The organism is Paenibacillus chondroitinus NBRC 15376, assembly GCF_004000765.1.
GTDB lineage: Bacteria > Bacillota > Bacilli > Paenibacillales > NBRC-103111 > Paenibacillus_E > Paenibacillus_E chondroitinus.
On record NZ_BILW01000006.1, the window covers coordinates 1 to 115,343 of the forward strand.

Annotated in this window: 93 protein-coding genes, 1 pseudogene and 3 riboswitches (1 of these 97 running past the window's edge); of the genes and pseudogenes, 75 read left to right on the plus strand and 19 right to left on the minus strand. The window is 46.1% G+C overall.

Annotated elements, in window-relative coordinates; translation table 11 throughout:
• Positions 1–826 (minus strand): aldo/keto reductase (locus PCH02S_RS09725; protein ID WP_164819496.1); only part of this gene is annotated, 826 nt, incomplete at its 3' end.
• 43 nt (positions 827–869) lie between these two features.
• A complete protein-coding gene (locus PCH02S_RS09730) occupies positions 870–1,865 on the minus strand; it encodes a Gfo/Idh/MocA family protein (protein ID WP_174806761.1) in 996 nt (331 codons plus the stop codon).
• 134 nt (positions 1,866–1,999) lie between these two features.
• Here PCH02S_RS09730 and PCH02S_RS09735 point away from each other — a divergent pair, with 134 nt between their 5' ends.
• Positions 2,000–2,845, plus strand: coding sequence for a helix-turn-helix transcriptional regulator (locus tag PCH02S_RS09735; protein ID WP_127452429.1), 846 nt, complete (start codon positions 2,000–2,002; stop codon positions 2,843–2,845).
• Here the strand turns inward: PCH02S_RS09735 and PCH02S_RS09740 are convergent.
• Positions 2,834–3,649 carry a glycosyltransferase family 2 protein gene (locus PCH02S_RS09740; protein WP_127452430.1) on the minus strand — a complete coding sequence of 272 codons (816 nt, stop codon included), beginning with the start codon at positions 3,647–3,649 and terminating at the stop codon, positions 2,834–2,836. The genes PCH02S_RS09735 and PCH02S_RS09740 overlap by 12 nt on opposite strands.
• A gap of 109 nt (positions 3,650–3,758) precedes the next feature.
• On the opposite strand from PCH02S_RS09740, the gene PCH02S_RS09745 reads away from it, so the two are divergent.
• The 7 genes from PCH02S_RS09745 (at position 3,759) to PCH02S_RS09775 (ending at position 12,175) form a co-directional block, all read left to right on the plus strand.
• Positions 3,759–6,200 carry an HAD family hydrolase gene (locus PCH02S_RS09745; protein ID WP_127452432.1) on the plus strand — a complete coding sequence of 814 codons (2,442 nt, stop codon included), beginning with the start codon at positions 3,759–3,761 and terminating at the stop codon, positions 6,198–6,200.
• 97 nt (positions 6,201–6,297) lie between these two features.
• The gene (locus PCH02S_RS09750) at positions 6,298–6,942 is read left to right on the plus strand and encodes a DUF2238 domain-containing protein (RefSeq protein ID WP_127452435.1); all 645 of its coding nucleotides are present in this window, start codon (positions 6,298–6,300) and stop codon (positions 6,940–6,942) included.
• A gap of 50 nt (positions 6,943–6,992) precedes the next feature.
• The gene (locus PCH02S_RS09755; RefSeq protein ID WP_164819497.1) at positions 6,993–8,078 is read left to right on the plus strand and encodes a lactonase family protein; all 1,086 of its coding nucleotides are present in this window, start codon (positions 6,993–6,995) and stop codon (positions 8,076–8,078) included.
• Between the two features lie 379 nt (positions 8,079–8,457).
• The gene (locus PCH02S_RS09760; protein ID WP_127452439.1) at positions 8,458–9,816 is read left to right on the plus strand and encodes an MATE family efflux transporter; all 1,359 of its coding nucleotides are present in this window, start codon (positions 8,458–8,460) and stop codon (positions 9,814–9,816) included.
• A gap of 156 nt (positions 9,817–9,972) precedes the next feature.
• The gene (locus PCH02S_RS09765) at positions 9,973–10,413 is read left to right on the plus strand and encodes a MarR family winged helix-turn-helix transcriptional regulator (protein WP_127452441.1); all 441 of its coding nucleotides are present in this window, start codon (positions 9,973–9,975) and stop codon (positions 10,411–10,413) included.
• Between the two features lie 6 nt (positions 10,414–10,419).
• Positions 10,420–11,676: an MFS transporter gene (locus PCH02S_RS09770; RefSeq protein WP_127452442.1), complete on the plus strand. Its 1,257-nt coding sequence runs from the start codon at positions 10,420–10,422 to the stop codon at positions 11,674–11,676.
• 88 nt (positions 11,677–11,764) lie between these two features.
• Positions 11,765–12,175, plus strand: a complete 411-nt coding sequence (locus tag PCH02S_RS09775; protein ID WP_127452444.1) for a hypothetical protein — start codon at positions 11,765–11,767, stop codon at positions 12,173–12,175.
• A 442-nt stretch (positions 12,176–12,617) separates the two neighbouring features.
• On the opposite strand, the gene PCH02S_RS09780 is transcribed toward PCH02S_RS09775, so the two are convergent.
• Together PCH02S_RS09780 and PCH02S_RS09785 are read right to left on the minus strand one after the other, a co-directional pair.
• On the minus strand, positions 12,618–12,968 hold the full coding sequence (locus tag PCH02S_RS09780; RefSeq protein WP_164819498.1) for a LytTR family transcriptional regulator DNA-binding domain-containing protein: 351 nt from the start codon (positions 12,966–12,968) through the stop codon (positions 12,618–12,620).
• A gap of 169 nt (positions 12,969–13,137) precedes the next feature.
• Complete coding sequence (locus PCH02S_RS09785) at positions 13,138–14,571, minus strand: NAD(P)/FAD-dependent oxidoreductase (protein ID WP_127452447.1); 1,434 nt, start codon at positions 14,569–14,571, stop codon at positions 13,138–13,140.
• A 58-nt stretch (positions 14,572–14,629) separates the two neighbouring features.
• Positions 14,630–14,728, minus strand: a riboswitch (purine riboswitch).
• A gap of 229 nt (positions 14,729–14,957) precedes the next feature.
• On the opposite strand from PCH02S_RS09785, the gene PCH02S_RS09790 reads away from it, so the two are divergent.
• From PCH02S_RS09790 to PCH02S_RS09880, 19 genes are all read left to right on the plus strand, one after another.
• Positions 14,958–15,695, plus strand: coding sequence for an MBL fold metallo-hydrolase (locus tag PCH02S_RS09790; protein WP_127452449.1), 738 nt, complete (start codon positions 14,958–14,960; stop codon positions 15,693–15,695).
• 146 nt (positions 15,696–15,841) lie between these two features.
• Positions 15,842–17,032, plus strand: coding sequence for an ROK family transcriptional regulator (locus PCH02S_RS09795; RefSeq protein WP_164819499.1), 1,191 nt, complete (start codon positions 15,842–15,844; stop codon positions 17,030–17,032).
• A gap of 764 nt (positions 17,033–17,796) precedes the next feature.
• Positions 17,797–18,990: an ROK family transcriptional regulator gene (locus PCH02S_RS09800; RefSeq protein ID WP_127452452.1), complete on the plus strand. Its 1,194-nt coding sequence runs from the start codon at positions 17,797–17,799 to the stop codon at positions 18,988–18,990.
• A gap of 28 nt (positions 18,991–19,018) precedes the next feature.
• Positions 19,019–20,131 (plus strand): carbohydrate ABC transporter permease, encoded by a 1,113-nt coding sequence (locus tag PCH02S_RS09805; protein ID WP_127452453.1) that lies wholly within the window; start codon positions 19,019–19,021, stop codon positions 20,129–20,131.
• Positions 20,132–20,134: 3 nt separating this feature from the next.
• On the plus strand, positions 20,135–20,965 hold the full coding sequence (locus tag PCH02S_RS09810; protein WP_127452455.1) for a carbohydrate ABC transporter permease: 831 nt from the start codon (positions 20,135–20,137) through the stop codon (positions 20,963–20,965).
• A gap of 32 nt (positions 20,966–20,997) precedes the next feature.
• The gene (locus PCH02S_RS09815) at positions 20,998–22,329 is read left to right on the plus strand and encodes a sugar ABC transporter substrate-binding protein (protein WP_164819500.1); all 1,332 of its coding nucleotides are present in this window, start codon (positions 20,998–21,000) and stop codon (positions 22,327–22,329) included.
• Between the two features lie 21 nt (positions 22,330–22,350).
• Positions 22,351–23,406, plus strand: a complete 1,056-nt coding sequence (locus PCH02S_RS09820; RefSeq protein WP_127452459.1) for an aldose 1-epimerase family protein — start codon at positions 22,351–22,353, stop codon at positions 23,404–23,406.
• A 37-nt stretch (positions 23,407–23,443) separates the two neighbouring features.
• Complete coding sequence (locus PCH02S_RS09825) at positions 23,444–24,973, plus strand: DUF3604 domain-containing protein (protein ID WP_246069011.1); 1,530 nt, start codon at positions 23,444–23,446, stop codon at positions 24,971–24,973.
• Between the two features lie 14 nt (positions 24,974–24,987).
• A complete protein-coding gene (locus tag PCH02S_RS09830) occupies positions 24,988–26,067 on the plus strand; it encodes a Gfo/Idh/MocA family protein (protein WP_127452461.1) in 1,080 nt (359 codons plus the stop codon).
• An 18-nt stretch (positions 26,068–26,085) separates the two neighbouring features.
• Positions 26,086–27,081 carry a Gfo/Idh/MocA family protein gene (locus PCH02S_RS09835; RefSeq protein WP_127452462.1) on the plus strand — a complete coding sequence of 332 codons (996 nt, stop codon included), beginning with the start codon at positions 26,086–26,088 and terminating at the stop codon, positions 27,079–27,081.
• The gene (locus PCH02S_RS09840) at positions 27,074–28,057 is read left to right on the plus strand and encodes a Gfo/Idh/MocA family protein (RefSeq protein WP_127452464.1); all 984 of its coding nucleotides are present in this window, start codon (positions 27,074–27,076) and stop codon (positions 28,055–28,057) included. The genes PCH02S_RS09835 and PCH02S_RS09840 overlap by 8 nt, the downstream gene beginning before the upstream one ends.
• 490 nt (positions 28,058–28,547) lie before the next feature.
• Complete coding sequence (locus PCH02S_RS09845; RefSeq protein WP_127452465.1) at positions 28,548–29,342, plus strand: response regulator transcription factor; 795 nt, start codon at positions 28,548–28,550, stop codon at positions 29,340–29,342.
• Positions 29,343–29,349: 7 nt separating this feature from the next.
• On the plus strand, positions 29,350–31,143 hold the full coding sequence (locus tag PCH02S_RS09850) for a sensor histidine kinase (RefSeq protein WP_127452467.1): 1,794 nt from the start codon (positions 29,350–29,352) through the stop codon (positions 31,141–31,143).
• Between the two features lie 231 nt (positions 31,144–31,374).
• Positions 31,375–32,235 carry an ABC transporter permease gene (locus PCH02S_RS09855; protein ID WP_397369575.1) on the plus strand — a complete coding sequence of 287 codons (861 nt, stop codon included), beginning with the start codon at positions 31,375–31,377 and terminating at the stop codon, positions 32,233–32,235.
• Positions 32,229–33,089 (plus strand): carbohydrate ABC transporter permease, encoded by an 861-nt coding sequence (locus PCH02S_RS09860; RefSeq protein WP_127452470.1) that lies wholly within the window; start codon positions 32,229–32,231, stop codon positions 33,087–33,089. The genes PCH02S_RS09855 and PCH02S_RS09860 overlap by 7 nt, the downstream gene beginning before the upstream one ends.
• Positions 33,090–33,180: 91 nt before the next feature.
• Positions 33,181–34,719: an extracellular solute-binding protein gene (locus PCH02S_RS09865; RefSeq protein ID WP_127452472.1), complete on the plus strand. Its 1,539-nt coding sequence runs from the start codon at positions 33,181–33,183 to the stop codon at positions 34,717–34,719.
• Positions 34,720–34,843: 124 nt separating this feature from the next.
• Complete coding sequence (locus PCH02S_RS09870) at positions 34,844–35,671, plus strand: phytanoyl-CoA dioxygenase family protein (RefSeq protein ID WP_127452474.1); 828 nt, start codon at positions 34,844–34,846, stop codon at positions 35,669–35,671.
• 24 nt (positions 35,672–35,695) lie between these two features.
• Complete coding sequence (locus PCH02S_RS09875) at positions 35,696–36,454, plus strand: SDR family oxidoreductase (protein WP_174806762.1); 759 nt, start codon at positions 35,696–35,698, stop codon at positions 36,452–36,454.
• 24 nt (positions 36,455–36,478) lie between these two features.
• Positions 36,479–37,507 carry a LacI family DNA-binding transcriptional regulator gene (locus PCH02S_RS09880; RefSeq protein WP_127452476.1) on the plus strand — a complete coding sequence of 343 codons (1,029 nt, stop codon included), beginning with the start codon at positions 36,479–36,481 and terminating at the stop codon, positions 37,505–37,507.
• 3 nt (positions 37,508–37,510) lie between these two features.
• Here PCH02S_RS09880 and PCH02S_RS09885 read toward each other — a convergent pair whose 3' ends face one another.
• Both PCH02S_RS09885 and PCH02S_RS09890 read right to left on the minus strand, forming a co-directional pair.
• Positions 37,511–39,034: a GMC oxidoreductase gene (locus tag PCH02S_RS09885; RefSeq protein ID WP_246069012.1), complete on the minus strand. Its 1,524-nt coding sequence runs from the start codon at positions 39,032–39,034 to the stop codon at positions 37,511–37,513.
• 505 nt (positions 39,035–39,539) lie between these two features.
• Entirely contained in the window at positions 39,540–40,376 is an 837-nt protein-coding gene (locus tag PCH02S_RS09890; RefSeq protein WP_127452478.1) for an AraC family transcriptional regulator, read from the minus strand.
• Positions 40,377–40,569: 193 nt separating this feature from the next.
• Here PCH02S_RS09890 and PCH02S_RS09895 point away from each other — a divergent pair, with 193 nt between their 5' ends.
• The 19 genes from PCH02S_RS09895 (at position 40,570) to PCH02S_RS09985 (ending at position 70,703) form a co-directional block, all read left to right on the plus strand.
• Positions 40,570–41,400 carry a phytanoyl-CoA dioxygenase family protein gene (locus PCH02S_RS09895; RefSeq protein WP_127452480.1) on the plus strand — a complete coding sequence of 277 codons (831 nt, stop codon included), beginning with the start codon at positions 40,570–40,572 and terminating at the stop codon, positions 41,398–41,400.
• Between the two features lie 181 nt (positions 41,401–41,581).
• The gene (locus PCH02S_RS09900; protein ID WP_127452482.1) at positions 41,582–43,834 is read left to right on the plus strand and encodes a helix-turn-helix domain-containing protein; all 2,253 of its coding nucleotides are present in this window, start codon (positions 41,582–41,584) and stop codon (positions 43,832–43,834) included.
• A 330-nt stretch (positions 43,835–44,164) separates the two neighbouring features.
• Complete coding sequence (locus tag PCH02S_RS09905; RefSeq protein WP_397369573.1) at positions 44,165–45,007, plus strand: ABC transporter permease; 843 nt, start codon at positions 44,165–44,167, stop codon at positions 45,005–45,007.
• 12 nt (positions 45,008–45,019) lie between these two features.
• Positions 45,020–45,892 carry a carbohydrate ABC transporter permease gene (locus PCH02S_RS09910; protein ID WP_127452486.1) on the plus strand — a complete coding sequence of 291 codons (873 nt, stop codon included), beginning with the start codon at positions 45,020–45,022 and terminating at the stop codon, positions 45,890–45,892.
• Positions 45,893–46,008: 116 nt separating this feature from the next.
• Positions 46,009–47,499 carry an extracellular solute-binding protein gene (locus tag PCH02S_RS09915; protein WP_407670052.1) on the plus strand — a complete coding sequence of 497 codons (1,491 nt, stop codon included), beginning with the start codon at positions 46,009–46,011 and terminating at the stop codon, positions 47,497–47,499.
• Positions 47,500–47,732: 233 nt separating this feature from the next.
• Positions 47,733–51,038: a glycosyl hydrolase gene (locus PCH02S_RS09920; protein WP_127452490.1), complete on the plus strand. Its 3,306-nt coding sequence runs from the start codon at positions 47,733–47,735 to the stop codon at positions 51,036–51,038.
• A 7-nt stretch (positions 51,039–51,045) separates the two neighbouring features.
• Positions 51,046–52,578 carry a sulfatase family protein gene (locus PCH02S_RS09925; RefSeq protein WP_246069013.1) on the plus strand — a complete coding sequence of 511 codons (1,533 nt, stop codon included), beginning with the start codon at positions 51,046–51,048 and terminating at the stop codon, positions 52,576–52,578.
• A 255-nt stretch (positions 52,579–52,833) separates the two neighbouring features.
• The gene (locus tag PCH02S_RS09930; RefSeq protein WP_127452492.1) at positions 52,834–53,802 is read left to right on the plus strand and encodes an ABC transporter permease; all 969 of its coding nucleotides are present in this window, start codon (positions 52,834–52,836) and stop codon (positions 53,800–53,802) included.
• A gap of 54 nt (positions 53,803–53,856) precedes the next feature.
• The gene (locus PCH02S_RS09935) at positions 53,857–54,723 is read left to right on the plus strand and encodes a carbohydrate ABC transporter permease (RefSeq protein WP_127452493.1); all 867 of its coding nucleotides are present in this window, start codon (positions 53,857–53,859) and stop codon (positions 54,721–54,723) included.
• A 73-nt stretch (positions 54,724–54,796) separates the two neighbouring features.
• On the plus strand, positions 54,797–57,160 hold the full coding sequence (locus tag PCH02S_RS09940) for a helix-turn-helix domain-containing protein (RefSeq protein ID WP_127452495.1): 2,364 nt from the start codon (positions 54,797–54,799) through the stop codon (positions 57,158–57,160).
• Between the two features lie 172 nt (positions 57,161–57,332).
• On the plus strand, positions 57,333–58,895 hold the full coding sequence (locus PCH02S_RS09945; protein WP_127452496.1) for a type 2 periplasmic-binding domain-containing protein: 1,563 nt from the start codon (positions 57,333–57,335) through the stop codon (positions 58,893–58,895).
• Positions 58,896–58,963: 68 nt separating this feature from the next.
• A complete protein-coding gene (locus PCH02S_RS09950) occupies positions 58,964–61,159 on the plus strand; it encodes a glycoside hydrolase family 88/105 protein (protein WP_127452498.1) in 2,196 nt (731 codons plus the stop codon).
• A gap of 586 nt (positions 61,160–61,745) precedes the next feature.
• The gene (locus PCH02S_RS09955; RefSeq protein WP_246069022.1) at positions 61,746–62,633 is read left to right on the plus strand and encodes an ABC transporter permease; all 888 of its coding nucleotides are present in this window, start codon (positions 61,746–61,748) and stop codon (positions 62,631–62,633) included.
• Positions 62,634–62,650: 17 nt separating this feature from the next.
• On the plus strand, positions 62,651–63,526 hold the full coding sequence (locus tag PCH02S_RS09960; protein WP_127452786.1) for a carbohydrate ABC transporter permease: 876 nt from the start codon (positions 62,651–62,653) through the stop codon (positions 63,524–63,526).
• 82 nt (positions 63,527–63,608) lie between these two features.
• Positions 63,609–65,249, plus strand: a complete 1,641-nt coding sequence (locus PCH02S_RS09965) for an extracellular solute-binding protein (protein WP_164819501.1) — start codon at positions 63,609–63,611, stop codon at positions 65,247–65,249.
• A 106-nt stretch (positions 65,250–65,355) separates the two neighbouring features.
• The gene (locus PCH02S_RS09970; RefSeq protein ID WP_127452504.1) at positions 65,356–67,197 is read left to right on the plus strand and encodes a hypothetical protein; all 1,842 of its coding nucleotides are present in this window, start codon (positions 65,356–65,358) and stop codon (positions 67,195–67,197) included.
• Positions 67,127–67,546, plus strand: coding sequence for a helix-turn-helix transcriptional regulator (locus PCH02S_RS09975; RefSeq protein WP_127452505.1), 420 nt, complete (start codon positions 67,127–67,129; stop codon positions 67,544–67,546). The genes PCH02S_RS09970 and PCH02S_RS09975 overlap by 71 nt, the downstream gene beginning before the upstream one ends.
• Before the next feature lie 45 nt (positions 67,547–67,591).
• Positions 67,592–69,784 carry a family 78 glycoside hydrolase catalytic domain gene (locus PCH02S_RS09980; protein WP_164819502.1) on the plus strand — a complete coding sequence of 731 codons (2,193 nt, stop codon included), beginning with the start codon at positions 67,592–67,594 and terminating at the stop codon, positions 69,782–69,784.
• 34 nt (positions 69,785–69,818) lie between these two features.
• Positions 69,819–70,703 (plus strand): AraC family transcriptional regulator, encoded by an 885-nt coding sequence (locus PCH02S_RS09985; protein WP_127452509.1) that lies wholly within the window; start codon positions 69,819–69,821, stop codon positions 70,701–70,703.
• On the opposite strand, the gene PCH02S_RS09990 is transcribed toward PCH02S_RS09985, so the two are convergent.
• Positions 70,694–71,515 carry a phytanoyl-CoA dioxygenase family protein gene (locus PCH02S_RS09990; RefSeq protein WP_127452511.1) on the minus strand — a complete coding sequence of 274 codons (822 nt, stop codon included), beginning with the start codon at positions 71,513–71,515 and terminating at the stop codon, positions 70,694–70,696. The two genes, PCH02S_RS09985 and PCH02S_RS09990, sit on opposite strands and share 10 nt — an antisense overlap.
• A 313-nt stretch (positions 71,516–71,828) precedes the next feature.
• On the opposite strand from PCH02S_RS09990, the gene PCH02S_RS09995 reads away from it, so the two are divergent.
• The gene (locus PCH02S_RS09995) at positions 71,829–72,845 is read left to right on the plus strand and encodes a glycoside hydrolase family 130 protein (RefSeq protein ID WP_127452513.1); all 1,017 of its coding nucleotides are present in this window, start codon (positions 71,829–71,831) and stop codon (positions 72,843–72,845) included.
• Positions 72,846–72,959: 114 nt separating this feature from the next.
• On the opposite strand, the gene PCH02S_RS10000 is transcribed toward PCH02S_RS09995, so the two are convergent.
• Positions 72,960–73,262, minus strand: coding sequence for a hypothetical protein (locus PCH02S_RS10000; RefSeq protein WP_127452515.1), 303 nt, complete (start codon positions 73,260–73,262; stop codon positions 72,960–72,962).
• Between the two features lie 214 nt (positions 73,263–73,476).
• Between PCH02S_RS10000 and sigK (PCH02S_RS10005) the strand changes: the two genes are divergently transcribed.
• Both sigK (PCH02S_RS10005) and PCH02S_RS10010 read left to right on the plus strand, forming a co-directional pair.
• Positions 73,477–74,178 carry an RNA polymerase sporulation sigma factor SigK gene (gene sigK / locus PCH02S_RS10005; protein ID WP_127452517.1) on the plus strand — a complete coding sequence of 234 codons (702 nt, stop codon included), beginning with the start codon at positions 73,477–73,479 and terminating at the stop codon, positions 74,176–74,178.
• A 69-nt stretch (positions 74,179–74,247) separates the two neighbouring features.
• The gene (locus PCH02S_RS10010) at positions 74,248–74,922 is read left to right on the plus strand and encodes an ABC transporter ATP-binding protein (RefSeq protein WP_127452519.1); all 675 of its coding nucleotides are present in this window, start codon (positions 74,248–74,250) and stop codon (positions 74,920–74,922) included.
• Between the two features lie 575 nt (positions 74,923–75,497).
• Here PCH02S_RS10010 and PCH02S_RS10020 read toward each other — a convergent pair.
• Complete coding sequence (locus PCH02S_RS10020; RefSeq protein ID WP_127452521.1) at positions 75,498–76,334, minus strand: alpha/beta fold hydrolase; 837 nt, start codon at positions 76,332–76,334, stop codon at positions 75,498–75,500.
• Between the two features lie 82 nt (positions 76,335–76,416).
• Positions 76,417–77,055: a hydrolase gene (locus tag PCH02S_RS10025; protein ID WP_127452523.1), complete on the minus strand. Its 639-nt coding sequence runs from the start codon at positions 77,053–77,055 to the stop codon at positions 76,417–76,419.
• 306 nt (positions 77,056–77,361) lie between these two features.
• On the opposite strand from PCH02S_RS10025, the gene PCH02S_RS10030 reads away from it, so the two are divergent.
• From PCH02S_RS10030 to PCH02S_RS10045, 4 genes are all read left to right on the plus strand, one after another.
• Entirely contained in the window at positions 77,362–77,535 is a 174-nt protein-coding gene (locus tag PCH02S_RS10030; protein ID WP_082562415.1) for a DUF1427 family protein, read from the plus strand.
• Positions 77,536–77,633: 98 nt separating this feature from the next.
• Positions 77,634–79,466, plus strand: a complete 1,833-nt coding sequence (locus tag PCH02S_RS10035) for an amidohydrolase (RefSeq protein ID WP_127452525.1) — start codon at positions 77,634–77,636, stop codon at positions 79,464–79,466.
• 40 nt (positions 79,467–79,506) lie between these two features.
• Positions 79,507–79,701, plus strand: coding sequence for a CDGSH iron-sulfur domain-containing protein (locus PCH02S_RS10040; protein WP_127452527.1), 195 nt, complete (start codon positions 79,507–79,509; stop codon positions 79,699–79,701).
• Positions 79,702–79,788: 87 nt separating this feature from the next.
• Positions 79,789–80,226 (plus strand): Dps family protein, encoded by a 438-nt coding sequence (locus PCH02S_RS10045; RefSeq protein WP_127452528.1) that lies wholly within the window; start codon positions 79,789–79,791, stop codon positions 80,224–80,226.
• Positions 80,227–80,384: 158 nt separating this feature from the next.
• Here the strand turns inward: PCH02S_RS10045 and katA are convergent, their stop codons facing one another.
• The 4 genes from katA to PCH02S_RS10065 form a co-directional block, all read right to left on the minus strand.
• Positions 80,385–81,842: a catalase KatA gene (katA, locus tag PCH02S_RS10050; RefSeq protein WP_127452530.1), complete on the minus strand. Its 1,458-nt coding sequence runs from the start codon at positions 81,840–81,842 to the stop codon at positions 80,385–80,387.
• Positions 81,843–81,961: 119 nt separating this feature from the next.
• Positions 81,962–83,149 carry an MFS transporter gene (locus PCH02S_RS10055; RefSeq protein ID WP_127452532.1) on the minus strand — a complete coding sequence of 396 codons (1,188 nt, stop codon included), beginning with the start codon at positions 83,147–83,149 and terminating at the stop codon, positions 81,962–81,964.
• Between the two features lie 37 nt (positions 83,150–83,186).
• Positions 83,187–83,516, minus strand: coding sequence for a c-type cytochrome (locus PCH02S_RS10060; protein ID WP_127452534.1), 330 nt, complete (start codon positions 83,514–83,516; stop codon positions 83,187–83,189).
• 42 nt (positions 83,517–83,558) lie between these two features.
• Positions 83,559–83,969, minus strand: a complete 411-nt coding sequence (locus PCH02S_RS10065; protein WP_127452536.1) for a heme-copper oxidase family protein — start codon at positions 83,967–83,969, stop codon at positions 83,559–83,561.
• Between the two features lie 290 nt (positions 83,970–84,259).
• On the opposite strand from PCH02S_RS10065, the gene PCH02S_RS10070 reads away from it, so the two are divergent.
• From PCH02S_RS10070 to PCH02S_RS10120, 13 genes are all read left to right on the plus strand, one after another.
• Positions 84,260–85,234, plus strand: a complete 975-nt coding sequence (locus PCH02S_RS10070; RefSeq protein ID WP_127452538.1) for a ring-cleaving dioxygenase — start codon at positions 84,260–84,262, stop codon at positions 85,232–85,234.
• Positions 85,235–85,495: 261 nt separating this feature from the next.
• Complete coding sequence (locus PCH02S_RS10075) at positions 85,496–86,383, plus strand: LysR family transcriptional regulator (RefSeq protein ID WP_246069014.1); 888 nt, start codon at positions 85,496–85,498, stop codon at positions 86,381–86,383.
• Between the two features lie 340 nt (positions 86,384–86,723).
• Positions 86,724–88,427 (plus strand): type 2 periplasmic-binding domain-containing protein, encoded by a 1,704-nt coding sequence (locus PCH02S_RS10080; protein WP_246069015.1) that lies wholly within the window; start codon positions 86,724–86,726, stop codon positions 88,425–88,427.
• A 42-nt stretch (positions 88,428–88,469) separates the two neighbouring features.
• Complete coding sequence (locus tag PCH02S_RS10085; RefSeq protein WP_127452540.1) at positions 88,470–90,371, plus strand: sensor histidine kinase; 1,902 nt, start codon at positions 88,470–88,472, stop codon at positions 90,369–90,371.
• Positions 90,364–91,926 carry a response regulator gene (locus tag PCH02S_RS10090; protein ID WP_127452542.1) on the plus strand — a complete coding sequence of 521 codons (1,563 nt, stop codon included), beginning with the start codon at positions 90,364–90,366 and terminating at the stop codon, positions 91,924–91,926. The genes PCH02S_RS10085 and PCH02S_RS10090 overlap by 8 nt, the downstream gene beginning before the upstream one ends.
• Before the next feature lie 377 nt (positions 91,927–92,303).
• Entirely contained in the window at positions 92,304–93,173 is an 870-nt protein-coding gene (locus tag PCH02S_RS10095; protein WP_127452544.1) for a LysR family transcriptional regulator, read from the plus strand.
• 414 nt (positions 93,174–93,587) lie between these two features.
• Positions 93,588–94,535 (plus strand): ring-cleaving dioxygenase, encoded by a 948-nt coding sequence (locus PCH02S_RS10100; protein WP_127452546.1) that lies wholly within the window; start codon positions 93,588–93,590, stop codon positions 94,533–94,535.
• Entirely contained in the window at positions 94,532–94,756 is a 225-nt protein-coding gene (locus tag PCH02S_RS35685) for a (4Fe-4S)-binding protein (protein WP_057305694.1), read from the plus strand. Before PCH02S_RS10100 ends, PCH02S_RS35685 begins: the two co-directional genes overlap by 4 nt.
• A 14-nt stretch (positions 94,757–94,770) precedes the next feature.
• Positions 94,771–95,046 carry a GNAT family N-acetyltransferase gene (locus tag PCH02S_RS35690; RefSeq protein WP_164819503.1) on the plus strand — a complete coding sequence of 92 codons (276 nt, stop codon included), beginning with the start codon at positions 94,771–94,773 and terminating at the stop codon, positions 95,044–95,046.
• A gap of 119 nt (positions 95,047–95,165) precedes the next feature.
• Positions 95,166–95,324: a hypothetical protein gene (locus PCH02S_RS35695; protein WP_164819504.1), complete on the plus strand. Its 159-nt coding sequence runs from the start codon at positions 95,166–95,168 to the stop codon at positions 95,322–95,324.
• Positions 95,325–95,373: 49 nt separating this feature from the next.
• On the plus strand, positions 95,374–96,372 hold the full coding sequence (locus tag PCH02S_RS10110; protein ID WP_127452548.1) for a type I glyceraldehyde-3-phosphate dehydrogenase: 999 nt from the start codon (positions 95,374–95,376) through the stop codon (positions 96,370–96,372).
• A gap of 116 nt (positions 96,373–96,488) precedes the next feature.
• Positions 96,489–97,577 carry a low temperature requirement protein A gene (locus PCH02S_RS10115; RefSeq protein ID WP_127452550.1) on the plus strand — a complete coding sequence of 363 codons (1,089 nt, stop codon included), beginning with the start codon at positions 96,489–96,491 and terminating at the stop codon, positions 97,575–97,577.
• Positions 97,578–97,791: 214 nt separating this feature from the next.
• On the plus strand, positions 97,792–98,343 hold the full coding sequence (locus PCH02S_RS10120) for a GNAT family N-acetyltransferase (protein WP_127452552.1): 552 nt from the start codon (positions 97,792–97,794) through the stop codon (positions 98,341–98,343).
• A gap of 461 nt (positions 98,344–98,804) precedes the next feature.
• Here PCH02S_RS10120 and PCH02S_RS10125 read toward each other — a convergent pair whose 3' ends face one another.
• Complete coding sequence (locus tag PCH02S_RS10125) at positions 98,805–100,142, minus strand: hypothetical protein (protein WP_127452554.1); 1,338 nt, start codon at positions 100,140–100,142, stop codon at positions 98,805–98,807.
• Positions 100,143–101,340: 1,198 nt separating this feature from the next.
• Between PCH02S_RS10125 and PCH02S_RS10130 the strand changes: the two genes are divergently transcribed.
• From PCH02S_RS10130 to PCH02S_RS10140, 3 genes are all read left to right on the plus strand, one after another.
• Positions 101,341–102,114, plus strand: coding sequence for a DUF5995 family protein (locus tag PCH02S_RS10130; RefSeq protein WP_127452556.1), 774 nt, complete (start codon positions 101,341–101,343; stop codon positions 102,112–102,114).
• Between the two features lie 405 nt (positions 102,115–102,519).
• Positions 102,520–102,810 carry a hypothetical protein gene (locus PCH02S_RS10135; protein WP_127452558.1) on the plus strand — a complete coding sequence of 97 codons (291 nt, stop codon included), beginning with the start codon at positions 102,520–102,522 and terminating at the stop codon, positions 102,808–102,810.
• Between the two features lie 265 nt (positions 102,811–103,075).
• Positions 103,076–103,672 (plus strand): DoxX family membrane protein, encoded by a 597-nt coding sequence (locus PCH02S_RS10140; protein ID WP_246069016.1) that lies wholly within the window; start codon positions 103,076–103,078, stop codon positions 103,670–103,672.
• 706 nt (positions 103,673–104,378) lie between these two features.
• Here PCH02S_RS10140 and PCH02S_RS10145 read toward each other — a convergent pair.
• Complete coding sequence (locus tag PCH02S_RS10145; protein WP_127452560.1) at positions 104,379–105,518, minus strand: 3D domain-containing protein; 1,140 nt, start codon at positions 105,516–105,518, stop codon at positions 104,379–104,381.
• Between the two features lie 194 nt (positions 105,519–105,712).
• A riboswitch (cyclic di-AMP (ydaO/yuaA leader) is annotated at positions 105,713–105,884 on the minus strand.
• Positions 105,885–106,054: 170 nt separating this feature from the next.
• Complete coding sequence (locus tag PCH02S_RS10150) at positions 106,055–106,825, minus strand: LysM peptidoglycan-binding domain-containing protein (protein WP_127452562.1); 771 nt, start codon at positions 106,823–106,825, stop codon at positions 106,055–106,057.
• Between the two features lie 5 nt (positions 106,826–106,830).
• A riboswitch (cyclic di-AMP (ydaO/yuaA leader) is annotated at positions 106,831–106,988 on the minus strand.
• Positions 106,989–107,576: 588 nt separating this feature from the next.
• Here PCH02S_RS10150 and PCH02S_RS10155 point away from each other — a divergent pair.
• The 3 genes and pseudogenes from PCH02S_RS10155 (at position 107,577) to hemG (ending at position 110,681) form a co-directional block, all read left to right on the plus strand.
• Positions 107,577–108,059 carry a hypothetical protein gene (locus PCH02S_RS10155; RefSeq protein ID WP_127452564.1) on the plus strand — a complete coding sequence of 161 codons (483 nt, stop codon included), beginning with the start codon at positions 107,577–107,579 and terminating at the stop codon, positions 108,057–108,059.
• Positions 108,060–108,243: 184 nt separating this feature from the next.
• Positions 108,244–108,765: pseudogene (gene sigK / locus PCH02S_RS10160) on the plus strand (RNA polymerase sporulation sigma factor SigK); the annotation flags it as partial.
• Between the two features lie 509 nt (positions 108,766–109,274).
• Positions 109,275–110,681 carry a protoporphyrinogen oxidase gene (gene hemG, locus PCH02S_RS10170; protein WP_127452566.1) on the plus strand — a complete coding sequence of 469 codons (1,407 nt, stop codon included), beginning with the start codon at positions 109,275–109,277 and terminating at the stop codon, positions 110,679–110,681.
• Between the two features lie 350 nt (positions 110,682–111,031).
• On the opposite strand, the gene PCH02S_RS10175 is transcribed toward hemG, so the two are convergent.
• Entirely contained in the window at positions 111,032–112,213 is a 1,182-nt protein-coding gene (locus PCH02S_RS10175) for an MFS transporter (protein WP_127452568.1), read from the minus strand.
• 128 nt (positions 112,214–112,341) lie between these two features.
• Between PCH02S_RS10175 and PCH02S_RS10180 the strand changes: the two genes are divergently transcribed.
• From PCH02S_RS10180 to PCH02S_RS10190, 3 genes are all read left to right on the plus strand, one after another.
• The gene (locus tag PCH02S_RS10180; protein WP_127452570.1) at positions 112,342–112,713 is read left to right on the plus strand and encodes a winged helix-turn-helix transcriptional regulator; all 372 of its coding nucleotides are present in this window, start codon (positions 112,342–112,344) and stop codon (positions 112,711–112,713) included.
• A gap of 81 nt (positions 112,714–112,794) precedes the next feature.
• Positions 112,795–113,130, plus strand: a complete 336-nt coding sequence (locus PCH02S_RS10185; protein WP_127452572.1) for a hypothetical protein — start codon at positions 112,795–112,797, stop codon at positions 113,128–113,130.
• Positions 113,131–113,730: 600 nt separating this feature from the next.
• Positions 113,731–115,343: the start of an endo-1,4-beta-xylanase gene (locus PCH02S_RS10190; RefSeq protein ID WP_127452574.1), read on the plus strand. 1,672 nt of this gene lie beyond the right edge of the window; 1,613 of the gene's 3,285 nt are visible here — the first part of the coding sequence; it begins with the start codon at positions 113,731–113,733; the stop codon falls past the right edge of the window.

Consider the following 115,343-nt stretch of genomic DNA (forward strand, 5'->3'; position numbering starts at 1 on the left):
CGCAAGCCGGGAACGGCTGGCTCAGCACGTAGGCGAGCGCGATCTGAATCGCGGTTACGCCTTTTTCCTTAGCCAGTTGTTCCGCGCGGTGCAGCCGCGTCCAGTTCTCGTCGCTGTAGAACACGCGAACGAGGTCGGCGTTGTCGAGCACGTCCGGCGTATACCGGCCCGTGAAAAATCCGCGCGCCTGCGAAGACCAGGACAGCAGCGGCAGCTGCGTGGATTCGTGCCAGCGCAGAGCTTCTTCATCGACGGAGACGCAGCCGCTCCAGAACGGCTCTTTCGCTTTCGCGAGGCTGAGGTTCGGGGAGCTGAAGCTGAAGCCGACGAGGCCGTTTTTCGCCGCATAGTCGTTCGCTTCCTGCAGACGCGCGTGCGTCCAGTTGGAGCCGCCGAATGCGCGAATGCGTCCGGCTTCTACATGCTCATTCAGCGCTTCCAGGATCACGCCGACCGGAATAGCCGGATCGTCGCGATGCAGCGCATAGAGGTCGACATAGTCGGTACGCAGCCGTTCAAGCGATGTGAACAGGTCGCTGCGAATCGCCTCTGCGTTCACACGGGGGCCGTTCTGATCATGGTGCGCGCCCTTGGTGAAGATGTTGATATCTTCGCGGTTGCCCAGCTCATCCATCCAAATGCCGAGCGCTTGCTCGCTTTGCCCGCCACAATAAATGAAAGCAGAGTCAATAGTATTTCCGCCAATTGCTAAATAATGGCCAAGAACGTCGCTGACTTCCTGACGGTTGTCCAGACGGAAGAAGTCAGAGCCCATAATCAATTTGGATACCGGTTTATCTAAGCCTTTAATATGAATGTGTTTCATCGCAGTCATCCCAACCTTTCGTATGATAAGGAATTGTTATTGGTTACAACACAATACGGGAACGTGTTCTTGCTGACTCCAGACAAGCGTCAAGCACTTTCATGTTAAGGGTAGCATCGCTAGCCGCAAAGTTCGGCCGCTTCTCGCCCCAAGCGGCATAAGCCAAATCGTCAACTTCTAACGCATATTGGTTCAGGAAAGGAACAGTCTCAACCCGACGCTCATTGCGAGTATGGACGATAAAGTGGCCGGATTCTTCCGTAGGGGTGACATAGGCAGAAGGGACTTCAATCCGCCCCGTTGCTCCGACGATTTCTAGAATATTGCGCGAACCAGCCCACATGCCGCAGTCAAAAGTCAGCGCGACATTGCCGCTGAATTCCACCAGTCCGGACATCATCATATCGACGTCATCATGTTCAGGAGAGAAGAAGGCGTGTGTCGTAACAGCTTCAGGCTCTCGGCCCAGAATCAATCTCGCTGCACTGATCGGATAGCAGCCAACGTCATAGAGCGAACCGCCGCCCCATTCGCGTTTGAAGCGGACGTTTTTGCTGTCACCCGGGTTGCTGAAGGTGAAAGCGCCATGAATACCGCGAATTTCGCCGATTTCTCCGGAATCAATAATTTCTTTAATGCGTGTGTAACGAGGATGATGGCGATACATAAAGGCTTCGGCGAATTGTACGCCTGCCTTTTCACAAGCCGCAACCATTTCTTCTGTATCAGCAGCCGTTAATGAAGCAGGCTTTTCGCAAAGCACATGCTTGCCAGCTTCTGCAGCGCGAATCGTCCATTCTTTGTGCAGATGATTCGGCAGAGGTATGTACATAGCATCAATATCCGGATCGGCAATTAATTCCTCATAACTGCCGTAAGCTTTTGGAATGTTAAGCCTCTCCGCAACTTCTTGTGACTTCTGCAAATCGCGACTGGCTATAGCGCTTACAATACCAGTTTGGGACTGCACAATTCCGGGGATGCAAGCCCTAATTGCAATACCCGCACAGCCTAAAATTCCCCAACGAAGCTTTGTCATGACGATATGATCTCCTTTGAAAAAATATTTAATAGCGTTATATTGTTATTATAAAACGAGTTATTTAAAATGAATATGATAATATATTGCATCAGATATCGGAATATTGTCATTGAGGAAGAAGGGCGTGAGGGATGAAAAGACAAGTCATGCTGCCGAAGCTGCAGCAATGCCCCTATTTTATTTTTCCGGAATCGGTTGGCTGGTATCAGGATTCCCCTGAACACTCGATTTATCGGCAAGAAGGCTATTATGATTCGTACAGCATTCATTTTATCCTATCAGGAAAAGGGTATGTGGAGATTGAAGGAGAGCAGCACGTGCTGCAAAAAGGCGATGCTTTTCTATATTATCCGTTTCAAGAACAGCGTTATTATTCCTCCAAAGAGGATCCTTGGGATGTTCGATGGGTTCATTTCTACGGTAGTCATCTGAAGGAGTTTATGTTGGAAAAAGGCTTTTTGCGCACGTTATGGACACTTAAAAGATGGAGTGAGCTGGAAGAGGCGTTTCACGAGCTGCTGCTAGAAGCGGAGTCGAATAGCATTCTGAAGCCGACGAATCTTTCGACTTTATCCTATAAGATCTTAAGTGAATTCATGAGTTATGCTGCCCCATTAACGAGCAATCGGGGGATAGAGTCCGTGGATCGAATCCTGGCTATACTTCCTACTATGCAGCAAAAAGCCTGCGAACCGTTCATTCTGGAAGAATGGGCGGAGCTCACAGGCGTAAGCACATACTATTTCTGCAAATTGTTTCGCAAAGCGACCTCGATGACACCGCTCTCCTTCATTACGTTATGTCGCATTCAATTTGCGAAGCAGCGTTTGATAGAGAAGGAAAGCTTGGCGATCAAGGAAATCGCGATTCAAGCCGGGTATGCCAGCGCCAGTTATTTTAACCAGCGTTTTCAGGAGCAAGAAGGGATGACGCCAAGCGAATTTCGGAGCTTGTATGGCAAAGGTTTATTCGAATAAGCGCGAGCGAATCGGTTCGCCGTCCCAAATGAGCTCGGTTTCGGCTTGACGTTCCTTGACTTCCGGTTCTTCAAGCAGGAGGAAGAAATTTTTGGTAGGCAAATCGCCAAGCCCATGTTTGGCAGAGAGCATGTCCAGGAAAGGACGCATATTGTCAAGCTGGCCTGACATGTTGCTGGTGCCCTGCTGCGCAAAAGCATAGAGGACGCTGGCAATAGGCGCGCGATTCACGCGGAATTTCTCAGCCGCTCTTAGGAAGAAATCCCAGTCCCAATAATGGAACACTTCCGTGTCAAAAGGTCCCAAAGCTTCAATCAATTCAGGACGGAAGATGCAGCCGGATGAGAAAAAGGTCGAAAATCTGCGCATCGCCGGCACATCGAATTCATATGCGAATACGAAACGGTTTGTGATGGAGCGGGCATTATTTTCATAAACATAATCGAAAATTTCGACATCAGGATAAACAAGATCATACCCTTGAATTTCTTGCAGCATGCGTTCAATATGGATGGGGAGCAGCAAATCGTCATCATCGCAGAGCATGATGTAATCGCCTTTCGCCTCTTGCAGGCCGCGGTTTCGAGCGTGAACGTGCTTGAGGTTTTGCGGCATATTCACGATTTGAATGTCAAGCTCTGGATATAGCTCCTGAATGAAATCTACCGAAGGACCGGCATCGTTGACGATAATGATTTGCAGGTTTTTGTACGTTTGGCGGTATAATGATTCTGCGAGCTCCGCAAGCTCGATTCGGCGATTATACGTTGGGATAATAATGGACACCAAGGGTTGATCAGACAACTAGGAACACCTCCGATTTATCATAGATTAAGCTTACCTCATATTCGTCATATTTCTCAAATACATTTGTGCAAGCTGCTGCTTGCGCCATATATGAAGGAGGATTTGGATGCCAAAGGAACCGCATGCTCCGATAAGCCCGACGGATCAGCTTTTGTGGGAAAAGGATCGTTACTTGAGTGTCTTGGCTGGAAAAATACAAGGTATTGGGCTGCTAAGTCTGGATATTTTCGACACGCTGCTCTTTCGTACTTGTGCGAATCCGTCTGACGTATTTGCGGAAATCGCCGAGCAGGCGCATCGTAACGGCTTTTTGAAAACGTATGTGTCCTGTGAAGCATTCAAAGAAATGCGCATTCGCGCCGAGCACAAAGCGCGTGCCAAGCAAACCGCTCGAACCGGTTTCAGCGAAGTGACACTGGAGCTGATTTATGAGGAAATACCGGAAGCGATTTGCCGCCGAGAGGAGCTTGTCCGGTTGGAAGTGGAGGTTGAAGCGGAATGCTGCTATCTGAACCCTCACATCACCTCTTTGTTATACGCCTGTAAAAAGGAGCGGATTCCGGTGGCGCTGGTATCGGATATGTATCTGTCTTCCGAGCAGCTTCGGCGAATTCTTGCGTCAGCCGGGCTTGACCTGTCTCAGGTGGATACGCTGCTCGTCTCGTCGGAGGAGCGCGAGGGCAAGTCGTCAGGGCATCTGTTTGCCAGGCTCAAAGAATTTTATCCACAAATCGACAGTCAATCTATCGTACATATCGGTGACAATGTAGCCGCTGATGTGGAAGGAGCATCCAAAGCCGGAATCAGGGGGTTACATTATCCTGTCATTCTGGAGCATTTTGAAAGCATCCATCATTGGGAATTTGTCAGGCACGGGGATGTGCTGCCGGAATGGAAGTCGCTGCGAAAGCTGGCTGCAGCTTCGGACTTGGCGGCTGGAAGCGGGGAAAAGGAACGCGTCTTATACCAATTTGGTACGGATGTGATAGGGCCTTTTCTGCACACGTTGTGTGAATGGGTGCTGGATATTTGCGTCCAAGAGGGCATCACATGCGTGAACCCGTTGATGAGGGAGGCGTATTTATTAGCTCCGATGCTTGAGCAAGCTGCGCAACTCAGAGGTATGGAGCTTCAAGTGAAGCCGGTTTACGTGTCCAGACAAGCGACTTATATGGCGGGACTGGAGCATTTTGGGGAAGATGAGCTTGCTTATTTATTAAATATTCAAGGTTTGAAAGTGAGAGAGCTTTTCGACGTGTTGGGTGTTGGTTTGGATGAAGAAGCTTTCGAAGCTTATTTGGAAAAACCGATTGAAGCATGTAAATACATAACTGGGGACAATGGAGAAACCATCTATAGTCTCTTATGCAATTATCTACAAAGTGAATCTGGGCAAAGTAAGCTCTCTGTGTCGATTGAGCGTCATAGGCAGCTTTTGGTAGGCTATTTGACGCAAGAGTTTGGTTCTCCGAATCGTTTAGTGACGATCGATATTGGGTTTCAGGGAACCATTCAAGGTGCATTGGAAAAAATTGTACGACTCGCAGGACTGCAGCCGGAAATGCTGCATTTACTCGCTGTAGGTACGAATCGGCTGGATGAGCTCCGGCTTCAAGGCATGGACATTCGGAGCATGCTTCGCTCAGGCAGCGGGGGAAGCGAGTCGGGGAAGCGGATTGCAAGGACGCCGGCTTTTTTGGAAGAGCTCATGATGGGCGGTTTCGGCTCAACGCTGCGTTATAGCGAAGACGATTCCGGTCGTATAAGCCCTATACAAGCGAAGCTGCACAGATCAGAGGAAGAATACGCAGGGAAACTGGCGTGTCAAAAAGGAGCGCTATCCTTCCAAAGATACTATGCGTATCTGCTGCAGCAAAAAGACGGACGGATATCCAGAGCGTCCATGCATCCGGAAGAGTGGAGCAAGCCGCTGCACCGTGTTCTAGCTATGCCTAAGCCGGAAGAGGCAAGGGTTTTGGGGGACTTGACCCATCAGGACAATTTCTGCACGGAGTATATTGCTTTGATTTGTGAAGCGGTGGCGGAAGAGTGGTATTTGGCGGGACCGGAAGCGTTTTTGAACAGCTGTAATTACGCGCCTTCCGTTATGAATGTGAATTGGCCGCAGGGCATGGCGACGAGAAGATTTCCCTACTATTTGTATCATTATTATTTGCAGCTGGCAGATGGGTTCGGCAGTCAGGCGATGATTTTCGACACTCTTCAGAGGGTTAAAAAAGACGGCATTGCCTCTCTAATGCTGTATGGAACGGGTGCATTTGCCGAGCAGGTACTCAAAGCCGCTTGGTTTCATGCCCTACATATTCCTTATTGGATCGATCCGGCTGTGGAGGCGCATACCGCTCCTTGGGGGCGTTTTTCGTATAAGACTTTAGAACAGGCAAGGGCAATGTCAGAAGCGTCCGGAAGGACTGCCCCTGCGTTCCTCATTGCAACGCTTTCCGAGCTTGAGACGTATCCGAGTCGGATTTTAGAAGCTTTTGAAGGCTCCGATCTAACACCCAAGCTTTACCAGCTTCGTCCGTAGCTAGGATTTGCGTAGTACTACATAAACTTAGTACTTTTGGAAAAGACTGTGGCGAGATAACCTAAACTTAGTAAAAGCTAAATTAGGGGGCTCAGCCATGAAAGAGAAGGGAAACGTTGCGCGAAAATCTGCAAGAACCTTTGGTTCGAATAGGCCTTTACATGCGATGATCGTCATTTATGCCGGATTGTGGATCTGGATGGCGATTGCTCCTTACAGCAGATTCGATTGGGTATTGGAAAATCTTTTGATTTGGGCAGCGCTTATTGCCCTGGTCAGCACTTATAAGCTAAATAAGTTATCCAATTTGTCTTATGCGTTAATCGGTTTATTCTTGGCGCTGCATACCGTCGGGGCTCATTATTCGTATAATGAAAATATCGTGGATGTTTGGCTGAAGCTGATCTTACATTCGGAACGCGATAATTATGACCGTTTGGTGCACTTCAGTTTTGGGCTATTGCTCGCTTACCCGTTAAGGGAAGCTCTGAGTGCATGGACGCAGTTAAGCCGTAGATGGCTTTACGTGATGACCTGCGTTATGATATTGGCGCTGGGAGCCTTTTATGAGCTGATAGAAATGTGGGTAGCTTTGCTTGTTGCCCCGGAAATTGGTACGTTATTTCTAGGAACGCAAGGTGATCCGTGGGATACTCATCACGATATGGAGTTAGCGCTTTATGGGGCTGTTATTGCGATGGTGGTGACGGCTGTGCTGAGGCGTGGTAGCGGTGGAAGATAAAGGATGAAATAAAGAGTAATTTATTTTGCAATTGTGGAGGCTGATTGCTGGTGTCAGGTGAAGGACGGGAAGTATTGTTTGGTTACGTAGGTTCCTATACGAACGAAGATCATAAGACGGGGATTACGCTATTTAGGCTGGATCGGCAAAGCGGAGAAGTCACATTATTGGATGCGTATAGTGATTTGCCTAACGCTTCGTTCCTTGCACTGAATGAGGATCGGACAGTTTTATACGCGGTCAGTGAGACGGATACTTATCTAGGAGGATTTGGGGGCTCAGCCGCGGCATATGCCATTGAAGCCGGTACTTGGAAGCTGACGAAATTGAATCAGCAGCCTACAGGCGGTACTGCTCCTTGTTATATTAGCGTGGATCAAACGAACAGCGCCGTGTTTGTGGCCAATTATTCAAGCGGAAGCGTGACTTCTTATCAGATTGAAGAGGGTGGAAAGCTGAGCGAACCTACGCAGTTGGTCAAGCATGAGGGGACTTTAGGGCCGCGAACGGATCGCCAGGAGCGCCCGCATGCGCACTCGATTGTGCTGGCGCCAGACAATCGGTATGCGATTTCCGCCGATCTGGGCCTTGATCGGCTGCTCGTGAGCCGTGTAGACGCGGAGGGCGGCCTCCTTCACCCGCATGGTGAAACAGCGGTGAAGCCGGGCGCAGGCCCGCGGCATTTGGTGTACAGCGCGGACAGCCGGTTCGTGTACGCGATTAATGAGTTGGACAGCACAGTGACTGTGCTGGCTTATGACGCGAGCGCGGGAACGCTGACCGCGCTGCAAAGCATTTCGACGCTGCCGGAAGGCTTCAGCGGCGAAAGCACATGCGCGGACATCCATCTCTCCGGAGATGGCCGGCATGTGTATGCCTCAAACCGCGGACACGACAGTATCGCGGTTTATGCCGTGGACGGACCAAGCGGCACGCTGTCCGTCGTGGGTTGGCAGGCGACGCTGGGGCGGACGCCGCGGAACTTCGCCCTGACGCCGCAGGGGGACTTCCTGCTTGCGGCGAATCAGGGCTCGGACAGCATCACAGTTTTCCGCGTGGACGCGGAGTCGGGGATGCTGCAGGAAACCGGGCAAACCGCGGCGGTATCGCGGCCGGTTTGCGTGAAGTTTCTTTAAGGGTTGGGCTCTAGGCAACGAAACGAGCCACCCCGAAGTTGTAACGGACTCCACAGGCGCTATTTCCAAGAAAATAGCCTGATTGTCGATTTTAACGGACACCAGAAGCGTTATTGCACCTTAAAGCAGCGGAAAACGCTGCTACAAAGGCGAATAGCGGCTGCTGTGTCCGTTAGCTTTTAAAAAGGCTACTATTTCATCAAATAGCGGCACCTGAGTCCGTTAGCGGGCAACCAGGCTGCATCCATAACCATGCCCTAGTCACCACGGCAGCTTTACAGTAAAAAGCATTGACTTCTGAAGAAGTGTTGTTAGAATAGATCATTGTATGTACGTGCTGAACGCGTGTACACAATAAGGTCAAGAACAGGAAACCAACATGGAAACCGCAAAGAAAATGACGTTATTCGGGCTCGTATGGCCGATAATGATTGAATTATTTCTGCAATTTATGATTGGCACGGCGGATACGCTGATGGTGAGCCGGATTTCGGACGATGCGGTAGCTGTCGTTGGGATCAGCAATCAATTTTTCCAAGCGGTCATTATGTTATTCGTTCTTATATCCAGCGGAGCGGGCATTGTCATCTCCCAGAAGCTTGGAGCAGGCAAAGAGGAAGAAGCGCGGAAAGTGGCTTCGATGGCTTTTACTTTAACGCTGGGGTTGGGCGTTGTAGTTTCACTCTTGCTCTATTTCGGTGTGGATTTGTTCGTTTATTTCCTGCATGTCCCGGCCTCTCTGTATGAGATGACGCGGCAGTATATTCAAATTGTGGGCAGTGGAACGATCGTCATGGCAGCTGTATTAACTTTAAGCACGATTATCCGCAGCACAGGCAATACGAAAGGCACGATGCTAGTTGCAATCGGAATGAACATCATTCATATTATCGGCAATTATGTGTTTATTTTTGGCGCTTTGGGATTCCCGAAATGGGGGCTTTTTGGCGTTTCCCTTTCAACGGTAGGAAGTCGCGTCATCGCGTTGTTCGTGCTTTTTTATATCTTCCGCAAAACCTTCACCGCACTTATCACTTGGCGTGACCTGCGCGTTTTCCATAAGGGACTACTGAAAGAGGTCGCGAAAGTTGGCCTGCCGATGGCCATTAGTTCGGCTTCATGGACCTTGTCCCAAGTCATCCTTTTTTCGATGGTTGCTACGATGGGCGCAGAGCAGCTTACGGCTAGAACCTACTTAAATACGATGGAATCATTCTCTTTCCTGGCAGGCTGGTCCTTTGCGATGGCGGTGCAAATTCAGGTTGCGCATTTATTCGGTGCGGGACAGATGGAGAAAGCGTACCGCAGCCTCTATAAAGCGTTATTTTGGGGCGAAGTGGTCGTGGTTGCCAATACGCTTTTGTTATTTTTATTAGGCAAACATATCGTAGGGGCATTTACTGAAAATAACCAAATTATTTCCATTGTTGTTGGTGTCATGGCCATGAATTTGATTCTGCAGCCGCTCAAAATGTGGAATATGCCGCTCAACAATGCGCTTAATGCCGTCGGTGACACCAAATTTGTCATGTATGTGAGTATTGGCGTCATGTGGATTTTTGCGGTTGGAGGCACGTATGTATTTGGTCTAAAATTCGGTTGGCTGCTCCACGGCGTTTATGTGGCTATGATTTGTGATGAAGCTATTCGCGGATTTCTTGTCCAGCGGCGCTGGATGGCTCGCAAAAAGCTGCCGAAAACTACTGTTTCTACAAGCGCAATGACTTCACATTTTTGAACAATAATCTGACAGAGCAGACAAGCCCCCTTAAAAAGGGGCTGTTTTATTTGGAAATTGGTTGCGCATGCAACTAATCGCGCGTATGATAAACTAGTGGCAAGTGCAACGATTCGGTCAATCCCACCATTTTGCAGGAAGGAAGGAGAAAGAATTATGATGGATGCCCGAAACAGCATTCCAAGGTGGATCTCACTGTTATACCGGTATGGACAAATGTATATTGGCGAGCACCTGAAAGCGTATGAAATTGGCAAGGGGCAGCACATTTTTCTCAACGCGCTCTATAAGGAAGATGGCCTGACGCAAGAAGAACTGGCTGATTACTTAAAGATCGATAAAGGTACGACGGCAAAAGCACTGAAAAAACTCGAGGAGCAAGGTTACATAACGCGCACGGTCAGCGAAAAGGATAAGCGATGCAACGAGGTTCATCTGACTGAAAAGGCGCTTTTGATTAAGGAAGATGTGCGTAAAGTGTTAACGGATTGGCGGGAGCGTTTGACCGACGGTCTATCCCAAGAAGAGAAGCAATTGGCTCTAACCATTTTGGAGAAAATGGGCAATAATGCAGCTAGATTCGCAGAGGAGGCGTAGGTCAGCATGAATGTGAGGGCAGCAGGTTCGGTTTTTATCGATCGACATTTCCATGCTTTAACTCATCGGAATTATCGCTATCTTTGGACAGGGCAGTGTGTATCGCTCATCGGGACATGGATGCAAAATATCGGGCAATCTTGGCTTGTTCTTACACTGACGGGTTCGCCGCTTAAGCTTGGGATGGTTACGGCTTGCCAATTTTTACCGATCCTTTTATTTTCGCTATTTGCGGGTATTATTGTAGATAAATTTCCAAAGAAAAATATCCTGTTGGTTACGCAGACGGTTTCCATGATTCTTGCTTTTACGCTGGCAACGCTTGTTTTGACGCATACAGTGAGGTACGAGTTTATTATTGTACTGGCTCTTTTGCTGGGGCTTAACAACACGCTCGATATGCCGACCAGGCAGGCTTTTAACATTGAAATTGTTGGAAAAGAAGATCTGATGAATGCCATTGCGCTCAATTCCACAACGTTTAATATGGCCAGGATTGTAGGACCCTCCATAGGCGCAGTAATGATGGCTTGGCTGGGGGCAGGCTGGTGTTTTTTGCTTAACGGAGTCAGTTTTATAGCTGTATTGTATGGCATTCTCCAGATTCAAACAGCGCCTTATGTTCGAAAGAAAACCTCGCGGGACGGTGTTTTTAAGGAGATTAAAGACGGTATCGTCTATATTGCAAGAGATCCAGTGTTAGCTCAGACGGTCCTGCTTGTGACGGTGATTGGGACTTTAGCTTTTAACTTTAATATTCTCATTCCAGTTTTCACGAGAAATGTATTGCAATTAGGAGAGACCACCTACGGTACCCTGATGTCATGCCTTGGAATTGGTTCTTTTGCAGGGGCGCTGACGATGTCATTTCGCAGTAAAAAGGGTCCAAGACTCAAAATCAGCATGATCGCAAGCCTAGTGGTTGCCAGTTGCCTGATTTTAAATGGGCTTAGTACGTCTGTTTGGTTGTGCGGGGGAGTGCTGGCTTTAACGGGATTTTTCAATATTATGTTCGCTACGAATAGCAATTCCAATCTTCAAATGAATGCCAAAGAGGAGTATCGCGCGCGGGTTATGAGTGTCTATGCGCTGGTATTTGCGGGTTCTACACCGTTTGGCAGCTTATTTGCCGGATATGTCGCAGACCGTTTTGGGGCGAATGGGGCTTTTGTCGTATGCGGGTTACTAACGGGTATTTTATGTTTAATTATTATCTGGAAATTTAGGAAAACAGGCGAAAAAAAATCGGTTGAGGCCATTTAACTAATTTATCCAAAATTTGGATTGTCAATTAGAAGCGTTTCCATTACAATATGAGTTATATTCATGTCGTTATTGGGGAGGTAATCTTGTGCTAGGGTTTTTGAAAAGATGGATGCATTCACCTGAACATATGCCAAAGCAAGATCCTGCAAACGCTGTGGATTATAAAACGATGGAGATTGACGTGGTTATTAAGTGCTTCGTGTCAGATAAGGACAGGCCTTTTCGAGTCATCTTCAAAGTAGAGAAACAAGGTTCTTTCTTCTCCAAGGACATTTTCGTGCAAAATGTGGATGCCAAGACACCATATGAACTGGTTCATAACTTTTCCACGCTTGGTATGAATTATGAAGAGTTGAAGAAATACGGGAGCACGGATTACGCGGAGTACAGCTTTGCTACTTTGGAAGAGGCCAAGAAAGTAAAAGATACGACCGTAGAATACATTCGATTTCTGATTCGTGAACATCAACAAGAGACACTCGCCCGAACCTCATAGCAGGACCACATAAAGGAGCCAGCGATTTCGTCGCTGGCTTTTTTGCTCTACTTGGACAAGCGTGCTCGACTTAAGTGGGCGGCGAGGCGGCGGCTGAGTGACCAAATCGAAATCAAAGGCTACGTTGTATTTTATACAACGTAATGGCGTGGTCTTACCGCGAAAACGGTCCCACGTTGCACAAAGTACAACCATTCGTTGCGAAAAGGTGAGATGTAGGCAGTTTCGTGCTTAGATGATTGCATAAAGTACAATATAGAGGCGTGCTGAGGCGTAATTGCAGCGAAATGATTGCACAAATTACAACATAGAACGCTGTTGCAAACGCAGCTAGATGAAGTGTGTTGGTGTCGGCAATACCTGGACCCCACGATAACAAAAAAGCTTAGCCAGATCCCCTACTTGGATCTAACTAAGCTTTTTTTGCGGTCGCAAGCGATGATTACTTCTTCGCTGCTTCCGTTTTGTGCTGCTGCACAATCTCTTTCAGACGGTATTGGCGAAGTTTGGTGACCGAGGTGTATTTGGAGTCAGCGCCTTTGACCTCAAAAAATACTTTGCCATCTTGGATCTGAACAATTTTATGCGTGTTCACATAGCAATCTGTATTCACTTTGAAAAAAACGCTGCCCGTTGTAATCTCTACGATCTGCTCTGAGGACATCCGTTTTTTTATGTGAAAATTTTTCCCATGAAAAGAGACCAGCCCATGCTCTCCGACCCGGAAGTACATAATATCTTTCTCCAGTACGAAATTTTCATAGCTGTTTCTGGTTTCGAGCGCTACAGTCATTTTAGATTCCCCCTTTAAAATGATAACGCTTACAATTGAGAACGTTCTCATTATACCGCATTTATTTGGATTTTAAAAGTGTTTTTCATGTAAAAAAAGAACCTCCTTGGTTAAAAAAAGGAGATCCGTGATTGTGTATTTCCTAGGAAATATTTAACAACATTAATGCTTATTTTATTCGCTCAAGCACGTTGCGAGCCACCCAAACACCGGCAGCTCCAGCCTGGGCTAAGCCTCTTGTAATTCCTGCACCGTCGCCGCCGCAGAACAGGCCTTTGATCTCGGTTTCGAAGCTTTCGCTAAGCTTAGGACGAGCGGAATAAAATTTCGCTTCAACACCATAGAAGAGCGTATGTTCAGCCGCAATTCCCGGCGTTACTTTTTCGAGAGCGTGGATCATTTCAATTAAGCTTTTCATTGTATTATAAGGCAGCACGAGACCAAGATCACCAGGAACTGCTTCAGCTAAAGTCGGCTCCAGAAAGCCCTCGCGAATGCGATCTGCTGTAGAGCGGCGTCCCCGCATGATGTCCCCGAATTTCTGAACGATTACGCCGCCGCTTGATAGATCGTTCGCATGTTTGCAAATTTCCCGGGCATATTCGTTCGGCTTATCGAACGGCTCAGTGAATTTGTGGGAAACGAGCAGGGCGAAGTTCGTATTATTGGAGCCGAGGGCCGGATCCTTGTAGGAGTGCCCGTTGGCGGCCATAACGCCGCTATGATTTTCGACAACAACATGGCCGGAAGGATTGCTGCAAAAGGTGCGTACCCGCGTGCCCACAGAGGTATTGTAGATGAATTTTCCTTCATACAAATGCTCGTTGATTTCGCGCATCACGACATCCGATGTTTCGACGCGGACGCCAACGTCAACTTGGTTGTTGTACATTTTCAAACGGCGCTTCTTTAAAACTTGCGTTAACCATGCGGAACCGTCGCGTCCTGGAGCTAGCATCACATGATCGCTGTGGATCTCGGTGCCATCTTTCAGCCGGATGCCTTGAACGATATGTTTGTCTTCGCGTTTTACCGTGATGATGTCGTCGACTTCGGCTTTGAACTGCATGTCGATACGTGTTTTCAAATATTCGTAAATGGATTTCAGAATCATTAGGTTCTGTTCGGTGCCAAGATGCCTGACCTGTGCGCGAAGCAGCTTAAGTCCAGCCGCGTATGAGCGCTGCTCAATGTTTTTCACAGCTTCGGTCGTCGGGTCCGTGATGTTTTCCGTTGCACCATGCTCTAGATTAATGCGATCCACATATCGAATCAAATCGATGACTTGGCTAGGGGCTAATATATCCGTCATCCAACCGCCGAATTCCGTGGTGATGTTGAACTTGCCGTCGCTGTACGCGCCGGCACCTCCGAAGCCGGCCGTAATGGAACATGCAGGCAGACAACCTGAGAACTCCTTTTTACCGGCAGGCGGAGGGCACAGTTTGATTTTGCTTTCCAGAATCGGACAACTGCGATGGTAAATATCATGGCCTTTGTCGACGAGCAATATTTTAGCGGCAGGGTGAAGCAGTGTCATTTCATAGCAGGCGAAAATACCAGCAGGTCCTGCACCAACTACGATCAAATCATAAGCGTTCATTGCGATCTCCTCTGGAAATGTCATTTTTGGACGCAAAAAAACCTAGCCACACGGGTATGCAAAAGCAAGAACCCGTCGTAGCTAGGAAGTTATGGCTTCCTCTAGAGACCCTTAAGCCAATTCTCAAGGATATACGAACGATTATGACGTATGTGGCAGTTTCTTATCGCCTTAATCATCATAATACGAACAATTTATGTTGTCAATCATTTAATGTTCGCAAATATGACGAAGATTTGATCGGAATCATGAAGGTAGTTCCGCTTTTCGTTGAGTTTATCCGAACGGTTCCGCCGTATTTTTACTTCGAGTAGGTGTAGAATACACTATTGGTTAGTAGTACAATGATTAACGAAATCATGAGGATAAAGATCGAGGCGGATATGATGAAATTAACATTTTTGGGCTGTGGTGACGGCTTTAGTGTCGAACAAGGCCATAACAGCGCTTTACTCACGTTCGGAAATACCAACCTGTGCATCGATTTTCCAGAGTCGAATCATACTGCTTTGCATCAGATGGGGAAAAAGCTCAATGAGGTGGAGCATGTCTTCGTAACGCATTTGCATGAGGATCATATCAATGGTTTGGCGAAACTGGCGTTGTTTCATCGGGTGTATCCCGGCAAAATCAAGCCGAAACTTTATGTGCCTGCAGGGCTGCTAGCTGATTTATGGCAGGTTTTGCGCCATGGGTTGGAGCTAACCATGAGAGGGAAACGGGTGTTAGAGGACTATTTTGACGTGGAATGCGTGGAAAATGTCATTGAAATCGCGGGTGAGCGATTCGAGCTTATTCGGACGCAGCATGTGCCGGACATGCTTAGCTATGGCTTGCTTTGTAAGCCATATTTCTATTTCAGCGGGGACACGAGGTTAGATGAAACGTTTCTCGGAGAGGTTGCCGGCGAGGTGCAAACGATCTTCCACGAATGCCACATGCAGGAGGATCAACTGCCTTCGCATACGTCACTTGAGGAGCTTTTAACGCTCCCCGTGACCATTCAAGAGAAGATGCTGCTCATGCATTATGTGGATGATTATGTGCTCGCAGATGCGCGTGAGCAGGTTCATGGTAAACATAAAGTTCGTTTGGCGGAGCCATTGCGCGTTTATGAGTGGTAGAACCTCGGGACGTTGGAAATACCTTGACAACCCAGTGGGTAAGCGGTATTTTTACACAAGATAAGGTTTGTTAGTTATATCAACTAACGTACAGTTGTGTTTGATAAGAGCTCAACTTCGTAGACAGAATGGATGGAACTAGGAAGATGATCAGTAAAAACGACATGAAAGAACGAAACCGGATGAGCATTCTGAAAACGATCCGAAGAGGAGTTTGTTCCCGTGCGGACATCTCGGCCACGCTAGGTCTAAGTAAGCCAGCGGTGTCTGCGCTCGTCGACGAGCTGATCAAGGAGGGCTTGGTGTACGAGACCGGAAGGGGTGACTCGACTGAAGCAGGCGGCAAGAAACCCATCTTGCTAGACTTTCATGCGAACGTGTCGATGATTGCAGCTGTTTCCTTTAACAATAAGCATTACGAGGTCGCGTTAGTTGATTTGGTTGGTGACGTGAAGTTTTATGTGAAAAAAGAAATCCGCATCTCTGACGACTATCGGCAAACCATCGATCTGATCGTACAAGAAATACGCGACTTAATTCAAGTGGCGAGGGAGCAGGGACATCAACAGCCTGTCATAGCTTGCGGCGTAGCCATTCGCGGACTGGTGGACACGAAGATGGGGATTATGCGCTATTCCTCGGCGATGCCATGGAAGGATGCTCCCATCGGGGATTACATGGAGCAAAGCCTGGATATTCCGATCTTTCTCGAAAATGATGCAAGGGCAGGCACGTATGTTGAACTATTGAACAGTAACGGAACTTACGGCAATTCGCTCGTCTGCGTTAGTGTCGGACTCGGTATCGGGACGGGCGTCGCGATTGGCAATGAAGTGTACCGTGGAGCGTTCGACGGTGCTGTAAACTTGGCTCATGCGACAATCGACCATGACGGTCCTCTTTGCCGCTGCGGAAATCGCGGCTGTTGGGAGGCTTTGGCATCCATCACTGCTTTCAGTGAAGAGCTGGTACGTCGCGATGGAAAATATGCGGATTTAGAATTCAGTGAAATTCTAAACCTTTACCATGAGGGGGACGCTGTTGTCGCGGATGTTTTGTTCAATTATACCGGCTATTGGCTCGGGGTAGGCATAACCAACATCTTGCATACCTTTAATCCTGAGGTACTGATTATTCAAGGGGAACTTACATCTGTCGGGCCTGAGCTTGAGCGGAAAATTATCGAAGTTGTCCATCAACGAGTGAAATCTGCGGTCACAAAGCGCAGTGTGATTCGTTTTTCCGAACATTCCGAAAAACTTCAGGTAAGGGGAGCAGCGGCTGTTATCTCCCAGTACTTTTTCTCCGATTCGCATCATCGTCTTATTTGGAAATGATAGCGTTGTTGCTTTAACGGACCCCAGCGCCGTTATTCTAGGCAAATTGCCGCAATTTGCATCATTAACGGACTCCAGTGACGTTATTTTGTCATTTAGCATGCTAAATCCCGCTTTGAGGTACGAATAGCAGCGCTGGAGTCCGTTAGAATTGGAAAGAGCCGCAATTCCTGCGAATAGCGGCTTCTCGGTCCGTTAGGGATTGGCGCTACGCCTAGTGCTCTGAACTATATTCTAACCGCATATCTAAACCGAGGAACCACGTCGCATAGCGCACAGCATAACCAACCCCAAACCGTACTTCCAAACTTTACACGCACGCCGCGTAACTAAACCGCACCTGCACATTGCACACCGCACACCGCACACCCTCACCCAATACCCACACTCTGACCAGTGTATCTCGAAAAGTAGCCAGCTACTCTAACGGACCCCAGAGCCGTTATTGCCGCCCAATTGCCGCCATTTGCAACATTAACGGACCCCAGTGACGTTATTTCGTCTTTTCACACGCTAAATCCCGCCTTGAAGCACGAATAGCGGCACTGGAGTCCGTTAGAATTGGAAAAGCCCCAATTCCAGCGAATAGCGACCGCTCGGTCCGTTAGAGACGAGCGCCAATCTGCCCACAACATAAAGCTCAAAAAATATATTGACAGCCCCAACGGGGAGGCAGTAATATTGCCTTATAAGTTAGTTAGTTATTATAACTAACATACGTAAAACCAATTCATGCCGACAAATGGACAGATTGGAAGGACACGATGAAAATGATCAGCAAAAACGATATGAAAGAACGAAACCGGATGAGCATTCTGAAAACGATCAGAAGCGGAGTTTGCTCACGAGCCGAAATTTCAGCAGCTCTTGGGCTAAGTAAGCCGGCCGTTTCCGCGCTCGTTGATGAACTGATCAAGGAAGGCCTGGTGGTTGAGACCGGAAGGGGGGACTCTACCGAAGCCGGCGGTAAAAAGCCCATTCTGCTTGATTTTCAGGCAGATGTGGCGATGATCGCAGCCGTATCTTTTAACAACAAGCATTACGAAATTGCGCTAGTCGATTTACTGGGTGTCGTGAAGTTTTATATGAAAAAGAAAATCCGCATCTATGATGACTACCGGCAGACGATCGATCTGATCGTGCAGGGAATTCGCGATTTGATTCAAGAGGCGCGTGCGCAAGGCCAGCAGCAGCCTGTCATGGCATGCGGCATTGCTGTTCGCGGACTGGTCGACACGGATAAAGGCATTATGCGCTATTCATCGGCGATGCCATGGAAGGACGCTCCCATCGGAGAATATATGAGTCAAAGCCTGGACATCCCGATTTTCCTGGAAAATGATGCGAGGGCTGGCACGTATGTAGAGATGCTGAACAGCAACGGCAACTATAGAGATACGCTGGTTTGCGTCAGCGTCGGAATCGGGATCGGGACCGGAGTCGTCATCGGTAATGAGGTGTACCGGGGAGCATTTGGTGGGGCTGTAAACTTGGCTCATGCAACCATTGATCATGATGGCCCCCTGTGTCGCTGCGGCAACCGCGGTTGTTGGGAAGCTCTGGCATCCATCACGGCTTTTGGCGAAGAGCTGTCACGCAGAGACGGAAAGTATGCGGAGCTAGAGTTCGGTGAAATCGTAAGCCTTTACCGTGAGGACGATCCGATTGTTGCAGATGTTTTGCTTAACTATACCGGCTATTGGCTGGGGATTGGCATCGCTACGATATTAAATGTGTTTAATCCCGAACAGCTGATTATCCAAGGGGAGATTACCCAAGCAGGCCCTGAATTGGAAAAGAAAATTATCGAAGTTGTTCAGCAAAGAGTTTCCGCGGTCACAAGGCGCAGCCAAATCCGGTTCTCCGAACATTCGGAGAAGCTTCAAGTGAGGGGGGCTGCTGCGATCATCAGCAATCATTTTTTTTCCGACATGTATCACCGTATGATTTGGCAATGACTTCGTCTATGGGGGGATTGGTTCGTGTATGGATCAAATAAAGCAAGCAAGAAGCCATTCAGCACCAGCATACTTGTTTTTATGGTTGTCTATCTTGGGACTCGTTACAAATATCTTTACACTGCAAAGTGAGATAGCTCCTGCAGCCAAATTCGGCTTGATTGGAGTAACCGTTGTTTTCATATTCCTATGGTCTTTGTTTTTCTTCGGAGATAAACATATCCGCTATACGCTTGTGATTCCAGGATTTGTGATTTTATTTTGCGTCACAACCGTACCCGCAATCTTCCTCCTATACCTTAGTGTGTTTGACGTATCGCTGTTAAATTTCAAAGGGGAATGGTCATTTGTTGGGCTTACTAACTATACGTATTTCCTCACCAAAGACAAATTGTTCTACGGAGCCATTATCCGCACGATTGAATACATGGTCATTGTGCTCGGGCTGCAAATGGTAATCGGAATGGGCCTTGCGCTGCTGCTGCAGCGAGAGTTTCGAGGCCGCTCTTTCGTTTCATCGGTGCTGGTGATCCCGGTGATGACGTGTCCCATCGTCATTGCGATGCTGTGGAAATATATGTACAGCAGTTATAACGGCTTTATAAATCTAATGTTAAAAAACGTGGGAATCGGCGAGATCCCGTGGCTAACCAATCAACCGCTGCCATGGATAAGCCAAATCCCGGGAATCGGTACCTTCCTGGTTACCTATCTGAATGCCAATATCGGTTTCGCGGCTGCAATTATCGTGAATATTTGGCAGTGGACGCCTTTTGTGTATCTGATGTTCCTAGCGGGGCTAAGTGCTCTGCCGAGAGAGCCGTATGAAGCAGCCAAGGTGGACGGAGCAAATGTCTGGCAGACGTATTGGCACATTACGTTCCCGTTGTTGCGCCCGGTTATTGGTGTAGTGTTCCTCATTCGAATCATTGATCTCATGAAGGTGTACGATCAGATTTGGGCTTTGTTTGGCGACTCGGTTACCATGCGCACGCTGAACATTCATATTTTTTCAACGGGTCTGACCGGTCAGGATTATAGTAAAGGCGCGGCCTTATCCATCCTTGTGCTGGTGCTCATTATCGGAATCAGCTTTCTTTTCTCAAATATCGGTAAATGGGTTTCCAAAAGGGGGGCATAACGGATGGAAAGGACCTTCAAGGCCATTGCGGCGAAAATTGTCGTAACTTGTCTTATTGCAATCGTCATCCTGGTGTGGGCAGTACCGATTTTCTGGATGATTTTAAGCAGTTTCAAGTCCACACAAGCGATCATTGAGCCAAAACTCATCGTTTGGTTTAAGCCAACACTCGCTAACTACAAATTTATTTTCGAAACTCAGAATTTTTTTCAATACCTGATCAATAGCCTGATCGTTGCGGTATGTGCGACATTTATATGCCTAACGACCGGAACGCTGGCTGCCTATAGCATTGCGCGATGGCGGACAGGAGGGAACGCGTTTGCGAACTGGGTCATTTTTACGAAAATGGCGCCGCCTGCGATTCTCATCATTCCTTTTTTCCTGATGTTCAAAAGCATTGGCTTGATCAATACGGTTTGGGCGCTTGTCATTGCCAACATTACGTTTAATATTCCTTTTGTTATCTGGACGATGCGCGGATTTTTTGATGAATTGCCTGAAGATATGGAGGAAGCTGCGTTAATTGACGGCTGCACAAGACTTGAAGCTTTTTGGCGCGTATCGCTGCCTTTGGCCCGCTCGGGTCTCATTACGACCAGCATTTTTTGCTTCCTGTTTGTATGGAATGAATACTTGTTCGGCCTTACTCTTGCGCTTTCGGAGAAAAGTAAAACATTGCCTGTAGCAACCGGGGATTTCATTACGGGGTATTCAATTAACTGGGGACCGGTATTCGGCTCGGGAAGCTTAATTCTATTGCCTGCCTTTATCATGGTTTTGTTTCTGCAACGTTATATCGTTCAGGGCTTAACTGTGGGGGCAGTTAAATAGAGCAAAAAACAATAAAAATGGAGGGTTCGAACATGAAGCTGAAGCGGTTAAAAAGAAGATCAGTGTTAACGGTATTGCTGGCGTCAAGTCTTGTTTATGCAAGTGCATGCTCAACTGACAGCGGAAAGCCAATCGACAAGGGGAGTTCAGAGAGTCCAAAGGCGCAAGAGGGGCAAAAAGCGCGGGAAATTACCATTTTTACACGTACGGGTCCTGACACGAGCGATTATGTCAAAGAACAAGGCAAAGAGTTCACGAAATTAACAGGGATCAAAGTCAACATTACCGAGCAGGGCGCCAGCAATTATTTTACCAACATGACCAATCAACTGATTGGAGGCACGGACACTTTTGACTTGGCGACTACAAACAATACGTATGTAGCTCCGCTGGCAGAAGCAGGCGCAATTGAGCCGTACGATGAGTACATCAAGAAGTTTGATCCGAACTATGATTGGAAAGATGTTGCTTTTCAATACAAGTACAAAGATAAAACGGTTGCCATGCCTTATAACCTAAGCATTCATCTGTTCTACTACCGTTCAGATTTGATTCCGAATCCGCCGCAAACCTGGGAAGAGTTCGCAGCAGAAGCTAATAAATGGACCAAGTCGAAAAATCCGGCTTCGCCAACAGCATACGGTGCATCTTGGACGGCGTTGTCCGGCTCTGAGCAGCCGAAAGTATTTTATTCGATGATGTGGTCATTTGGCGGAGAGATTGCGAAAGACGGCAAGGCAGGTGTAGGTTCGGCTGGGGCGATCAAGGCCGGAGAACTCTGGCAATCCATGGTCAAGGACGAAGTCATTCCTAAGGATACGCCAAACTGGGGGTATTCGAACGTATTCGATGCTTTGAAAACAGGCACGATTGCGATGGCCGCACCTTTCTGGAGTGCTGCTTATACAGAGCTTAAGAAAAGCGACAGCCCTTACAAGGATAAGATTAAAATTGGCGTAATTCCTGGCGAGAAGCAGGCTGACGGGAAAATCTTGCGTACACCGCTCTTCCAATCATGGACGCTGATTATGAACAAAAACGCGAAAAACAAAGAAGATGCAGCGAAATTCGTAGAGTTCATGACTAGTAAAGAAGGAGCGATGCGTGAAGCCAAACTAGGCGGTTTGCCAATTCGTTACTCTGTGCTCAGCGATCCTTCGCTGCAGCCCCGCGAATTTTACGATACAGTCCTGGAAACGTTAAAAGTCGCAAAAGACGAGCCGCTCGTGCCTTATTATTTGAAGCAGCATGAAATTATGAACACAGCCCTTTCGGGAATTATGACGGGAACGGTTAAACCGGATGCAGCGCTGAAAAGTGCGGAGAAAGATTTGCAAGCACTTATAGACGGAAGTAAAAAGTAATATTTCTGAGGGAGTGACAGGATGCCGAATGTATACGGATTACACGGAAAAGAGAGTTTGCTTGCGCATATGCCAGATATTCGCCAATTAGCCGGTTTTGAGCGTATGGAGCTGCTGCAAGGCAAAGGCCGTGGCAATGAAGTCATCCAGGTTCGCAATGGCTCAGGGCTGCAGTTTCAAATTGCGGTAAGCCGCTCTTTCGATATTGGCATGTGCGAACTGTATGGCATTCCTCTTGCCTGGCTGTCGCAAAACGGGCCTGTCGCTCCTTTTTATTATGAAAGAGAGGAGTGGAACCGCAGCTTTGAAGGCGGCTTGCTGGCAACTTGCGGCTTAACGACGATGGGCAAACCGAGTGTAGATGAAGGGCAAGTGTATGGTCCGCACGGGCGTATTTCCTCGACACCTGCGGAACTGCTGCAATCGGAGGGGCGCTGGCATGACAGCGGTCAATATGAATTGATTTTTCGCGGACGCGTCCGTGAAAGCTCAGCGACCGGTGAGAACCTTGTGTTGGAAAGGACGATCGTGACCAGGCTGGGGGAGAACAGATTGGAGATCACGGATTCGGTTACGAACGAATCGCAGCGGCCTGTTGCACATTTAATGATGCATCATTTTAACCTTGGTTTTCCGCTTATTGGTGAAAACTGTGCGATTGATATACCGGATGGCCCCAAAAGATGGATTAACGGCCAGGGAGCAACCGATCGTTGGAGCTCGTATCCTGCGCCACTGGAGAATGGACAGCCATCGGTAATGGCACACGAGAATGTGCAGGAGGATCATAAGGAAGGAACCGTTCAGGTTCGCATCAGCAACAAGATTGTGCATAACGGTGAAGAGAAAAGGTTAGTGGCAGGAATACGATACGATAAAAAAGCAAGCCCTGTCTTGACGCAGTGGAAGCATCCTGGCAAAGGAGTTTACGTACTCGGCATTGAGCCAGGCAATGCGACAACAGAAGGACGCGCTGTACATCGCGCGAGGGGAACCTTGCCGGTACTGGCTCCTGGAGAGCGGAAAACGTACTCATTTTGCGTGGAAGCTCGGTTGGAATCCATTTTACCCGTATAAGGGGTGGAAATTTGCGTGAAGGATTAACGATATTATCATGAATTGGAGTGATCGGGAAATGAAGCTGTTTTGGGGAGATTTGCATAATCACTGTGGGATTACGTATGGTTTTGGCGGTTTGGAGAACGCGTTGTCTGTGGCCAAAGAACAATTGGATTTCTGCGCAATCATTGCCCACGCGATGTGGCCGGATATGCCGGAAAGAACGGAAGGACTGGAATTTTTGGTCGATTTCCATTTGAAAGGATTTGCCAAGCTGAGAGGCAATTGGGAGCATGTCCGTGAAACGGTTAAAACGTGGAACGTTCCACATGAATTTGTAACCTTTCAAGGTTATGAGATCCACTCAAGTGAATTTGGTGATCATCATGTACTGTCAACTTCGGATGAGCTCCCTTTGATCGAAGCTGGTTCGCCGTCTGAGCTTGTAGCTGCGCTAGCTCCACTGCCCGTCATTGCTGTACCTCATCATGTGAGTTACACGCCTGGCTACCGGGGAGCGAACTGGGAGGCATTTTCGGAGTCAATCAGTCCTGTTGTGGAAGTATACTCCAAGCACGGCTGCTCCATGTCCGACTCCAGTGCGTATCCGTGTTTGCATACGATGGGCCCTCGCGACTCGCGCAATACAGTTGTATCGGCCATTCGAAGCGGAAGGAAGTTCGGCTTCGCTGGCTCAACCGATCATCACGCTGGATATCCCGGCTCTTATGGAGACGGTCGAGTGGCTGTACTGGCTACTGAAAAAACGCGTGATGCGATATGGGAGGCTCTGCTGGCTCGCCGCACATATGCAATTACCGGAGATAAAATCGCGTGTTCCTTTACCGTGAACGGCGCTATTTTTGGCAGCGAAGTGAAGGTAGACGGACGCAGAGAGCTTAAACTGGATGTTACGGGCTGCGACTTCATTGACAAAGTAAGCGTGTATAAGAACGGTGTGCTATGGAAAGTTGTTAATGCTCAGCATGCCGGTCTTCAGCAGTTACCCGAACCTCAAACGCAAGGCAAGTATAAAGTGCGTGTGGAAATGGGATGGGGCGACAGCCAAACAGGGTATGTTTGGCAGGGCAACGCTCGTCTGGACAAGGGGCAAATCGTCTCGCTAGAGACATGTTTCCGAGGACAAAGCGTATTGGCGCCGACGCCGGAGATGCGGGATAATCCGGATATTAACCTGCTCGGCAACAAGCTCATAGCTTGGTCTGAACAGAAGGCGGAATGGACTTGTACGACGTTTAAGAATGTGTCCACACGGCACCCGCAAACCGCTGCGCTTATTTTCGAAATTGAAGGAGACACAAGCAGTCAATTATCCATTGAAGTGAACGGCCAAATCTTCACTTATACGATCGGTGAGCTCCTTGAAGGAAGCCGCTCGGCGCATATGCTGCCGCACAGCTCCGAGGCCATCCTCGTGCATCGCGCTGTACCTGAACACGCGTATTCCTTCCGGGGCGAATGGCACGACGATGAAAAAGAACGAGATTGCGACGCCTATCATGTGGAAATCAGACAAACAAATGAACAGTATGCTTGGATCACGCCTGTATTCGTTATTTCTTAAGGAGGCTCCCGTTCATGGCAAAAGAGTTGAGAGTCGGAATCATTGGCTGCGGCGGCATCGCCAACGCCAAACATATGCCTAGTCTGAATAAACTGCCGCAGGTGAGTATGGCTGCTTTTGCCAACAGGACAGAGGAGAAAGCGCGATTAGCCTCTCAAATATTCGGTTCGGAGGATGCCAAGGTCTACGGGGATTACCGCCATTTACTTGAGGACAAGACGATTGACGTCGTTCATGTCTGCACTTCAAACGACTCGCATGCCGAAATTGCGATTGCCGCATTGGAAGCAGGGAAACATGTCATGTGTGAGAAGCCAATGGCCAAAACGACGGCGGAAGCCAGGAGAATGGTTGAGACGGCGAAACGTACGAATAAGAAGCTGACGATCAGTTACAATAACCGCTACCGCCCGGATTCGCAATATTTGTATCATATGTGCCGAAACGGCGATTTGGGACACATTTATTTGGCCAAAGCACATGCGCTGCGCCGCCGGGGGGTTCCGACGTGGGGAGCTTTTCTGAATAAGGATAAGCAGGGCGGCGGACCTCTGATTGATATCGGCACACACGCGCTCGACCTCGCCCTATGGCTGATGGACAACTATAAACCCAGAACGGTGTTGGGGAAAGCCTTTCATCAGCTGGGGCAGCAAGCAAGTGCAGCCAATCCGTATGGATCGTGGGATCCGATTCAATTCACGGTTGAGGATTCTGCCGTGGCGATGATTATGATGGAGAACGGATCCACCATTCAACTTGAAGCGAGCTGGGCGCTAAACATCACAAATGAAGGTGCGGGCAAAGTGACGTTATGCGGAACAGAGGCAGGCGCCGATATGTGGGATGGTCTGAACATCAATGGAGAAAAGTATGGGAAACTGTATACGACCCGTATCCATCTTCAGCATACGGGGGTCCCTTTCTATAAGACTCAAGAAGAAAGTCCGGCGGATCTCGAAGCGCGGTTATGGATTGAAGCTTTGATGAACGGGCAGGATCCGATTGTGAAGCCTGAGCAAGCACTTGTTGTGCAGGAAATCCTAGAAGCGATTTATGTTTCTTCGGAAACCGGGAAAGCTGTTTCGCTCTAAAGTGGGGGAGGCCTTTTTATGATAGAAGTAGCTTTGGTTGGCGCAGGAAATGCGGCGAGAAAATATGCGCAGCTGCTATTGGAAACGGGAAAGGTGGAAATCGTTGGTCTATACGATGAGCGGGAGGAAGCGGCAGTAGAGCTTGCTGCGGATTACGGTGGCCTTATCTTCCCCTCGATCGCCGATTTGAACGATGCACTGCCCTTGAGCACTTTGTTCGTTTGTGTCGGACTTCAGAAGCTTCGGAACGACTGGACCCAGACGGTGAGACTCCTACTAGAAAAGGGTAGAACCGTTATAACCGAAATGCCTGCGGCTTCCCGTTTGTTGGATGTTCAAGCCATGTTGCGTGCTGCCGGCTCAAGCGGAGGTCGCTTGCTATTTATCAATCCGGAACGTTTTTATTTTCATCAAATGGATATTAAAAAGCGGATAGTTGCCGGAACGATTGGCAGCATCGGGGTGATTAACGTCAAGCGTTATAGTCCAGAGCTGCCTGAAGATGAGTCACGAAGCGCGCTCCAGCGGCTCGCTATATACGACATCGACGTGCTTCGTTGGATCGCAGGGGAAGTTACTAGCGTCTACGCCATGCAAAGAGGCACGGGGGATTTGGACTATGTCTTGATTACGCTTAAATTCCGCTGTGGGACAATTGCCAATCTCGAAGCGTGTTTGGGATACCCGGAGGAGTATACATCGGCCGTGGAATATGCCGGTACACATGGTTTGCTTCGCTATGATAACCGGAAAACAGATGCTTTGCATGTTTATAAAGCGGCAAGTCCACGGAAGCAAGACTTCAGTCCTTCCTTTCGCAATCCTGAATATGAAGAGCTAGTTCATTTGTTAGACTGCGTGAAAGAGGGTTTGCAGCCGGTAATGACGGCGGAGGATGCCCTTGGAACGTTGAAGGTAGCAGCTGCAGCGGAACAATCCATCTTGACTGGACAGCCGGTGGAGCTCATGGACCCTACGTTTTCGCACGGGATTGGAGGCGAAGAGGATGCATAAACGGAAGATCGGCATGATCAGTTTTGCCCATCTGCATGCGGTCAGCTATTTGGAAGCTTTGGTACGGCGCGACGATGTGGAGCTTGTCGGAATTGCAGATGAAAACCGGGAGCGGGTGGAACCGTTCATTAGGAAGTACCAGCTGCCTTATTATGCGGATTACCGTGAGCTGCTGGCTGGAGATGTCGAGGCCGTCATTATCTCCTCGGAAAACGCCAATCACGCTGAGATGACCATTGAGGCAGCGAAGCACAAAAAGCATGTGCTATGTGAGAAGCCGCTAGGTGTGTCCCGCGAACAAATGCGTCAGATGATCGAGGCGTGCCAAGCTGGCGGCGTGCAATTGATGACGTCCTTTCCAAACCGTTACATTCCGATGATTGTGGAGGCGAAAAGGGCCATTGAGCGTGGCGAGATCGGCGAGGTGATCGCTGTTAAGGCGACGAACAAAGGCGAAATGATTGGCGGTTGGTTTAATGACCGCTCGTTGTCCGGCGGGGGCTCTCTCATGGATCATACCGTGCATGTCATGGATCTATTGAACTGGATTTTCCAATCGCAAGCCGTTGAAGTTTACGCGCAGGCCGACAGTCTGTTTCATGGCATCGATATGGATGATGCTGCCATGGTTCATGTCAAATTTGCCAACGGAGTTATCGCTGCTTTGGATGCAAGTTGGTCAAGGAAGCATGCGGCTCCTTATAAACGCGACTTAACGATGACGTTCATCGGAACGGAGGGTGTCATTTCCATGGATTATTTCGCTCAGGTGAACGAAATATACAGCGAAACGACCGGGCATGCGGAGTGGAGCTATTGGGGTGATAACAAAGATGAGATGCTGATCGATGATTGGATTCAATGTCTAAAAGAAGATCGGCCTGTGTCAATTACAGGTGAGGATGGCTACAATTCAACGGTTATTGCGCTAGCGGCTTACGAGTCGATTCGCTTAAATAAACCGGTGCGCCTCTAGGGGCGGGGACATATTTTAGCTGGAGGTTGCTTTTCAAGTAGAATGCTTCTACTTGAGGGCAGCCTCTTTTTGAATTGCCACGAAACTACCGAAGGAAATAGCCTGATTTTGTGGGAAAACGGAACTACAGGGCGTTATTTCGAGAAAATTTAATATTTTCGTAATGAAACGGAACTACAAGGTTTTATTTTACCATAAATAACCGTTTCTCAATCGAAAACCGAATAATAAAGGACCACAGTTCCCCTCACCTGGCGCAAGTGCCTGCTTTTTGAAAAATAGGGGACCACAGTTCCCCGAGAGTTTCTGCGAGTAGATGTCCTCTGACTGGTGGCGGCAGCCGCCATGTGGAGGCGACATAATGCGCGCGAGAGTTTGGTTTTTCATACATTTTTACATTATTTCTGTATAAACAAAAACTGATATAATTGATATCATTGTGTTAAAGAATGATAGCGATTTCAAGCTTCAAAGGAAGGTGGTGGGCAATATGTCTGTCGCACCCGTACGCGTGCTGATTATTGATGATGAATTGCCGTTAAGACAAGAACTCCGGTCCATGCCGTGGCCTACATTTGGCGCAGAACTGGTTGGAGAGGCCGAGAATGGGGAGGAGGCTCTGGAGCTCTGTATCGCTTTGGAACCCGACCTTGTGATCTCAGATATTACGATGCCCATCATGGATGGCTTAACATTGTTCCGCAACGTCAAAATAAGATTTCCGCACATCCAATTCGTGCTCTTAACATGTCATAGCGATTTTCATTACGCCCAAGAAGCGCTGAAGTTAGGAGCCTTGGACTATTTTACGAAGCTGTCCTTTGATGAAGAGGATATGAAGACAGCGATTGAAAAAGCGAGAGCAGCGATCCGACGTGAAGTCGATCTGAAACAATATGAACAAGAACGGATGCGCCGAGAGTCAGCCAATGCGAATGCGCCAAAACCAGCGGTGAGTGACGAACGGAAGATTCGGAAAGAAGTTCAGCTCGCCCAGCGAATTATTGAGATCAAGCTCGGCGAACCGATTACGCTAACCTCCGTTTCGGAAGAAGTTGGGCTGAGCTCCTATTACCTTAGCCGACTGTTTCGGGAAGAAACAGGGGAATCCTTTAACGATTATGTGACCCGGCTGCGCATGGAGAAAGCTGTGAATCTGCTCCAGAACACGCAGCTCAAAGTGTATGAAGTCGCCGAGCAGGTAGGGATTCCAAGTTACCGTTACTTCTCACAGCTATTCCGTAATTGGACCGGCGTAGCGCCTACAGACTATAAAAAGGGATGATGCTAAAATGAAAGCGCTAATCTCATGGTTTGGCAGCTGGAGTATGTTGGCCAAGCATTTTCTATTTTTGTCCCTGGGAACACTTGTACTGTTAGGGGGCCTTGGCTACATCAACTTGCGCGAAGCGGAGGGACTGTTTCGTAAACAGGTCGTGTCGGACGCCCAAGTCATTATTGACCGAACCAATCTCTATATGAACGCCTATTTGGACAATGTACAAAATATTCTTTTGCTGATTTCAACCCGGGAAGATTTGTTAAATGTAGGCATGGAAAAGGAGGCTTCGGACGTTCTGCGCTCGTATGCGAATATGAACAGAACGCTATATAAGTCGCTTTATTTAGTGGGCGTAGACGGCCATGTCATATCCAACTCGCAAACCACTTTCGATATTATTGGAAATCCGGAAATCCCTAAGCTGCTTGAGAAAGCCAAGCAAACTTACGGCATTTTTATTACCGAGCCCTATCAATCCCCTATATCGGGTAAAACAGTCGCTTTCGTGCTGCCGATTCAATCGTCTTCGACGGAGTCGCTGAAAGGGATCGCCGTGGTGGAAATCGATCTCGTTCAATTAACGAATATGATCGCACAATTCATGAATACGAAGAATCAAACATTCGCCATCATTACGAACAAAAAGAATGTTGTCCATTCGTTTGATGTTGGCCTCCCGCTCAGCTCTTACCGGCTGCTTCCTTATCATACATCGGTGTATCCGCCAGAGCTGGATGAAGGGTTTGTCGATCAGGTGTCGGATCTTCCTGTCGGCGCGTCGGAGATTAATGGCCCGGAAGGCGACTTGGTTGCGGTCAAGTCCGGCATGAATAATCTGGGCTGGTATTTTATAGCCTTCTATGAAAATAGTTTTTTCTATCAAAATATTGCCAGCCTGTACCGGAATTTCAGCACGGCAGGCGTTTTCTGGATATTTCTTGTTTTGGCCAGCACCTACATGATAAGCCGGTATATCACGCTGCCGGTACGCACATTGGTTGCCAAAATGGATCGCGTGCGAGATATGGAAGTGCTCCACACGATACACGCAACAGGCAATGATGAAATTGGCCGATTGGCGCGAAGCTACAATGCCATGATGGAGCGGATTCATCATCTGATGCAGGAAACGAAGGAAGCGGAACGCCGCAAGAAGCATTTTGAGCTGAAAATGCTGCAGAGCCAAATTGCCCCGCATTTTCTGTACAATACGCTTGCTTGCATTAGCTCTTTGGCTAAACAGCATAAGATCTACGAAGTTCGGGAAACGATCAAAACCCTGGTCGGTCTGTTGTCCTTCAGTTTTGATAAAAGCACGGAATTCGTTACGTTAGCGGACGAACTGGAAGGGCTGCGCATGTATGCGTATATCCAGAAGGTGCGCTATGGCGATAAATTCACAATGGAGATCGACGCAGCGCCTGCCACGCTCTCGAAAACCATACTCAAGCTGACCCTGCAACCGCTTGTGGAAAATGCTATCTTTCATGGATTAGTTCCACTCAAACGTGAGGGAATCATTCGCATACGGGCCAAATGTGCGAAGGATAAATTGATTATTACGATCAGGGACAACGGGCTCGGGATGAGCTCGGAGGTCCTGAACAGTGTGTTCGAAGAGCGGCACAAAGCGCCGAGCAAACATAGATTCACAGGAATCGGGATCATGAATGTCCATGAGCGAATCGGGCTTCATTTTGGAACGGAGTATGGTCTGTCCATTTTCTCCTTGCCCGAAATCGGAACGTTGATTCGAATTGAACTTCCGGCAATGGAACATGAACATACAGAAAAAAACAAATAAAGCGTTTGCAAGAATTCGGACATTTTCGCAGGATCACTGTATATTTTCCAAAGAAAGCGCTTGCTATACTTAACTCAACCCGTTAGGAAGCGAGTGATCAGATGGAAAAGAGGTGGCCTCATGGAACAGCAAATCGTAGCCAAGCAGGAAGTAAAGGCGGGGAGACAAACAAAAGATGCGAGGCTTAAATTATCTGCGAAGCAGGTTTGGGCCTTTCGGGCTTTTTATCTTATGCTTTTGCCTGGCGTTATCTATTTCGTAATTTTCCGCTATATTCCCATGTATGGTGTGATTATTGCGTTTAAGGATTTTCAAATACTGGATGGCATTCTCGGCAGTGGTTGGGCGGATCCTTGGTACAAGCATTTTCAGACGTTTTTTAATTCCCCGTATTTCGGGCAGCTAATGGTTAATACGTTCGTCATTAGTATCTACAAGCTCGTATTTGGAATGGCGCCGCCAATTATTATGGCCTTGCTGCTCAATGAGTGCAGGCTGCGGTGGTTCAAAACGGTTGTGCAGACGCTCACGTATATGCCGCATTTCTTATCTTGGGTCATCATTTACGGGATTCTGATCGCCCTGCTTTCTCAGAATTCCGGGATCGTCAACCGTTTTATCGAAGATGCGGGCGGACAGTCGATTGGCTTCATGACTTCGATTGATTATTTCCGAACCATTCTGGTAAGCTCGGAAGTTTGGAAAGATCTCGGCTGGGGCGCAATTATTTACTTGGCTGCGATGACGGCGATTGATCCGACGTTATACGAAGCAGCCCGTGTGGATGGAGCAAGCCGCTTGCGGATGATTTGGCACATTACGCTGCCAGGCATTCGAAACGTCATTATCCTTCTGCTCATCTTAAAGCTGGGCCATATTATGGATGCCGGATTCGATCAAATTTATATTTTGTATAACATTCAAGTGTATCAAGTTGCCGATATCCTGGATACTTGGGTATTCCGGACAGGGCTGCAGCAGATGAACTTCTCACTGGGGGCCGCCGTAGGATTATTCAAATCCGTCATAGGGCTTATCTTGGTACTAGGTTCGAATCATTTATCCAAGAAATGGGGTGATGGCATATGGTAAGAGGCTGGGAAGACCGGATCGTAAACACGATTGTCGTCGTCATCCTCGGGCTTGCTGCTTTGGCGGCGATCGTACCGCTGATGTATGTAATTGCCGTGTCCATCACACCTTTCTCCGAGGTACTGAAGAATGGAGGATTCATCCTCATCCCGAAGTCCGTTACTTTTAGCGCTTATCACAAGTTGTTCACTGAGACGAATATTCCCAAAGCTTTCTGGGTGACGATCTTCATCACCGTCGTCGGCACGATTGTGAACCTGATTTTGACTTCATTGATGGCTTATCCACTTAGCCGTCGCAATCTGCCAGGCAGGAGCTTTTTCCTTCTCATGGTTGTGTTTACGATGTTGTTCAGCGGAGGGCTCATTCCGACGTATTTGGTTGTGAAATCCCTAGGGCTCATGGATTCCGTCTGGTCGATGATTTTGCCGAATGCGATTTGGAGTTTTAACATTTTGATTATGAAAAGCTTTTTCGAAAGCCTTCCTGAAGAGTTGTTTGAATCGGCTCGAATGGATGGCGCGAAGGAGTTCCGGATTCTCTGGCAAATCGTATTGCCGCTTTCCATACCGTCTATGCTCACGATTGGGTTATTTTACATGGTCGGCCATTGGAATGAATTTTTCCAGGCGATTATGTATGTGACGGATCGGAACCTGTTTCCTCTGCAGGTTGTTATTCGTGAAATTCTCATGCTGACCCAGCAACCGCTGGAAAATGCCGAAAATATGCTTCCTACCGAAACGATGCAAATGGCATCTGTTGTTGCTGCAAGCTTACCGATCATTATCGTGTATCCGTTCATTCAAAAGCATTTCACCAAAGGAATGCTGATGGGCTCTGTCAAAGGTTGACCCCGTTGAATGTATCAGGACTGCAGCCTGATTCGTTCTGTAACGGCGACAATAGAAGCAACTTTTATTTTAAAAGAAAGAAGGGGTATCTATGAAAAAGAAATTGCTTGTACCAATTCTTCTCGCCATGACTTTCGCCGGTGGAACGCTGATTGCCGGTTGCGGTGGAGCGCCTGCTGCGAATAAACCTGCTGATAAAGCTGCGGAAAGCGGCAAGCCGGCTGCCAGCGCCAAGCCGGTTAAGCTTGACATTATCGAAACGGGCAGCGGCCTTCCTTCTCCTGATCAAGACATCATTAAGCAAGAGCTGGATAAAGCGCTGGGCACGGATCTGAATTTGACCGTGTATGCCTCTGGCGACGATTACAAAAATCAGTTAAACGTGCGCATGTCATCGGCGAACTTCCCGGATTTATTCGCTGTCGACCGCCAGCAGTTAAAGCAATTTACAGACCAGGGACTTCTGCTTGATCTCACGCCTTATTTGGATAAACTTAAGCCCGTACAAGACTTCATTGGAGCAGACAGTTTGAAGAAAGGGATGCTGAACGGCAAAACGTATGCCATCGCGAAGTCACCGCAAGTTCCCTACAACACGTACTGGATTCGCCAGGATTGGCTCGACAAGCTGAATCTGAAAGTTCCGACTACACCGGAGGAAATGCTTGAGGTAGCTAAAGCGTTTACCGAGAAAGACCCGGATGGTAATGGGAAAAAGGATACGTATGGCCTCACAGGCGGCAAATTGGGAGCTTTTGATACGATTTTTGGAGCCTATGGCGTTGGTATGGATGGCGGCACTCCGACAGTCTACGTGAAGGATAATAAAGTGGTGAACTCGCTGTATGATCCCGGGATGAAGGATGCTCTTGCTTTTATCCAGAAGATGATTGCATCCGGTTCCGTAGATCCCGAGCTGTTGGCTAACTCCGGCCTTCAGCACCAGCAAAAAGCAATTAAAGGGCAAGCGGGAATCGTCTATCTGGATTGGCCGAATGTGACGAAGGATCAATTTGTTGAGCAAATTAAGGCAGTGAATCCGAATGCGAAATGGGTGCAAGTTGATGCACTAAAAGGACCTGGCGGCAAATATGCAAGCGCCTATGACATTGGTAAGGCAGCAGCATTGTACGCCGTGCCGAAGTCGCTTGAGAAAAATCCGGAGAAGCTGCAGAAAGTCATCGACTTGCTCAATTATGTTTCTTCGAAGGATGGGTCTTTATTGGTGCAATATGGGGTGAAGGGCAAACATTTCAACCTCGATGGCAGTAAAGTGGTCCCAACTGATCTGATGGGCAAAGAGGGCGGTTATTTCTGGCTGTACCAATTCGCAGGACGCCCGGAGATGGAATATTTGACGGTGAAATTCGGTCCGCAGGCGAAGTATATGGAATATGCGAGCAAACAGCCGCACATTGACGGTTTGGCTGGATTCGTGGATATGCCGAATGGCTATAACGCTGCAGATGCGACTCGCTATATTGAAGAAGAGTTTTCCAAATTTATATATGGCAAGCGTCCGCTGAGTGAATATGACAGCTTCCTTAAGACGTTGGAAGGCTCGATGAATTATAAAGCGTATTTAGATGCTGCTGATAAAAGGATTAAAGAGCTTGGCTACGTGAAGTAAACGTAGAAGTGTGCGGAAAAGGAAGGAGAAATGGGCTTCCTTTTCTTTTAAAAACACTATTTACACGTGTAAATTTATTGGTTATACTTACCATAAATTAATAAAAAATGAGGAGTGTATTCAAATGACACAAACAAAACTTGATATTCCTGCACTTATCGAGCAATTTAATGAGAATGGTTACTTGATCCTGCCGGGCATTTTGTCAGAAGAGAAAGTGAACCGTTTGAACGCTGCGATCGACCGAATTGTTGCCGAAGAACCGGAATCATTAGCTTATAACGTTTATAACAGCATAGAAAGAGACGATGAAATAGCATCGCTAATCGATGAACCGACACTGCTTCCTCTCATGGTTAATCTGCTTGGCTTTAACATTCAGCTGCACATTTCACATTTAACTGTACGTAAACCGAATCCCAACGATGTGAAAACCGAGTCGCACAGCTTCATTAACTGGCATCAAGACGGTCCACATCCACAATTTCCGAAGCAAGATGGCATCACTTCTACCTATTACATTAAAACCTGCTATATCTTGAGCGATATGTCCCAGCCGGACCGTGGGAATACCAAAGTCGTCCCTGGCTCGCATAACAAACCGTTTCATCCGGGGAGCCAGGATGTGAATGGTCTAGTGGACGGAGAAGTGCAAGTCTGCGGTAAACCGGGCGACGTATTCATTTTCCCACAGAATCTGTGGCATGCCGGAGCACCTAATCGCTCGGAATTTACACGCCGGCAGCTGTTTCTAGGCTATAGTCCGATCTGGATGAGACCGATTGACTACCGCACGGCATCCGATCGCTTGCTGGAAAACGCATCGCCTTACCGGAAGCAGCTTCTGGGTGTCATTGATGAGAATCCGTTTAAATATTATGTTCCTTCCGAATCTATGGTACCATTAAAGGAGCTGTACAATCAGGATGCTGGCAAAAGCGTCTACAAATAAGCTCACTTGGAAGAGGTGGATATCTTGGGTTCATCAACAAGGTTAGAGGGAAAAATCGCGCTTGTTACCGGAGCATCACGCGGACTGGGACGTCATATCGCAGCTGCGCTTGCGGCTGCGGGAGCGAATGTGGCAGTCAACTATGCGTATAGCACGCAGGATGCGGAGGAGACGGTTCGGCTGATTACTGCCGCTGGCGGCAGCGCCACTGCTTTTCGCGCTGATATCACAAGCGAAGCGGAAGTTAACGAGCTTATTGAGCGAGTGGAGCAGCATTTTGGCGGGAATATTGATATTCTGGTCAACAACGCGACAGGCCCTCAACCGATGCTTTCGATTGAAGAGAGTACATGGCAGACTTACTTGGACCAGCTGGAGTTTTTCGTGAAAGCCCCCTTGCTACTTGCCAAAGCGGTACTTCCGGGGATGAAGTTGAAGAGAGAAGGAAGCATCATCCATATCGGCAGCGAGGTCGTGCAAATCGGGAATGCGAACTTCTCCAGCTATGTTACGGCCAAGTCATCCATGGTGGGGATGACTCGCTCTTGGGCGAGCGAGCTGGGACCTCACGGTATCCGGGTCAATTTGGTCGCACCAGGTTGGATACCTGTTGAGCGGCATGAAGGCGTGAGCACGGAAGGTTACCGAACCGGTGTACCGCTTGGGCGAGTCGGAGAACCGGCAGATATTGCGAATGCTGTGGTTTTCTTAGCCTCGTCAGAGTCGGGCTTTGTGACTGGACAATGCCTCTCGGTTAACGGGGGCAATACGTTTGGGATTTAATAACGGTTGTTAGGGAGATAGCGAATGGTAACTAGAAAGGATGTAGCCGACCGCGCAGGAGTTTCCTCTGCGGTCGTTTCTTATGTATTGAATAATCGGGAGATTGTGAAGGAAGAGACGAGGCAGAAAGTTCTGGAAGCTATTCGCGAACTTGGCTATCAACCGAATTTATTAGCGCAAAGCCTGAAAACGAAAAAATCGCGGCAGATAGCCGTGCTGATCAACTACCTCGGGAACCCTTTTGAGGCCGGTCTATTGATCAATATCGAGCAGCATGCGAAAGACAGAGGGTACTTTGTGTTTTTCCAAACCTATAAACAAGAGGAAGAAGATGAGCTCAAGGGCTTGTTCATGGGCAGAGTGGATGGTATTTTACTGCTCGGGCAGTCGCTGAAACCTCAGGTGGTAGCGCATTTTCAGACGCTTGGAATGCCGATTGTCTCTGTTTTGAAGCCGGAGGGCTTGGAGCGTTCAGAGCCGATAATTCCATATGTGGATGTCGACTGGGAAGATGAAATGGTGAAGATAGTCCGCCATTTGCAGCAGCAAGGGCATACCCGGATTGGCTTTATGGGCGGCGGTGATACGGCGCAGCATTATGGAGTCAGGCTGCAGGCGTTCATTCATGCGCTGCGGGAAACAGGCTGCACGTGGCATTCGGAGGATTTATTGAATGGGGAAGGCAGATTCGAACCGGCCGAGCGTGCGTTGCATGCTGAGTTGATTCATCAATCCATCCACTTTACTGCGCTGGTCTGTGCCAATGATTTGATGGCCGCCGGCTGCATCGCCGCTTGCCGAAAGGCCGGTGTCCAGGTGCCGCAGCAGTTGGCTGTGGCTGGTTGCGAGGATATCTTGATGTCCTCGCAAACGGACCCGCCGCTTACGGCCATCCATTATCCTCGTCCGCAAATCGGCGAAGCTGCGATGCGATTGCTGCTGGATACGATAGAAGGACATACAGCTGAAACGCCTTTTTCCTCAGGGGAGCTGGTTATTCGGCGCTCTACGGAAGTTTCAGAAATTGATCGCTCTACCGGGATTATCCGGTAGAGCTTATTTTGTTAATTGATGGATGATATGATCTGCCGTGCGAATCGCTAAGGCAACCGTCGTCAATGTAGGATTGGCGGCACCGCTGTAGGGGATAACGCTATTGTCGGCCACATAGAGGTTTGACATGCCATGCACGCGGCCATAAGTATTAGTAGCCGAAGTAGAGGGATCATTGCCCATCCGGCAGCTCCCCATCTCGTGGTAATCTTCTCCCGGCACATAAAAAGATAAGTCAGGCTGGCGGTTTTTTACACCGATGGTTGCTTGCAGGCTGGCGATCATATGGTTTGTCGCATGCAGCATTTGGCCAATGACGGTCTTATCATTCTCGCTGTAAGAGAAATGAATCTGTATCTCCGGGACCCCATACGCGTCCAATTTCGAGTGGTTTAATGAGATATAATTTTCAAACTGCGGCTCTACAACCCCCAAAGTTTCAATTCCGATATCAAATTCAGGAAGAATTTCTTTATTTTCAAAAACCGGGTACCACAGATATCTTTCTAGATCCGGACCATAAATGATCATTTGATAGGGCTGAACAGCGGTTCGGGGCTTCCAAATAAAAAGCGTTCCCAACACTTCGGGGAAGTAGCTGCGATCTATTTTAACGGTGGCAACGATTTTGGAGTGGTTCATTAAATAATGGCCGATCGCCTTTCCTTGAATGCCGGAATGCAAGAGAAGTCGCGGGGTTTCCCACGTACTGGCGGACACGACAATTGTTTTTGCCCGGATGAGATAGGATTTCATATCGGGTGACATCACCCGCAAACCTGTTGCGTTTCCATTTTCGAATAAGATTTGAACGGCCCTGGCGTTAACGGCCAAATCAAAAGGTCTTAGATTTAAAGCTGAACCCAGAAAGGCAATGGAGCTGAATAAAGCGTTGGAGTGGACCTGGCCAAACTTCGTTGCCGAAAGATCAACGGCTGTGGGGAGCTCTGTAGCTTCTGGAAAACCGCTTCCTCTAAGGATGTCGAGCATGATCGTTGTAAGCGTGGAATCTTGCGTATATCCCTTGGAGACATTCATAATCCGCTCAGCAATATTATAGTAAGGGGCCAATTCTTCGTAGGAAATCGGCCATTCCTGCATGTCGCTGGGATCCATACGGGGCGAAGCCGTTGACCAGAATAACGTTTTGCCTCCCAATGCGAAAACTTGAGATGCTCCCGGGTATTCGGGTTGGGATTTTCCAAGCGGATACGAGATATTTTTGTGAAAATCCCGTTTACGAGATGCATTCAAGGTAGCGATATTCATGCTGTGCGTGGGAATCAGGAGATCTCCTCTCTCGACGATGCCAATACGTTTGCCGCTTTGTCCCCATTGCTGGCATAACCTCCAAAGCACGGCAGGACCTGCTGCCCCGGCGCCAACAATCAGCACATCGTATTCGGTTTCTGACATTTTTTCTAATGAAGTTAAAGGAATCCACTGTTTGAGATCGGTTTCGGGAGGCTGAGGAGCGGCGATGGGAAGGTGGATCATTTTTTTTGATTGTGCAGGATAGGAATCCATAACAGGTCACATCCAATCTGCAGAGATGTATATAGCTTATGAGTAGGAGTTGTATTTATGAGGATGGATAGTTGGAAAATCTAGATGTGCAAAAAAGGTTAAATTCCTCTGAAGCTCTCACTCAAGTAGATTGTTTCTACTGGGGAGGGCTTTTTTTGTTTTAGTTGGGGGAGGGGAACTACAGTCCGCTATCGCCTGGATAAAGCACATTTTCCACGTGGAAGGGGAACTACGGTCCACTATTTTACCAATTTGACCTGAAAAAGACGCCGTGGAGAACAAATAAGGGCCTGTAGTTCCGCTCAGCGAGGAAATTACTCGTTTTTCTTCAAATAGAGGACGCCAGTTCCCTTGGAGTGAGCAGTTAGGCGGGGTCCCGCTAATTAAGTCTCCGCAGTAGGAGGCTTCGATGTTTTCTTACCGTGAATGAGACTGACTACTTGTCAAATACGCCGATTCTGCTGCTAGCAGGAACAGTGACGGACGAGAGCATGGAACACAGTCATTAAACATGATCAATATCCTGCCTAATCTTTAAATCCCCATAATTACTTTTCGCCGGCCGCCCTTTATAGCGAAAACTGGACGGAGGCGCGCCATTGTGAGATTTGAACATTTTGCTGAAATGGTAGACGTCGGTGAAACCGAGTGCGCTTGCAACCTCCGTAATATTCATCGAGGTCTCGGACAGGAGAAATCGCGCCCGTTCCATGCGGACTCTCGTAATGTACTCCCTTAAGGAAAAACCGGTGTATTTCATGAACAGTTGACTCAAATAACGCGGAGAAACATTGACGTTTTCGGCGAGGCTCGCTACGGTGACGGCCTTTTCGCCGATTTGGTCGCGGAGCTCGTCGATCACTTTGTGGATCAGCTGTTTGTGCATATGGGAGACCGGCGACGAAGCACCGCTTTTTTGCTGGCGCAGCATATGCAGCAGAACAAGACGCACGAGCAGGTCGAATTCTTCTTGCTGCTGATCTTCCTCTCGAAGCTGCAATTCAACAATGCGCTGCAGGCAGGTTTCCGGTACAACCGTGTCCTCTAATCGGACATGTCTTTCGGGGAGCTCAACGTCCATGCCCGGTTGGATGATAAAATGAATGTAAATGACGGTCAGCCGATGCTCGAGTTCCTGAGTGGCCTTCACTTGATCGCCGGGCCGGATTAAGAAGCAGGAGCCTTTAGAGATCGGGTAGCTGATTCCGTTGAGGATCATTTGCCCTCTGCCTTCTATGGCATACCATAGATCGTAATCGGGCATGGGGCTTAAACGAGACCATTCCCAACCTGGCTCACAACGGGATTTTCCTACGGAGCCATTGTAAATGAAAGTGATCATCGCAAACTCTCCTTCAAGTGACGTTTGGTTTCCATTTAATCATAAGCGCAGGCTGTAAGCAACGAATTTATCAATGTCTGATACATGCAGATTTGTACAAAAAAGTCGCTCCTTGGTCCATTTTCATTCAGGATGATAAACGTTATTGTTAGTGTAATGGATGTAGATTTATCACTCTTGAAGGAGGGTTTCAATGAGTACAAATATACAAAATTCAGAAGACATTAACCAACGTATGTACCGATTTGACAATGTGCATCAGCCGTTAGCTTCGATCAATGATTTTACGGACGAGCAAGTCAAACAGTATAAGAAAGCTGGATTCATTGCCATAGAGCAAATATTAACGGACCAAGAAGTCGGGCAGTCGATTGCTGCTGTCATGGATAACATTCATAACCGTGATACGAAGGTTAAGCTGCAATTCACCAAACCGCAAAGTGAACTCAAGACCGATGAGGAACGAGAGTTTGCGGTAAGAAAGCTTTTTAACTTCGTGGAGTTTGATGAGTCGCTGCGATCGATCGCCTATCATCCGGCAATTTTATCCGTGGTGGAGCGCCTGCTGGGCGAAGAAGCTAATCTTGTGCAGGACCAGGCTTTGCTCAAGCCACCCTTCGGGGGAGCGGAAAAGCCATGGCACCAGGATATGGCCTACAACAACTTAACATGGAAAAAGCCGGTGGTTGGCGTTTGGATTGCACTCGACGAGGCGGGACTCGACAACGGCTGCATGCACGTTATCCCACGTTCCCACATGGATGGAGCCACACCGCATTACGCGGTTCGAGATTGGCAAATCTGTGATGCGAACGTGCCGGTAGAGAGGGATGTGGCGGTTCCACTCCAGCCGGGCGGAATTCTGTTCTTCCATGGCCTGTTGTATCACGGCACGCCGAATAATCATTCCTCCAAACGCCGCCGATCGCTGCAGTTTCACTATGCCCCTAAATCGGCAGAGAAGATGTCAGCGGGGGAATACAAACGGATTTTTACAAATGAGATGACTTCTGCAGAGTGTTAATTTACTCCAAAACATCGGATCAAATTCCGGTGTTTTTTTGCGTCTTGTCCATGGTGTTCCAAACAGGATTCGACAACAATTTTCACTCTAATCGACTATGCTAAATAAATGGAAATTGGCGGAAAAGTATCGTATTCTGCTTGTTGTCAATCAAGTTATAGGTGCAGGAGGACTGATTTTGATGAAAATGAGCTGGTATCATCGCATGCTGCTGTCTTACGCCCCTCTATTTTTCGTTGTCATTTCCGTCTTAATTTTTTCTTTTTTCTCGATATTAAACAACTCCGCACAAAAACAAATCGCGATGACAGATGACTCTATTGCCAGAAAGGTCATGCAGGCCGTCGACGCGAATCTGAAGGCTTCCGAACAAATGACGATCAAAGAAATTTTTACCGATGAGAAGTTAAAAGATTTCTATACGTATACGACCGGTGATAAAACGCTTTTCGATTACTTTGTCATTTCCCATAAGCTGGATGATTTCTCTTCCCTGCTGCCTTTTTCCAGCTCCATTTATATGTACAACGAACAATCTGGGAAAATTTTATCCAGAAACGGGTTATCCGACTTGGATCAGTTTGGGGACCGCGACTTCCTTCTTGCTGCTTATCATTCGAAGATTGCGCCGGTTGGGTGGACGAGTCCGAGAAGCTATCGCGAATTCATTCATGATTCAAGTGAGGAACAAGTGGTGTCGTTAGTCAAATTTTTCCCATTAGATGATATCAAACAGGGAGCTGTCGTGGTCAACATCCGCGTTCGGGCATTAGTTGGGTTTATTAAAGATTTGACGCGATACGATGCCGGTTTCATTCGGTTGCTTACGGCTAACCTGGAGCCCTTTGATCGAAACATGGCGCTGCAGAGCCAAAGCACTTCCGTACAAGAACTAAAGAGGGAACGGATTCTTTCTGACTATACAGGGTGGCTGTATATGCCAGGCGGACAAAGAGATCAGAAATTATCGTTGATGTCCCAATTTAATGATCTATGGATCATAGTTGGCATAGCGACGATCATCATTGGCGTGTTTTGGTTTACGTTTATTACCCACCGGCATTACAAGCCCATTCAGTCTATTGCGGTAAGGATTAATGATTACACGAAACGGAAAAGCAGTGAGCTGGCAGGGGTTAACGAGCTGAAATTTATCGAATTGGCCATCGATAACTTGTTGGAAAGGACTAGTCAGTACGAAAAACTGCACAAAGATGATCTACTGATTCGTAGAAGGCAGGTGCTGGTCGATTGGCTGGAAGGACATAGGCGGATGAACGAAACGGAGTGGAAGCAAGAGACCACGAGATTGCAACTCCCCTCCCAGTTCGACAGGTTGGCGGTAGCGGTGATGGAAATCGACCGATATGCTCATTTTATCAGTGACTATAGCTCGAGTGACCAGTATTTGCTTAAATTTGTCGTTAGCAATGTCCTTCAGGAGGTTGCCCAGAACGAAGGGATCTTTGTTTGGAATGAATGGGTGGAGCCACAGCAAATGGCTGTCATGTTTTACTTGAATGATAGTCAGGAACATGATGGCGATAAGGTCTATGATTTCATGAAAAAACTGCAGGATTGGATTCTGGCCAATCTTGAATTTACGGTGTCCGTTGGCATCGGAGCGGAGACCCAGACACTTGGAGGCATACCCCAAAGTTATGCGGAAGCCAGAAAACATTTGTCTTACAAGCCGGTGTTTGGCTTAGGTTCAATGATTGGAAGCAGAGATGTACATGCCAAAACGGAAGGCCGGATTTTCCCTCATCTGCAATCGGTTCGCACCATCGTCAAATCGTTCCGGACGGACGACGGGCAATGGCAGACGCATATGATTTCACTTTTTCATGCGCTAAAGAAGGGCCGGTTCTCCCAAGGGGATATCAATCATATTTCCAATTATTTGATTTATCATTTGAATAAAGAGCTGATGGAAATGACGGGAGAGGCGCAGGAACTATGGACCACGGAGTATAAGCCGGTGCTTGAAGCCTTAGTGGAGCACTCTGAAAAGCTGGAAGAATGGCATGAGCGGTTGGTTATGCTGCTTTCCGAGCTTGAGCCCCGAGTGCGAGCCGCCCGCTACGCAAGGAACAATCATGAACTCATCTGCCAGGTCAAAGTGTATATCGAAACGAATTATTACGACTGCGATCTATCCTTAAACAGGATAAGTGACCATTTTGAAATGAATCCCCGTTATTTAAGCAAGCTGTTTAAAGAGGAGTTCGGGGAGAAATTTATTGATTATTTGGTGCGTATTCGTTTGGAGGAAGCTCAACGATTACTCCTTATGACCGATTTACCGGTGCAAACGATCGCAGAACGGGTTGGCTATGTTCACGTCATTTCCTTTCACCGGGCTTTCAAAAATGCGCTCGGCATTCCACCAGGGGACTTTCGTAAAAAGACAGAGGTGAATAGCAAGGGATAAGCGGAGAGATTGGACACGTTAAAACAGATAATAGCAAGCGCTTTCAAACTTTTATTCGGAAATGTTAAGGTGTGAGAAAAGGTTAGGACGTAGAAAAAATCACTTTTCTTACATTTCGATAAGCGGCGATTCATGTTAATTGAACGTTGTCCAAACTTGGATTATTGTGGGAAGACAATGACGCAAAGGAGGGATCATATGCCTGGTAACGAACCTGCAATGGATAAGACGCTGGTCGCTCAGTACACTATTCGCTCGTCCGTCTTGAAGAAAAGCAAAAGGTTTATCGCCAGTCAGGATTGGCAATTGTACGCGCTGCTATTTCTACCCATGCTGTATTTCCTGATCTTCAAGTACATCCCGATGTATGGGGTAACGATCGCTTTTAAAGAATTTAATATGTTCCAGGGAGTATGGAAGAGTCCTTGGGTAGGCCTGGATGCTTTTCGTGAAATATTTCTAATGAAGGATTTCTACAAGGTGCTGCGAAACACGGTGCTGCTTAATCTATTGGATCTGTTAGTATCCTTCCCGGCACCTATCGTTTTGGCTGTGTTATTGAACGAAATTCGCATCAAATGGTTTAAGAAGGGTGCACAAACGATCTTATATCTGCCACATTTTATCTCATGGGTCATTATCGGGGGGATGGTTTATCAGCTGCTTTCCACGAATACAGGGCTGGTAAATATATTATTGAAGTCCTCAGGCGTGAAAGCGATTCCATTTCTGACGGAGCCCGTCTATTGGGTGATCACTTATGTGGGATCAGGCGTGTGGCAAAATGCCGGTTGGGGGACCATTATTTATTTGGCGGCTCTAGCGGGCATTAATAAAGAGTTATATGAAGCCGCGGAGGTGGACGGAGCAGGGCGTTTGCGTAAGATATGGAACATCACGCTTCCCGGAATCAAACCAACGATTATGATTTTGCTGATTATCAATATTGGGCACATGGCGAGCATCGGTTTTGAACGTCCCTTTGTTCTGGGGAATCCGCTAGTTACTGACGTGTCGGATGTTATAAGTACCTTTGTGTATAAAGTCGGGGTACAATCCGCCCGTTTCACAATCGCTACGGCCATTGGATTATTTCAGGCAGTCGTCGGACTGATCTTCCTGTTGTCATCAAACTATATTTCCAAAAAAGTGACCGACCAAGGTATTTGGTAAGGAGGGCGTCAAATGAGAGTTAGTGCAAGCGACAAGATTATCGATAGCTTCATCATCCTGCTTGTAACCGTGGCGTCCTTTATTTGCCTTGTTCCTATCCTTCACTTGATTGCCGTCTCGTTAAGTTCCAACGCAGCGATTTTATCGAACAAGGTGACGGTATTCCCGGTAGAGTGGAACACACTGGCTTATGAAACAGTTTTCAAGGATGCCAAGATGATCAGCTCGTTATTTTTTACAATTATACTTGTGGTTGTTTTTACAGTAGTGTGCATGATCATGACGATTTGCGCAGCTTACCCGCTGACGAAGAAAAAGCTGAAGGGCCGGGATTTCTTTTTGATTATCATCGTATTTACGATGTTTTTCAGCGGGGGATTAATTCCGGAATATTTGCTTGTAAAATCATTAAAATTGACGAACACCATCTGGTCGTTAGTGCTGCCCGGCATGATTAACGCTTTTTATCTGATCATCCTGAAGTCCTTCTTCAGCTCCATTCCCGAAGAACTGGAAGAGTCTGCACGGATTGACGGAAGCTCGCATTTCGGAACGTTATTTCGCATTGTGTTGCCGCTTTCATTGCCTGTGCTGGCGACATTAAGCTTGTTTTATGCGGTAGGGCGTTGGAACGGGTTCATGGATGCGCTCTTTTATATTACCAATCAAGATTTATACCCGATTCAGCTGAAGCTGTACCAATTGGTCATCAGCAATCAAATGAGCGACGCGACGGCAACGGAAGGGATGAATGCTTTGGCTCCGATTCCCGAGAGTTTGAAAGCGGCAAGTATTATGTTTGCCACGATTCCGATTTTGCTCGTATATCCTTGGCTTCAACGGTACTTTATTTCCGGGATTATGATTGGCGCAGTGAAGGGTTGAAAGATTCTAACGATGAGTCCCATTCCACATGAAAAAGGGAGATGAATGATTTGCTCAATCGAAAATCGCTTATCCGGACATTGAACAGTTCACTCGCGGCCATTTTATTGGCAGGTATGGTGACCGCTTGCTCCAGCTCAGATGGTGCAAAGGAAAGCGGGGCTAAGGGAGATCCCGTAACGCTGAAAATAGAGCTTTTCGACCGTGGCAATACGCCGCCTGGCGCGCCGCCGCTTACGGAAAGTTACTTTGTCAAATACATGCAGGAAAAGTTTGGTGATCCTAATAATATCAAGCTGCAGTTTGTCACCGTTCCGCGAACAGAGGAAGTGCCGAAACTGAACGTGCTGATGTCGGCTAATGAGGCGCCGGATATTATTTTTACCTATAGTGATCCCGCAGTTCAGAATTGGGTGAAGCAAGGAGGCTTGACCGAACTTAGTGATTTGCTAAACCAGCACGGTGCGAATTTGAAAAAGTATCTCGGAGATAAGCTTCTCAGCTATGGAAATTTTGATGGCAAGCAGTACACCATCCCGGCCAAAAGAATTATTATCGCGAGCTCAACGCCAATCATCCGCCAGGACTGGCTTGACAAGCTGGGGATGAAGCCGCCTGCAACAACCGATGAATTCTACGCTGTGTTGAAAGCATTTAAGGAGAAAGATCCGGGCAATACGGGAGGCAAGGTTATTCCTTACGGCATTCGCTATAACAATAACCTTGATCCTCTGGTTCGCACGTTTTGGAAGAAAATGACGGAAGAAGAATATTACTCGCTTCCGGATTTGATGAAACCGGGCAATAAAGAAGGGTATAAATTTTTGAACAAGCTGTATAACGAAGGTTTGATTAGCCCTGATTTTGCACTGGATAAAGATGGTAAAAAATTTCAGGCTGATCTGGTGAACGGATTGATCGGATTTGCGATCACCAATACGAACGAACCTGTCTATCAGTCTTATTACTCCACCCTGCAGAAGAATGTCCCGAGTGCTACGCTGCTGCCTGTAGATCCGTTCACGAACTATGAAGGCAAACATGTGAAGCAGATTTACCACCCGCTGTCTGCTCATCTCATGATACCGAAAGCTAGCAAAAGATCCGTTGAAGCCATTAAGTTTCTGAACTGGATGTCGGATTATAAGGTGATTTTCGACTTGCAGAACGGAACGGAAGGAGTTACTTACAAGAAGGGCGATGACGGCATTCCGGTTATTTTGGACTCGGATGATGCGAAAAAGGTAATGTACAATTATTTGGATTACAGCATGCTCATCAACGGTAAAGATATGGGTGATCAGGAAAAAACGTTAAAAGCAAACGCGGCTGATCCCAAATATAAGGATTTCACTATGAATAGTATCAAGGTTGGCGATCAGGACGGGCAGCTGCCGGCGCGTTTTGACAGACCGATCGAAGCCCAAATTAAATACAATCAAACCTTGGGTGATAAAGCCATTGAGATTTTTGTGAAGACGGTAACGGCAAAACCGGCGGATTTCGATAAACTGTACGACGATATGGTTGCGGATTATATGAAAACCGGCGGTAAAGAGGTCATGGACGAACAGAAGAAAGTGTATCAGGAAATGAAAAAGAAGTAACTCAATACCACAAGGCTGCCAGGAACTTTTGGCAGCCTTATTGCGTATGTGGGCGGTAAGTTTGGCTTGAATTCATTGATTTCGCAAGGATGTGCAAACCGGGCAAGATAGTTGCAGATCGAATTAGGCACGTCAAAATAGTGCGATTGTTAGGGCAATGTTACTTCCTTTATAGTGATCAATAGATGGAAGCAATATTTTCATATACGTACATGCCGAGGAGATGAACTTAGATGGCTCAGTTTAATAGGCAGTCTTTTGCACAGCCGGAAGCGGAATATCGCATTCATCCGTTTTGGTTTTGGAATGGGGAAATGGACGACGAGCAGATTCGTTATCAGATTAATGAAATGGCGGACAAGGGGTTGGGGGGATTTTTCGTCTGTGCGAGGCAGGGGTTGGAGATTCCTTACTTATCCGATGCCTGGTTTCAAAAAGTACGCGTAGCGGTCGAAGCGGCCGAACGCCGCAATTTGCAGGTGTGGCTCTACGACGAGTACCCGTATCCGAGTGGCATCGCAGGCGGCGAGGTGACGCTGGAGCATCCGGAGGCCAAGCACTATACACTCGAGCATCGGGCCGAGCGGGTGCAGGGCGGAGAGCATGTGTCTTTGGAACTCCCATGGGCACGTATTTTGTATGCAAAAGCGGTTCCTGTCAACTCGGACGGTGACAAGCTTTGGGACGAGGCGGTGGACGTCCGTTCATCCATTGGGAACTTCCAGGCGGAGCCGATTTTTCAGAAAGCGGGCTTGACGAGTTACAACCAGAAGCGGTTTTTTACGTACCGCACGATTCAGAAGATGGAGTGGACGGCGCCTCCCGGTGATTGGGAAGTATTGATCATGCAGGAGAAGGAAATCGAAGATTTCAAATATTACGGGACGTTCGTAGATCCTTGCCATCATGAGGCAATGGCGACGTTTATTCGATTAACGCACGACAAGTATGCGCAGCACTTGGGCGAATACTTCGGCGGTACGATCAAGGGCATGTTTACCGACGAGATCGGGCTCTTGGGCAAGCTGCCGTGGTCGCCGCAGCTGCCGGCTTTTTTCATCGAGCAAAACGGCTATGATCTGCGGGAACATCTGCACGCCCTTCTGTATGAAGAAGGGGAGCAGTCGGCTCGTATTCGTTATGATTACTATCAGGCGATTCACGAGCTTCTGCTCAGCTCCTATCATAAGCAGGTGCATGATTGGTGTGAACGGTTTGGGCTTCAATACGTGACTGAAGTGCCGTCCGTACGGCATACGACACAGCGCTACAGCCATGTGCCCGGCGGCGATACCGCTCATGAAAAGCTCGGGCGTTCGCTGGATTGGATTTTGAATAATCAGGCGGAAAGCTTTCGTTCCAGCGCCAAAATGGTCAGTTCCATTGCCCGCCAGTTCGGCCGCGAGCGCAACTTGATTGAGTGCTTCCACAGTGTGGGATGGTCAATGACGCTGCAGGACGCGAAGTGGATGATTGATCGTATGGCTGCGCAGGGCACGAACTTTTTTAACTTCCATGCTTTTTTCTATACGCTTGATGCGCTGATGAAGCATGACGCGCCGCCTTCTCAGTTCCTGCAAAATCCGTATTGGCAGCATTTTAGACAACTCGGCGATTACGTCGGCCGGATCAGTTATGTCATGAGCTGCGGCGAAGCGGATATTCGTACAGCGGTGCTTCAACCGACAACATCGCTGTGGGCCTATATGGGCAATCCCTTCCACCATTTTGATTATGGAGGTAAAAACACGGATGAGAAGCGTAAGCTTGACGACTTGAAGGCATGGTGGACGCGCATTTGCAACGAGCTGACCTACAGCGGCAGAGATTACGATCATTTGGATACAGGGCTGCTCGCGGAAGCGGTGGTCGAGGACGGCAGGATTAAGCTGGGCAATGCCAGCTATACCAATGTGATCGTGCCGCCAATGACGAATCTGGAGAGTGGCGCGTGGGCGAAGCTGGAACTGTTCCTTGCACAAGGTGGAACGGTCATCAGCATGGGACAATTGCCGTATCAAGCGATTGAAAAGAATGGCTTGGACGCGGCTTCCTCAGCGAGCGTGTTCGGTTTGCAGCAGCCTAGCGGAGAACACTTCTGGGACGAAGGCGCGGCATCGGCGCCGAAGTGGTCCAAAGGCGCTGCGAGCGCGTATCATTTGCCATTCGCAGCATTCGCTGACGAAGCTGCAGTGCTGGGCAGTCTGTCTATGCTGCTTGAGGAGCTTCATCCGCAGGCGGTGAAGCTTGAACCGGCATACGGCGGACGCAGTATTCTCCTGCAAACTCGCCAAATCGATGCGGACAGTTTCTTTGTTTTCATAAGCAATCAAGAAGAGGCGGAGCGTGATTTGTCTTTGCAAATTTCAACCGCTCTCTGGGAGGGAAATGTGGATCATGCGGCTCTGTTTACAGAGCTATCTTTGGATCGCGGCGATGAGGCGCCTGCCCAGGCTGAACGTACGGCTAGCGGCTGGACGCTGCCGTTTTTCCTGGGTGCCTACGAGTCCAGACTTTTCCGTATCACGCGGAGTAGAGCTGTCCAAACCTTGCCAGACCAACCTTGGCAGCTCACGGTCGATGCGTCGGAGTCTATGTTATGGACCATGCAAACCGAGGAGGATAACGCGGTTCGGCTCGATGCGTTTCACCTCTCGATTCCTGGTGTGAACAGCTTGGCATCGGGAGCGGAGGAGGACGCGCCAGTGGTTCAGGTCAAAACGTTCATTGACCAATGTGCGGACTTGACGGCTTCGACGAAGCTGCCGGTACAGATGAGCCAATTGTTCGGAACGCCGATGCGCATCAGTATGGCTTATCCGCTTCAAGCCCGGTATTCTACAACCATTGTCGTGGACAACCAACTGGATCAGGTGTTTCTCGTGATGGATCAAGGAGCGCTTTCCGGAGAAGGCTCGATTTCAATTAACGGCCATCGTCTTCAGAAAGTGGATTTCGCGAGACACGTTTTGTATGACTACATGAACGTAGGATGTGATATTACATCGTATCTGCAGCCTGGCGTCAATGAAATTTCGGTTGAGGTGACGATTGAGCAGGATTGGCATGGTTTGATCGACGCGCTGTATCTAACGGGCAGCTTCCAAGCCGGCTTTGACGCCGAACAGCGTCCTGTCTTGAAACGTCCGGTCGTCCAGCAGCATCCGCTTGCGGCAAGTCCATATGCGGGTTATCCGCATTTTGCCGGAACGATGACCTTCCGCCGCGAGCTTCAGCTTGGCCAATTGCCCGAAGGGGATAGCTTCGAGCTTTCATTTGAAGGACTGGATCGTGAGTTCCACGATGTGGCGGAAGTGCTGGTGAATAAGGTGTCACTTGGAGCCCGTGCTTGGATGCCGTACCGCTTCAGCGGCAACACTTCGATACTGACGGAAGGTACGAACCGTATTGAAGTTCGCGTGACCAACACGTTAATCGGCTTACTGGAAGGGAAATATTTTGATTACGCGAAGCACGAATTGAAGCCGGCTTACACAGCCAAGCGGGTGCAGTCCTACCAGAACCCGGAAGGAGAGTAAGACGTTCATGCCAAACAACATAGAACAAGCAACGAGCAAACCCAATATTATCTTCTTCATGACGGATCAGCAGCGCTGGGATTGTATCGGTGCCTACAACGAGCACATCCATACACCGAACATCGATAAACTGACGGCGCAGGGAATCACATACAGTCAAGCGGTATGTCAGGCGCCGATGTGCGTGCCCAGCCGCACCTCGATGATGTTCGGCTATTATCCCTCGCAGCTTGGTGTGCGAACCAATCACGGCGGCTTGTACGACGAAGACAAGCTGCCGAGCGATCCGCTCCCGGAATTGATGCGAAAAGCCGGGTACCAAACCGCAGGTTTCGGGAAAACCCATTGGAATCACGGAGTGAAAAATCCGGTTCCCTCAACGCGCGGCTTCGAAGTACGGGCTGTCGGGTTATCCCGTGACAGCGGACATTATGAGGATGGCGCTGTCATGATGGGGGATGCCGAGCCGGAGGGGCTCGCCGCTTACTATAAAGAAACGAAAGACTACGGTGGCGGCGAGGAGAATTCTAAAGGTTATATCGGCTGCACGAGTCAAATACCAAACCATTGGCATCGTGACGGATGGGTGGCGGAGCAATGTTTGAATTTTATTGATGAGGGGCTGGACGTGTCGCGTCCGCTGTTTCTCTATCTTTCCTTCTTGAAACCCCATGCGGGCTTCAACGTACCGAAGGAATTCGAGGATCTATACGATATCAGCGAGATCCCGGATATCGCTCAACCGCCATGGGAGCTTGAGCAGAATACGCATCTGGCCGCGACCGACGCTGTGAATGAGAGCAGCCAGAGCAACTATTGGGAGAAGCGGCATGTTTGGGAAGCGATGACGCCGGAGGAGCGTAAGCGGACCACGCTTCGTTATTGGGCGAATTGCTCCTGGCTTGACGATTACTTGGGCAAGGCTTTGGTGCGGTTGGAGCGGCAAGGGCGGCTGGACAATGCCTTGATCGTCTTCGTCTCCGACCATGGCGAGATGATGGGCGAGAGACAACACCGCTTCAGCAAATATTGTTTGTATGATAGCAGTGTCCGTGTGCCGATGATCTTAGCCGGAAGTTATTTGCCACCTGAGCTGCGGGGGTCAGTAGACGACCGCCCAGCAGAGTTGGTGGATCTCGTGCCCACCTTATCCAAGGTAGCGGGATTGCCGGTAAATCCGCAGTTGCCCGGGCTTGATCTGCTGAGCGAGACGCAGCGTCTGGGGACCTTCTGCGAATTCCATGGCAAAGGAGCGGAGCCGCACCATTCAGCGCCTGCCTTGATGTGGAGGAAACAGGATTATAAACTGATCCTGTACATGCCTGGTAAGCTCGGAGAGGCGATTGGCCGAATCGGCGAGTTTCAAGGAGAGCTGTATGATCTGGCAGCGGATCCTAACGAATGGCATAACGTTTATGGCGATGAGCATTATGCGAAAATCCGTGAACGCATGACGGGGGAGCTTCTGATGCATTTGGCATGCGTCTGGTCCCGCGGCCCGGTCTTTTATGACCGGCATGGGCTTGCGGCAATGGAATAACAATGAGGGGCGGCCCAAGTGTCATGACTGACCAAGGGCTGCCCCTTTTTGCGCATATCGGAACGTAATCCTTGTTGTGGCGCGCTTTTTAACCCCTTGCACAAGATTGTCTCAATCGGCAAAATAGTCTCACCTTCCATTCCGGTTGCGACAAAATTGCCTTAAACCCGAACAATATTGTCTGATTGTAAACGATAAGATTTTATTCTAAGTTGTTAAGCATACGAGAAAAAATGAGAAAGGGGAATGGCGAGGATGGCACTCATGCAACCGGAATCTACGGCATCTGACCAATTAGCGAAGTCCCGAGAATGGCATAAGAGAGGCTTTATAAGAGATCTAAGGCGGGATAAATATTTGTATTTGCTTGGCCTGCCAGGCGCATTGTTTTTTCTGATATTCAAATTTGCCCCGATGTGGGGCGTGGTCATTTCCTTTCAGAATTTTTCGCCGTTTGCCGGCATCACCGGCAGTGAATGGGTGGGGTTCGAGCATTTCGAACGATTTTTTACCAATCCGGACTTTATGCTGCTTTTCCGAAATACGATGGCCATTAATTTGCTGAACCTCGTGCTCTTTTTCCCGCTGCCTATTGTGCTTTCATTGCTCTTGAATGAGCTTCGCAGCGTGGTGTATCAGCGGGTCATTCAATCGATCGTCTACATGCCGCACTTTTTGTCATGGGTCATTATTTCCGGCTTGACGTTCCTCATGTTTGCCAAAGGTGAAGGGTTGGTCAATAAAGTTCTGGAAGGACTGGGCTTGGCCAGGATTGATTTTTTAACGAATCCAGATACGTTCTGGGGCATGTTGACCTTGCAATCGATCTGGAAGGAATGTGGTTGGGGGACGATTCTGTTTCTGGCCGCGATGGCAAGCATTGACCCAGGGGTTTATGAAGCCGCTAAAATTGACGGGGCGAGCCGACTTCGCCAAATGTGGCATATTACCCTGCCGGCGATCCGCAACGTGATCATCACACTGCTCATTTTGCGCCTCGGCCATATGCTCGATGTTGGCTTTGAGCAGGTATTCCTGATGTACAATGGCGCCGTTTCCCATGTGGCTGAAGTATTTGATACCTATGTGTACCGGGTCGGTATACAACAAGGCGAGTTTAGCTACAGTACCGCTGCCGGTTTGTTCAAATCAATTGTAGGCTTGGTGTTGGTCGTAGTGGCAAACTGGATTTCGAAAAAAATGGGCGAAGAAGGGGTTTACTAGCGTCCATATCTATGAAGAGACATAGCTATAGCAATGTCCTTAGGAGGGAATTATATGAAAGAAGGATTGGGAAACCGGTTGTTTAACATAGGGAATATCGTATTGCTGGGTCTTGTCGGCATCATCACCTTTTTCCCGCTGTATTATGTGTTTGTCGTATCCTTTACCGATCCCACGGAATATTTGAAGGAAAGCTTCGTGCTCTTTCCGAAGGTGTGGTCGCTTGAATCGTATAAATTTCTGATGGCGACAGGCGCTTTTCCGAAATCGATCGGTGTTAGTGTCTACGTGACTCTAGTCGGTACCGCACTCAGCTTGATCTTCACCGCTTCCTTGGCGTATACGTTATCCAGAAAAAGACTTCGCGGCAGACGATTCGCTCTGATCGCGATTCTCATCACCATATTGTTTAATCCTGGTATGATTCCGAACTATATGCTGGTACGTAATTTGCACCTCATCGATAGCCTGTGGTCGCTCATTTTACCGGCACTTGCGAGCGGTTGGAATGTTATTTTGATGAAAGGCTTTTTCGATAGTATCCCTGCCGAGCTGGAAGAATCCGCTTCGATGGACGGGTGCAACGACTTGTCGACCTTTTTTCGAATTATATTGCCGTTGTCGCTCCCTTCGCTGGCAGCATTCGGGTTGTTTTATGCGGTCGCTTACTGGAACCAGTTCTTTAATGCCCTGATTTATATTAACGATGCCAGCAAATGGCCGCTGCAAGTGATGCTGCAAAACATTTTGCTCAATGCGAATAACACGGATCTGCGGATGGATGTTTCCTCGGTACCGCCTCCTTCTGAAACATTAAAAATGGCTGCGGTCATTGTTGCAACGGTTCCTATTTTGGTGGTATATCCTTTCTTGCAAAAGCATTTTGCCAAAGGTGCCATGGTAGGATCAGTCAAAGGGTAACGACCCGAAGGGGAGGGATTCCAGCTCCAGATGTCGAATCGTGTAAAAAAATAGTTATTGGAAGGTGAGCATCTTGACTGGAATTTGGGGCGCGTTACTCGGCTATTTTCAAAAATATAAATATAACAATCGCTTCTTCTGGAAAAGCCTTGCGATGATTCTCATTATGGCAAGTATTCCGGGGCTCATTACCGGCCTCAGTATTTATTGGATTGCCACGAACAATGTGGAGGAAGAGCTTCAGGGACTTCATCAGAATCAGATTAGTAATCGGGCAGCGAATATCGATGACCAGCTTGCTTTTCTCGAAATGACGGTATCGCATTGGGCGTTCGACTCCAAGTTTGACGATAAATTGAAGACGCTTAACTTTGCCTATAATTACGAGACGGTTCAGGATATGTACCGGACCCTGTTGTCTCTTGAGAGCTCACATCCTTTTCTGCAGAAAGTAGAGCTGTTTCTGGACAAGCCGCGTCCGCTTGTCTTCACAACGGAACGGTACAAATTTCTAGGTGATTCGGCGGATGTCGAGAATTACGAGACCTTGCTTAAGCATGATAAGTCGATGTTCTGGACGTTTCCGAAGATTCAAGGAACGAGCAAGCAGGAGCTTACGATTGTGAATAAAATTCCCGGCGACAGCACCGAACCCTTCGGTGCTCTTGTTGCCACATTGAATCAGGATAACTTGTTGAAGGTGCTAAAAACGCTAACACCTTATGATGAGGGCGTTACGATGCTGTTCAATGAGGAAGACAATTGGAATTTATCCAGCAGCAGCGGGGCGGAAGGATCAAAACTCGATCAAGCGCTTAAACAAGCTTACAAGAAGCATCAAGCGGATTTAGGGGAAGCAGCGGTGAACGACGCCAAGCCGGAATCGTTGTTATTTGACTATCAGAAGGTTTCGTATTCGGTTTCGTACGGCCATTTTAACCGGCTGGGCCAGAAGTGGGTGTATATCTCCGCCGCGCCGCTATCGTCCATTACGGCCCCGGTCGTATCCATTTCCAAGTGGATATTAATTCTCAGTTTCTCTGGCCTGCTCATTGCGCTGCTTCTCTCTTGGTTCGTGTCCCGCCGCATCTATCATCCCGTACAGCGTCTGCTGACCCTGCTGTCCGGTGAAAAGAATGCTGAGGTGAAGGACGAATTCGCCATGATCGAGAAGCACTGGCAGCATATGTCCAAGGAAACCGAGACGATGCGGCACAAACTTAAAGAGCAAATGCCGCTATTGCGGGAGGGTTTTTTCCTACAGCTGGCGCAGGGCTACTTGATTTCTCTGCAAGAGAGCGACTTGAAGGAGCGGATGAAGCGCTATGGCTGGGAAACGGAGCAGCGTCAATTTGTAGCGCTTGTGATTCAATTGACGGGTTTTGCCAACCTGGAGGGAAGGTTCTCGCAAGGCGATGAAAGTCTTGTGACGTTCGCCGCCGCCAACATTATCGATGAGTTGTTCACTAGCCAATATGAACAAGCGGAAATCATGAATTTTCATAACTTTTCGATTGGGGTTCTGCTATCCTTTCCCGCAGCTCACCCGTTAACCTGGTTAGAGGATGATTTGGAGCAGGCGTGTCAAGAAATCATTCTCGCGATTAACCAAATTCTGAAAATGCAGGTTACGATATCGGTCAGCAAATGGGTTCACAACGTGAAACAAATTCCACATTTGTTCGAGGAAGTGAAGCAAGCGTTGGTATATCGAGATCTGCTTGACGAGAATCAGATTATTAAGACGGAGCAGCTTTCCAAGCTCAATGTCTTTAAGGAAACCGGCTACCCGTTCACCTTGGATAAAGAAATTATTCATGCGATTCGCAATGGTCAGGAATCAGACGCTGTTGATTTGATCGGTCAATTTATGAAGGAGTTGGCAGCGAACGGCTCGACGGAATTTATGCTTCAGCAAGGCATGCTGCAGCTCTTGGGCAGCATTCGGTATGCGTCCTTGCAATCCGGGATGAATCCCGTGCAGTTGTTCGGCAGTGTGAACTTGTTCGAGCAGCTTGCGCAAATTAAAGAGCCTGAGCAAATGCTCAAGTGGTTTCAGCACAAAGTGATTGCGGTTTTCGTTCAGGAGATGATCTCCCGGCAGGATTATCATTTCAAGCAGATTATCGAGCAAGTCATCGCACATTTACGCGAGCAGTACATGACGCAATTATCGCTAGAATCGTGCGCCGATTTATTCGGCACAAGTCCATATACGTTAAGCAGGGCTTTTAAGCAGATAACCGGGATTAATTTTATCGATTTCCTGACGAATATTCGGATTAGCAATGCCAAGTCTTTGCTCGTCGAAACGGATATGAAGATCAACGAAGTGGCCGATGCAATCGGCTATCAGCATAGTTATTTCAATCGGCTTTTCAAAAAGTACGAAGGCATTACACCAAGTCAATTTCGCGAGGTAAACCGCACGGAATAAGGGATTTGAGCCTTTGTGCATCGAAGTGCAAGCTGCAAGATAGTCCTAGAATGGCCGAAATGACGGTACAAAAAAGTCCGATTGTCGATCAAAGTGGAATGTACTATTGTCAACCTTGTGCTCTGTTAAGGCGTTCGATACACAGAAGTTCATAACAAGGGAGGATCACAAAATGAAAGTAGGAAAAAACAAAAAAGTTGTCTTGGGCTCAATGATACTGATGCTGGCATTATCCAGTGTCGTGGTTGCATGCGGGAACAAAGCGGATACGGGAAAAAGTAATGCCGCAGGCGGAACGGAAGCACCGCTTGAAGTGAACATCATGACGATCTTGCTTACGCCGTCTCCGGCCGCAGATGATAACAAAATCAAACAGGCGATTGAAAAAGCGACCAACTCCAAAATGAAAATTCAATGGGTGTCCGGTAACAACTATACGGATAAATTGAATGTGACATTGGCATCCGGTGATATTCCTGATTTGATCACGATTAACGACCCGTTCACGTCGGTTTTCCGTAATTCCGTATCCCAAGGCGCTTTCTGGGATTTGACCCCTTACATCAAAGATTATCCGAACTTGAATTCCAAAATTTCCAAAACGGCTTGGGACCTGACGAAAATGCAGGATGGCAAAAACTACGGGATTCCGCGTCCTCGCCCGGCTGAAGCCGATTCCTTCTTCATTATTCGCAAGGACTGGCTCGACAATCTCGGGATGCAGGTGCCAACAACAACCGATGAGCTGTACACGGTTATGAAAGCCTTTGCGGAGAAAGATCCGGATAAAAATGGCAAAAACGATACAACGGCACTCGCGGCCTTCATGACGCCTCCGGCAGATATGGGAACGCTTGCGATGATCGAGAACAGCTTCACGGGCGCGAACGTGAAAAACGATAAATGGAAGCTGGTCGACGGCAAAATCGTCAATACCGCGCTGCTGCCTGAAACTCGCACTTCTATTGAATACTTGACTAAAATGTACAAAGATAAGCTGCTGCCGGAAGATTTCGCCTCCTACAAGCTGTCACAGGCAGCGGACCTGTTCAATGGCGGTAAAGCGGGCATCATTATGGATAAAGCGGGCACGATGAACGATCACTACGAATTGTTGAAAAAAATCGATCCGAACATGAAGCCAACTGATTTCTACCCGTTGACCAATATGAATGGATACAATCCGAAAGGCCCTGGCTTCTCCGGTATGATCTCAATCCCGAAATCCGTGCCTGAAGCGAAAATGAAACGCATCTTGAAAATGGTCGATACATGGATGAATGACGATGTATTCGCTATTCAGCAATACGGCATTGAAGGCGTGGATTACACGGTGAAAGATGGCCAAAAAGTGATCAACACCGAGCAGCTGGCCAAAGATAACGGTCCTGACTTTAACCAAATTGTCTATGTAGCAGATCCATATGCGAGCTCTACGAAGGTATACTTCCCGAAAGAAGCAAACGATCTGTTTATGAAAATTCAGGATGATCGTGCCAAAACAAGCGTAGCCGATATCAGTATCGGTCTGTACTCGCCAACAGCGCAAAAGCTGCTGCCTGAGTTTGAGAAAAAAGTACAAGATTTGAAAACAAAAATCATACTGGGCCGTGAGCCGATTACCGCTTGGGACGATTTCGTGACAAAAGCAAAAACAGATGCTGATTTGGCGAAAATGAGCCAAGAGATGACGGATGCGTACCAAAAACGCAGCGCTGGCGCAGCAGCTAAATAAAAATTAAATTTGGCAAGGGGCGGGGAAACTTCGCCCCTTTCTGCATTGGAATGGGAGAGGAAAAGACCATGGCTGAGCGTTACATTGACATTAATGAGAGCATTTATACGAAATGTGGAGACCGCGTAAGCGAAATATTGGCTACAGTAGCCGACAGATATGTTGGCAACAACCCGCCTCATCCGATGGCGTACCGAGCTTTTTGTGCCAATGGCATATTGAAGAATCACGATTATAGCTATGACTTTCATTTTGTAAATCGGTTTCCCGAGATTCAGAACGGACAGATCGTTTACGCATGGTCGCAATATTGGAGTGACGTGGAGACGCCGCTTAATTTCATCTTGCACTGCTATGGTCCGCTTATTTTGTATGCGAATGGGCAACCCATATATAAAGCGAATATCGCCGATGAACTGAATCCAAAACGCAGAACGGTCGTGACGATTCAGATGAAGAAAGGCTGGAATCATTTGGTGTTCCAGTTTACGAAAACGGAAGCGGGCTGTGGAGGTTCTCTGGGGCCAGGTTCCTATAAGAGCAACCCGATCCATTTCCTCGCACCTTCACCCGAGCGATTCGGCCACGAAGGTTGGATCTACACCGCCCCGCAGGATTATGTGTGGAGCCAGCTCCCGGGCGAGGGAAGCGCGGAAGGGGATCACGGCGTCGCTTGGTTTCCGGAGCTGGCGTGGAGAGATGCCGAGCAGGCGAAAAACCCGGTGGCCCGCATCTTCGGCGAACTCAACGAGGGCTATGTACTCGCGTGGACGAAGCTACGCTCCTTTTCGGCTGAACCACGGCAGGTTGAATTGAGTGGTCATGCGGAAGGAAGCATTGCGATTTATGTGGATGGAGAATTGAAAGCTAATATGGATCAAGCAGGTGCTTTCTACGCTGATCTGGAGTTAGCATACGGTGAGCATAACCTCGTCATCCAATGTTATGGTGAGAAAGGGAGCGCAGGCTTCCGTCTGGACCCGCTTTCGGCAGGCATTGAGCTTGTAGAGCCTTATCCCGTACATGGGGCGAAGGACGAGTGGCTTTATCTAGGGCCGTTCGGTGCAGAGGACGTGATACCTGATGTTGAAGCTTCGCTGTTTGCCTTGGTGGAAACGCAGGAAGGCGGAACCTTCTGGCGTCTGGATCAGCCAAACACGTGGGTGCGGCCGTTCACGGAAAATGCGTTGTTCGGCAAGTGGAACTATCCGCTTGGCGTGACGCTGTACGGGATGCTGCAGACCGGTAAGCTGCTCGGCCGCGACGATTTGCTGCAATATGTCTACAAGCATATTGAAACCTGCACGCGGCTCTACACCTATGCGGGCTGGGATAAAGCCCAATACGGAGCCTCAGGTGTGCTGAACACGCTGGCAACACTGGACAGCTTGGATGATTGCGGCTCATTCGGAGCAACGATGCTGCTTGCCCTGCAACATCAGCCGCTTCAAGGCGCTGAGCAGATTGCCGATGTGATAGCGAATTATATTAGCAAGCAGCAGGATCGACTGCCTGATGGATCGCTGTACCGCAAGCCGAAGCATGTTGATTTCCCGAACGCGACGTTATGGTGCGATGATTTGTACATGAGCGTGCCGTATATGTGCCGCTGCTACCAGCGGACGGGTGAAATCCGTTACCTGGAAGATGCAGCCAATCAATTCATCCAATTTAAGAAAAAATTGTACATCCCTGAGCTGCAAATCATGTCTCATGTCTATGACTTCGGGATCGATAAGCCTACGAAAATTGCTTGGGGCCGCGGCAATGGCTGGGTGATTTTCTCCCTATCCGAACTACTGGCTGTGCTGCCTGACGACCATACACAGCGCAACGAGCTGCTGGAGTTCTTTAATGAACTGAGCGAAGGCTACTTGCGCCTGCAAGGAGAGAACGGTCTGTGGCACCAAGTGCTGACAGAACCTGTCTCGTATGAGGAGACCTCGTGTACCTCCATGTTCCTGTATGCATTTGCTCGTGGCGTTCGATATGGCTGGCTGACAGAAACGGAGAAGTATATCGCAGCGATTCATAAGGGCTGGAATGGGATGGCCCGCATCTCCATCGATAAATTCGGCAACGTGTACGGTGTATGCCGCGGTTCGGGATATTCGTATAGCGTCGGCTACTATAAAGACGATCTCTCCTGGCTGCTTAATGATACGCACGGCATCGGTATTGTGCTGCTTGCCGGCATTGAAGTGCTGCAATTGGAGCGCCATTTGGGCTCAAGAAAGACCGCTACGGAAGGCGTTATTTCGTAATTGCAAGGACGTGGTCAATTATTTCAAGACTTGACAAGAGATAGTAAAAAAAATAATCTATATGTATCACAAGCGACTTTTTTATTAACTAAGCGAATTTGTTTTATTACAAGCGAATTTTTTGAAAAATTAAGCGATCAGAAGGAGACCTCTTGAAAAAGAGAGGCTCCTTTTTTTGTGCAAAGAAATCGAGATCAATGAGATCATCTTTCTTTGTTAGCGTTCTTGAAGCGGTATTATAGCGTTCTTTCCCAGTAACGGGTAGCGTTCTTGAAGCGTTCTCTCGTATCAAACCCCCTCCAGGTGAGACATGGAGGGGTTATTGGTCTTTGCTGCTTTTCCCATATTGAAAAAGTTGAGGTAAGTGAAAAAGGTGAGATCAGATGGCTATGTAAGAAATGTGATCTACTCGGAAATGTGTGAATTGTGAGGGCGGAGATCACGGGATAAGATAAATCCAGAGTTTGGCAAGGCGATTCAAGGTTATTGAACGGAACATCAAATGTTGAGGAAGGTGAGACAAATAGAAAAGCTGCTCAATACGACAGTAACTGGAAAACTCAATAGAAGACGGGGATTCGATCGCATGCGTTTCCGGCAAAACGTCCCCATTATGCTTATGTTTTTACCGGCGCTAGCCTTTTTTCTTATCTTTCGATATGCACCTATCGGAGGCTTGGTTATTGCCTTTAAAGCGTACAATTTTGGTGATGGTGTATTCGGAAGTCCCTGGGTAGGCTTCAAAAACTTCGAGATTCTGTTCTCGCAACCTCAAATGCTGCGAATTATCCGCAATACAATTATTCTGAGCTTCCTACAAATTGTTGTCGGGTTTCCGTTCCCCATTTTGTTAGCCATTCTTTTGAACGAAGCGAGGAAGTTGTGGTTTAAAAAACTGGTGCAAACCCTTGTGTATTTGCCTCATTTTCTGAACTGGGTCATCATTGGCGGTATTATTGCCCTCGTGTTTGCCCAGGAAAAAGGGTTCCTGAATCACTTTGTTACCCAATGGTCAGATGCACCTTATCCTTTTTTGTACAAAGAGAACAGTTGGATCGCGATATTTGTTGGCAGTGGGATATGGAAAGAAGCAGGTTGGAACGCCATCATTTATTTGGCCGCTCTTGCTGCCGTCGACCCGTCGCTGTATGAAGCGGCCAGCATGGATGGAGCAGGTAAGTTAAGGCAAATTTGGAGCATTACACTACCGGCCATATTGCCAACCATTGCGATCATGTTTGTGCTATCGGTTGGCCACTTCATGGAGGTCAGCTTCGACCAAATTTATGTGCTGCAAAATTCGGCGGTATCCGCAGTCTCGGATGTCATCTCCACCTGGAATTTTCGGGTGGGCATTAATGGCGGCCAGTTTAGTCTGGCTACGGCAATGGGCTTTTTCGAGTCGATGGTGGCCTTATTGCTCGTCATTGCAGCCAACGTAATTGCCAAACGAACAGGCAATAGTCTTTGGTAGAAAAGGAGGGTATTCTCATTAAAGCTTCGTCTACAGAAAAGATTTTCTACTTGATCAATTATGTCCTTCTTGGGGTTATAGCTGTCAGCTGCTTACTCCCTATGCTGCATATGCTTGCCTTGTCTCTCAGTACCAATGATGCCATCTTATCCGGATTTGTCAGCTTATGGCCGATCGGATGGAATTTCGAGACGTACCATAAGCTTTTTACAGGCACACGCATTTTGCAAGCGGCTCGGAATAGTGTCGAGGTGACAGTGGTCGGAACGTTCCTCAGCATGCTGTTCACCTTATTAGGGGCATACCCCTTATCGAAAAAGTTTATGTACGGACGCAAATTTTTCACTATGCTGATTGTGTTTACGATGATTTTCAATGGAGGATTAATTCCGACTTATCTTGTTATCAAATCACTCGGATTGATTAATACCTATGGCGCTCTTTGGCTGCCCGGACTCATAAGTGTCTATAACATGCTGGTTATGCGCTCATTCTTTAACGGCTTTCCAGAGGAGATCGAAGAAGCTGCCCGCATCGATGGCTGTGGAGAGGTCAGGCTGATGCTTCAGATTATTTTGCCGCTTTCCTTGCCGGTAATCGCCGCACTTACGCTTTTCTACGGTGTCGGCTACTGGAACTCCTTTTTCAGTGTCATGATTTACATCAACGATTCCAGTAAAAATACGCTTGCTGTACTTATTCAGCAAATGATTTCCAGCCAGCAGCTGCTGCAGGAAATTGCAAACACGTCTTCGGAAGATCTTACATCCGTCACACCGGAGTCGATTAAAGCGGCAGGGGTATTTGTCATGATCGTACCCATGCTGATCTTATATCCTTTTCTGCAAAAGTATTTTGTGAAAGGCGTAATGATTGGTTCAGTCAAAGGATAGGTTGAACATCTGATTTTCTGACAAGTCTGCTCTTCCTAAAAGAAGAATGCTTGTATACAATACTAAACAGGAGGGTTCTTATATGAACAAAAAAGTGCTAGTCATCTCCACGGTTGCGTTGACGCTTACGGCAACGTCACTGGCAGGCTGCTCCAATAGTAAGACCGGAGAAGCACAACAAACATCAACCACGCCTGCTACTTCGGCATCTGCGCGTGCCATGTCCCTCTCGATGTCGTTTTATGATCGGGGAACGATTGCCCCTGATCTCGGGACTGCCGAAAACAACATTTGGACGAAATTCATCCAGGATAAAACCGGAATCAATTTGAAAATATCGCCCGTTCCGCGTGCGGAATCCGTTAACAAGCTGAATACCCTTGTCGCGTCAGGTTCAGCGCCGGATGTTATTTTAGAATACGATGTGGGATTCCGCAATCAACTATATTTACAAAAACAGATCATGCCCATCGGAGATTTGATTGAAAAAAATAGTACGACATACAAGCAGCTGCTAAATAAATTTCCTCTCCTCAAAAAACTGAGCACGAGGGATGACGGGAAAATTTATGACCTGGGCCGCATTCTTGGTTATGTGCCATACAGTTATACGGTGATTAGGCAGGATTGGCTGGATAAAATGAAGCTATCGGTGCCCAAAACAGCGGATGAATTGTTTCAAGTTGCGAAAGCGTTTGCAACGCAGGATCCTGACGGTAACGGCAAGAAGGATACATACGGCTTGAATATGGCCGGAGGCGGCAGCTTAATTGATCCTATGTTCCAGAATGTGACCTGGATTCTCAAAGACGGCAAGTGGGTGAAGGATTGGGATCGGGCCGAGGCTGCGAACGCTTTCCGCAAGAAGCTTTTTGATGAAGGCATCGTCGATAAAGATTTTCTGACCGATAAGAATGGAAAGAAAGCCGAGCAGGATTTTGTTACAGGTAAAATAGGGATCTATACAGCTGCAGGCTCATACAAAGTGTTTACTTCTCAATACGAAACCTTGCGTAAAAATGTCCCGGGTGCCAAGCTGGTGGCCATCGCGCTACCTTCCAGCCAATTTGGCAGCTTTTCGCCTGATTTCAATCCACCGGTGCAGTTGACGGGTGTGTTGAACGCCAAAACGAAAGATCCTGAAGCGGCCATCAAAATGATTGATTATTTGAGCTCACCGGAGTGGGTCAAAACCACCTATAGCGGCATTGAAGGCACACATTACAAAGTTGAAAATAACAAAGAGGTTCCGATTAATGCGGAGAAAAATAAGAAGGAATTGGACTGGTTGGGCGACTTCCGTATGTTAGGCGGCCAATACGTTTATAACGAGTTTGATACGACGATGAAGGGCTTTGATCAAAGCATTCCGCTTCAGAAGGAGTTTTACGATCTCGGCAAGGACGTATTCAGCTTGAACATTACAAAGGACCGCCCGTTAGCCAGCATCACGCTTGGCGGGTTCATGCCTACGCTTCCTGCTGACATGCAGTTCATCTCCAAGAACTTGCTTGATTCCACCAGCAACCCGATTGGAGACTTATGGAATAAAGCGATTGTAAGCGGATCTTCGTATACATCGGCTCAAGCCAAACAGGATGCGATCAATCTTTGGAAAAAATCGGATGGCGATAAGCTGGAAGCCTGGTATCAGGATTGGTATACGAAAAATAAGGATACGATGGTTAGCCAGAACGACTTACTTTCTATGAATTTTAACTAAAAGAGTATGGAGAATGCTGTCGGTGGATGTCTGCCGACAGCCTTGTTCGTACCGTCCCTAATAGACGGTTTCGCCGTTTCATTTCGATGCCCGAGGAGAGCATGCCATGTTAAAGAAACATTCTTGGTTTTACCGTTTGGTCACAACCTACTTGCCAATTGTCTATTTGCTTGTATTCATCTTGTTTTTTGTTTTCTTCATGACAATGAATAAGCAGTCCCAAACGCAAACTGTGAGTGCCAATGAAGCATTTACGCGATACACCATGCTTCAGCTTACCTCGATTCTTGGCAACATCGATCAGAATGTGAATGCGGCAACCGTTAATAACAGGGAGTTTAATCAGTATATGTTTCAGCTTCACGATTCTGACGATAATCCGTATTTGCTGCGCAGCAAGGTAGCGGAACTTTTCAGGCAGGTTCAGGCAGGATTTCCATTCATTCAATCCATTTACTTTTATCGCAATATCGATATGACGGTGCTCGGCACGGAGATGTACCTGCCACTTGCAGAGTTTGGTGATCGCGATTTCGTACAGGAGCAGATGAAACAGCCGCTTCCAAGCATTTGGACGAATGTAAGAACCTACAAAGTTCTTCCTTCTCAACCTTATGACGCTCAAGTTGTCTCCCTCGTGAAAAAGGTCCCTTTTCTGACGGAGCCAAGCGGCATCCTTATCGTGAATATTGATGTTTCGAGCCTGACCTCTTGGTTGCAAAACATCTCTGCTAACTCCATCAGTTCTATTACATTAGTGGATCAAGCAGGGCAGCTCATCGGGCAAAGTAAAGTGAAAGCCAATAAGGACATCCTTAACCTGAAGTTTGAGGAGACCGGGTGGACGTTCAACAGCGGGATAAAAGAATCCTACCATTATGGCTTTTTTTCCGAGCTCTATTATAGTTGGATCATTCTCGGAGTTGTGATGGTTCTGATTGCTTCGGCCTTAATTATCTACTTGTCCAAACGCTATGCAAGGCCGATTGATGCGAGTATGAGCCGAATATCCGATTATTTAAACGTCAGGCAGCCGGGCGGAGAATTGATTTCGGTTGTCGATGCAGCTGTAGACAAGATTATTGATTTCGCTGATCGTTATCAGTCGGAGAGTAATTTGAATTTGCCGTATCGCCAAAAATATTTTTTTCAAGAACTTCTGACAGGTGATCGTCCCATCAGCCAAGACGAATTGATCGATGAGATGCAGAACTTTGGCTTCCCTTGCAATTGGCATTCTTTCAATACGGCTAAATTGGAAATTGATAGAATTAGCGATTTTACAGAAAGCTACTCCACGCGAGATCAGGTGCTGCTGAAATTCGTCTTGTCGAACGTGTTGAAAGAAACCGCTGAGCAGTATGGGATAGGCATTTGGAGTGAATGGATATCTGTGGATAAAATGAGTATTCTGTTTGGCGCGGACGGCGAACTTTCAATGAGTGACATTAGCGCCATTTGTGAGAGTATGCGGGCGTGGGTTGAAGCCAATCTTGCCTTCACGGTGACGATCGGCGTTGGGAAAAAGACCGAGCGTTCGGAGCATATCGCCGAGTCCTACGAGCAGGCTGTTAAGGCTGTGCAATACCGCTCCGCATTGGGAAATAATCGCGTTATTCATTATGAGGTCATCGCGCGGCAGACGGAAACCGAGATATTTGATATTTTACAGTTAATCCGCACAATCGTTCAGTTGTATAAAAGCGGAAACGATGAATGGTATAACCAGTTCGATTTTCTATTCAAAGCAATCAATCGCGAGTTGTATACCCGGGACGAGTTGAAAAACCTGCTTTACTATATGACCTTTACGTTTACACGTGAATTGTCTGAATTTCCCAGTGAATATACCGAGTCATGGCGAGTGGAGGGACTCGATGGACGATATCAGAAAGATTCTTCTGGAACGGCTCAGCACCGTTGCCGAGTTATGGAAGCAGCTGCGTGAAACTAAAAATCACAGGCTGCTGATTCACGATGTGAAAGCCTATATTGATGCCCATTACGCAAATGCAGATTTATCCCTGCAGATGCTTGCCGAACAATTTTCACTAAGTAAAAATTACGTCAGCCGCTTATTTAAAGAGGAAACAGGTGAAAATTTTATCGATTATTTAACGGCGCTGCGCATCTTTCATTCGAAGCAGCTTTTGGAAGAAACGGGCACTTCGATACAAGATATCGCCGGACTCGTTGGTTATGAGCACTACTTTTCGTTTAACCGGGCGTTTAAGAAGCTAACCGGCTTCCCGCCGAGCGATTTTCGGAAGAAACGTTTCACTGACAAAATACTGTAATACGGAGTCTGGCGTGTACTTATGATTAAAGAGGAGATGGTTGGGTTGTCAGCAAAGTGGCAGGCAGATTGGTTGACTGATCATTCATTTATAAATGTAAAAAAGCCTGATCTCTACCATAAAGAGCTTGAAGTACGTGAGGTAGAACCGCATCGAACCGATTTACAGCATCACCATTGGTATGTAAGAACCGTTTTTAGGCTGGATGAGAAGAGCTTGAATGAGGAGGAGATTTGGCTTCATCTAACGGCTGATGATTATTACAAGCTGTATATAAACGGTGAGTTCGTTTGTCAGGGGCCGGCTCAGAGCGATGCGAATCATTACTATTTCAACCGTATCCATGTTCGTTCAAATTTAAAGGCCAGGGAAAATGTCATTGCCATTCATGTCTATTATCAGGGGCTGTTAAATCGCGCTTATAACAGCGCCGACTACAGGCAAGGTGTGGTAGCAGAACTGTGGGCAGGCGAGAATTTGCTGGTTAAAACAGATCGTACATGGAAAGCGAAGCGGGTATATGACAATCGGCCCGGTGTCGCTTTCGGCTATGACACGCAATTCACCGAGCATGTGGACGCCAGGCAATCGGAGAGAGGGTGGACAGAAGTCGGATATGACGATTCCGATTGGCAGTATGCTGAATCGGCGGAAAATATCGATTATACCTTTGTTCTGCAGCCAACTCCGCTAGTTGACGTCTATGCGAAGCAGCCATCGTATGTCCGTCAGCTGGCACCTGGTCATTATTTGATCGATTTCGGAGGAGAACTGACGGGCCAATTCGCCATGATGGCGCATGGAAAAGCAGGAGAAGAAGTGCAGATATGGTCCGGGGAAGAACTGCTGCCGGGGGATCAGGCTGTACGGTACGAAATGCGCTGCAATTGCCTTTACCATGATCAGTGGACACTATCCGGTGACAGCGATTTCTTCCAAACGTTTGATTACAAGGCGTTCCGCTATGTAGAGGTGCAAGGACCAGAGGAATCTCTGAGCCCTGCATCCTTCCATGCTCTGGTAAGACATTATCCGTTTGATGCGCAGAGCTGTTTGCTTCATAGCTCGGATGAGCGGATGAATCAAATTTTTGACATTTGCAAAAATGGTGTCCAATACGGCTCGCAGGAGAACTTCGTGGATTGTCCCAGCCGAGAGAAAGGCCAATATTTGGGCGACAATACGATTATCGGTCACTCGCATATGCTGCTTAGCGGCGATTTACGGTTATATCGCAAGGCGATTGAGCAATTCGGACGCAGTTCTTTCGTCTGTGGAGGGCTCATGGCCGTTGTGCCGGGACATTTTATGCAGGAAATAGCTGATTTTTCTTTACAGTGGCCGATGCAGGTCATGACGTATTTCAATTACAGTGGCGATAAGGCATTTCTTCAAGAGATGTACCCGTATGCGGAAGGGTTGCTGCAGCATTTTGAGAAATTTGAGCGTGAAGATGGCTTGCTGCAGGGGGTTGCGGATAAATGGAATCTTGTCGATTGGCCGCAAGGTTTGCGCGATAACTATGATTTTGAATTAACCAAGCCGATTGGCCCTGGCTGTCATAATGTCATCAATGCCTTATATATCGGCTGTGTGCGTTCGGTGAACAAGATGTGGGATTTGCTGGGCGTCAATTATGAGAATCGGCTGCCAAAATTAAAGAAAAGCTTCGTGGACGCCTTCTATGATGAAGAGAAAGCCTTGTTTAAAGATTCCGAGGAAAGTAGGCATCATGCTCTGCACGCCAATGTTCTTCCTTTATTATTCGGCATCGCCCCTGATCAATCCGTCGTGGCTATCGTAGACATGATCCGAACCAAACGATTCGCTTGCGGCGTTTATTTTTCCTACTTCGTTATGAAGGCACTTGCAGAGGTGGGAGAGTATGAATTGATCTATGATTTGCTTTCGTCAGAGGATGAGCAATCATGGGGGAATATGCTGAAAGAAGGAGCAACGACATGCTTCGAGGCGTGGGGGAAGGATCAGAAATGGAACACCAGCCTATGCCATCCTTGGGCAAGCGGACCCGTTCCTGTGCTGATTGAAGACATTATTGGACTCAAGCCTGCCAAGCCGGGTTGGCAAGAAATCGCATTTCATCCGCAGCTTCCGGCAGCTTGGACATCGTTTTCGCTGCAGGTACAAGTTCCAACCGGAAAGATAGAGCTCAGTTACAACAACGGGGTATGGACCGAAAGCTTCCCGCCAGGTATCAAGGTTAAAAGAGCGGAGTAAGCGGACAAACGTAGAGGGAGAGGGGGCTAAACTTATGGTTAATCATACCAATAACCAATTTCTGGAAAGTGAAGTTTTTCCATTCTACGCAGCCCCCTTCGAACTCCCGGCAGGAAGGTACGTAGCTCCGCACAGCCACGAATTCGTCGAATTTGTCTATATTGTCGAAGGTGGCGGGATGCATACATATAAAGGAATTGAACACAGGCTTCATACAGGTGATGCGTTCATCATTGAACCCGGCATGGAACATTCCTACAGAGTGGGGGAGCATGAACAGCTTCTTGTCTATAATGTACTGTTTCATCCGTCCTTGATTTTTCATGAGTTGGAAAGGCTGAAGGAAGACTCTTCCTTTTTTGATTTCTATTATGTCGTTCCCTTTATGCGCCAATCGGTCAAAGATCAGCCCTCGCTATGGCTGTCCCCCGTCGAGCAGAGCGTATTTAAGTCATTGCTCGATGAAATTGTTCGGGAATTTACCGTGAAAGACCATGGTTACCGCTCAATGATCCGGTCGAAGCTGGTGGAATGCTTCGTTTTTTTAAGCCGCTGCAACCGCAAGAATAACGAAAGCGTAAGGCTTGCGAGTCCATCAGAAAAGCAGGCGATGGAACAAATCGCCCGCTTTATTGAACGTCATCTGGAGAAGCAGCTTAAGCTGGCCGAGGTTAGCCGTTTGTGCGGGATGAGTGTTTCTACCTTCAAAGCCAAGTTTAAAGCGAATACAGGACGTACGTTTCTGGAATACCGCAATGAAATGCGAATTATGGCCGCCAAACGGCTGTTGGTACAGACTGAACTCAAAATGATAGAGATCGCCCAAGAGGTCGGCTTTGAGGACGTCAGCTTATTCAACCGCACGTTCCGACACTTAACCGGCATGTCTCCCAGCCAGTATCGAAAAGATCAGCTTTGAGCAGGGATTTTGGCAAGCAGCGGGAACATAGGCCCGCGCAGCGGTTCCTCCGGCGTATAGGTCTGCCCATCCAAAACCATATGAGGTTTCCCGTTAAACGTGGTACCGTCAGGCATATAGATGATGGCGTAAGCGCGTCTAGGCTTGTCGGTTTTATTCGCATGCGCATAATGAAAGGTAAGACCGTCATGAAATGTGCAGCTGCCTGCTTTCAGAGGTACCACGACCGGCTTCCGCTCAGCCAATTCGGTTCCCTGAACAAAGTCGAAAATATTAACCGGATCGTGCAACGAGATATTCGTTAACTTCCCCACCTTATGAGATTTCGGTACAAACATCATGCAGCCGTTATTCTCATCTACATCATCGAGTGCAATCCAAATGCTCATACAGCCGTCCTCATTCATCGGCCACTTCGGAGAATCTTGATGCCATGGCGTGGCATTCGTGTCCCCGGGCATTTTCCATAACGCATGATCGTGGAAAAAACGAATTCCTTTCGCACCTGTCAAACGTAAGGCAATTTCCGCAAATCGGGGGTGAAAGGCGAAGGTCGCCATGCCGCCGTGATCTCTCCAGGTGTTCACCTTTTGATTAAGGACTCTGGCGTATGCGGGGTTGTCTTTCCCCGTTTTCACCGATAAGCCTTCCTTCGCACTCATCGACTCCTCCATATATTCGCGTAATGCGGCAAGCTCATCCCCATCCAACAAATCATTGACTTGAACAAATCCATTTTCTCGATAAAATTCAATCTGATCCTGAGAGATGTAGCGGTCTGCCGGGTGTTGGCTGAATAGCTGTTCCTTCATGGCGATCGTCCTTTCCGTATTGATTTGGCGTTCCTTTATAAGATAAGTATAGAAGCATCGTTCTTTTGGAGCTAGGAGGATTCGCCGATGATTCGGGCAGATTAGCTGAGGATCATTGAAGGTCGGAAGCGATTCACAGCACACGGCCGAGACGATGCTTCACATCACACGTTAGTTTTCCGGACAGCATCCATAAAAATCTGGATATTTTCTAAACTTTCACGGATATGAGGCGTTCACTGGACAGTTATATAATGAGATGAACGGCAAGACACAATGGATAATAGATAATTCATAATCAGGAGGCACCACCATGAAAATCACAAGACATCCCGCTAACCCAATCGTGGTTCCGGGCATATACGACTGGCGTAAAGTGACGGTCTTTAATCCAGCTGTCATTATCGACAACGACAAGTTCTACATGATTGAGCGTACGGCAGAATCGTTGACGCCTTGCAAAAACTTCCTAGGACTATTGGAAAGTGATGACGGCGTTAATTTCCGTCATGTGGTGGATCAACCGATCGTTACACCGGACATGCTCGGATTTCCGTACGGCAGCGTACAGGACCCACGTGTCGTCAAGATCGACGATACGTTTTACTTGAACTACGCGTTGCGTCCTTGCGCAATGAGCTACTATCCGACCGGAGCCGGTATTCCGGAACGTTCAGTTCCGACATATCCGGACGGCTGGGGGGAGAAGCCGGAGCACTGGTTGACCCGTTCCGGGATCATGACGTCGAAGGACCTCATTAACTGGGAGTACCTGTGTGATACGACGCCGCTTGATATTAATGACCGGGACAACATCCTGTTCCCCGAGAAAATTAACGGCAAGTACGTACTGCTGCGCCGTCCGGAGGAGTATGTCGGTGAGAAGTACGGTACGGAAAAAGCAGCGATGTGGATCACCTATTCCGACAACCTGATCGACTGGGAAGAGCCAAAACTGCTTGCCAAAGCGGAAAACGACGATTGGGAATTCAAGAAAATCGGCGGATCCACGCCTCCGATCAAAACAGATAAAGGCTGGTTGACCCTGTATCATGGTGTTGATAAAGATACCGTGTACAGAGTCGGGGCCCTGCTGCTCGATCTGGAGAATCCGGAGAAAATCATTGCCAGAACCCATAATTTCATCATGGAACCGGAAACGTATTACGAGAAGTTCGGCTTCCAGATTCCAAACGTTATTTTCCCGACGGGGAATGTAGTGAAAGACGGACTTTTATATATTTATTACGGTGTTACGGACACAGCGATCGCTCTTGCGACAGTGCCGCTTGACGAATTGGTCGACTATATTTTGAACGAACCGAAATAATGTTTTTTTCGAACTGCTCTTTCAGCGAGACTTTGGCTGGGGGGCAGTTTTTTATAGTGGCAAGATTAAATACTGGGATTTCTTTCGATTTCATCTTTCCTCTACACCATGGTTTTATTTAAATTTATCAAGACATGCTATGGGATTTGTAGTCGTATATGCAACAATAAGCCATTTGCTATCTATTAATTCTAGTGTGACTGTATCGATAAATGGAGTAATTGTTCCATTTACCATAACCTCTACTAAAGCTTCCTTTGTTCTGCCTATTACACGAGCATTAAATATAGAGTTCTGTTTGGGAGGATCAATATCTCTAATCTTCAAAATATGATAACTTTGTATGTCCCCATACCAAAAACGATAATTTATTACTAATTGCGGATTATGGTCTGGAAATAATTCCTCTGTGTTCATTTTTCCTCCATATGTAAAATGGAACGAGTCTTTTGTAACTGTAGGTATGTATTTGAACCAGCTGGATTATTGAGCTTTCCCAAACTCAGACGAATTCAAGTAACTTATCCCGTACAGGCACTTCTAGGCACAAACCCACATACACTAATACTAATCTTTAAAGCGGAGGCTTCCGAACCAACTAAGATCCGCTAACATTGAGGGGGTGGCTGGAATGCCTGGAATTTTCAGTGCAATTGCTGTGTTAATCAAGCAGTTAACATTACTCGTATCCTACGTCAAAAATAACGCGTTTCCACAACCTTTAACGGAAGAAGAAGAAGAAAAACATCTTAGACTGATGGCCGAAGGCAATGATTATTCAAGGAATAAACTGATTGAACACAATTTACGGTTAGTTGCCCATATAGTAAAAAAATTCGACAACACTGGGGAAGATCTGGAGGATCTGATCTCGATCGGAACGATCGGCTTGATCAAAGCCATCGAGTCGTTCTCCCCGAACAAAGGGACAAAGCTGGCGACATTTGCGGCGCGTTGTATCGAGAACGAAATACTTATGCATCTTCGCTCATTGAAGAAAACACGCAAGGATGTGTCCTTGCATGATCCCATCGGAACGGACAAAGAGGGGAATGAAATTACTTTGATCGACATCCTTGGGACGGAAGCCGACGATGTCGTAGATAAAGTGCAGCTCAAAATAGAGAAGAGCAAGATTTATCGGAACTTAGAGATTTTGGATGATCGCGAGAAGGAAGTTGTTGTCGGGCGGTTCGGGTTGGAGCTTGGCGGAGAAGAGCGGACGCAGCGGGAGATTGCGAAGGAGCTGGGCATTAGCCGCAGCTATGTATCACGGATTGAGAAGCGGGCGCTGATGAAGCTGTATCATGAATTTTATAAGGCGAAGCGGTAAGGTCGGTCGAACGTGTCTAATGAATCGCATACTTCATTTATTTGGGATCAGATAATGGAGGCGAAGAGCATGACCTTAATCCAGATTGAGCATGTGAGTAAGAGCTATGTGATGGGCGGGGAAACGATTCGTGCGTTGGACGATGTTTCGTTAGATATCGATCACGGTGAGTTCGTGGCGATCATGGGTCCGTCGGGGTCGGGGAAGTCGACGTTGATGAACATTTTAGGCTGCTTGGATGTTGCGGATGATGGGGACTATGTGCTGGACGGGAAGGCCATTAATCGGCTCAAGGATGCGCAGTTAGCTGAAATAAGGAATCGGAAGATCGGGTTCGTTTTTCAGAACTTTAATTTGCTGCCACGGTTAAATGCTTATGAAAACGTAGAGCTGCCGCTTATTTACCGGGGCATGAATAAGCGTGAAAGGGAGCCGCTTGTCATGCAGGCATTGGAAGCGGTAGACTTAGTGGAACGCAGGAAGCATTTGCCTTCGGAGCTGTCTGGGGGCCAGCAGCAGCGCGTTGCGATTGCCCGGACATTGGCCGGCGATCCAGCGATAATACTGGCGGATGAACCGACGGGAGCGCTCGACTCGAAGACGGGCGTGGAGATTTTGGAGATTTTTAAGAAGCTGAATGAGCAGGGTAGGACGATTATTTTAATTACACATGACCAGGCGATTGCGCAACAGGCGAAGCGGGTAGTGCATTTTCGGGATGGGAAGTTGAGTGAAGTTGGATAGGATGAGGGCCGGGACTCCAGTGGGTTCCGGTTTTTTTTTTTCAAATTGTTTGATTTATTCTACCAGCTACAGAACCTAACGGAATCATTACATGCAAAGTGAGCGAGTTAAGAAACAATACTGACCATAGCATCCAGAATGTGCTTTTACAATCAAACTCGCGATAAGAATGAGATTGAATAATAGGACTTTGTACAATAACCCATTAAAAAGAAGGATCTAGCCTAGACTGCTTCTATTTAAATAAATCCAATTTGGTTTCCATACTAAGTAGCTCCAATCCCATGACTTCATTATCAGTTACGTTATCATGAATTAGAGTTTTGCACCACAACTAGAATAACCGTGGATTCAAAAGGTTTCTGCTTCGAGGTTTACCCAAAGTAAGTCTGGAGGTCGGGTGACTTTCGATTGCCTACAATCTGCTGAAGAAAGCAGTAGTGGATGCCAAAAACGAAAGAGCTAAGCGCATAGCCGCTTAGCTCCCCTTTTCATTTCAAATATTCACTTTTTTACGATGAGATCTGTCCCGAATATCTATAATTGTTACTTTTGGGATAGCCTCTTCATATAATTTAGTTTTTAAGGAAGTTAATCAAAGCGGTATTGAATTGTTCAGGGTGAGTCGCGTTCAAGCCATGCGGTCCACCTTCAATTACGACGAGTTGACTGCCTGAAACAGCTTCGTTGGAAAGTTGACCGCTTACTTCAAGCGGCACAATCGCATCGGAATCGCCATGGATAACAAGTAATGGAATATCAAATTTGGCCAAATCGCCACGGAAATCCGTTCGGCCGAAGGCATCAACGCAATCTAGCGTCCCCTTTGGCGAAGCGTAAGTAGCAATATCAAGGTTGTAAACACGGAAGGACTCGCTGACCAGGTCGGTTCTATCCCCTGCTTTAAAGAAATTGTGAGTGAAGCCGTCAAGGAAGGCGATACGGTCTTTTTTCAAACCGTCTTGGAAGTCCTGAATGGTGCCTTCATCCAGACCACCTTCCGGATGCTCAGCGGATTTGTAGAAGAACGGCGGAACTGCAGCAGCCAACACGGCTTTTTTGACACGGCTTGTTCCGTATGTGCCAACGTAACGGGCAACCTCTCCGCCACCCATCGAAAATCCGACCAGTGTCACGTCCTTAAGGTCCAGATACTCGATCAGCTTGTGGAGATCCGTCGCAAACGTATCATAGTCGTAACCGGTCCACGGTTGGGAGGATTGCCCGAATCCACGGCGGTCATATGTAATAACGCGGTAGCCTGCATCGATGAGCGCTGGAACTTGACTCTCCCACGAGCGCCCGCTCAACGGCCAGCCATGGATCAAAACGACAGGTTTGCCTGCGCCAAGATCCTCAAAATATAGTTCAATGGGTTGCCCGTTTTCTGTTCCTACTGTTAATTTAGCCATGTTTCATATTTCCTTTCGAATTGGTTTTGGTTAGGCTGAGACAGTCAAAATGAATTGACTATCTTTTTTTGGAATGAATAGGTTACCCTCCATGGCCGCCAAACATCGTTTGAGCATAAACAATACCCGCACCGTAGGCGCCACTGTGTTGCAAAGCAATCTCCAAAACGGCATCATACGTTTCTTGACGCGCCCAATCGCGCTGATACTCAAGAAGAACAGACAGCCAAGTCACGGGAATGGCTCCTGCTTGAATCATGCGTTGAACGGACATGTCATGTGCTTCCGTCGTCGTCCCGCCTGAAGCATCCGTTACGATATATACTTCATATCCATCTTTGATGGCTGAAACTACAGGAAAAGCAAGACAAACTTCTGTCCACAGAGCTGCCATAATCAGCTTCTTGCGACCTGTTTTCTTCACGGCCTCCACGAAGTTTTTGTCTTCCCAGGAGTTCATTGTTGTTCGGTCAATTGGCTTTTGATCAGGAAATACAGCTTGAATGTGCGGATGAATAGGACCAGAAAACGATTCAGCAGCAACTGTTGTAAGAATAATTGGCGCATTGAAAACTTTAGCGGTTTTAGCCAGTCCAACCGTATTGTTAATAATCGTTTGGCGATCGGCGCTTTGTACACCAAAAAGCATTTGAGGCTGATGGTCTACTAGAATGATAGCGGAGTTCTCAGCAGTTAGTAAATCGGACTTGTCGTTAAACATGTAAAAATCCCTACTTTCTATTTATGATTGATTACAACAGATCCACAAATATGAGAACCCGAACCTGCTGCATGTAACAAGTCTATTGAAATGTAAAAGGATGAACAATCTTCATTTTTCTATAAATCCCATAGGTGAAAACTATAGATTATAAAGAAAAAATAAAAATAATGTATAAGTGATTTCTATGGCTGGTATAGAGAAAGCCTTATTGATAGAAAAAATCCTGACTTATAAACTTAAATAGAAAGTAAATGATTGAACAAAGAACATCATTAATGACTGGATTGAAGGAGGAAAGTTAGTATGTGGGGTTCAATGCTTCTCGCTTTAGCTACAGGTATCATCATTGGCGTTGTTTTTCAATCGCTGAAGATCCCCTCTCCGGCGCCGCCTTTTTTGGGATTACTTGGTCTCTTAGGAATGTTTTTAGGACAACGTTTGATGCCTTGGATACAACTTTGGCTAAGCCGTAAGTAAACCCAATATATGACAAAGGAGAACAAAATAATGTCTGAGAAACCGACGATTGTTGAAGCAACCCTAGTTCCCATTAAATAACAAAGGAGAACATAATCATGTCTGAGAAACCAAGGATTGTTGAAGCAAGTTTAGTCATTCATAATGCCAATATTGTGACCATGGACGATTCTAATCCAACTGCAACAGCCATTGCAGTGAAGAACGGCCAATTCCTGGCCGTGGGGGACGATGCCGAGATCATGAAATATGCTGGACCTACCACGCAGGTTGTGGACGCGAATAAACGAATGTTGATTCCAGGTTTGAATGATTCTCATATTCATCTTATTCGAGGCGGCCTCAATTATAATCTCGAGCTTCGATGGGATGGCGTGCCATCCGTTGCAGATGCCTTGCGGATGCTGAAAAAGCAGGTGGATCGTACGCCAGCACCCCACTGGGTTCGTGTTGTTGGCGGTTGGACGGAATTTCAATTCGCGGAACGTCGAATGCCAACTTTGGATGAAATCAATCGAATTGCTCCGCATACGCCGGTATTTATTCTCAATCTTTACCGTCAGGCTTTTTTGAATAAAGCAGCATTACGAGTCATCGGATATACGAAAGATACGCCGAATCCGCCAGGTGGAGAAATCCAAAGGGATAGCCAAGGGAATCCGACAGGAATGCTCATCGCTAGGCCTAATGCTACTATTTTGTATGCGACCCTAGCGAAGGGACCGAAGCTTTCATACGAGGATCAAATCAATTCAACTCGATTGTTTATGAGGGAATTGAATCGATTCGGAGTTACAAGCGTTATTGACGCTGGTGGGGGCTTTCAAAACTACCCTGACGATTATCAGGTATTTGATGAGCTTGATAGACGTGGAGAAATTACGGTTCGCACGGCGTATAATTTATTCACCCAGCATCCCAAAAATGAACTGAGTGATTTTAAAGCATGGACCGCTACGACGCAGCCTTACACAGGCAGTTCCTACTATCGTCATAATGGTGCAGGTGAAATGCTTGTTTATAGCGCAGCGGACTTCGAAGATTTTGTTGAACCCCGTCCGGAACTTCCCGCTGTACTGGAAGATGAACTATTCGAAGTAACCCAGCATCTCGTAGAGCAACGTTGGCCATTTCGTCTTCATGCCACTTATGGGGAATCGATATCGCGTTTTCTCGATGTATTTGAGCGCGTGAATAAAGAAGCTCCGTTCAAAGACTTGCGCTGGATTCTGGACCATGCGGAAACGATTCAGGAGAAGGATTTGGAGCGCGTCATCGCATTAGGCGGTTCGATCGCTGTTCAAAGCCGAATGGCTTTTCAGGGGGAATATTTCGTCGATCGATATGGGGCCGAAGCAGCGGAAAATGCGCCTCCGATTACCAAGATGATTAAATCCGGATTGCGTGTTGGGGTAGGGACAGATGCTACCAGAGTAGCCAGTTATAATCCTTGGGTTGCCTTATACTGGTTAGTGACGGGCAAGACACTTGGCGGGCTAATCTTATACCCTGCTTCCAATCGTTTAGAGAGGCATGAAGCGCTTCGCATGTATACAGCAGGAAATGCATGGTTTTCAAAAGAGGAAGATGTGAAAGGGCAAATTAAAGAAGGTCAATATGCCGATTTTTCGATACTTTCTGATAACTTCTTTCATGTCTCCGAAGAAGCTATTAAAAAAATTGAATCTGTTTTCACTGTTGTAGGAGGCAAAATTGTCTATGGTGCTAATGAATTTCAGCCTTTGTCGCCGCCAGCTCCCCAAGCAAGTCCAGACTGGTCTCCGCATAATATCTTTGGAGGCTATTACAATGGAACAAGTTACGGAGGAGGCGGAGCGGGGGTTCAGGCACCTCAAAAGGCACACCATCATCATGGATGCAACCATCACCATGGCAGTGGCTTCTGTGACCTGGATTGCTTCGTTTTCTAAGTATGTTTCACCAAAATAATCCAATAGGGGCGAGATCATCATGTCTGAAGTTACGATCAAAGTAAACGATAATGGGCCATTGCGTATTACAGGCAAAGTAGAAATGGTGGATGCGGTGGGCAACCGTTTTGAGACCAAGGAAAGCTTTATTCTGTGCCGGTGCGGCTTATCCAGTCAAAAACCGTTCTGCGATTTGACTCATAAAGGTAAGTTTGAAAGCGCTGCTCGAGCTTAGATTAAAAGATCAATATCGATTTGTCTATATTTTGTATAGCTTAAGCTAATAGTTGGAAATGTTGCTAAATTCGAAAGGAGCTTTTTGATGACAGAAAAACTAACGGAAGTGCTTAACACCCAGATCGCTAACTGGAGTCTGTTGTTCACCAAACTTCATAACTATCACTGGTATGTTAAAGGGGTGCAGTTCTTCACTTTGCATTTGAAGTTCGAAGAACTTTATACAGAAGCTGCACTTCATGTGGACAATCTTGCCGAGCGTCTGCTGGCATTAGGCGGTAGTCCGGTAGCGACACTTCATGAAATTATCGAAAAAACTTCATTAAAAGATGCAGCAGGCAATGAGAATGCAAATGAGATGGTCCGCACGCTTGTAGCTGATTTTGGGATTATAGTGAGTGAGCTGAAAGAGGGCATGAATACTGCTGACCGTGAAGGTGATGAGACAACTGGGGATATGCTTTTGGCCATTCATAGCTCCCTGGAAAAGCATGTATGGATGTTGAAATCGTACTTAGGATAATGGATTGTTTCAAGACCTGAAAGAGAGTGGCTTTAATAAGCTACTTTTCTTACAGGTCTTTCGCTTTTAATGTAACTTATATATTGCTAATAGCAAAAATAGAGCAGTTCCCCAGCTATCATTTGCTGTGTGAACTGCTCTATTTCTGACGGATCGTATTAAGTCAGTTGTGGAACTCTCAAACCAAGCCCATTGGCGATGGCTTGCCCCCATTCGGGTTCTGCTTGAAAAAAGTGAGAGATTTGACGGAGTTTAATTTCATCTTTCTCCACCGGCTTCATAGCATTTACTATGTTATATACTAATCGTCCGCGTTCTTCTACACTAAGCAATCGATACAGGTCGCCGGCTTGAGTGTAATGATCATCTTGGTCATATGGGACGCTATCGGCTGAACCGGTTATCTCAAACGGGGCTGTCTTGTACGTTTCAGATTCGGCAGCTCCGCCATAACTATTTGGTTCATAGTATATCGAATTTCCCTCATTACGATCGGAACGCATCTGTCCGTCACGCTGGTTGTTATTCACTTCAACGATAGGTTTATTGATAGGCAGTGTATTATGGTTCGTGCCGACCCGATAGCGATGAGCATCGGCATAGGCGAATAAACGGCCTTGAAGCATTTTATCCGGCGAAGCTTCAATACCGGGTACGAACGCCCCAGGGGAGAAGGTTGCTTGCTCAACTTCGGTAAAATAATTTTCAGGGTTTCGGTTGAGGACCATGCGTCCAACCTCGATAAGAGGGTAATCTTTCTGCGACCACACTTTCGTTACATCGAAAGGATCGAAACGATAGGTCTTGGCATCTTCCATCGGCATCATTTGTACATACAGCTTCCATGCGGGGAAGTCGCCTTTGTCAATGGCATTAAATAAATCCTCGATATGATAATCTGGGTTTTCACCGGCCAGCTTGGCGGCCAGCTCGACATTCAGGTTCTTCACGCCTTGTTCCGTTTTAAAATGATATTTGACCCAAATGCCTTGTCCGTCCACATTGACCCACTTAAACGTATGGCTTCCAAAGCCATGCATATGACGCAGAGTCGCAGGAATACCACGATCGGACATCAAGATAGTGACTTGATGCAAGGATTCGGGAGATAAGGACCAGAAATCCCAAACAGCATTGGGGTTTTTTAGATGAGTTTGAGGGTGGCGTTTCTGGGTATGAATGAAATCCGGAAATTTAATGGCATCCCGAATGAAGAAGACAGGCGTGTTATTGCCCACCAAATCATAGTTCCCTTCTTCCGTATAAAACTTTACAGCAAAGCCACGCGGGTCACGTACGGTATCTGCCGATCCCAGCTCACCTGCTACCGTGGAGAAGCGTATAAATACGGGTGTACGTTTGCCAACCTCAGACAAAAAGCTGGCCTTTGTATAGGCGGAAATATCGCCCGTTACTTCAAAATATCCGTGTGCGCCAGCACCTTTGGCATGCACAACACGTTCGGGGACGCGTTCCCGGTTGAAATGAGCAAGCTTTTCCAGAAGGTGGACGTCTTGAATAAGGGTTGGACCGCGTGAGCCGGCAGTCATGGAGTTCTGGTTATCTCCAACGGGAGCGCCCCAACTTGTAGTTAAATGGCCATTTTTGGTTTCCATGTACAAACCTCCAAAGTAATATTGAGTACAACGATGAGCCATGGTGAACCGGAATTACCGGATACGATACCGATTCAATTCTCAGAGTTCGCGTTGGTCTTGTTTTGGGACGATGCTGGTTAACTGCGAATTTCTTCTAAACGAATAAAAAAGGGGACAATCAAGCTCAAACACAACAGTCCAGCTAATATTTCAAAAGAGAATAAATAGCCTCCGTGATTGATCAGATAAATTGAGAGAATCGGCCCAAGTGATGCACCTATGAACACCATAAACATGTGGAACGAAACCGCGATCGCCCGGATCTCCCTCGCAATGTGACCAATTAGTGAGATCAGTGCGGGAAGAGCCACAGCAATTCCAATAATAAACACGACACTCATCGAAACTAAAAAAATGAGGTTAGGCCAGAGGCCTAACAATCCCAAGCCGATTCCAGCAAAGATCAATCCACACCATAAAACGTTTTTGATTCCAAATTTCGCAACCAATCTTCCATCAAATGGTGCTATTAGCATTCCGATAATACCAACCACACGTACCCATAGAATATCTTGATGACTTAATCCGAAGAGCGAACTGTTTAGGTAACTTCCAAGTGTCGTAAAAAAACCGACAAGCGAAATAAAGAGCGTAGCAGAAATAATGTAGCAAAGTGGCAAACCCTTCTTTTTAAAAATATGACCTATTCGCAAAAAGGCAGAAAAGAAGCTGCCATCGGATTGCAGTGTTGCATCTTTTGCAATAAAGGTAATCAAGATAAACGATATTAAATACACCGCAAAAAGAATATAGAAAATATAAGACCAACTAAAGAATAAAACAATATAGCTGCTATATATTTGTCCAACGATAGTTGCCATTAAAAATGCCGTACTGATGAACCCAATAATGGTTATTCTTCTTTTTATCGGAAACATTTCCATGGCGTAGGCTAAGACTGACGGAGGGAACATGGATGCAGCTAAACCCTGGATGGCTCGAAGGGCAACAAGCCAAGAAAAGCTGCTGACACTTCCGACTAGAGGAGTTATTACAGTTAGCAATAGTAACCCTGACAACATCATTTTTTTTCGCCCAAAACGATCGGATAAAACTCCAAAGAACAGACCTCCACCTGCAAAAGCAAACGAAAAGGCACTGCCAGCCCAAGCAGCTTGAGAAGACGACACCTTGAATACGTCTGCAAAAACCGTTATTAACGGGATTGTTAAATACACACAAGATACTACAACTAATGAACACCAGAAAAGGACGGCGGTAATGAATGAGAAATTTGACGAGTTGGACAACGGTTCGTTAACCAAGATCCTACCCCCTTGTTCTTCAGATTTTTTAATTGGATTATTTATGTTCAGCTAACCAAACGGCTACTTTTTGAGCATCGTCCCCTTTGAGGATTCCAGCAGGCATACCACCGCCACCATTTATAATTTGGTTTTTTATTTGATCAGCACTCAGTTTTGAACCAATTTTTTGTAATTTCGGTCCAACTCCACCTTCCAAATTGTTGCCATGACATGCAATGCAGCTTTTTTTGTACAGCAGTTCACCGTCATTTATTGAGGTGCTCAAAGCGCTCGAATTTGAAACAAGGGTTTCTTGTTTTGAGCAAGCAGATACCAAGAGCATAGATATAGTGGAAAACAAAATAGCCAGACATTTTACCTTCATTAATTATCACCTCTCCGCCTTATATAAGAACGTATCTGAGTATTACTTGGAAACATCATGCGTATGGTTATTATGAATGTCCATTGCTTTCACGTTAGTAAAAACGTTGACAGCAAATATCAAGATACCGATTCCAGCTACAGATTCTCCAATACGCTTTAACGTTGTAACCCAATCCGGAGCGTAGCCATGAGCCATTAAAGCGAGGGTAATAAGCATGATGGGCAGGCCGATGCCTTGCAACCAGAAGTGCCACCTCGCTAGAGGAGATTCTGCTGCTTTGGGAAATCGAAGATACGTAAATCCGCAAAGAGCCAATGTTGCCCACCCGAAAAGATTTGTATGAGCGTGTACGCTTGTTAGTGCAAAGTTAAGTGTTGCACCCATGTAAATACCGATGCAAATACCAAGCAAAATATAAACGACTGCCATTTTTAAAAAACGTACGCCCATAGAATTTCCCCCTTGTTAATGTTATAAAGAACAATTCATCCGGCCGGGAATTATCCTAAAACTTAAACTTCTTTCAATTGGAAGTTTATACAACATCTTATAAGCACAGATAGGCAACTATCAATATGAATCTGACTATATCTAATATAGAAATTGCTTATATTAGCTTTGTCCTTGAAGATATAGCTAATGACTATACATGATATAGAAATAATGGAATTGTTCGTTAATAATAATTTCAATATGCTAAAACATAAACAGTTAAGGATCATGCGAGGAGTGTTTGCAAAATGGAAAAACATACAGAAGGGATCCACCATATAACGGCTTTTGTAAAGAATGCGCAAAAAAATGTGGACTTTTATGCAGGGGTGCTAGGTCTGAGACTTGTAAAAAAAACGATCAACTTTGACGCTCCGGAAGTTTACCATTTATATTTCGGTAATGAAGCAGGAAGTCCAGGCACCATAATTACATTCTTTCCGTATGAAGGTCATAAAGGGCGTATTGGTGGAGGGCAGGTAGGGGTAACAATATATGTCGTTCCTTTAGGTGCACTCGATTTTTGGAAAGAGCGCCTTGAAAGCTTTCATGTTCCTTATTCTTTGGAGACGAGGTTTAATGAGTATTACTTAACATTTACAGATCCGGATGGCTTACAGCTTGAGATTGTGGAGCGCGAGGAAGGGGATTTGAGTCAGTGGTCATTCGGTGGTGTTTCAATAGATAAAGCTATCAAAGGTTTCGGCGGCGCTGTCCTTTATAGTACCGCTCCTGAAAAAACGATGAAAGTACTAGAGCAGGTTTTAGGTCTTCAAAAGGTGGAACAAACAGAAGACTTTATTCGCTATAAATCAAAGGGGAGAATTGGTAATATTATTGACGTAAACATTGCGGCAATGGGGTGGGGCATAAGTGGAGCCGGTACGGTTCATCATATTGCATGGCGAGCCAAGGATTATGAAGAACACGAAGCATGGAGAAGCCATATTGAGAATTGGGGCTTCCATCCTACACCGATCATTGATCGGCAGTATTTCCATGCCATTTATTTTAGGGAAGAAGGCGGGATCTTGTTTGAAATCGCGACAGACCCGCCAGGTTTTGCTAAGGATGAGCCTCAAGATCGCTTAGGCGAGGCATTAATGCTGCCAGAATGGTTCGAAAGCAATCGTGCTGAAATAGAAAAGAACTTGTCTCCTATTCAATTGCGCGAATTGGAGCCGTTCAAGCCATGGGTGTATCGCGGCATCGTTTCGAAGTAACAGCATTGTTCGAAGCAGCGTTTGCGCGAGCGATGTTTCAGAAGTAATCCGATTTTATAAAAAACATAGTAAAAGATGAGCCTGCTTCGTATCGAGAAGGGGCTCTTCATATTTTCGGACTACACACATAGTTTTCCCAACGCACCAACCCTAAAATCTAGCAACCTTCACCTGAAATCTAGCGGATATATTACATGACAGGTTCCTTGATATAATGTTTACAAAGTCCAGTAAGCAAAATACGCAAGTGGGATGATCGGGGTGGTCTATATAGAGCTTCGCCAGCTTGAATATTTTATTCAAATATGCAAATCGGGAAGTTTCACCAAAGCTAAAGAAGAATTAGGTGTGACTCAGCCTACACTAAGCCAGCAAATTCGGGTTTTGGAAGATGAGTATAATATTCCATTGTTCGATCGGGTAAGTAGGGGAGTTGAAGTAACGGAAGCGGGTAAAATTCTCTTGAATAAGGGGAACGCTATTATGAATCTTCTTGAAGAGGCGAGAAATGAAATATATGGCCGAAACAATATATCTAGAGAAACAATTTCTATTGGATGTTGTCCTGCTGAGTTTGGATATCTAGCTCCTTATTTCATGAGATTTCGCGAAAAGTACCCGAATATTTCATTGGAAATTATCGCTGCAGAGGATGCTGAGAATAAAGTTTTGGAGCAAAGGGTGGACATTGGAATCACTGCAAATCCGATTTCTGATGCTTCGGTCATTTCGACTCATTTGTATAGACAAGAAATGGCGCTATTGATTCACTCAGAACATCCTTTGGCCGATAAATCTTCAATTCCTTTTCGATCCTTGAAGCAAATGAATACGATCATGTTTCGAGAACAAAACAAATCATTAATTGAAATGTATTGTTTCTCTTATGGGTTTACCTTGAAGTCGATAATAGAAACGTCCTCCATTTCAGTATTGATTCATGGGGTTCGTCATGGACTTGGAGCAGCTCTTATACCAACATCTTTGCTCGAAAGTCTAAGGGACGATTCTTTGCGTATTGTAAAATTAGAAGGCAATGTTCCATGTTGGGATATATCTCTTGTATATCTTAATTCCGTTACTATGAGGCCCACTGTACGCAAATTCATTCAAGAGATGAATCCATATGTCCAAGCGGTGCTGCAATAATGAAGAAGTAGGACAAGAATTAGTTAGGCGAGTAATCGAATTTTCCAGAAAGGAAGCTGCGATGATCTTTCGCGTAATGAATCATAACTAGAACATCATAGCTAACGAGCGCGAGCAAGACGAAGGAATATTTCCTTGTCGTGCTCGCTTATTACGTTGGCGGTTTAGGAAACCCAAATAACCTTACCTAAAATGTAAGCTTTCTTTCTTTTTCTTTCAGTAACCTTTATACTAGCAGGAGGGTTTTGCGCAGCTGAGAGCTTGTTTGCGTATGACAAGATCACCACTTTCCTATATAGGATAATAAGTACACCACTGCACAGACGAAGGAGAATTATGAATGGATAAAATGCGTAAATCAGCAATGCTGTTACTTGCTCTGATGATGTGTTGGACGTTAGCGGCTTGTTATGGAAACACTGGCACATCGAGCAATGACACCGCTGAGAATCATACGAAATCGAACGCCAATCTTATGCAGGCAGGTGCTGCTTCTCAAACGAAGCTTTCTCCGGATGAGCCTGCCTGGAAGCTGGACACGACACCGATTACGTTTGACTGGTACATAAATTTCGATTGGTTCACCAGCAAATGGGGAGGGAACGTCGTTTCCGATTATATAACCAAGAAGACGGGCGTCAGCTTGAACTTTATCATGCCTGCTGGTGACGCCAGCGAGAAGCTCAACACGATGATGGCAGCAAGGACGCTCCCTGACTTCATCACGTTAGGCTGGTACGAAGATGCCGTGTTGAAGATGATCAAGGGAGATATGGTGCTTCCATTGAATAAGCTAGCGGATCAGTATGATCCTTATTTCATTAAAGTTGCAGACCCTGCAAAGCTTAGCTGGTATACACAGGCTGACGGCAATGTGTATGGCTATCCGAATGCATCTTCATCCCCTACGGATTATCAGAAATATGGTCAGTTTATTACGTCTAATCAGACCTTTGTTGTTCGGAAAGACATGTATGAAGCACTTGGGAAGCCGGATATGAGCACGCCGGAAGGGTTTCTCAGCGCGCTGAAGGCTGCGAAGGAGAAGTTTCCGAAAGTGGACGGCAAGCCGCTCATTCCGATCGGCCTGCATGAATTTACGGAGACCGGCAACTTTTCGCTGGATACGTATCTTCAGAACTTCCTAGCCATTCCACAGCAGAAAAACGGCAAACTTTACGACCGTCGAAGCGATCCAACCTATCTGAAATGGCTGAAGGTGTTCCGCCAAGCGAATGAGGACGGACTGATGCCGACAGATGTCTACATTGACGAAAAACGATTGGAAAAGGATGAAAAAATATCGCAAGGGCGCTATTTTGCCATGCTGTATCAGTGGTCTGATTTTACAGAGATTAATCAAGCGTTGTATCAGAAGGACCCGAATAAGGTGTATATTGCGATTGATGGTCCTGCGAATGATGTGCATGATGCGCCAACACTTGCAGGAAATGGCGTCTCCGGTTGGACAGTGACGCTCATTTCGAAGAATGTCAAGGATAAGAAACGGGCAATTGCCTTTCTCAGCTATTTGCTCAGCGAAGAGGGAAACAAGGATCTGTACTTAGGAGAGAAGGGCATTACCTACGATACGATAGACGGCAAAGATCAGTTCCTGCCGGAGGTCATGCATCTGCTCAACACCGACCGCAAAGCATTCGATAGCAAATATGGCGGTTCTTATATGTACTGGATGTTAATGGATACGAACATGAATCTAGCATGGATGACGGGAATGGATGCTGAGCCTGCCAAACAAATTGCCGATTGGACGAGGGGCAAGACGATCAGCATGACTGAGTTCGACAATCTGGATCCGGACCCGACGACGAAGGAAGGTATTGCGGAAGACCGAAACGTGCGGCTCTGGGCCGAGACACTGCCGAAGCTGCTGATGTCCAAGTCGGATGCTGAATTCGATCAGCTATTCACCGAATTCATGAAAAGTATTACCGAGGATCCAGAGTATGGAGCCCTTGTAGCTAGCCGCCAAGCAGCCTATGAACGAAATGTACAGAAGCTGAAGTCGGCGCTCAATCAATAATTATAATTTTATAGAGGAAGCAGCAGGATGTGAGACAGGAAAATGGGATTCGCGGCAATCCGTTGGTTATTGGGGATACGTGTATTTACGTTTAAGCTTTCGCTTCAAGTCAAACTGATTCTGTCATTTGTGTTCGTTATCTTCATACCGGTTATTCTATTCTCCTGGTATACCCTCAATGAAGAGTCCACCAAGGCAATGGAAGAATTGACGAAGAACAACGAGAATGTGCTGGCGTTCGAGAAAATAAACATTGAGAATAACATGGAGCTGATGGGATGGACCGATCAGCTTGCGTTATCCAATCGGGAAATGAACAATTATCTGCAAATTGAACAAATTCAGGATACAGCGCGTGTTCTTCATATTAAGCTTGATGTTGTCAACAACTTTCAGTATTTTTTGTTCAACAATCCACGAATTGCGAATGTCCGGTTGTTCACGGGCAACCCTTATGTGAACGAGATTTGGCCAGTCATTCTACAGGAATCACGTATTAAGGACAAGCCTTGGCATGATGAGGTGATGAAGCAGCGCGGTTTGCCCTGGTGGGAGATACAGGAGAACGTCTCCCTCACCGGTATGCCATCCGAACCATCGCCGAATGAGCCCTTTATGACGTACTTGCAGGAATTTAAATATGCAGACAACGCAACACATAACGGGATTCTAGAGATATCGATGAAGCTGTCGGATTTCTTCTCTCGAACGTTCAGTAGTGTGCAGGACAAGAACTCCCAGCTGATTGTAGTAGCAAGGAGCGGACAGGTATTCAGCTTGAAGGCATCACCTGTGTTCGAACAGCACAGTGTGGAGCAATTGATGAACAGCGTGAAGCTGACGAGTAATACAGATATCGAGACGGTACAGTTCAAGATTAATGGGCAGTCCTACTTGGCATTTCAGAGCTACATTCCTTCGATCGACGTACATCTGGTTAATATGGTTAGTCTTTCGGACACGATGGAAGGCATTAACCACTCGAGAGTTCTTTATATTGTACTCATTTCGCTATTAGTGGCATTTCTCGTACTGCTATCTTACTCGATGCAGGCGATAATTTTGCGCAGGCTTAAGGCGTTAAGGGAATCGATGCAACAGGTAAGCAGTGGTAACTTCAACATCGAGCTGCCCCCGATAACTGGTACCGATGAGGTAGGAGAGCTGGGCCTGCATTACCATAAGCTCATTCTGAAGATTAACGAGCTCATTCAAGAGCAGGCAGCTAGGCAGGCGGCAGGCAAAGAAGCAGAGCTTCGGGCGTTGAAGAACCAGATCGATTCCCACTTCCTCTACAATACGCTGGAGAACGTCAAGATGCTGGCGGAGATTGAAGGGCAGTACCTTATTTCGGACATAATGACCTCGCTAGGCGGTATGATGCGGTATTCGATGGAATGGAAGCAGGATCACGTAATGCTTAGCGATGAGATTAAGCAGGTTCAGCATTATGTATCCGTCATGAACATCCGTTATGACGGAAGACTTGATCTCCGATTGTCAATAGCACCGGAATGCCTTAAGCAGGAATCGCTCAAAATGTCACTTCAGCCCGCAGTCGAGAATGCAATTAAGCATGGGATGAGCCGGATGCATTCCAGTGACGGAAATCTTGTCATTACGATCTCTGCCGTCCTGCGTGATCAAGCTTGTGTCATAGAGATCACTGACAGCGGCTGCGGCATACCGGAAGAGAAGCTGGGCATATTGAACCGAATGCTACGAATGGAAGAGTCCGCTTACCAGAATGTCCGGCAATTATTCGTTCTCAAAAATAACCAGGACAGCAATGGAATCGGTCTGCGTAATGTGGACCAACGCTTAGTGATGAGCTATGGGACGGAATATGGGATTCAGATCGAGAGTCAGGAAGGAAGCTATACACGCATAATCATGACTTTGCCGTATCGGGCCATAGGAGGGGGATTAGACATCTATGATTAACTTGCTGATCGTCGACGACGAGAAGAACATTCGGAGGGGCTTGCAATCGGTGATTGAGAGGCAGTTTCCTAATCTGTTCAACTACCGATTTGCCGAGAATGGACAAGAGGCGCTGGAGCTGCTTAGCCAGGAGCCTGCGGATATTATGTTCACAGATATCCGAATGCCAATTATGGATGGGATCGAACTGCTCGAGCAGCTGCAAGATCATCCGGTTAAGCCCGAGGTTGTATTGCTGTCTGGCTATAATGACTTCGTATATGCACAGAAAGGGATCCGTTGTGCTGTGAAGGATTATCTTGTAAAGCCTGTGATGCGGGAGGAGTTGTTTTCCGTCCTGGAGCGATTAATGCGGGACATAAGAACGAGAGAAGAGCGAGCAGACAAGGTGGGCGAAGATGCCGACCTTGTTGCTGCCGAGCTAGTAACCCTGCATTTGACCCAGAATGATGCTGGTGATGCAATAACACAGAACAAACTAAAGCAGGCAGGCTTAAGCTGGTTGGATGCAGGATATACGCTGGGCTTGCTTACGCGACGCGGTAGAGGATCACAGGCTAGCAGTACGGATGCTTTCTTCAGGAATCAGATCGCTGAGCTGTTACAAGGGCATATGGATTGGATACTCACGCGTGACGGAAAAGGCGGAACAATTATGATCGCGCGCGATCCGGTTATGTTCTACCAGTTGGTGGAACGGTGGAGGTTGAGTGTACATGAGTCGCAGCTGCGAATCGCGATTAGCGAGTCTGTTCAAGGGATAGAGCAGATAAGGTGGGCATATAGCCAAACGAAGCAAACCTTGAAATACAGTATTGTGCTTCCTGAACTTGATGTGCTGGACTACACCAGCATAAGCGAGCGCAATGAGCGGCATGTCGTTCCTGTTGAGTTGATTGGGCGATTATCGAATCTGATGGGAATGGGACGCGGGAACGAAATGAAGCAGCTTCTCAATCAAATTCTAGACGTTCGTATAATTAGCTGCTGTGAAATCGGCTACCTGGAGCGGATCAGCCAGCTGCTCAATGAAGAGCTGTTCGACAAGGTGTTCCACATATACGGAAATAGAGTGCTTGACCTATTAAGTCACTACGCCTCTGTTGGCCATATCGGGAATTTCGATCGTTTTGAACATTATTATGCATTTGTTGAGCAACTTCTCGATAGTTTGGATCGGTTCATCCAAGATCGGAGAGAGCAAGCGCCTACGGAGCAAAATACGATGCAAAAAGTTGTCGCCTACTTGCAGAAGCATTATGCCGACAACTTGAACATGGCGGTCGTGTCCAACCATTTCTCACTCAATTACTCGTATTTCAGCCAAGCCTTCCAAGAATATTACGGTGAGAGTTTCTCGAACTATGTTCGCCGTTTAAGGCTGGACAAGGCGAAGGAGCTGCTGGTGCACTCCGATTTAAAGGTGTACGAAATCAGTGATCAGGTTGGATTCGAAAATGTGAAGCATTTTACGAGAATATTCAAGGATACCGAAGGCATCACAGCGCTAGAATACCGAAGCCAGCGAAGGCTGTTTGAAATCCAAGTAATCTAAAATTGCACTGAACTTAGCAGGACCCTCAAATCAAGCAGCTGAAAAAGTCCCCTGTATAAAAGTAAGGTACAGATTTCTTCATTTTTTGAAGGGACTGTACTTTTTTTCTGCATAATTAAGAGTATTAAACTAAGCGGGTGGTTAGGGAGTTACAAACGTACCAACCCTAAAATCTAGCAACCTTTACCTGAAATCTAGCGGATATATTACATGACAGGTTCCTTGATATAATGCTTACAAAGTCCAACAATCACTCCGATCACGCTCATTACCACCAGGGGAGAACACCCAGTAAGGGAAGCAACAAGAAAAGTACCCCTATGCTAACGAATAACAGAACCAGCCAATTTGTGAAAATAGGAGTGAGATTGATTTCCATGTTCAGGCAATTAGAATATTTCATTCAAATTTGCAAAGAAGGAAGCTATACTAAGGCTGCAGAAGTTTTAATGATGTCTCAACCTACTTTAAGTCAACAGATCCGATTTTTAGAGGGAGAAGTTGGAACTCCTTTGTTTGAGAGAGTTGGTAGAGGGGTAAAGATTACAGCTGCCGGGGAAATACTTTACCAAAAAGCTATTTTCGTGATGAGGCTCATTGAGGAATCGAAGAAAGAAACTTACGAGTTACGCAATGCTCGCACAAATAAACTTTTGATAGGCATCTCGTCTATGGACTTTTTTTGTTTAGTACCCCGATTTTTGAAATTCCATGAACAGTATCCTGGTATAACATTAAAATTTGCCAGTGCAGAGAATTCATCACAGCAATTATTGGATAGTAGTATCGATATTGGCATTATCGACTATCATGAACCAAACAAAGAAATTCATATGATGCACCTATATAAAGAAGAACAAGCATTGGTCGTTTATGAGGATCATCCATGGGCAGATCGAACCGTTATTTCTTTTCAGGAGCTAGAGGATTTAGAATCTGCCTTATTTGTTAGGGATTTAAGTGTAATCGAGCAACTTCATACATTCAGCGATAAGATCACCAAATCTTTGCACTCAAAGTTTGAGTCAACTTCTGTGGAAATTCTTCTTTTTATGGTACTGCATAAGATGGGGGTAGCTATTTTACCTGCTTCTTTAATCGAAAGCTTTTTTGGCCAGAAATTGAAAATGATTCGTCTTGATCCATCGCCTGTTCGTGAGATCAAGCTTATTTTAAAAAAACATCATTACAACAATCCTTCGGTTCAAACATTTATCGACTTTTTTCTAGAACAATCGAAAAAGTAGGTAGAGTATGGCCATCACAAATAGGGATTGTGAAAACGCTCCCTCGATTTGCCTCCAGCCCATATTGAATCGCTGTGCTGCATAGCGATCGCCAAGACGGCATCGCAGGTTTCTTGGCGTGCCCAATCTCGTTCGTATTGCAACGGCCGATAATCAGAATATTATCTGTATCAAGAGAGGCTATCCAAAAAGTCATTTAAATGACTTTTTGGATAGCCTCTCTTAAATAAAATTATAAGCTGCTAGCAATATGAATCTATCTATATGAAGTATAGATATGCTTATATTAGCTTCGCTTTTGAAGATATAGTTAATGACTATACGTGATATAGAAATAATGGAATTGTTCATGAAGGATAATTTCAATATGATAGGACACAAACAGTTAAAGATCATACAAGGAGTGTTTGCAAAATGGAAAAACAAACGGAAGGAATTCACCATATAACAGCCTTTGTAAAGAATGCTCAAAAAAATGTGGACTTTTATGCAGGGGTGCTAGGTCTGAGACTTGTAAAAAAAACGATTAACTTTGACGCTCCGGAAGTTTACCATTTGTATTTCGGTAATGAATCAGGTCGTCCAGGTACCGTAATCACATTCTTTCCATATGAATTGAACCGTAAAGGGCGTATTGGTGGAGGACAGGTCGGTATAACAACATATGTCGTTCCTTTAGGTGCACTCGATTTTTGGAAAGAGCGCCTAGAGAGCTTTCATGTTCCATATTCTTTAAAGACGAGGTTTAATGAGAATTACTTAACATTTTCAGATCAGGATGGTTTACAGCTAGAGATTGTAGAGCGCGAGGAAGGAGATTTGAGTCAGTGGTCGTTCGGTGGTGTTTCAATAGATAAAGCTATCAAAGGTTTTGGCGGCGCTGTTCTGTTTAGTACCGCACCGGAAAAAACGATGAATGTCCTAGAGCAAGTCTTGGGTCTTCAAAAGGTGAACCAAGAAGGGGATTTTATTCGCTATAAATCGACAGGGAGTATTGGTAATGTTATTGACGTAAACATTGCGGCAATGGAGTGGGGCATAAGTGGAGCAGGTACTGTTCATCATATTGCATGGCGCGCAAAGGATGATGAAGATCATGCTTCATGGAGAACTCATGTACAGGAATATGGCCTTCAATCCACACCTATTATCGACCGGCAATATTTCAATGCGATTTACTTTCGTGAAGAAGGCGGTATCCTATTTGAAATCGCCACGGATCCACCAGGTTTTGCAGTAGATGAGCAATCAGATGTATTAGGAGAAAAACTTATGCTTCCGGAATGGTTTGAAGCTGAACGTGCAGAAATCGAAAAAGGTTTATCACCTATTCAAGTACGTGTGATGGAGTTAGATAAATGAAAGAATTCAAAATATATAAAGGGAAAGATATTGATGTTTTGTTTCACTCTGGAAAATGCGGTCATTCGGCAAATTGCGTGAGAGGGTTGCCAGGAGTGTTCAACGTTAAAAAGAAACCATGGATTCAAGCAGATGGAGAAACGGCTGACAAAATCGCTGATCTTATTGATAAATGTCCAAGCGGTGCTTTGCAATATATAAGAAAAGATCATCAAGCATGAATGGGGTAACAATAATGATTGAAATTAATAAAGATACGGACAGTTTTTATGTAGGAGATCAGGATAAAAGAGAGGCAGAATTACATTATGTTCCATCTGGGAATGGAATCATAATCGTAGATCACACGTTTGTTTCCGATCGTCTGCGAGGACAAGGGGTAGGACAAGAATTAGTTAGGCGCGTAGTCGAGTTTGCTCGGAAGGAAAGGTTAAAGATTATGCCACTATGTCCTTTCGCCAAAAGTCAATTTGACCAACATCAAGATTATGATGACGTATTATTAAAATAATTTTGATGCTTTTTCCCGAGAGGAGTGTGCTTTATGCGGGATGAGGCGATTTGTAACGCTTCCTTATCTGCATTACACAGGACGTGGATATTCATGAGATTCTCCGTTGGAAACAGGAATTGAATGCGTTTCTTTTTCGGGAATATGATGATCAACCTGCGAAAAAAAATTGGTTTTATGTGAAAGAAGGTCCTGTCACGTACGACGATCGGCTCAAGCAGATTACTATTTTCGCCGAGTCTCGGATCGAGTATATTCCGAATGAATTTGGCAAATAGAGCATGGATGACTAAGAATAGTATAATTCATTTTCAATGGAGGTTAAAGATGGGCAGAATAGCGATATATGGATTTGGACGTATAGGAAGGCAATTATTAAGAGTCGCTTTGCAGGATCAACTTTTCGTTCCGGTATCAATTTCAGATATTAAAGATGAAGCGACGATTGCCGCTCTTTTCGAAGTGGATACTAACTATAAACGCTGGGTTGAAGATGTCTCCGGACGGGATGGTCTAATAGTTATCGGCGGACGGGAAATTCAGTTTATCAATTCGTCGAAAGAAGTTCCGGATTGGAAGGCCTTGGATGTGGATCTGGTAATCGACTGTACAGGCCGAGCCGTTACCCGTGCTATTGCTCAAGTCCATTTGGACCGTGGTGCAAATCGAGTACTGGTTAGTGGACCCAGCAAGAGCCTTGAGGATTGTGATGCTGTCTTGCTTAAAGGGATCAATCTGGATAGTTTCGACCCGGATAAGCATAAAATCATTAGTATGGCGAGTTGTACGACAAATGCATTGGCTCCAGTCATCAAAATCGTAAGAGAAAACTTCGGGATCAAATATGGTCTATTCTCGACCGTCCATTCCTATACAAACACGCAATCGCTTACGGATCAGCCCATGAAGGATCGAAGGGATTCTTGGGCCGCTGCGGAAAATATCATTCCTTCTTCATCTGGAGCTGCAAGAGCGCTTAAATTCATATGGAACGATTTACAGGTTACAGGTAAGGCATACCGAATTCCAACTCGTACCGGAAGTATTGCTGAATTAAACCTTGTTACGGAAAAACCATGTACGGTGCAACAGGTAAATGATATTTTCCGTAGTGCCGCTATAGAGGGTCAGCTAAAGGGAGTCTTAGATATTTTAGAAGGCGAATGGGCCTCTTCTCGTATCGTAGGCGATTCCCATTCCTCTATCATTGACCTTCCTCTGACTCAAGTACAGGGAGAACTCCTATCCGTCGCAACATGGTACGACAACGAATGGAGTTATGCTTCGCGATTAGCTGAAGTAGCGGCTTATTTAGTAGATAAGTGATATTCTAATATATTGAAAAAATAATTTTTAAATACGTGGGGCTATCGAACTTTGATGATAGTCCTTTCTCTCATTGTTTAGTAAACATGAAGTCAAATAAAGGGAGTTTTGAAGTTATGGTTGAGAAAAAAGTAACCTGGTTGGAGCTTTTTTACGATCTGCTTTTTGTAGCAGCAGTATCAAAAGCGAACCACGTTTTGCTGCATGCCGATCATGGGACTATTTCCATTGAATACTTAACCAAATTTGTTTTAATCTTCATTCCAATCTGGTGGGCGTGGGTAGGACAAACTCTCTTTAATAATCGTTTTGGCCAAGATATCGTTACTCAAAGGATATTCATGTTCCTACAACTATTCTTTGTTTTAATTATGACAGCAAGCCTATCTGTTAATTTTGATCACTTCTATATTCCCTTCTTTGTAGGCTATATTGGTTCGAGAGCACTGACAGCTATTCAATATCTTACGGTACACAAAGCAATAGGCACACATCAACAAAAGACCGCTAAATACTTGGGGACTCGCTTTTGGATCGGAATATTGATATCTTCTTGCTCGCTATTCTTTGATTCATGGATCCGTTACGCGATTCTGTATGCGGGAATTGCTGTAGATATTTTGCTGCCGTTAATCGGCCGACGGTACCTGATAAAAACACCCATACATACCCATCACTTATTGGAACGCTTTGCATTGTTTACACTAATTCTTCTTGGTGAATCGGTGATCAGTATACTTGCTGTTCTGCAGTCAAGTGATTGGACATTGCCCTCTATATTGTTTGCCTCATATACATGTATATTAGTTATTGCTTTGTGGTGGCAATATTTTGATCCCATTGAACGGAAATTGAGCAAAGAAATACAAACTACCGGTCAAACGATTATTTATGGACATCTATTCATTTATTTATCCATGAGTTCAATAGCTGCTTCGATCCAATTGTTATTTAAGGAACAACTCGATTATCTATTCATGTTGGGTTTTATTTTTGGATCTGTACTGCTATATTTTTTATCTACATCACTGGTTTTTCACCGATACAGACACAAACACCTACGCCTGAAGAATTATCATTTGGTGATATTATTAGGGATAATTGGATGTTTTATGGCGTTGGACTTGGTTTTTCATGTACCTAATTATGCAATCATCGGAGAGATGATGGTGTTTTTTATCGTATACGCAAAATTAACGACTTGAGTTTTTAACAAGCAGGGAGCAGCGACACGGCAGCTGCTTAGGGTTACCGTTCGATGATTGTACGTGTTCAGCTTGCATTGCTTTGAAGGATAATAAAGTAGTAAATAACTTACTTTCATATCCTACCTACCAAATCTATACTAGCATACGTGAAATCAGGATAGTCCAATATAATATATTTACTAGACATCAAATTAGTATAGGAGGCACACACGTGAAAATTAGCAATAAAGAATTTGATGTAAATGGGCTGACCTACACCATTAGGTCTTCCATCAAAACAGATGCGAAGCATTTGTCTGAATTAAGATTACAAATTGATGGAGAGACGGACAATCTAGACAGAGAAAGAGGAGAAGCTTTTATTGATGTATCTGGATTTGAACAATTAATAAATACGGACACGATCAGCACCAGAAACTTATTTTTGGTCGCTGTTGCCGACGAACGTATTGTGGGCTTCTCGAGATGCGAAGGAACTTACCTCAAGAGATTCTCTCATAAAGTCGAATTTGGTGTGGGCGTACTTAAAGATTTTTGGGGATATGGAATTGGAAAAAATCTTCTAAAGGAGTCTATTGCATGGGCTGACTCCAATGACATTAAAAAGATAACTCTAAATGTCTTGGAAACCAACACTAAAGCAACTGAGCTTTATAAAAGGCATGGCTTTGAAATCGAAGGCATATTAAGAAATGACAAAATCCTTTCTAATGGTGAATACTATAATACAATTGTTATGGGGAGATTCAATGACAGCGAATGAACCGTAGTGTTGAGCTAATGGTAAACGATAGCAGAATAATAAAGTCAGGCTGCCGATATACTGAGCAGCCTATTCAACTCCCATGAAAATTAAATCCGCTAAAAAATCACAAAAAGACAATAACAAATTAGACCTAGCCGAATGACTTTTTAAAAAATAGGTTGTGCCTGAGAGGAGTTATGAAATTATATTACCAAAAATCATTCAGGGCTGAAAATAAAAATGAGGCTGGTGCAGCAACCAGAGTAAGATTAATCTCCCATGTGCTTCCTAAAAGGGAGCGACAATCTGTGATGCACCGTGGTCGTTGGGGTCAGACTAACGGATGGGCTCTATGGCACCATAGATCATCGACCTTCCTCTCCCAGCCATAGTAGCAGTATTGACAGATTTTCCACCCCATTTTCATCATCTGTGGTACGGCGCTTGCGCTGCATGTATGGCTAACGGGATTCATTAGCTTATAAGTAATTTAGAAGATCAAGGATCATAATTCCTAGCATGCAAACAATAAGCAAATAAGCACCATTGTCTTTTAATCCGACACCAATACTCGATTTTTTCACCAAAGTGCTAACCAAAAGATTGATTGGATTTACAGGACTCAATACGGAGGAAGCAGACCAAGCCATCATGATGACCATCGCGATAATTTCTTTGGACGTGCCAAGCATCGCCGGATCCATTTGGGTAGCCAAGACACTCACCACAACTAGCTGATGGATTCCCACAAACGTCACACAAACCATGGTGATGAGAATAAATAAAGCAAAGAGTAAGAAAGATTTCTGCGCGAGATGAGTCATGAAAACATTAATCCCCTGACCAAAGACGGTACCTTTGAGCGATTGGCTGAAGAACCCGGCACTAATATACATGATAATTTCATTATTCATAATGGGAACGGCTTTGTCCCGGTAATCCACGAGATGATGCTTCAACGAACCCCACTGTTTGGAAAATAGCCCCCAGATGCCGGGAAAAAGAATCGATAGCAGGCTGACGATGACGAGCATGGACCAATGAGTGATGGATTCTGTTGCTATCGTTACGACCATAATGGAAAGGATCATATAGGCCAAAATCTTTATCCTTTTGCGGTGATCCGGCGTTATGACCTCCCGATAATCCCCTTCTACATCAAAATTTTGTTTTTTTGCCCAGATTCCAAACATGAAATTGCCGATCAATAAAAATAAAACAGCAATACCAAATCCATAGGACATATAGTCTTTAACAGAAACGTGCAGATACAATAAAGTGACACCTACGGCTGCATAATAGGGTGACCATAAAATGGTCGTTGAAAATCCGATGAGGTATGCTTTGGACAGGAAAGTGGGCTTCAAACGTAACCCCTTTATTAATTCATCCAGAATGCGAATAGCCCCGATATTCAATAAAGGACCGAGAAAAAACAGAACTGTAGAAATCCCCATAAACATTTTCCGAGGATGGTTTTGGTATCGTTTAAGATACAGCAAAATAGACTCAAAAAACCCACCCATTTTCAGTGGTATCGATAATAAAGGCACAAGCACTAGGAGGGTAAGCAAAGAAAGGTTGGCCGTAATCCCTTCCGCAGCTGCACCTATTCCCTGCCCTTTCGTATAGTTTAAAGCAAGGCCGGCAGCAAACATAAAGACACTAAAGAATCGCGGAACCTTCTTGGCCAGCGTTACACTACCCAGAAAGGCAATGGTTGCCATAATCGCCAAAATATATTGAAATGACTGAAAATGAACAAAATATTGAATCAAAAATAAAAGACACATTCCAAGAATAAAGTTACTTCTCACCGAAAGATCACCTCTCTTCAAAATGGATTGTTCAAATCTAAATGGTATATTGTATACAATTAGGAAATTTACTTTTATTCTAAAGGATAGTCCATTTTTTCGTCAATGCAATATTAAATTTTCACCTTGAACAAGATGTGGAAGATCCCTTACACGTATGACGAATTTATACATCAAAAAATATGTATTTAATTACCGACACCAAAGAAACCGATCCGAATTTGATCCGAGAGCAGTTTAAGATGCTCGTGGATACCGTGAATCAAACAGGAGACCCTTCCCTGTTCCATCGAATTATTCCTCAAATCTGAGGGTTTGCCAATGGGTGAATTATGCCAAATGGGAGAAAGGCTCGGTACCGGGATAGTTCTATGGTATTCGCTAGATTTATCCACGAAAGGTTCAAATTGCAAAACTTACGAAACCTTCAAGACAAACATGTTGTAGATTTTATAAAACAACGGCAGGAGGAAGGGATAGCTCCTGAGGCTAGAAAAGAAGAACAACCTATTGAGGGTAATTTTTCCAATGTCCACCTAACAGACGTTTGACAACTACAAAACTTCGACGAACAGTTTTTTGCCGAACTCCCATGAAAATTAAATCCGCTAAAAAATCCCCCCATTTTCATCATCTGTGGTGCGGCGCTTGCGATGCATGTATGGCTAACGGGCAGTAGAGCGTGGTGGGAGGGCTATTTATTATCAGCTTAAAAACCAATTGATATATGTAATGATTTTATAATGCAGAAGCAACGATTCAAGCAAAAGGAGCAAAATTACATATCCCGAGCCAACTAATACTTTACTAAAAGGCGTTTGGTAAGCAAGGAGTAAGTGGAGAAAAAATAATACTACAAAGGGAATTGTGACACTGCGATATAACAAAAATGCGAGATTGAATATAGAGGGAATTACCTTTTCCTAAAATACATATCATGCTGTTACCCTAACTGAGTGGCATTTAGCAGATATGATATTATAAAAAATCATTGAGCTAACAGTGAACGATAGTTCAATAAAATAGCGGCAGTCTAGGAACATTATTTTTCAGTCTAGGCTATCGCTGTTTCTGTTTCAAGCCAGTCTAATAATTATTAAGTTCATTACACGTACTCAATTAATGTTAATTTCTAGCATACAAATATTATTGTGTTGTTTGTTAAATTAGCATCGACCGAGTCTCGGGGAGGAGTACCATGGAATTTGTAAGCAATCAAGTTCAGCATGTGCAAACCATGAATCACGTCATCGATGTGATGAGGCAGCGACTTCATGTTTTCCAGGAGTCTGGAGACCATCGTGCCGTATTTCACCGTGTCTATTTGTTGATGACACAAGAGATGCAAAAGCGTCTAGCATCCGGCTTTTTCCAAGATACCGTTTGGATGGAGCGTGTTTTAGTAGGCTTTGCGAAGTTCTACTTCAATGCAATGGATGTTTACGAGGCAGGGCTACCCTGTTCACCTGCATGGGAGCTTGCTTTTCGTGAGGCTGCTGTCAAATATGGTTTCGTGCTGCAGGATGCTTTACTTGGCATCAACGCGCACATCAATAATGACCTGCCCTTGGCACTGTATATGATACTGAGCGAGGACCAAGCATGGCCTGATGCACGAATTATGCTAAAGCGCCGCCGAGATCATGAACTTATCAACGACGTTTTGGCAGATTTGGTGGATCAAGTTCAAGACGAGTTGACGCTGCATTATGCCCGCTTAATCGGCGTTATAGACCGAATAATGTGGCGTAGGGATGAGTCATTATCCAAATTCATTCTGACTCACTGCAGAACCACGGTGTGGCACAATACCGAGCTTTTACTAGACGCTTCTAATGAGGAGCAGTGGGTCATTGAGCGGCGGCGAATTGAACGCGATGCGTATGCAATTGGACAGAAGGTCGCCTATTACCGCCCCTTTCGATTTATGAAAAAACTCGCTCCGTTGTCCAGGCGAGGGCGTTGGTTCTAAGCTTCTGTAGGAGGCAAGACAATTATAGTCTCTCGAACAGTCTATATTCAATTGGCGATCACATTCCCGATCATTAAATTTCTCAATGTTTATATGTCGATTGATAAATAAGGATTTGTTATTATAGTTGTCGTATATATCCAATAACACAAAAGTGTCTACATAAACCATTACGAAAAAGCTTGAGAAACCAAATTTTATTTTTTATGTATGGTAAGTTGTGTCAGAGGAAAATGCACAATTTTTCGCTTCTTGAATTATTAACAATAACGCAACAGTAAGTGCACGTACATTCCAATCGGGAAAACGAAGAGACAGCCCTTTACTGTGACATTTCTCACAGCATTCTCCTTACGAGATTTGGTAACCTAAACAGAGAAGTTAAAATAGGGAGTTGATCTGACTGTGAAAAAAGAAATTACCATCCATTTCAAAGTCATTCATCATGACAGAACTTCTTTGCTTAGAGGCATTATTTTCTTAGAGGAAAAACAGAAACCGACCTTGGCGGACTACCAGCAATGTCTTATGGATTGCGGTCATCAGATTGTACTCATCGATAAAGAGCATGTTATCTTTAAAGCTTCTAAGCCGGGAGAAGACTATCTGATTCATGTTCTAGATGAAGAAGAAAACGGCCTTCGAGATGTTATTATAGAAAATTTAGCAAAAAACTTGCTGAAAACAAAATTTTGATTTCTCTGTAATTTCGGTTTCCTTCTCCACGTTTTAATCATATTTCCGTCTGCAATGATCCTAAGCCACATTTCGTGCTTAATTGATTCGCTGAATCCCAATTGCTTCGCTAGTGACGACAGAAGCAGCTCTGCCAGTTTTGTTTCCAATTCTTCCGGTCAATATTACATTTAAACATTACTTCCTAAAATTTTAACTGGGATTCGGTATGGGAGATTGAAGATAGCCATATGTTTGTTTTAGATACTAATGGAGGTGTTCTAGAATGAAAATGGGTTCTGTAAAACTTCAAGAAAAGAATGTAATAGTTCCAGAAAATCCCGTATCCCGCTTTTTGCTTAGCGATACCCGAGCAGCTTGGATCTGGTTGGTAATCCGTTTATATGTGGGATATGAGTGGATCCAGGCGGGGTGGCACAAAATAACCGCCGACACATGGGTAGGAGCCAAAAGCGGAGTTGCTCTTGAAAGTTTTGTCAAAGGCGCTTTGACGAAAGCCGAGAGCGGTAAGGATGTTACCGGGTGGTACGCTACCTTTCTGCAAGATGTCGTCCTTTCTCACTCCAAATTGTTTGCTTACATGGTGGCCTATGGGGAAGTACTGGTAGGACTCGGTCTAATCCTTGGCCTTCTTACCGGAATTGCAGCATTTTTTGGTGGAATGATGAATGCCAGTTATTTGTTTGCCGGCACTTTAAGTAGCAATCCACTACTATTTGTTTTAGCGACTTGGCTCGTGCTAGCATGGAAAATTGGCGGTTGGTATGGGCTTGACCGCTGGGCACTCCGATACTTGGGCACACCATGGCATAGCCGAAGCTCGTCACCGACAAAAAGAAGCGCAGCGCGAGAAATCCAGTAAAATCTATAATGTAGGGAAATTTGAAATATATTTAGTTCAATAGGAGGCTTACCCCGCAATCAATGCGGGGGTTTGCGTTCTTTCGGACAAGATAACCCCCAGTATAAAGAAGGTTTTTATTCGAGTCATATGTTTCATAAGCTTGTAAATGCTTATTTTGGAATTACAGAATGGAAAGATTATTACGATGAAATGTTATGGGAACAGAATAAAAAGAGCGATTGAACTAACGTAAACTATAGCACAATAAATAGGGAGCAAATTACCGAGGCAACTGCTCCCTGTTTTCATTAAAGTAACGGGCAGGTTAAACATTCACCTAGAATTAGAAAGTTATAAACCTACTACCTACGACTTTTATTAATTTTATCGCTAACTTTTCTAATTAGATGACTGGGAGAAAGTGAGGTTGGCATGAAGCTAACGAAGCACGAGAGTTCAATGACAAAATATGAGAAGGCTGCCGACGATCAATGTTCTGCAGTCTTCTCAGCTAACTGGCAGCATAATTCGACTTGCTGAACAAGTGCACCGCGCTGCAGTTGACGACTGCGACTACCCCGGCATCATGTTTCATTCAGCACACAGCTCCTTTCCATATATCGGTTTAAGTATACACGTGTTTTCTTTTTAAGGAACACGAGTGATCCAAATCGGAGTCTCTCCGCATAAAAAAAGCGCTCCATAAAGGAGCGCTTATGCAGACTTATTCGAGCGACGGCTTTTGGGGACCGATAACGTATACTGTAACGCCGCGTTTTACGCCGAAGCGCTTCGCATACGATTCGCTTTCGTAATATACGTCAATTTTTTGTCCCTTTATCGCACTTCCGGTATCCTCCGCCCGGCGGAATCCGATCCCTTCGATATAAACCCACCATCCGAGCGGAATGATGTTGGGATCGACGGCAATCGTACGCCCCTCCGTAACATGCCTACCTGTGAAAGTGACGCCGTATTCCGCATCTCCGCTGCTTTTCCCCGTTGAAGCAACGCCTGCCGTATACGCGGTCAAAGTTATATTTTTCATGATTTGTTTGACGGGAAATGTAACGCCATTCTTGGAAACTTGTCTCGACGCATCCGCCGATGCGGAGAGCGCGCTTACCGGCTTCTGCGTTCCCACTACGACAATTTTTTTTACGCTCTCCGCGCTTACGGATGTATCCTCTATCGTTTCTGTGACCAACGCGCCGTCTTCGAACAGGGTTATTTTATTTTTCAGCAGCACGCCTTTCTTGCCTTCTTGGATCGTTTGTTCTTTGCCGGCAGCTACATTCGGGTCGTACTTCGTTTCTACTTGATATTGAATCGGTTCGGCGACTTCATTGATTGTCTTATGAACTCTGACAACCTTAATCGCCGTATTCTCGGACACGCTTGCATTTAGATCGGGAGTAACCTTATCGAGATTTCCGAGAGTGACGTTCAAGTCCTGCAGAGCACGTTCCACCGTCTTTCCGGTCGTGTACATCTTCTTTGTCTCGCCGTCGGCGGTCAACTGAACCGACACGGTATGATCAATGGTAACGCGTTCTGCGTTCGCGAGTTTCGAATCCGGAGATGCGGAGAGACGATCTTGCGCCCCGACGGCAATTCCTTGTTCTTCGAGAAACCGTTCCATCACCCATTGTCGAGTATATACTTTCTTCTCTTGCCCGTTTACTACCAAGGTAACGTACCTCGCAGACGTACCGTAGAGCAGCAGCAACAATGCGGAAATGCTCAGAACAGATAGGCATGCAGTAATCATAATGAATCTCAAATTTTCATGCTTCCATCGCAATGCAAAGGACATGCCGGATGATCGCTGTAATTGGGTCTTCTCATCTCTGAATGCTCCCATTTGCTCGGTCCTCCTTCAAGCCCGCCATCCGCGTGTAACGCATGACACATGACGTGACTTTCGTTTTTTGTTAGTAATCGTAGATAGGCTTGTCCATTCACCTTCTTGAATGAGTTTATATGAAACGAAAAAAGACCGCAGAAGAAGAGGTTCTTCCCGCGGCCTTATTCCAATGAATAAATGACACGACAACCGGTACCTCTCTTCACGCTTACGAGGTTAGCTGACGGATTCGACGAGAGAGTCGCCCAACTCGGAAGAGACGATTTCATTTCGGACAAGCAGCCCGAAAATGGTCTATTCCAAGATTCACCCTAAAACATTGGTTCCCCCGTTTTCCTTACGGAAACTAAGCGATTCGAAATTATCGATATATCAAGTTATTCCACAATATTATGTAGAACTCAAAATTTAAGAACCGTGAAACACCCATTTCATAAAGGCCAAGCTTGCGGCATAATCCGTTTTCGGATTCGTTACTGAGCATTCCGCCGAAAACATGCCGGAATAGCCCAGGACTGCCATTTATATTGGTTTTAAGGTTCTAGGATATAGACATTAACGTCTTGAATGCCGAAATTGGATACCTTTTGTACACTTCCAGGAAGGAAAATATCAATGCGATTCCCTTTTATTGTGCTTCCTTGATCGGTAGCGTAAGCAATCAAACCGTCACTAGGCAAATCCTTGTCAATGTCATTATAACCGGTAATCAAAACCTTGGATCCCATTGGAATAATAGATGGATCTACAGCTATAGTTCCCAATTTTAGAAGATTTCCATAGTAATCAACAGGTCCCCAGCCATTTTCAGAGGGATCACTAGAGTAAGCAGTAGCTTTCACCGAAATCTTCTTTTTAAAAGCGATAGCTTGTCTTGCAACCAATATGGAGTTAGGGGATGCCGATGTGGAAGATACACTAACAGTCTTCCCTATAGATGCTGCAGGCAGCGTCAAAACTATACCAGGGTATAAATTATTTGGATCGACTTTAGGATTGGCTGCCATAAGCTGATCTAAAGGAAGCTGCAGCTTTTTAGCTATGATCCAGAATGTATCTCCATCCTTTACGGTGTAGCGTAGATCTGGTAGATTTACAAGTTCCCCTGGCTGCAGATTCAACGGATTAATGTTTGGATTTGCTTTTAGAATCGATGGTAACGGAATTTTGTTAGCACTTGCAATTTTCCATAAAGTATCCTGGGGTTTTGCCTGATAAGTAGAGGCGAACGCAGGGGTTCCAAGGCTAGTAATAGAAAGCCCTACTGCTAGACCGAAGATTGTTTTCTTAAAATGTCGTTTCATGATGCTCCTCCTTTTAATAAGCCTGCGAGGTTAGTTGTCGGGTTTGGGATGAGGATACATCCCCTCGTCAATGCGATTCACCCCAAGACGCAACTACGTCATAAAGCTCCCCCGCACTTTGGAATTATGTTTAGTTCTTCCAGAGTTTTGGCATTTTTCATAAAACATCGTAACATAAGTATTTTTTCATTAATATGTAATTAGTGGTAAAAATATAGAATAAGACCAATAAGCTGTAAATTTTAGTAGAGATAAATTCGGACGTCATAGAAAGTTCTGATACTCCTACCCTATTACAGGTGGGTGAGGTTGCAGTTATCACTACTAATTTTATTATTTTATTTTGCTTGTATTGGTACTTCGTCTAAGTCGAAGAAAGACATTATTAAAAATGATCTAAATAGTTTTCGTTCATCTAACGAGAAACAGTTTTATACTGAAGGCTGTCAAAAGAACGGCAGCCTTCGTTGGAATGACGATATTTTGGGATCTGACTATACATATTTGGTCATGGATAAAGCAAGGCAAGTTGTAATAACCGTCTAAGTGTTCTGTTCTATTGGACGGTTATCGGTCAAAAGAAGCGATATCACTAATAGATTTCGTACATAGTCGGAAAAATCAGACCCAATATTTGAAATCAATTGAAAATGACCTAAAATATTCAGAATGTAACGAAAACTATGAAAGGATAAAGAATACAACTGATAGGAAAGAAGGAAGGAAGGAAGGAAGGAAGGGATGAGTAAGAATGGACCGACCTTTAATTTCGGAACATGAAATGATTAAAGAAACGGAGATATTTTACAAGATTTATTCTGTATTCATTGATGAGATTGAGCAGATTGAGAGCGTACGGGGAAAGTTAAACGATTTTCAGCTCATGCAAGCTGTTTCACGCGCTAAAGATACTATGGGGATCCTGGGCTGGGAACGTCGGCAAACAGTAAATTCAATATTTGAAAAATACATGCATATCTATCGAGTATTTGGGCGAGCAAAAGCACATGAATGGGTAAAAGGAACGTTCGGGTACAACTTTAAGATGAGAAATGATACAGAAAGTGAAGCATCTCCAGAACTTCCAAAACCAGAAAACAGTCTATCAGAAGACGAAGAAACAAGCATCAATCACAAAAATGTAGAGCCCAGAATTCAGGAGTTATCTCGTCTAATCGTAGAGAAGGAGGCCGAGCTGCTACAGCTCTACCGAGAGTTTTATTTATTGCAATAAGTTCCTTCTCAGCGAAAATTTTCCACCATTATCCAAGGTCTAATGTGTCATGAAATATTAGAATAATCAAATTCTTAAACCAGATTAACCGCTAGGCAGTTCAACGGGAACTATAGTTTAATACCACAGGGGCTGCTAAGAAGCAGCTTCTTTGTTTTTTATAAGTCGGGTGAAATCTACATAGCTTCGTGTCCACAACCTCAAAAAATTCGACAACACTGGGGAAGATCTGGAGGATCTGATCTCGATCGGAACGATCGGCTTGATCAAAGCCATCGAGTCGTTCTCCCCGAACAAAGGGACAAAGCTGGCAACGTTCGCTGCGCGTTGTATCGAGAACGAAATACTTATGCATCTTCGATCACTGAAGAAAACACGCAAGGATGTGTCCTTGCATGATCCCATCGGAACGGATAAAGAGGGGAATGAAATTACTTTGATCGACATCCTTGGGACGGAAGCCGATGATGTCGTAGATAAAATGCAGCTCAAGATAGAGAAGAGCAAGATTTATCGGAACTTAGAGATTTTGGATGATCGCGAGAAGGAAGTCGTTGTCGGGCGGTTTGGTTTGGAGCTTGGCGGGGAAGAGCGGACGCAGCGGGAGATTGCGAAGGAGCTGGGCATTAGCCGCAGCTATGTGTCACGGATTGAGAAGCGGGCGCTGATGAAGCTGTATCATGAGTTTTATAAGGCGAAGCGGTAAGGTCGGTCGAGCGGGACTAATGAGTCGCATACTTCATTTATTTGGCTTCAGATAATGGAGGCGAAGAGGATGTCCTTAATCCAGATTGAGCATGTGAGTTAGAGTTATGTGATGGGCGGGGAAACGATTCGTGCGTTGGACGGGAGATTTTTAAGGGTTTGAATCAGCAAGGCAGGACGATTGTGTTGATTACGCATGATCGGCAGATTGCTCAGCAGGCGAAGCGGATAGTGCATTTTCGTGATGGGAAGTTGAGCGAGGTTGGATAGGATGAGGACCGGGACTCGTTGGGGTTCCGGTTTTAGATTTTGTTAATACGGCCTTGGGATTAAACTAACAGGTTAACGTGGAAGATGCTTGCGATTCATCCATTAGTCCATAACGATTTCTTCCGTGAGGTTAACCCGTTAGCAATCACCCATTAAACTCGGATTATAGTGACGGCAATGATACCAGAAACCTGCGTGGATATGTTAAACTAATGGGAACTAAACCATGAGGTGTTGAATTTGAAAACAATTATTGTGATCGGTGGCGGCATTACTGGGTTGTCGGCCATGCATGAATTTCGCAAATGGAGGAAGGCAACCGGAGCTGCGGTTAGGCTTTTATTAATTGAAGCGTCTGCACAGTTAGGCGGTAAAATTCAAACCGTCAGGCATCAACAATTCGTGATGGAGACCGGGGCGGATTCTATTGTAGCACGAAAAATAGACGACATGAACGTGATTGAAGAACTGGGCTTGAAGGGTGACGTGGTCTATAACGCGACTGGACGATCCTTCATATACGCTGGTGGAGATCTGAAGCCGATTCCGGACGACGCGGTGTTCGGTATTCCGGCAAGCATCGAGTCGCTCGCCAAGAGTACGCTCGTCTCGGCAGAAGGCAAAGTTGCGGCGCTAAAAGATTTATATACGAAAAATGAAACCTTTACGAAGGAGGATTCTGTCGGCGCGTTTCTGGAGTATTTTCTTGGAAGCGAACTAGTCGAAAAGCAAATTGCTCCCGTCCTTTCCGGGGTCTATTCAGGGAATTTGAACGAATTGACAATTGCCTCCACACTTCCTTACTTGATCGACTACAAGGAGCAATACGGAAGCATTATTAAAGGGCTCGAAGCAAACAAGCAGAAGTTTAGGATTGGTGAGAAGAAGTTTTTTTCGCTGAAAAACGGTATGGGCTCGCTAATAGACGCCTTTCAAGCCGGTCTGACCGAAGAATTGCTGATAAACACTAAAGTCTGCAGAATTGATAAGGACAATGGACGGTATCACGTGCACTTAGATGATCAGGACATGATCGAAGCGGATTATATTGTACTAAGTATTCCGCATACGGCTGCAGAACCGATTCTTGCCGATCCGAGCCTTACAGAGCAATTCTCGGGATTGAAAAGCAGCTCGCTCATCAGCGTATATGTCGGCTTTGACGTGCCCGATTCAGTGCTCCCCGCCGATGGAACGGGATTTATTACTGCGACGACCGATGAATTGTCCTGCAACGCTTGCACGTGGACAAGTCGCAAATGGGAGCATACGTCCAAATCTGGTAATTTGCTCGTCAGACTATTTTATAAAAGCAGCCATCCTTCTTACGCTTTAATAAAGGATCTGGATCACGATGGACTGCTAAAGGTGGCGCTTAGTGATATTGAGAAGGGGCTTGGAATTACCGCCGAACCTGTCGTTAACGAGATCACCGACTGGACCGGTCAAATGCCAATTTATTCGATTACCCATCCGCGAAGCGTCCATGCACTTGAAAGCATCATGGCAGATGTATTCCCAGGCATTATTCTTGCTGGATGCTCTTATTATGGCGCAGGGATCTCGGACTGCTTGAAGAACGGGGTCGATTCGGCAAGGAAAATCATTGATTTGTTGAAGGAAGGCTATTCTCCAACCAATGAGTAGGGGTCATCAGATAATAGTTGATCAAGTTAATGGAGAAGTACGACAAGTTCTGCTATAAGCACGACTGTTGAAACTCCTGTAATGGGAGTGGAGGAATAGCCCCAAGTCAAACTGAAAAGAACGATTGTTTTCCAAGCGTGAATTGCACCGATCAGGTAAGAACGTGGGGACATCAATGGATGCCACAGTGCAAGCTACTGGGATGACTTAACAAGTGTGGAGCAGGGGATAAGCTGGAGATCACTTCAAATGCTTACCTATTGTTACCGATAGTTCAATAAAACAGCGTCAGTCGAGGACTTTTATTTCGTCCACGACTGACGCTGTTTTAGGAAAGTCAAAAGCAAATTTTACAAAGTCAGACGTTTTTGTAAATTGCTCAACCGTTTTTTACCCATCGAAAAACTGATGAATGCAGACAATAGTGCTAACACTATAATAAAACTTGCCATCCATGGATTGTAGAGAACGGTGGAATTGGCGCTTATCATCGCTCCTCCAGCCCCAGCGCCTGTCGCCAACCCTAAATGAATGATCGATGTATTCAAGCTAAGAACGAGACTGGAAGATTGTGGTTCTTGTTGAATGAAATACGTTTGAGTTGCTGGACCAGCCATGAACAGAGAGACCATCATGATTGAAATTAAAAGTAAACCGATGAGAGTCGACCCAGCAAACAGAGGAAGAAGGGCCAGGACAACAATGTGCACAATGGTGCTGAAAGCTATGATGCGCGCTGCCCCCCATCGATCAATTCCGTAGCCGCCAAAACGGGTACCGACTGCGCCAAATATACCAAAAACAAGCATGACGATGCTAATGTTGGACGCTTTAAGTTGAAGGATGTCTTGCATAAAAGGGGTCAAATACGTAAACAACACCGAATTACCTGATTCTCTAAAGAAAGTAAGAAACAAACCGCTCACGATGACGGCACTGCCCAGCACTTTGAATTGTTGTCGGAATGACGTCGGTGCATCCCCTTCGATCTCTGGTAGCAAGCGAAAAATGACGAAGGTAACCAACAGGCTCATCAGTGCTAAAATCAAGAAAATTGCATGCCAGTTCAACCAGTTCGTAATGGATATGCCGATGGGCACGCCCAAAATCATCGCGCTGCTGAAGCCAAGAACAATCGTGCTGATTGCACTGCCTATCTTCTCGGGAGGAACAATTTTGGCAGCCGCACCAAATGCTGCGACAATATAAACACCAGAACTTACACCCAGAATAATGCGTGACGCTATTAAGGTGGAGATATCCGAACTCCAGAAGGAGAGCAAGCACCCCATGATGAAAGCTGCCATTGCACCTAACAACACTTTTCTACGTCCCAAGCGGGATGTCAGTGATACCAGGATAGGTGTTCCAATGGCAAAGGCCAGCGAGTAGGCCGTAATCAATTGCCCGGCAAAGGCGATGGAGATGTTTAAGTCTTTAGCGAGTACACGCAGGATTCCGGAGACGACCAACTCGGAAGTAGCTGTTAAAAATACCCCTAATGCAATTACATAAATTGTCCATTTATTCATATCTTTCATTCCCTTCCATTTGACTTATTGTCATTATAGAAGGGGTGCGATAATATTGTAAGAAGGCAAAGTATTCGGATGTAATCCATCTATTTTGACTAACTTACTTTTTATTAGGGGTGAGTGAGATGACGGATCAAGTTAATGCCAATTCCTATTTGGATACGGATAGTTCTAACATTTGCGAAGTATTGCAAATTCTTGGAGCCAAGTGGGCTTTTCTCGTGCTAAACGAATTGCTTCGTGGGCCACAGCGATTTAATCAACTGCAAAGGAATGCAGCTGTGATTAAGACGCAGTCTCTTACGGATACGCTTCGACACTTGGAACAAAACGGTTTAGTTCTGCGCGAAGTTTTTCCTACTGTACCTGTAACGGTTGAATATTCCTTAACTGAAAAGGGAAGCGATTTCCAAACTGCGCTGAAGGAAATGAATAAATGGGTGGAAAAGTGGGGGAAGCCACAGCAAGTAAACGGGAAAACGAGCATTTCTTCGTAACAAGCGCTTCTCGGAATAGCCGGTTGAGTGAAGTTAAATAGGATGATGTAAAAACCGGGACTCCGTTGGAGTGCCGGTTTGTTGTTTTTTTGCATAGGCATTGGGATCGAACGGGCAGGGATCGTGCGGCTAGGCGAGCGGGTTTACACGGAAGCGGAGCTGGAAAATGAACTGCCTTTAAGTCACATTCGTGCGACATTGCCGGCAGGCGATCATCTCTTGCTGTACACGGTGAACGGCCCGGAACACGGGCATAGTAATCGCATTGGTGTCGATGCTGATCAAGAGATCGCGTGGATTTCGCCGCTTGAGGCGGAGGCAGGCGCAGCAGGGGAGCCGATGTCACCGTTCGTGCAAATCGGCCCCTCTATTACATACTCCTGTAAAATTAAGTCCAAGCGTGAAAGTTCAAGCTAATGTTGAAACCACACCGATGATTGGGAGTGTCTTTGCATTGAACGACAAATAGTACCCCTTTGCAAAAGAAAAAAGCGTGTTAAACTTCGAAAATCAGTTTGAACACATCCTTTTCCACAACAATTAAAGTGTTTTCATCCCCTAGAATCATAATCATGAGCCAGGATCTAATTTGTAACCGCTTTCGAAAAAAATACAAATGATCTATTATCCTTCCATGGAGCTAATTACAAGGTTTGGATATCATATTATCAATAGTCAATACAGAGTGGCAGAGATAAGAAGATAATCTGTACCTTCGGTGACAAACAGTTGGTAGAGACCTTGTTATCGCTTTTGTGAAAGCGTTTTTATATATCTGCCTGCCAAAATTTGAGGGAGGTGTTTAAATTGATCGTCAAGCCGCGTACGACGTAACGTAGCCCGAGGAATAAGTGCCTCAGTAAGAAACGGAAGCATGTTCGATGGTCAATCATAAAAAAAACCAAAATCTTTAACAAAACAATATTTGTATCGGTAAAGTTGTAAAGTAATTTGAATCCAAACATTAGGCACCTCCGAGATTTTAGAGGCTACCCTAAGAAAAGGAGTAAAACAAAGATGAACCGTGAAAAAACCTTAATCAACGTCTCTCGCATCCTCGTAGTCATCATGCTGTACTCTTTTTTCGCATTTGCCACAGTCCCGGTTGCTGCGGCAGGAGACGAGCGGACACATGAACTGAACGACCTCATTGCACAAGCTGAAGCTTTAAAAGCCGGCAACAAGGAATTCCCGCTCCAGATTAGCCAAACTGACGTTGGATCCGATGTGAACAAAGCGTTCCCCTGGGTGTACGACGACGAACTCCAAGATCTTGATAACGCGATTGAGTTCGCGCGCAATGGGCTTACTCCCGTCGACGAAGCTATAACCAGTCTTGAAAGTGCAATAGTGACTTTTACCGGAAAAATCAAAGCCGATGGATCAAATCCCTATTTCCGTCTTGATCCGGGTCCAGGTAAAATACCTGTAAAAATTACCGCGCCCACCAATGTATGGACTTCAAGAACCCCACTTGACAACCGTGTCCCCACCGACTTTGCTGGTGGCACGTTCAAAATGATTCCGTATCCTTTTGCAGATTCCAAGGGCAAAGCTGATGTGCTCCAGATTAATTATGTCCATAACGGGAAAACCATTTTCGGAGGAATGTCCCTGCAATCTCCGTTGTCCCCGAGTGTAGATGTCCCCGCAGGCTCAACGATTGAGTTTGATGTGTACTATCCCAAGAGCGCGCAGGGAAAATTTATGAGGTGGAGAATCAGAAATGCAGGCTCTGACATTGATACCTACCTAAGGGAATATGAGTACAATAATCTTAATCCCGATTGGATTGGCAGCTACAACGGTGAAACCTGGTTGTTGAAGCACACCAGCATTACCGCCACAACAGGGACTTCCTCGAATTTTATTCTTGAGCTTCATGGCGAAAACGGCCGTCCCGCAGAAACCGGTATGCTTCTTGTCGCCAACATCCAAATCACCGCGCCGGATCCTAACGGTGTTGCGCTACCTAACGTTGTCAACAAGGAAAACCAGAGTGTCGTGTCTCCTTTAAAGAATGTTTATAATAGGCAAAATGGTACGTTCATGGTTGGTACGATCGGAACCGGAGCAGTAACCGGAACAAGAGCCAATCACTATGAAATCTTTGTTGACGGTAACAATCTCAAGGCTGATGCAACGCATCCCCGCGGTCCGAACTGGCTGAAAAGCACTACTGGCGAGGCTCTAAGCGGTGCAACCACCACCCCTGGTGTAGGTGAATTCAGTTTCCCGACCAGTTCTTATCAAGCAATCAGGGATTCCGGAACTCCCGGACAGTATAAGTCTCATGCCCACGTTTTGGCATGGTACAACCAGGCACCTGCTTGGATGAGGCAGATGATTCCCGCGACCCTTCCCCTGGGATATAATGGAACAACTAATTACTACGGATTGGGCAATGGCGTTACAACCACGGTTAAGGTAGATAAGGAAATGGCTAGAAGAGTGCAGTTTAACCACACCATGTATGTGATGCGGCACTTCCTGACCACAGATACGAAGTATGGCTCAAGTGTATCTCGAGGTGTAATCCCTTTCAATTCGTGGGACGTCCTCAACGAAGAGGTTCACGAAAGCCGCCACAGCGAAACCATCCCTGCGGATCCGAACAGCTGGAGACAGAC

What these genes read in the sequence shown, in the direction of transcription:
- PCH02S_RS09730 (WP_174806761.1), bottom strand. Translation starts at nt 1,865, where the DNA reads ATGACAAAGCTTCGTTGGGGAATTTTAGGCTGTGCGGGTATTGCAATT.
- PCH02S_RS09735 (WP_127452429.1), top strand. Translation starts at nt 2,000, where the DNA reads ATGAAAAGACAAGTCATGCTGCCGAAGCTGCAGCAATGCCCCTATTTT.
- PCH02S_RS09745 (WP_127452432.1), top strand. Translation starts at nt 3,759, where the DNA reads ATGCCAAAGGAACCGCATGCTCCGATAAGCCCGACGGATCAGCTTTTG.
- PCH02S_RS09750 (WP_127452435.1), top strand. Translation starts at nt 6,298, where the DNA reads ATGAAAGAGAAGGGAAACGTTGCGCGAAAATCTGCAAGAACCTTTGGT.
- PCH02S_RS09760 (WP_127452439.1), top strand. Translation starts at nt 8,458, where the DNA reads ATGGAAACCGCAAAGAAAATGACGTTATTCGGGCTCGTATGGCCGATA.
- PCH02S_RS09765 (WP_127452441.1), top strand. Translation starts at nt 9,973, where the DNA reads ATGATGGATGCCCGAAACAGCATTCCAAGGTGGATCTCACTGTTATAC.
- PCH02S_RS09770 (WP_127452442.1), top strand. Translation starts at nt 10,420, where the DNA reads ATGAATGTGAGGGCAGCAGGTTCGGTTTTTATCGATCGACATTTCCAT.
- PCH02S_RS09780 (WP_164819498.1), bottom strand. Translation starts at nt 12,968, where the DNA reads ATGACTGTAGCGCTCGAAACCAGAAACAGCTATGAAAATTTCGTACTG.
- PCH02S_RS09785 (WP_127452447.1), bottom strand. Translation starts at nt 14,571, where the DNA reads ATGAACGCTTATGATTTGATCGTAGTTGGTGCAGGACCTGCTGGTATT.
- PCH02S_RS09790 (WP_127452449.1), top strand. Translation starts at nt 14,958, where the DNA reads ATGAAATTAACATTTTTGGGCTGTGGTGACGGCTTTAGTGTCGAACAA.
- PCH02S_RS09795 (WP_164819499.1), top strand. Translation starts at nt 15,842, where the DNA reads ATGATCAGTAAAAACGACATGAAAGAACGAAACCGGATGAGCATTCTG.
- PCH02S_RS09800 (WP_127452452.1), top strand. Translation starts at nt 17,797, where the DNA reads ATGAAAATGATCAGCAAAAACGATATGAAAGAACGAAACCGGATGAGC.
- PCH02S_RS09805 (WP_127452453.1), top strand. Translation starts at nt 19,019, where the DNA reads ATGGATCAAATAAAGCAAGCAAGAAGCCATTCAGCACCAGCATACTTG.
- PCH02S_RS09810 (WP_127452455.1), top strand. Translation starts at nt 20,135, where the DNA reads ATGGAAAGGACCTTCAAGGCCATTGCGGCGAAAATTGTCGTAACTTGT.
- PCH02S_RS09815 (WP_164819500.1), top strand. Translation starts at nt 20,998, where the DNA reads ATGAAGCTGAAGCGGTTAAAAAGAAGATCAGTGTTAACGGTATTGCTG.
- PCH02S_RS09820 (WP_127452459.1), top strand. Translation starts at nt 22,351, where the DNA reads ATGCCGAATGTATACGGATTACACGGAAAAGAGAGTTTGCTTGCGCAT.
- PCH02S_RS09825 (WP_246069011.1), top strand. Translation starts at nt 23,444, where the DNA reads ATGAATTGGAGTGATCGGGAAATGAAGCTGTTTTGGGGAGATTTGCAT.
- PCH02S_RS09830 (WP_127452461.1), top strand. Translation starts at nt 24,988, where the DNA reads ATGGCAAAAGAGTTGAGAGTCGGAATCATTGGCTGCGGCGGCATCGCC.
- PCH02S_RS09835 (WP_127452462.1), top strand. Translation starts at nt 26,086, where the DNA reads ATGATAGAAGTAGCTTTGGTTGGCGCAGGAAATGCGGCGAGAAAATAT.
- PCH02S_RS09840 (WP_127452464.1), top strand. Translation starts at nt 27,074, where the DNA reads ATGCATAAACGGAAGATCGGCATGATCAGTTTTGCCCATCTGCATGCG.
- PCH02S_RS09845 (WP_127452465.1), top strand. Translation starts at nt 28,548, where the DNA reads ATGTCTGTCGCACCCGTACGCGTGCTGATTATTGATGATGAATTGCCG.
- PCH02S_RS09850 (WP_127452467.1), top strand. Translation starts at nt 29,350, where the DNA reads ATGAAAGCGCTAATCTCATGGTTTGGCAGCTGGAGTATGTTGGCCAAG.
- PCH02S_RS09855 (WP_397369575.1), top strand. Translation starts at nt 31,375, where the DNA reads ATGCTTTTGCCTGGCGTTATCTATTTCGTAATTTTCCGCTATATTCCC.
- PCH02S_RS09860 (WP_127452470.1), top strand. Translation starts at nt 32,229, where the DNA reads ATGGTAAGAGGCTGGGAAGACCGGATCGTAAACACGATTGTCGTCGTC.
- PCH02S_RS09865 (WP_127452472.1), top strand. Translation starts at nt 33,181, where the DNA reads ATGAAAAAGAAATTGCTTGTACCAATTCTTCTCGCCATGACTTTCGCC.
- PCH02S_RS09870 (WP_127452474.1), top strand. Translation starts at nt 34,844, where the DNA reads ATGACACAAACAAAACTTGATATTCCTGCACTTATCGAGCAATTTAAT.
- PCH02S_RS09880 (WP_127452476.1), top strand. Translation starts at nt 36,479, where the DNA reads ATGGTAACTAGAAAGGATGTAGCCGACCGCGCAGGAGTTTCCTCTGCG.
- PCH02S_RS09885 (WP_246069012.1), bottom strand. Translation starts at nt 39,034, where the DNA reads ATGGATTCCTATCCTGCACAATCAAAAAAAATGATCCACCTTCCCATC.
- PCH02S_RS09890 (WP_127452478.1), bottom strand. Translation starts at nt 40,376, where the DNA reads ATGATCACTTTCATTTACAATGGCTCCGTAGGAAAATCCCGTTGTGAG.
- PCH02S_RS09895 (WP_127452480.1), top strand. Translation starts at nt 40,570, where the DNA reads ATGAGTACAAATATACAAAATTCAGAAGACATTAACCAACGTATGTAC.
- PCH02S_RS09900 (WP_127452482.1), top strand. Translation starts at nt 41,582, where the DNA reads ATGAAAATGAGCTGGTATCATCGCATGCTGCTGTCTTACGCCCCTCTA.
- PCH02S_RS09905 (WP_397369573.1), top strand. Translation starts at nt 44,165, where the DNA reads ATGCTGTATTTCCTGATCTTCAAGTACATCCCGATGTATGGGGTAACG.
- PCH02S_RS09910 (WP_127452486.1), top strand. Translation starts at nt 45,020, where the DNA reads ATGAGAGTTAGTGCAAGCGACAAGATTATCGATAGCTTCATCATCCTG.
- PCH02S_RS09915 (WP_407670052.1), top strand. Translation starts at nt 46,009, where the DNA reads ATGGTGACCGCTTGCTCCAGCTCAGATGGTGCAAAGGAAAGCGGGGCT.
- PCH02S_RS09920 (WP_127452490.1), top strand. Translation starts at nt 47,733, where the DNA reads ATGGCTCAGTTTAATAGGCAGTCTTTTGCACAGCCGGAAGCGGAATAT.
- PCH02S_RS09925 (WP_246069013.1), top strand. Translation starts at nt 51,046, where the DNA reads ATGCCAAACAACATAGAACAAGCAACGAGCAAACCCAATATTATCTTC.
- PCH02S_RS09930 (WP_127452492.1), top strand. Translation starts at nt 52,834, where the DNA reads ATGGCACTCATGCAACCGGAATCTACGGCATCTGACCAATTAGCGAAG.
- PCH02S_RS09935 (WP_127452493.1), top strand. Translation starts at nt 53,857, where the DNA reads ATGAAAGAAGGATTGGGAAACCGGTTGTTTAACATAGGGAATATCGTA.
- PCH02S_RS09945 (WP_127452496.1), top strand. Translation starts at nt 57,333, where the DNA reads ATGAAAGTAGGAAAAAACAAAAAAGTTGTCTTGGGCTCAATGATACTG.
- PCH02S_RS09950 (WP_127452498.1), top strand. Translation starts at nt 58,964, where the DNA reads ATGGCTGAGCGTTACATTGACATTAATGAGAGCATTTATACGAAATGT.
- PCH02S_RS09955 (WP_246069022.1), top strand. Translation starts at nt 61,746, where the DNA reads ATGCGTTTCCGGCAAAACGTCCCCATTATGCTTATGTTTTTACCGGCG.
- PCH02S_RS09965 (WP_164819501.1), top strand. Translation starts at nt 63,609, where the DNA reads ATGAACAAAAAAGTGCTAGTCATCTCCACGGTTGCGTTGACGCTTACG.
- PCH02S_RS09970 (WP_127452504.1), top strand. Translation starts at nt 65,356, where the DNA reads ATGTTAAAGAAACATTCTTGGTTTTACCGTTTGGTCACAACCTACTTG.
- PCH02S_RS09975 (WP_127452505.1), top strand. Translation starts at nt 67,127, where the DNA reads ATGGACGATATCAGAAAGATTCTTCTGGAACGGCTCAGCACCGTTGCC.
- PCH02S_RS09985 (WP_127452509.1), top strand. Translation starts at nt 69,819, where the DNA reads ATGGTTAATCATACCAATAACCAATTTCTGGAAAGTGAAGTTTTTCCA.
- PCH02S_RS09990 (WP_127452511.1), bottom strand. Translation starts at nt 71,515, where the DNA reads ATGAAGGAACAGCTATTCAGCCAACACCCGGCAGACCGCTACATCTCT.
- PCH02S_RS09995 (WP_127452513.1), top strand. Translation starts at nt 71,829, where the DNA reads ATGAAAATCACAAGACATCCCGCTAACCCAATCGTGGTTCCGGGCATA.
- PCH02S_RS10000 (WP_127452515.1), bottom strand. Translation starts at nt 73,262, where the DNA reads ATGAACACAGAGGAATTATTTCCAGACCATAATCCGCAATTAGTAATA.
- sigK (WP_127452517.1), top strand. Translation starts at nt 73,477, where the DNA reads ATGCCTGGAATTTTCAGTGCAATTGCTGTGTTAATCAAGCAGTTAACA.
- PCH02S_RS10010 (WP_127452519.1), top strand. Translation starts at nt 74,248, where the DNA reads ATGACCTTAATCCAGATTGAGCATGTGAGTAAGAGCTATGTGATGGGC.
- PCH02S_RS10020 (WP_127452521.1), bottom strand. Translation starts at nt 76,334, where the DNA reads ATGGCTAAATTAACAGTAGGAACAGAAAACGGGCAACCCATTGAACTA.
- PCH02S_RS10025 (WP_127452523.1), bottom strand. Translation starts at nt 77,055, where the DNA reads ATGTTTAACGACAAGTCCGATTTACTAACTGCTGAGAACTCCGCTATC.
- PCH02S_RS10030 (WP_082562415.1), top strand. Translation starts at nt 77,362, where the DNA reads ATGTGGGGTTCAATGCTTCTCGCTTTAGCTACAGGTATCATCATTGGC.
- PCH02S_RS10035 (WP_127452525.1), top strand. Translation starts at nt 77,634, where the DNA reads ATGTCTGAGAAACCAAGGATTGTTGAAGCAAGTTTAGTCATTCATAAT.
- PCH02S_RS10040 (WP_127452527.1), top strand. Translation starts at nt 79,507, where the DNA reads ATGTCTGAAGTTACGATCAAAGTAAACGATAATGGGCCATTGCGTATT.
- PCH02S_RS10045 (WP_127452528.1), top strand. Translation starts at nt 79,789, where the DNA reads ATGACAGAAAAACTAACGGAAGTGCTTAACACCCAGATCGCTAACTGG.
- katA (WP_127452530.1), bottom strand. Translation starts at nt 81,842, where the DNA reads ATGGAAACCAAAAATGGCCATTTAACTACAAGTTGGGGCGCTCCCGTT.
- PCH02S_RS10060 (WP_127452534.1), bottom strand. Translation starts at nt 83,516, where the DNA reads ATGAAGGTAAAATGTCTGGCTATTTTGTTTTCCACTATATCTATGCTC.
- PCH02S_RS10065 (WP_127452536.1), bottom strand. Translation starts at nt 83,969, where the DNA reads ATGGGCGTACGTTTTTTAAAAATGGCAGTCGTTTATATTTTGCTTGGT.
- PCH02S_RS10070 (WP_127452538.1), top strand. Translation starts at nt 84,260, where the DNA reads ATGGAAAAACATACAGAAGGGATCCACCATATAACGGCTTTTGTAAAG.
- PCH02S_RS10080 (WP_246069015.1), top strand. Translation starts at nt 86,724, where the DNA reads ATGGATAAAATGCGTAAATCAGCAATGCTGTTACTTGCTCTGATGATG.
- PCH02S_RS10085 (WP_127452540.1), top strand. Translation starts at nt 88,470, where the DNA reads ATGGGATTCGCGGCAATCCGTTGGTTATTGGGGATACGTGTATTTACG.
- PCH02S_RS10090 (WP_127452542.1), top strand. Translation starts at nt 90,364, where the DNA reads ATGATTAACTTGCTGATCGTCGACGACGAGAAGAACATTCGGAGGGGC.
- PCH02S_RS10095 (WP_127452544.1), top strand. Translation starts at nt 92,304, where the DNA reads ATGTTCAGGCAATTAGAATATTTCATTCAAATTTGCAAAGAAGGAAGC.
- PCH02S_RS10100 (WP_127452546.1), top strand. Translation starts at nt 93,588, where the DNA reads ATGGAAAAACAAACGGAAGGAATTCACCATATAACAGCCTTTGTAAAG.
- PCH02S_RS35685 (WP_057305694.1), top strand. Translation starts at nt 94,532, where the DNA reads ATGAAAGAATTCAAAATATATAAAGGGAAAGATATTGATGTTTTGTTT.
- PCH02S_RS35690 (WP_164819503.1), top strand. Translation starts at nt 94,771, where the DNA reads ATGATTGAAATTAATAAAGATACGGACAGTTTTTATGTAGGAGATCAG.
- PCH02S_RS10110 (WP_127452548.1), top strand. Translation starts at nt 95,374, where the DNA reads ATGGGCAGAATAGCGATATATGGATTTGGACGTATAGGAAGGCAATTA.
- PCH02S_RS10115 (WP_127452550.1), top strand. Translation starts at nt 96,489, where the DNA reads ATGGTTGAGAAAAAAGTAACCTGGTTGGAGCTTTTTTACGATCTGCTT.
- PCH02S_RS10130 (WP_127452556.1), top strand. Translation starts at nt 101,341, where the DNA reads ATGGAATTTGTAAGCAATCAAGTTCAGCATGTGCAAACCATGAATCAC.
- PCH02S_RS10140 (WP_246069016.1), top strand. Translation starts at nt 103,076, where the DNA reads ATGAAAATGGGTTCTGTAAAACTTCAAGAAAAGAATGTAATAGTTCCA.
- PCH02S_RS10145 (WP_127452560.1), bottom strand. Translation starts at nt 105,518, where the DNA reads ATGGGAGCATTCAGAGATGAGAAGACCCAATTACAGCGATCATCCGGC.
- PCH02S_RS10150 (WP_127452562.1), bottom strand. Translation starts at nt 106,825, where the DNA reads ATGAAACGACATTTTAAGAAAACAATCTTCGGTCTAGCAGTAGGGCTT.
- PCH02S_RS10155 (WP_127452564.1), top strand. Translation starts at nt 107,577, where the DNA reads ATGGACCGACCTTTAATTTCGGAACATGAAATGATTAAAGAAACGGAG.
- PCH02S_RS10175 (WP_127452568.1), bottom strand. Translation starts at nt 112,213, where the DNA reads ATGAATAAATGGACAATTTATGTAATTGCATTAGGGGTATTTTTAACA.
- PCH02S_RS10180 (WP_127452570.1), top strand. Translation starts at nt 112,342, where the DNA reads ATGACGGATCAAGTTAATGCCAATTCCTATTTGGATACGGATAGTTCT.